Annotated in this window: 114 protein-coding genes and 1 pseudogene (2 of these 115 only partly in view); 49 read left to right on the forward strand and 66 right to left on the reverse strand. The window is 68.8% G+C overall.

Annotated elements, in window-relative coordinates:
- From tuf to KCI33_RS05235, 3 genes are all read right to left on the reverse strand, one after another.
- Positions 1 to 272 carry the 5' end (the start) of an elongation factor Tu gene (gene tuf, locus KCI33_RS05225; RefSeq protein WP_212523696.1) on the reverse strand. The gene continues 904 nt to the left of window position 1, outside the view, so 272 of the gene's 1176 nt are visible here — the first part of the coding sequence; the start codon lies at positions 270 to 272; its stop codon lies beyond the left edge, outside the window.
- An 89-nt stretch (positions 273 to 361) separates the two neighbouring features.
- Positions 362 to 952, reverse strand: a complete 591-nt coding sequence (locus KCI33_RS05230) for a hypothetical protein (RefSeq protein ID WP_212523709.1) — start codon at positions 950 to 952, stop codon at positions 362 to 364.
- Positions 953 to 969: 17 nt separating this feature from the next.
- The gene (locus KCI33_RS05235) at positions 970 to 3264 is read right to left on the reverse strand and encodes a DNA topoisomerase IV subunit A (RefSeq protein ID WP_212523710.1); all 2295 of its coding nucleotides are present in this window, start codon (positions 3262 to 3264) and stop codon (positions 970 to 972) included.
- 96 nt (positions 3265 to 3360) lie between these two features.
- On the opposite strand from KCI33_RS05235, the gene KCI33_RS05240 reads away from it, so the two are divergent.
- The 5 genes from KCI33_RS05240 (at position 3361) to KCI33_RS05260 (ending at position 6966) form a co-directional block, all read left to right on the forward strand.
- A complete protein-coding gene (locus tag KCI33_RS05240) occupies positions 3361 to 4194 on the forward strand; it encodes an SDR family NAD(P)-dependent oxidoreductase (RefSeq protein WP_212523711.1) in 834 nt (277 codons plus the stop codon).
- A 63-nt stretch (positions 4195 to 4257) separates the two neighbouring features.
- Entirely contained in the window at positions 4258 to 4464 is a 207-nt protein-coding gene (locus KCI33_RS05245; protein WP_212523712.1) for a twin transmembrane helix small protein, read from the forward strand.
- A 4-nt stretch (positions 4465 to 4468) separates the two neighbouring features.
- Complete coding sequence (locus KCI33_RS05250) at positions 4469 to 5041, forward strand: cob(I)yrinic acid a,c-diamide adenosyltransferase (protein WP_212523713.1); 573 nt, start codon at positions 4469 to 4471, stop codon at positions 5039 to 5041.
- Positions 5042 to 5278: 237 nt separating this feature from the next.
- Complete coding sequence (locus tag KCI33_RS05255) at positions 5279 to 6037, forward strand: electron transfer flavoprotein subunit beta/FixA family protein (protein ID WP_212523714.1); 759 nt, start codon at positions 5279 to 5281, stop codon at positions 6035 to 6037.
- The gene (locus KCI33_RS05260) at positions 6037 to 6966 is read left to right on the forward strand and encodes an electron transfer flavoprotein subunit alpha/FixB family protein (protein WP_212523715.1); all 930 of its coding nucleotides are present in this window, start codon (positions 6037 to 6039) and stop codon (positions 6964 to 6966) included. Before KCI33_RS05255 ends, KCI33_RS05260 begins: the two co-directional genes overlap by 1 nt.
- 53 nt (positions 6967 to 7019) lie before the next feature.
- Here the strand turns inward: KCI33_RS05260 and KCI33_RS05265 are convergent, their stop codons facing one another.
- Positions 7020 to 7847 carry a DUF6473 family protein gene (locus KCI33_RS05265; protein WP_212523716.1) on the reverse strand — a complete coding sequence of 276 codons (828 nt, stop codon included), beginning with the start codon at positions 7845 to 7847 and terminating at the stop codon, positions 7020 to 7022.
- A 129-nt stretch (positions 7848 to 7976) separates the two neighbouring features.
- Here KCI33_RS05265 and KCI33_RS05270 point away from each other — a divergent pair.
- Positions 7977 to 8888 (forward strand): annotated as a pseudogene (locus KCI33_RS05270) (3-hydroxybutyryl-CoA dehydrogenase); the annotation flags it as partial.
- 55 nt (positions 8889 to 8943) lie between these two features.
- On the opposite strand, the gene KCI33_RS05275 reads toward KCI33_RS05270, so the two are convergent.
- From KCI33_RS05275 to KCI33_RS05305, 7 genes are all read right to left on the reverse strand, one after another.
- Entirely contained in the window at positions 8944 to 9798 is an 855-nt protein-coding gene (locus KCI33_RS05275; protein ID WP_249138928.1) for a lysophospholipid acyltransferase family protein, read from the reverse strand.
- An 80-nt stretch (positions 9799 to 9878) separates the two neighbouring features.
- Entirely contained in the window at positions 9879 to 10157 is a 279-nt protein-coding gene (locus tag KCI33_RS05280; protein WP_212523718.1) for an HPr family phosphocarrier protein, read from the reverse strand.
- A complete protein-coding gene (locus KCI33_RS05285) occupies positions 10158 to 10559 on the reverse strand; it encodes a PTS fructose transporter subunit IIA (RefSeq protein WP_212523719.1) in 402 nt (133 codons plus the stop codon).
- On the reverse strand, positions 10556 to 11497 hold the full coding sequence (rapZ, locus tag KCI33_RS05290; RefSeq protein WP_212523720.1) for an RNase adapter RapZ: 942 nt from the start codon (positions 11495 to 11497) through the stop codon (positions 10556 to 10558). Before rapZ ends, KCI33_RS05285 begins: the two co-directional genes overlap by 4 nt.
- On the reverse strand, positions 11497 to 11919 hold the full coding sequence (locus KCI33_RS05295; protein ID WP_212523721.1) for an HPr kinase/phosphatase C-terminal domain-containing protein: 423 nt from the start codon (positions 11917 to 11919) through the stop codon (positions 11497 to 11499). Before KCI33_RS05295 ends, rapZ begins: the two co-directional genes overlap by 1 nt.
- Before the next feature lie 9 nt (positions 11920 to 11928).
- Complete coding sequence (locus KCI33_RS05300; protein ID WP_212523722.1) at positions 11929 to 13593, reverse strand: sensor histidine kinase; 1665 nt, start codon at positions 13591 to 13593, stop codon at positions 11929 to 11931.
- Positions 13594 to 13646: 53 nt separating this feature from the next.
- A complete protein-coding gene (locus tag KCI33_RS05305) occupies positions 13647 to 14348 on the reverse strand; it encodes a response regulator transcription factor (protein ID WP_212523723.1) in 702 nt (233 codons plus the stop codon).
- A 399-nt stretch (positions 14349 to 14747) separates the two neighbouring features.
- Here KCI33_RS05305 and KCI33_RS05310 point away from each other — a divergent pair, with 399 nt between their 5' ends.
- On the forward strand, positions 14748 to 16343 hold the full coding sequence (locus KCI33_RS05310) for a phosphoenolpyruvate carboxykinase (RefSeq protein ID WP_212523724.1): 1596 nt from the start codon (positions 14748 to 14750) through the stop codon (positions 16341 to 16343).
- A 268-nt stretch (positions 16344 to 16611) separates the two neighbouring features.
- Here KCI33_RS05310 and KCI33_RS05315 read toward each other — a convergent pair whose 3' ends face one another.
- A complete protein-coding gene (locus KCI33_RS05315) occupies positions 16612 to 17382 on the reverse strand; it encodes a sulfite exporter TauE/SafE family protein (RefSeq protein ID WP_212523725.1) in 771 nt (256 codons plus the stop codon).
- Positions 17383 to 17545: 163 nt separating this feature from the next.
- Here KCI33_RS05315 and KCI33_RS05320 point away from each other — a divergent pair, with 163 nt between their 5' ends.
- A complete protein-coding gene (locus KCI33_RS05320; protein WP_212523726.1) occupies positions 17546 to 19228 on the forward strand; it encodes an acyl-CoA dehydrogenase family protein in 1683 nt (560 codons plus the stop codon).
- A 58-nt stretch (positions 19229 to 19286) separates the two neighbouring features.
- Here the strand turns inward: KCI33_RS05320 and KCI33_RS05325 are convergent, their stop codons facing one another.
- The 12 genes from KCI33_RS05325 to folK all read right to left on the reverse strand — a co-directional run bounded on the left by KCI33_RS05325 (position 19287) and on the right by folK (position 28738).
- Positions 19287 to 19952 (reverse strand): DNA-3-methyladenine glycosylase I, encoded by a 666-nt coding sequence (locus tag KCI33_RS05325; RefSeq protein WP_212523727.1) that lies wholly within the window; start codon positions 19950 to 19952, stop codon positions 19287 to 19289.
- Positions 19949 to 20671: a DNA repair protein RecO gene (recO, locus tag KCI33_RS05330; RefSeq protein ID WP_212523728.1), complete on the reverse strand. Its 723-nt coding sequence runs from the start codon at positions 20669 to 20671 to the stop codon at positions 19949 to 19951. The genes KCI33_RS05325 and recO overlap by 4 nt, the downstream gene beginning before the upstream one ends.
- 48 nt (positions 20672 to 20719) lie before the next feature.
- Positions 20720 to 21049, reverse strand: coding sequence for a DUF1491 family protein (locus tag KCI33_RS05335; protein ID WP_212523729.1), 330 nt, complete (start codon positions 21047 to 21049; stop codon positions 20720 to 20722).
- Between the two features lie 90 nt (positions 21050 to 21139).
- A complete protein-coding gene (era, locus tag KCI33_RS05340) occupies positions 21140 to 22051 on the reverse strand; it encodes a GTPase Era (RefSeq protein ID WP_212523730.1) in 912 nt (303 codons plus the stop codon).
- A complete protein-coding gene (rnc, locus tag KCI33_RS05345; protein WP_212523731.1) occupies positions 22044 to 22733 on the reverse strand; it encodes a ribonuclease III in 690 nt (229 codons plus the stop codon). Before rnc ends, era begins: the two co-directional genes overlap by 8 nt.
- On the reverse strand, positions 22730 to 23518 hold the full coding sequence (lepB, locus tag KCI33_RS05350) for a signal peptidase I (protein ID WP_212523732.1): 789 nt from the start codon (positions 23516 to 23518) through the stop codon (positions 22730 to 22732). Before lepB ends, rnc begins: the two co-directional genes overlap by 4 nt.
- A 63-nt stretch (positions 23519 to 23581) precedes the next feature.
- On the reverse strand, positions 23582 to 23983 hold the full coding sequence (gene acpS / locus KCI33_RS05355) for a holo-ACP synthase (RefSeq protein WP_212523733.1): 402 nt from the start codon (positions 23981 to 23983) through the stop codon (positions 23582 to 23584).
- 88 nt (positions 23984 to 24071) lie between these two features.
- Positions 24072 to 24824: a pyridoxine 5'-phosphate synthase gene (locus tag KCI33_RS05360; protein ID WP_212523734.1), complete on the reverse strand. Its 753-nt coding sequence runs from the start codon at positions 24822 to 24824 to the stop codon at positions 24072 to 24074.
- A gap of 45 nt (positions 24825 to 24869) precedes the next feature.
- Positions 24870 to 25520 (reverse strand): DUF2062 domain-containing protein, encoded by a 651-nt coding sequence (locus KCI33_RS05365; RefSeq protein ID WP_212523735.1) that lies wholly within the window; start codon positions 25518 to 25520, stop codon positions 24870 to 24872.
- A gap of 22 nt (positions 25521 to 25542) precedes the next feature.
- Positions 25543 to 27672, reverse strand: coding sequence for a bifunctional (p)ppGpp synthetase/guanosine-3',5'-bis(diphosphate) 3'-pyrophosphohydrolase (locus KCI33_RS05370; RefSeq protein WP_212523736.1), 2130 nt, complete (start codon positions 27670 to 27672; stop codon positions 25543 to 25545).
- 39 nt (positions 27673 to 27711) lie between these two features.
- Complete coding sequence (gene rpoZ / locus KCI33_RS05375; protein ID WP_212523737.1) at positions 27712 to 28071, reverse strand: DNA-directed RNA polymerase subunit omega; 360 nt, start codon at positions 28069 to 28071, stop codon at positions 27712 to 27714.
- A gap of 79 nt (positions 28072 to 28150) precedes the next feature.
- Positions 28151 to 28738, reverse strand: a complete 588-nt coding sequence (gene folK, locus KCI33_RS05380) for a 2-amino-4-hydroxy-6-hydroxymethyldihydropteridine diphosphokinase (RefSeq protein WP_212523738.1) — start codon at positions 28736 to 28738, stop codon at positions 28151 to 28153.
- Positions 28739 to 28835: 97 nt separating this feature from the next.
- On the opposite strand from folK, the gene KCI33_RS05385 reads away from it, so the two are divergent.
- Positions 28836 to 29408 (forward strand): NYN domain-containing protein, encoded by a 573-nt coding sequence (locus tag KCI33_RS05385; protein ID WP_212523739.1) that lies wholly within the window; start codon positions 28836 to 28838, stop codon positions 29406 to 29408.
- A 68-nt stretch (positions 29409 to 29476) separates the two neighbouring features.
- On the opposite strand, the gene KCI33_RS05390 is transcribed toward KCI33_RS05385, so the two are convergent.
- Positions 29477 to 29938, reverse strand: a complete 462-nt coding sequence (locus KCI33_RS05390; protein ID WP_349252181.1) for a c-type cytochrome — start codon at positions 29936 to 29938, stop codon at positions 29477 to 29479.
- A 163-nt stretch (positions 29939 to 30101) separates the two neighbouring features.
- Between KCI33_RS05390 and ispH the strand changes: the two genes are divergently transcribed.
- Both ispH and rnhA read left to right on the forward strand, forming a co-directional pair.
- The gene (gene ispH, locus KCI33_RS05395; RefSeq protein WP_212523740.1) at positions 30102 to 31052 is read left to right on the forward strand and encodes a 4-hydroxy-3-methylbut-2-enyl diphosphate reductase; all 951 of its coding nucleotides are present in this window, start codon (positions 30102 to 30104) and stop codon (positions 31050 to 31052) included.
- 48 nt (positions 31053 to 31100) lie between these two features.
- Positions 31101 to 31550 (forward strand): ribonuclease HI, encoded by a 450-nt coding sequence (rnhA, locus tag KCI33_RS05400; RefSeq protein WP_212523741.1) that lies wholly within the window; start codon positions 31101 to 31103, stop codon positions 31548 to 31550.
- A 59-nt stretch (positions 31551 to 31609) separates the two neighbouring features.
- Here the strand turns inward: rnhA and KCI33_RS05405 are convergent, their stop codons facing one another.
- Genes KCI33_RS05405 through def (KCI33_RS05425) form a run of 5 tightly spaced genes read right to left on the reverse strand, consistent with a single transcriptional unit; the run spans position 31610 to position 34312 of the window.
- A complete protein-coding gene (locus KCI33_RS05405) occupies positions 31610 to 31849 on the reverse strand; it encodes a GlsB/YeaQ/YmgE family stress response membrane protein (RefSeq protein ID WP_212523742.1) in 240 nt (79 codons plus the stop codon).
- Between the two features lie 43 nt (positions 31850 to 31892).
- Entirely contained in the window at positions 31893 to 32795 is a 903-nt protein-coding gene (fmt, locus tag KCI33_RS05410; protein WP_212523743.1) for a methionyl-tRNA formyltransferase, read from the reverse strand.
- Between the two features lies 1 nt (position 32796).
- The gene (def, locus tag KCI33_RS05415) at positions 32797 to 33294 is read right to left on the reverse strand and encodes a peptide deformylase (RefSeq protein WP_212523744.1); all 498 of its coding nucleotides are present in this window, start codon (positions 33292 to 33294) and stop codon (positions 32797 to 32799) included.
- Entirely contained in the window at positions 33291 to 33794 is a 504-nt protein-coding gene (def, locus tag KCI33_RS05420) for a peptide deformylase (protein WP_212523745.1), read from the reverse strand. The genes def (KCI33_RS05415) and def (KCI33_RS05420) overlap by 4 nt, the downstream gene beginning before the upstream one ends.
- Positions 33791 to 34312: a peptide deformylase gene (gene def, locus KCI33_RS05425; protein ID WP_212523746.1), complete on the reverse strand. Its 522-nt coding sequence runs from the start codon at positions 34310 to 34312 to the stop codon at positions 33791 to 33793. Before def (KCI33_RS05425) ends, def (KCI33_RS05420) begins: the two co-directional genes overlap by 4 nt.
- Before the next feature lie 228 nt (positions 34313 to 34540).
- Between def (KCI33_RS05425) and KCI33_RS05430 the strand changes: the two genes are divergently transcribed.
- Positions 34541 to 35710, forward strand: a complete 1170-nt coding sequence (locus tag KCI33_RS05430; protein ID WP_212523747.1) for a MalY/PatB family protein — start codon at positions 34541 to 34543, stop codon at positions 35708 to 35710.
- Positions 35711 to 35716: 6 nt separating this feature from the next.
- Here the strand turns inward: KCI33_RS05430 and KCI33_RS05435 are convergent, their stop codons facing one another.
- Entirely contained in the window at positions 35717 to 36064 is a 348-nt protein-coding gene (locus KCI33_RS05435) for a hypothetical protein (protein ID WP_212523748.1), read from the reverse strand.
- A gap of 174 nt (positions 36065 to 36238) precedes the next feature.
- Between KCI33_RS05435 and KCI33_RS05440 the strand changes: the two genes are divergently transcribed.
- Together KCI33_RS05440 and KCI33_RS05445 are read left to right on the forward strand one after the other, a co-directional pair.
- Positions 36239 to 37228 carry a glutathione S-transferase family protein gene (locus tag KCI33_RS05440; protein WP_212523749.1) on the forward strand — a complete coding sequence of 330 codons (990 nt, stop codon included), beginning with the start codon at positions 36239 to 36241 and terminating at the stop codon, positions 37226 to 37228.
- 61 nt (positions 37229 to 37289) lie between these two features.
- A complete protein-coding gene (locus KCI33_RS05445; RefSeq protein ID WP_212523750.1) occupies positions 37290 to 38465 on the forward strand; it encodes a lytic murein transglycosylase in 1176 nt (391 codons plus the stop codon).
- Positions 38466 to 38582: 117 nt separating this feature from the next.
- On the opposite strand, the gene smc is transcribed toward KCI33_RS05445, so the two are convergent.
- Positions 38583 to 42038, reverse strand: coding sequence for a chromosome segregation protein SMC (gene smc, locus KCI33_RS05450; protein ID WP_212523751.1), 3456 nt, complete (start codon positions 42036 to 42038; stop codon positions 38583 to 38585).
- Between the two features lie 150 nt (positions 42039 to 42188).
- Complete coding sequence (locus KCI33_RS05455; RefSeq protein ID WP_212523752.1) at positions 42189 to 42488, reverse strand: hypothetical protein; 300 nt, start codon at positions 42486 to 42488, stop codon at positions 42189 to 42191.
- Between the two features lie 141 nt (positions 42489 to 42629).
- Between KCI33_RS05455 and KCI33_RS05460 the strand changes: the two genes are divergently transcribed.
- Both KCI33_RS05460 and KCI33_RS05465 read left to right on the forward strand, forming a co-directional pair.
- Positions 42630 to 42980, forward strand: coding sequence for a CidA/LrgA family protein (locus KCI33_RS05460; protein ID WP_212523753.1), 351 nt, complete (start codon positions 42630 to 42632; stop codon positions 42978 to 42980).
- Positions 42977 to 43699 carry an LrgB family protein gene (locus tag KCI33_RS05465; protein WP_212523754.1) on the forward strand — a complete coding sequence of 241 codons (723 nt, stop codon included), beginning with the start codon at positions 42977 to 42979 and terminating at the stop codon, positions 43697 to 43699. The genes KCI33_RS05460 and KCI33_RS05465 overlap by 4 nt, the downstream gene beginning before the upstream one ends.
- On the opposite strand, the gene KCI33_RS05470 is transcribed toward KCI33_RS05465, so the two are convergent.
- Entirely contained in the window at positions 43686 to 45347 is a 1662-nt protein-coding gene (locus KCI33_RS05470) for a thiamine pyrophosphate-binding protein (protein WP_212523755.1), read from the reverse strand. The genes KCI33_RS05465 and KCI33_RS05470 overlap by 14 nt on opposite strands.
- 118 nt (positions 45348 to 45465) lie before the next feature.
- Here KCI33_RS05470 and KCI33_RS05475 point away from each other — a divergent pair, with 118 nt between their 5' ends.
- A complete protein-coding gene (locus KCI33_RS05475; protein ID WP_212523756.1) occupies positions 45466 to 46008 on the forward strand; it encodes an NAD(P)H-dependent oxidoreductase in 543 nt (180 codons plus the stop codon).
- Here KCI33_RS05475 and KCI33_RS05480 read toward each other — a convergent pair.
- A complete protein-coding gene (locus tag KCI33_RS05480) occupies positions 46005 to 46403 on the reverse strand; it encodes a VOC family protein (RefSeq protein ID WP_212523757.1) in 399 nt (132 codons plus the stop codon). The genes KCI33_RS05475 and KCI33_RS05480 overlap by 4 nt on opposite strands.
- A 181-nt stretch (positions 46404 to 46584) precedes the next feature.
- Entirely contained in the window at positions 46585 to 47628 is a 1044-nt protein-coding gene (locus KCI33_RS05485) for an FAD-binding oxidoreductase (RefSeq protein WP_212523758.1), read from the reverse strand.
- Between the two features lie 48 nt (positions 47629 to 47676).
- On the opposite strand from KCI33_RS05485, the gene mnmD reads away from it, so the two are divergent.
- Together mnmD and KCI33_RS05495 are read left to right on the forward strand one after the other, a co-directional pair.
- A complete protein-coding gene (mnmD, locus tag KCI33_RS05490; RefSeq protein ID WP_212523759.1) occupies positions 47677 to 48354 on the forward strand; it encodes a tRNA (5-methylaminomethyl-2-thiouridine)(34)-methyltransferase MnmD in 678 nt (225 codons plus the stop codon).
- Positions 48351 to 49211: a DMT family transporter gene (locus tag KCI33_RS05495; protein WP_212523760.1), complete on the forward strand. Its 861-nt coding sequence runs from the start codon at positions 48351 to 48353 to the stop codon at positions 49209 to 49211. The genes mnmD and KCI33_RS05495 overlap by 4 nt, the downstream gene beginning before the upstream one ends.
- A gap of 82 nt (positions 49212 to 49293) precedes the next feature.
- On the opposite strand, the gene KCI33_RS05500 is transcribed toward KCI33_RS05495, so the two are convergent.
- Positions 49294 to 51237 carry a lytic transglycosylase domain-containing protein gene (locus KCI33_RS05500; protein ID WP_212523761.1) on the reverse strand — a complete coding sequence of 648 codons (1944 nt, stop codon included), beginning with the start codon at positions 51235 to 51237 and terminating at the stop codon, positions 49294 to 49296.
- A gap of 150 nt (positions 51238 to 51387) precedes the next feature.
- Between KCI33_RS05500 and dapA the strand changes: the two genes are divergently transcribed.
- The 6 genes from dapA to KCI33_RS05530 all read left to right on the forward strand — a co-directional run bounded on the left by dapA (position 51388) and on the right by KCI33_RS05530 (position 56744).
- On the forward strand, positions 51388 to 52260 hold the full coding sequence (gene dapA / locus KCI33_RS05505; protein ID WP_212523762.1) for a 4-hydroxy-tetrahydrodipicolinate synthase: 873 nt from the start codon (positions 51388 to 51390) through the stop codon (positions 52258 to 52260).
- 1 nt (position 52261) lies between these two features.
- Positions 52262 to 52744 carry a tRNA (N6-threonylcarbamoyladenosine(37)-N6)-methyltransferase TrmO gene (gene tsaA, locus KCI33_RS05510; RefSeq protein ID WP_212523763.1) on the forward strand — a complete coding sequence of 161 codons (483 nt, stop codon included), beginning with the start codon at positions 52262 to 52264 and terminating at the stop codon, positions 52742 to 52744.
- A 107-nt stretch (positions 52745 to 52851) separates the two neighbouring features.
- A complete protein-coding gene (locus KCI33_RS05515; RefSeq protein WP_212523764.1) occupies positions 52852 to 53964 on the forward strand; it encodes a class I SAM-dependent RNA methyltransferase in 1113 nt (370 codons plus the stop codon).
- Between the two features lie 192 nt (positions 53965 to 54156).
- Positions 54157 to 54633, forward strand: a complete 477-nt coding sequence (gene smpB, locus KCI33_RS05520; protein WP_212523765.1) for an SsrA-binding protein SmpB — start codon at positions 54157 to 54159, stop codon at positions 54631 to 54633.
- Positions 54634 to 54702: 69 nt separating this feature from the next.
- On the forward strand, positions 54703 to 55554 hold the full coding sequence (gene sseA, locus KCI33_RS05525; RefSeq protein WP_212523766.1) for a 3-mercaptopyruvate sulfurtransferase: 852 nt from the start codon (positions 54703 to 54705) through the stop codon (positions 55552 to 55554).
- A 5-nt stretch (positions 55555 to 55559) separates the two neighbouring features.
- Positions 55560 to 56744, forward strand: a complete 1185-nt coding sequence (locus KCI33_RS05530; protein ID WP_212523860.1) for an amino acid aminotransferase — start codon at positions 55560 to 55562, stop codon at positions 56742 to 56744.
- Between the two features lie 138 nt (positions 56745 to 56882).
- Here KCI33_RS05530 and KCI33_RS05535 read toward each other — a convergent pair whose 3' ends face one another.
- Positions 56883 to 58214, reverse strand: coding sequence for an ammonium transporter (locus KCI33_RS05535; RefSeq protein ID WP_212523767.1), 1332 nt, complete (start codon positions 58212 to 58214; stop codon positions 56883 to 56885).
- Between the two features lie 32 nt (positions 58215 to 58246).
- Complete coding sequence (locus KCI33_RS05540; protein WP_212523768.1) at positions 58247 to 58585, reverse strand: P-II family nitrogen regulator; 339 nt, start codon at positions 58583 to 58585, stop codon at positions 58247 to 58249.
- Between the two features lie 260 nt (positions 58586 to 58845).
- Between KCI33_RS05540 and KCI33_RS05545 the strand changes: the two genes are divergently transcribed.
- Complete coding sequence (locus KCI33_RS05545; RefSeq protein ID WP_212523769.1) at positions 58846 to 60999, forward strand: PBP1A family penicillin-binding protein; 2154 nt, start codon at positions 58846 to 58848, stop codon at positions 60997 to 60999.
- A 6-nt stretch (positions 61000 to 61005) separates the two neighbouring features.
- Here KCI33_RS05545 and KCI33_RS05550 read toward each other — a convergent pair whose 3' ends face one another.
- The 3 genes from KCI33_RS05550 to KCI33_RS05560 are packed head-to-tail and all read right to left on the reverse strand — an operon-like array spanning position 61006 to position 62709.
- The gene (locus tag KCI33_RS05550) at positions 61006 to 61377 is read right to left on the reverse strand and encodes a hypothetical protein (protein ID WP_249138923.1); all 372 of its coding nucleotides are present in this window, start codon (positions 61375 to 61377) and stop codon (positions 61006 to 61008) included.
- Positions 61378 to 61379: 2 nt separating this feature from the next.
- A complete protein-coding gene (locus KCI33_RS05555) occupies positions 61380 to 61985 on the reverse strand; it encodes an ABC transporter substrate-binding protein (RefSeq protein ID WP_212523770.1) in 606 nt (201 codons plus the stop codon).
- Positions 61975 to 62709 carry a VacJ family lipoprotein gene (locus KCI33_RS05560; protein ID WP_212523771.1) on the reverse strand — a complete coding sequence of 245 codons (735 nt, stop codon included), beginning with the start codon at positions 62707 to 62709 and terminating at the stop codon, positions 61975 to 61977. The genes KCI33_RS05555 and KCI33_RS05560 overlap by 11 nt, the downstream gene beginning before the upstream one ends.
- Before the next feature lie 186 nt (positions 62710 to 62895).
- Between KCI33_RS05560 and KCI33_RS05565 the strand changes: the two genes are divergently transcribed.
- The 7 genes from KCI33_RS05565 to KCI33_RS05595 all read left to right on the forward strand — a co-directional run bounded on the left by KCI33_RS05565 (position 62896) and on the right by KCI33_RS05595 (position 69542).
- Complete coding sequence (locus KCI33_RS05565) at positions 62896 to 64632, forward strand: type I secretion system permease/ATPase (RefSeq protein ID WP_212523862.1); 1737 nt, start codon at positions 62896 to 62898, stop codon at positions 64630 to 64632.
- A complete protein-coding gene (locus KCI33_RS05570) occupies positions 64629 to 65930 on the forward strand; it encodes an HlyD family type I secretion periplasmic adaptor subunit (RefSeq protein WP_212523772.1) in 1302 nt (433 codons plus the stop codon). Before KCI33_RS05565 ends, KCI33_RS05570 begins: the two co-directional genes overlap by 4 nt.
- 66 nt (positions 65931 to 65996) lie before the next feature.
- Positions 65997 to 66461, forward strand: a complete 465-nt coding sequence (locus KCI33_RS05575; protein ID WP_212523773.1) for a RidA family protein — start codon at positions 65997 to 65999, stop codon at positions 66459 to 66461.
- Positions 66458 to 67216 (forward strand): glycerophosphodiester phosphodiesterase family protein, encoded by a 759-nt coding sequence (locus tag KCI33_RS05580; RefSeq protein WP_212523774.1) that lies wholly within the window; start codon positions 66458 to 66460, stop codon positions 67214 to 67216. The genes KCI33_RS05575 and KCI33_RS05580 overlap by 4 nt, the downstream gene beginning before the upstream one ends.
- 33 nt (positions 67217 to 67249) lie before the next feature.
- Positions 67250 to 68434 (forward strand): GNAT family N-acetyltransferase, encoded by a 1185-nt coding sequence (locus tag KCI33_RS05585; RefSeq protein ID WP_212523775.1) that lies wholly within the window; start codon positions 67250 to 67252, stop codon positions 68432 to 68434.
- A complete protein-coding gene (locus KCI33_RS05590) occupies positions 68431 to 68745 on the forward strand; it encodes a 4a-hydroxytetrahydrobiopterin dehydratase (RefSeq protein ID WP_212523776.1) in 315 nt (104 codons plus the stop codon). The genes KCI33_RS05585 and KCI33_RS05590 overlap by 4 nt, the downstream gene beginning before the upstream one ends.
- On the forward strand, positions 68742 to 69542 hold the full coding sequence (locus KCI33_RS05595) for a mechanosensitive ion channel domain-containing protein (RefSeq protein ID WP_212523777.1): 801 nt from the start codon (positions 68742 to 68744) through the stop codon (positions 69540 to 69542). The genes KCI33_RS05590 and KCI33_RS05595 overlap by 4 nt, the downstream gene beginning before the upstream one ends.
- Before the next feature lie 45 nt (positions 69543 to 69587).
- Here the strand turns inward: KCI33_RS05595 and KCI33_RS05600 are convergent, their stop codons facing one another.
- Entirely contained in the window at positions 69588 to 70076 is a 489-nt protein-coding gene (locus KCI33_RS05600; protein WP_212523778.1) for a peroxiredoxin, read from the reverse strand.
- Positions 70077 to 70158: 82 nt separating this feature from the next.
- On the opposite strand from KCI33_RS05600, the gene KCI33_RS05605 reads away from it, so the two are divergent.
- Genes KCI33_RS05605 through KCI33_RS05615 form a run of 3 tightly spaced genes read left to right on the forward strand, consistent with a single transcriptional unit; the run spans position 70159 to position 72261 of the window.
- On the forward strand, positions 70159 to 71370 hold the full coding sequence (locus KCI33_RS05605; RefSeq protein WP_212523779.1) for an FAD-dependent oxidoreductase: 1212 nt from the start codon (positions 70159 to 70161) through the stop codon (positions 71368 to 71370).
- Positions 71367 to 71927 (forward strand): 16S rRNA (guanine(966)-N(2))-methyltransferase RsmD, encoded by a 561-nt coding sequence (rsmD, locus tag KCI33_RS05610; RefSeq protein WP_212523780.1) that lies wholly within the window; start codon positions 71367 to 71369, stop codon positions 71925 to 71927. Before KCI33_RS05605 ends, rsmD begins: the two co-directional genes overlap by 4 nt.
- A gap of 4 nt (positions 71928 to 71931) precedes the next feature.
- Positions 71932 to 72261, forward strand: a complete 330-nt coding sequence (locus KCI33_RS05615) for a hypothetical protein (protein WP_212523781.1) — start codon at positions 71932 to 71934, stop codon at positions 72259 to 72261.
- A gap of 54 nt (positions 72262 to 72315) precedes the next feature.
- On the opposite strand, the gene KCI33_RS05620 is transcribed toward KCI33_RS05615, so the two are convergent.
- The 3 genes from KCI33_RS05620 to sfsA all read right to left on the reverse strand — a co-directional run bounded on the left by KCI33_RS05620 (position 72316) and on the right by sfsA (position 75121).
- Positions 72316 to 73359, reverse strand: a complete 1044-nt coding sequence (locus KCI33_RS05620; RefSeq protein ID WP_212523782.1) for a TRAP transporter substrate-binding protein — start codon at positions 73357 to 73359, stop codon at positions 72316 to 72318.
- A 182-nt stretch (positions 73360 to 73541) separates the two neighbouring features.
- Complete coding sequence (map, locus tag KCI33_RS05625) at positions 73542 to 74354, reverse strand: type I methionyl aminopeptidase (RefSeq protein WP_349252182.1); 813 nt, start codon at positions 74352 to 74354, stop codon at positions 73542 to 73544.
- A 65-nt stretch (positions 74355 to 74419) separates the two neighbouring features.
- The gene (gene sfsA, locus KCI33_RS05630; protein WP_212523784.1) at positions 74420 to 75121 is read right to left on the reverse strand and encodes a DNA/RNA nuclease SfsA; all 702 of its coding nucleotides are present in this window, start codon (positions 75119 to 75121) and stop codon (positions 74420 to 74422) included.
- A 45-nt stretch (positions 75122 to 75166) separates the two neighbouring features.
- On the opposite strand from sfsA, the gene KCI33_RS05635 reads away from it, so the two are divergent.
- The 4 genes from KCI33_RS05635 to KCI33_RS05650 are packed head-to-tail and all read left to right on the forward strand — an operon-like array spanning position 75167 to position 78142.
- The gene (locus KCI33_RS05635; RefSeq protein WP_212523785.1) at positions 75167 to 75898 is read left to right on the forward strand and encodes a molybdopterin-binding protein; all 732 of its coding nucleotides are present in this window, start codon (positions 75167 to 75169) and stop codon (positions 75896 to 75898) included.
- A complete protein-coding gene (locus tag KCI33_RS05640) occupies positions 75895 to 76629 on the forward strand; it encodes a GNAT family N-acetyltransferase (protein ID WP_212523786.1) in 735 nt (244 codons plus the stop codon). The genes KCI33_RS05635 and KCI33_RS05640 overlap by 4 nt, the downstream gene beginning before the upstream one ends.
- The gene (locus KCI33_RS05645) at positions 76626 to 77201 is read left to right on the forward strand and encodes a peroxidase-related enzyme (RefSeq protein ID WP_249138924.1); all 576 of its coding nucleotides are present in this window, start codon (positions 76626 to 76628) and stop codon (positions 77199 to 77201) included. The genes KCI33_RS05640 and KCI33_RS05645 overlap by 4 nt, the downstream gene beginning before the upstream one ends.
- On the forward strand, positions 77198 to 78142 hold the full coding sequence (locus KCI33_RS05650; RefSeq protein ID WP_212523787.1) for an OmpA family protein: 945 nt from the start codon (positions 77198 to 77200) through the stop codon (positions 78140 to 78142). The genes KCI33_RS05645 and KCI33_RS05650 overlap by 4 nt, the downstream gene beginning before the upstream one ends.
- A 30-nt stretch (positions 78143 to 78172) precedes the next feature.
- On the opposite strand, the gene KCI33_RS05655 is transcribed toward KCI33_RS05650, so the two are convergent.
- The 6 genes from KCI33_RS05655 to ilvD form a co-directional block, all read right to left on the reverse strand.
- Positions 78173 to 79078 (reverse strand): LysR family transcriptional regulator, encoded by a 906-nt coding sequence (locus KCI33_RS05655; RefSeq protein ID WP_212523788.1) that lies wholly within the window; start codon positions 79076 to 79078, stop codon positions 78173 to 78175.
- 133 nt (positions 79079 to 79211) lie between these two features.
- Positions 79212 to 81236, reverse strand: a complete 2025-nt coding sequence (locus KCI33_RS05660; RefSeq protein ID WP_212523789.1) for an NADPH-dependent 2,4-dienoyl-CoA reductase — start codon at positions 81234 to 81236, stop codon at positions 79212 to 79214.
- A 147-nt stretch (positions 81237 to 81383) separates the two neighbouring features.
- Positions 81384 to 81761, reverse strand: coding sequence for a hypothetical protein (locus KCI33_RS05665; protein ID WP_212523790.1), 378 nt, complete (start codon positions 81759 to 81761; stop codon positions 81384 to 81386).
- A gap of 11 nt (positions 81762 to 81772) precedes the next feature.
- Complete coding sequence (locus KCI33_RS05670; protein WP_212523791.1) at positions 81773 to 82546, reverse strand: DUF6478 family protein; 774 nt, start codon at positions 82544 to 82546, stop codon at positions 81773 to 81775.
- Positions 82547 to 82633: 87 nt separating this feature from the next.
- Positions 82634 to 83356, reverse strand: coding sequence for a hypothetical protein (locus KCI33_RS05675; RefSeq protein ID WP_212523792.1), 723 nt, complete (start codon positions 83354 to 83356; stop codon positions 82634 to 82636).
- Positions 83337 to 85070 carry a dihydroxy-acid dehydratase gene (ilvD, locus tag KCI33_RS05680; protein WP_212523793.1) on the reverse strand — a complete coding sequence of 578 codons (1734 nt, stop codon included), beginning with the start codon at positions 85068 to 85070 and terminating at the stop codon, positions 83337 to 83339. The genes KCI33_RS05675 and ilvD overlap by 20 nt, the downstream gene beginning before the upstream one ends.
- 114 nt (positions 85071 to 85184) lie before the next feature.
- Here ilvD and KCI33_RS05685 point away from each other — a divergent pair, with 114 nt between their 5' ends.
- From KCI33_RS05685 to KCI33_RS05700, 4 genes are all read left to right on the forward strand, one after another.
- On the forward strand, positions 85185 to 86069 hold the full coding sequence (locus KCI33_RS05685) for a CPBP family intramembrane glutamic endopeptidase (protein ID WP_212523794.1): 885 nt from the start codon (positions 85185 to 85187) through the stop codon (positions 86067 to 86069).
- Positions 86070 to 86136: 67 nt separating this feature from the next.
- Entirely contained in the window at positions 86137 to 87018 is an 882-nt protein-coding gene (locus KCI33_RS05690; RefSeq protein WP_212523795.1) for a CPBP family intramembrane glutamic endopeptidase, read from the forward strand.
- 72 nt (positions 87019 to 87090) lie between these two features.
- Entirely contained in the window at positions 87091 to 88023 is a 933-nt protein-coding gene (gene accD, locus KCI33_RS05695; protein ID WP_212523796.1) for an acetyl-CoA carboxylase, carboxyltransferase subunit beta, read from the forward strand.
- Positions 88020 to 89294 carry a folylpolyglutamate synthase/dihydrofolate synthase family protein gene (locus tag KCI33_RS05700; protein WP_212523797.1) on the forward strand — a complete coding sequence of 425 codons (1275 nt, stop codon included), beginning with the start codon at positions 88020 to 88022 and terminating at the stop codon, positions 89292 to 89294. Before accD ends, KCI33_RS05700 begins: the two co-directional genes overlap by 4 nt.
- Positions 89295 to 89372: 78 nt before the next feature.
- Here the strand turns inward: KCI33_RS05700 and zapE are convergent, their stop codons facing one another.
- Positions 89373 to 90446 (reverse strand): cell division protein ZapE, encoded by a 1074-nt coding sequence (gene zapE / locus KCI33_RS05705; RefSeq protein ID WP_212523798.1) that lies wholly within the window; start codon positions 90444 to 90446, stop codon positions 89373 to 89375.
- A gap of 115 nt (positions 90447 to 90561) precedes the next feature.
- Here zapE and KCI33_RS05710 point away from each other — a divergent pair, with 115 nt between their 5' ends.
- A complete protein-coding gene (locus tag KCI33_RS05710; RefSeq protein ID WP_212523799.1) occupies positions 90562 to 91809 on the forward strand; it encodes an MFS transporter in 1248 nt (415 codons plus the stop codon).
- Between the two features lie 68 nt (positions 91810 to 91877).
- Here the strand turns inward: KCI33_RS05710 and KCI33_RS05715 are convergent, their stop codons facing one another.
- From KCI33_RS05715 to mbfA, 7 genes are all read right to left on the reverse strand, one after another.
- Positions 91878 to 92795: an alpha/beta hydrolase gene (locus KCI33_RS05715; RefSeq protein ID WP_212523800.1), complete on the reverse strand. Its 918-nt coding sequence runs from the start codon at positions 92793 to 92795 to the stop codon at positions 91878 to 91880.
- Positions 92792 to 93712 carry an ornithine cyclodeaminase gene (locus tag KCI33_RS05720; protein WP_212523801.1) on the reverse strand — a complete coding sequence of 307 codons (921 nt, stop codon included), beginning with the start codon at positions 93710 to 93712 and terminating at the stop codon, positions 92792 to 92794. The genes KCI33_RS05715 and KCI33_RS05720 overlap by 4 nt, the downstream gene beginning before the upstream one ends.
- Positions 93702 to 94331: an HAD family phosphatase gene (locus KCI33_RS05725; protein ID WP_212523802.1), complete on the reverse strand. Its 630-nt coding sequence runs from the start codon at positions 94329 to 94331 to the stop codon at positions 93702 to 93704. Before KCI33_RS05725 ends, KCI33_RS05720 begins: the two co-directional genes overlap by 11 nt.
- Before the next feature lie 134 nt (positions 94332 to 94465).
- A complete protein-coding gene (locus tag KCI33_RS05730; RefSeq protein WP_212523803.1) occupies positions 94466 to 94930 on the reverse strand; it encodes a YaiI/YqxD family protein in 465 nt (154 codons plus the stop codon).
- Entirely contained in the window at positions 94927 to 95757 is an 831-nt protein-coding gene (gene fghA / locus KCI33_RS05735; protein ID WP_212523804.1) for an S-formylglutathione hydrolase, read from the reverse strand. The genes KCI33_RS05730 and fghA overlap by 4 nt, the downstream gene beginning before the upstream one ends.
- Positions 95758 to 95810: 53 nt before the next feature.
- Positions 95811 to 96740 carry an AEC family transporter gene (locus KCI33_RS05740; RefSeq protein WP_212523805.1) on the reverse strand — a complete coding sequence of 310 codons (930 nt, stop codon included), beginning with the start codon at positions 96738 to 96740 and terminating at the stop codon, positions 95811 to 95813.
- Between the two features lie 250 nt (positions 96741 to 96990).
- Positions 96991 to 97968 carry an iron exporter MbfA gene (mbfA, locus tag KCI33_RS05745; RefSeq protein WP_212523806.1) on the reverse strand — a complete coding sequence of 326 codons (978 nt, stop codon included), beginning with the start codon at positions 97966 to 97968 and terminating at the stop codon, positions 96991 to 96993.
- A gap of 133 nt (positions 97969 to 98101) precedes the next feature.
- Between mbfA and KCI33_RS05750 the strand changes: the two genes are divergently transcribed.
- Positions 98102 to 98719: a TetR/AcrR family transcriptional regulator gene (locus KCI33_RS05750; RefSeq protein ID WP_212523807.1), complete on the forward strand. Its 618-nt coding sequence runs from the start codon at positions 98102 to 98104 to the stop codon at positions 98717 to 98719.
- Here the strand turns inward: KCI33_RS05750 and KCI33_RS05755 are convergent.
- A complete protein-coding gene (locus KCI33_RS05755) occupies positions 98716 to 99435 on the reverse strand; it encodes an NYN domain-containing protein (RefSeq protein ID WP_212523808.1) in 720 nt (239 codons plus the stop codon). The genes KCI33_RS05750 and KCI33_RS05755 overlap by 4 nt on opposite strands.
- A gap of 91 nt (positions 99436 to 99526) precedes the next feature.
- On the reverse strand, positions 99527 to 100639 hold the full coding sequence (locus KCI33_RS05760; protein ID WP_212523809.1) for an S-(hydroxymethyl)glutathione dehydrogenase/class III alcohol dehydrogenase: 1113 nt from the start codon (positions 100637 to 100639) through the stop codon (positions 99527 to 99529).
- 157 nt (positions 100640 to 100796) lie between these two features.
- Here KCI33_RS05760 and KCI33_RS05765 point away from each other — a divergent pair, with 157 nt between their 5' ends.
- Positions 100797 to 102446: a DNA polymerase Y family protein gene (locus KCI33_RS05765; protein WP_212523810.1), complete on the forward strand. Its 1650-nt coding sequence runs from the start codon at positions 100797 to 100799 to the stop codon at positions 102444 to 102446.
- 237 nt (positions 102447 to 102683) lie between these two features.
- Entirely contained in the window at positions 102684 to 103028 is a 345-nt protein-coding gene (locus KCI33_RS05770; RefSeq protein WP_212523811.1) for a DUF2794 domain-containing protein, read from the forward strand.
- On the opposite strand, the gene KCI33_RS05775 is transcribed toward KCI33_RS05770, so the two are convergent.
- The 3 genes from KCI33_RS05775 to KCI33_RS05785 all read right to left on the reverse strand — a co-directional run bounded on the left by KCI33_RS05775 (position 103025) and on the right by KCI33_RS05785 (position 105667).
- Positions 103025 to 103849, reverse strand: a complete 825-nt coding sequence (locus KCI33_RS05775; RefSeq protein WP_212523812.1) for a C40 family peptidase — start codon at positions 103847 to 103849, stop codon at positions 103025 to 103027. The genes KCI33_RS05770 and KCI33_RS05775 overlap by 4 nt on opposite strands.
- Positions 103850 to 103852: 3 nt before the next feature.
- Positions 103853 to 105238 (reverse strand): leucyl aminopeptidase family protein, encoded by a 1386-nt coding sequence (locus KCI33_RS05780; protein ID WP_212523813.1) that lies wholly within the window; start codon positions 105236 to 105238, stop codon positions 103853 to 103855.
- Between the two features lie 63 nt (positions 105239 to 105301).
- On the reverse strand, positions 105302 to 105667 hold the full coding sequence (locus KCI33_RS05785; RefSeq protein ID WP_212523814.1) for a hypothetical protein: 366 nt from the start codon (positions 105665 to 105667) through the stop codon (positions 105302 to 105304).
- Positions 105668 to 105808: 141 nt separating this feature from the next.
- Between KCI33_RS05785 and KCI33_RS05790 the strand changes: the two genes are divergently transcribed.
- Entirely contained in the window at positions 105809 to 106480 is a 672-nt protein-coding gene (locus tag KCI33_RS05790; RefSeq protein WP_249138925.1) for a carbonic anhydrase, read from the forward strand.
- A 23-nt stretch (positions 106481 to 106503) separates the two neighbouring features.
- Here the strand turns inward: KCI33_RS05790 and KCI33_RS05795 are convergent, their stop codons facing one another.
- Positions 106504 to 107760, reverse strand: the 3' portion of a protein-coding gene (locus KCI33_RS05795) for a DUF4139 domain-containing protein (protein WP_212523816.1). It continues 384 nt past the right edge of the window; only the last 1257 of its 1641 coding nucleotides appear in the window; the start codon falls outside the window, past its right edge; its stop codon occupies positions 106504 to 106506.

Genomic DNA, 107760 nt, shown 5'->3' on the forward strand with positions numbered 1-107760 from the left:
GCACCCGTGATCATGTTCTTCACGTAGTCGGCGTGGCCGGGGCAGTCCACGTGCGCGTAGTGGCGCGCGTCGGTCTCGTATTCCACGTGCGCCGTCGAGATCGTGATCCCGCGCGCCTTCTCTTCCGGCGCCCCGTCGATCTGGTCGTAGGCCTTGAAGTCGCCGAAATACTTCGTGATCGCTGCCGTCAGCGTCGTCTTGCCGTGGTCAACGTGGCCAATCGTGCCGATGTTAACGTGCGGTTTCGTACGCTCAAACTTTTCCTTAGCCATGGTCGAGGCGCCTCGTGGATTAGGGGGCCGGCATCGGCCCGATTCAACATCGCGCGCTCTCTATGCGTTGACGCGGCAGAAATCAAGCGTCAGTTGGCCCCGGAGGCCTCTGGCGGCGGCTCTGTGGCCTCGGCGCCCGCCTCGCCCGCGGCGAACCACGCGGCCCTGTTCTCGACCAGCCAGGCCTCGATCGCGCGGGCCGCGTTGCGGGCGAGGTTTCGCATCTGCTCCTCGCGGCTGGTGGTCAGACCCGAGCCGATCACCGTGTTGGCCGAGAGGCTCTCGAGCACGGTCATCTGTTTCGGCTTGTCGTTGAGCTTGCCGCCCGCGGCGTCGTCCCACAGGTTGACCGAGATCGCCATCGCCGATTTCGGCGAAACCACCACCGGCACGCCCGGCACCGCCAGCGCGTAGCCGTCGACGCTGACCGCGATGTGATAGAGCCGCGCGCCCTCGTGCCCGCCGAAGCGCGCCGCGATCTCCTCCTTCAGGACGGCTTCCCACTCCTCGGCGGTGGCGGCGCGGGTCGGCGGGATCTTCTGCGCGTTCTTCGCCACCACGATGGCATAGCCCAGCCGGAAATCGCCCAGATCGACCGCCGGTCGATCCTCTGCCTCGGGCAGCGTGCAGGCGGTCAGGGTCAGGGTCATCAGGCCGATCAGCAGGAAACGGCGCAGCATCGCGGGCTCCTTGGGCATCAGGTGAAGCGGTTGTCGCGGGGGAAGCCGCGCGGTGCCATCCGGCCGGCGCCCGCGCGCTTGCCCAGCCATTCGGCCAGGTCGGCCTCGGTGCGGGTGCGACCGGCCGGGTCTTTCCAGGACAGGCCGTCGGCCAGGGTGAAGGTGGTGGCGTCCGACAGCCCGCCGTCCTTGTATTTCTGAAGCCGCACGCCCTTGCCCCGCGCCATCTCGGGCAGCTCGTCGAGCATGAAGACCAGCACCTTGCGGTTCTCGCCCACGCAGGCCACGGCGTCGCCGGCGACCGGGCGGCAGACCAGCGCGCGCGCATCGCCCCGCACGTTCAGCACCTGCTTGCCGGCGCGGGTCTGGGCCACGACGTCATCGGCGGGCACGACGAAGCCGTCGCCGGCGCTGGAGGCCACCAGCAGCCTGGTGCCGGGCCGGTGAATGAACAGGTCCACGATCTCGGCCTCGTTGGGCAGGTCCACCATCAGGCGCAGCGGCTCGCCCATGCCGCGCCCGCCGGGCAGCTGCGCCGCCGGCACCGTGTAGAACCGCCCGTTCGAGCCGAATACCAGCAGCTTGTCGGTCGTCTCGGCATGCAGGGTGAAGCGGCCCTCGTCGCCGTCCTTGAACTTCAGCGCCGAGTCGAGCGCGATATGCCCCTTCATGGCGCGGATCCAGCCCATCTTGGAGCAGACCACGGTGATCGGCTCGCGCTCGATCATCGCCTCCAGCGGCACCTCCTCGACCTCATGGGCCTCGGCGAACTGGGTGCGCCGCGCGCCGCCCTCGGATTTCCTGCCGAACTGGGTGCGCGTCTCGCGCAGCTGGTCGGAAATGGCGGCCCATTGAACGTCCTCGTTGGCCAGCAGATCCTCCAGCCCCGCGCGTTCCTCCATCAGTTCGTCGCGCTCGCGGATCAGTTCCAGCTCTTCCAGGCGGCGCAGGGAGCGCAGGCGCATGTTGAGGATCGCCTCGGCCTGCACCTCGGTCAGCTCGCCCTCGCCGGGGCGGGGCGAGACGTAATCGGCCTCCGACATCGCGCGGACGTGGGCGCGCCCCCAATTCTCGCGCATCAGGGCGGCCTTGGGGTCGTCGTCGTATCGGATGATGTCGATCACCCGGTCGAGATTGAGGAAGGCTATGAGGAAGCCTTCCAGCACCTCCAGCCGGTGGTCGATCTTGTCCAGCCGGTGCTGCGAGCGGCGCAGCAGCACCTCGCGCCGGTGATCGAGGAAGGCGCGCAGCACCTCCTTCAGCGAGCACACCATCGGCGTGCGCCCGTCGATCAGAACGTTCATGTTCAGGCTGAAGCGGACCTCGAGGTCGGACTGCCGGAACAGCGTGCCCATCAGCACCTCCGCGTCCACGTTCTTGGAGCGCGGCTCCAGGATCAGGCGCACGTCGTCGGCCGATTCGTCGCGGACATCGCCCAGGATCGGCACCTTCTTCGACTGGATCAGATCGGCGATCTTTTCGATCAGCTTGGATTTCTGCACCTGATAAGGGATCTCGGTGACGACGATCTGCCACTGGCCGCGGCCCAGATCCTCCTTCTCCCATTTCGCGCGCAGCCGGAACGCGCCGCGCCCGGTGCGGTAGGCCTCGGCGATGCTTTCCTTCGGCTCGACGATCACGCCGCCGGTCGGGAAATCCGGGCCGGGGATGTAGTTGAGCAGGGTCTCGTCGCGGGCATCGGGCGTCTTGATCAGGTGCAGGCAGGCGCCGATCAGCTCTTCGATATTATGCGGCGGGATGTTGGTGGCCATGCCCACCGCGATGCCGCTGGCGCCGTTGGCCAAAAGGTTCGGGAAGGCCGCGGGCAGCACCACCGGCTCGGTCAGCGTGCCGTCGTAATTGTCGCGGAAATCCACCGCGTTCTCTGCCAGCCCCTCCATCAGCGCCTCGGCGGCGGCGGTCAGGCGGGCCTCGGTGTAGCGGCTGGCGGCGGGGTTGTCGCCGTCGATATTGCCGAAGTTCCCCTGCCCGTCCACCAGCGGGTAGCGGACGTTGAAGTCCTGCGCCAGGCGCGCCATCGCGTCATAGATCGCGGCGTCGCCGTGCGGGTGATAGTTGCCCATCACGTCGCCCGAGATCTTGGACGATTTGCGGAAGCGCCCGTTCGGGCTGAGCTTCAGCTCGCGCATGGCGAAGAGGATGCGCCGGTGCACCGGCTTCAGCCCGTCGCGCGCGTCCGGCAGGGCACGGTCCATGATGGTGGAGAGCGCATAGGTCAGATACCGCTCGCCGATGGCGCGGCGCAGCGGTTCGGACAGCTCGGTGTTCTGGGGATCGGGCAAATCGTTCATGTCCCGGTGATAGCCAAGCCCGCCCCCCACGACAAGCGCATCCGCGATGGACGGCGCCGGCGCGATCGCCTAGCGTGCCGCGAAAACGGGGCAGGCATGGACGTCAGGAAATCGCTTCTCATCACGGGGTGCTCCTCCGGCATCGGATATGACGCGGCGCATGGCATGGCGGCGCGCGGCTGGCGCGTCTTCGCCACCTGCCGGCAGGAGGCCGATTGCGAACGCCTGCGCGGCGAGGGGCTGGAAAGCTTCGTGCTGGACTACACCGATGACGCAAGCATCGAGGCCGCGCTCCAGGAGGCTCTGTCGCGCACCGGCGGCACCCTCGATGCGCTGTTCAACAACGGCGCCTTCGGCCTGCCCGGCGCGGTGGAGGACCTGCCCACCGACGGGCTGCGATCAATCTTCGAGACCAATCTCTTCGGCTATCACGAACTCACCCGCCGGGTGATCCCTGTCATGCGCGCGCAGGGGCACGGGCGGATCGTGAACTGTTCCTCGGTGCTGGGGCTGGTGCCGATGCGCTGGCGCGGCGCCTATGTCTCGACCAAATACGCGCTGGAGGGGTTGACCGACGTGCTGCGGCTGGAGATGCGCGACACGCCCATCCACGTCATCCTGCTGGAGCCCGGCCCCATCACCTCGAAGATCCGGGTCAACTCCATCCCGCATTTCGAGAAATGGATCGACTGGCAGGCATCGCCTCGCGCCGACCAGTACCGCGCCAGCCTGCTCAAACGCCTCTACGAGGCGCGCGGCAAGGACAGGTTCGAACTGCCCCCCTCGGCGACCACGGCGAAACTGGTCCGCGCGCTGGAAAGCCCCCGCCCCGCCCCGCGCTATTTCGTCACGACGCCAACCTATCTGATGAGCGCCCTGCGCCGGGCCCTGCCCACGCGGCTGCTGGACTGGGTGATCGCCAAGGGGTGAGAATCGGGTTCGCTTTTTGCGCCCGAACAGCTACATCCCGGGTAACCGGAAAGGACACCTGCCATGCTGAACGACCCGCTTTTCATCATCGTCGCCATCGCCGTGCTGGCGGTCCTGGTCATCCTGATGATCGGCATCGGCGGCTTCGCCAAAGGAGGCGAATTCAACCGCAAGCACGGCAACCGGCTGATGCGCTACCGCATCTACGCGCAGGCGTTCGCCATCGCCCTGATCCTGGCCTTCGTGGCCCTGCGCCGGATGGGGGGCTGAACTGATGGTCGTCCTGAACAAGATCTACACCAAGACCGGCGACCACGGCGAAACCGCGCTGGGCAACGGCGCCCGCGTGGCCAAGCATTCGATGCGCGTCACCGCCTATGGCACGGTGGACGAGACCAACGCCACGGTGGGCCTCGCCCGCCTGCATGCAACCGGCGAGATGGACGAACAGCTCGCCCGCATCCAGAACGACCTCTTCGACCTCGGCGCCGACCTTTGCCGCCCGGAGATGGAAAAGGATGCCGAGGCCGACTACCCGCCGCTGCGCGTCGCCGACAGCCAGGTTGCGCGGCTGGAATCCGAGATCGACGCGATGAACGCCCGGCTTGCGCCGCTGCGCAGCTTCATCCTGCCCGGCGGTTCGCCGCTGGCCGCGCATCTGCACCTTTGCCGCACCGTCTCGCGCCGGGCCGAGCGGCTGAGCGTGGAACTTGCCACGATGGAATCGGTGAACCCGGCCGCGGTGAAATACCTCAACCGCCTGTCTGACTGGTTCTTCGTCGCCGCCCGCATCGCCAACGACGACGGCAGGGACGATGTCCTGTGGGTTCCCGGAGCGAACCGCTGAACGCAGCGAGGCGGCAAACGCATCGCGTTTGGCAACGGGAAGAGCGGACCGCGAGGTTTCGGAAAGGCCCCGTTACAATTCCGCAGGGAACCACCCGAAAAGCCACGAAACGCGACGTCGAAACATCCTTTCGGGTCGATTTTGCCCTGTTGTCGCCGTCCCCGACCCGCTAACAAACCCCTGAGAGCTTGAAACGCCCCCGCCCTGCCGGGGCAGAGACCCAAGGAGAGCACGCTGATGAAGGTATTGGTGCCTGTAAAGCGCGTGATCGACTACAACGTGAAGGTCCGCGTGAAGGCGGACGGCAGCGGTGTCGATCTGGCGAATGTCAAAATGTCGATGAACCCGTTCGATGAGATCGCCGTGGAAGAGGCGATCCGTCTGAAGGAAAAGGGCGCGGCCGATGAGATCGTCGCCGTTTCCATCGGCGTGAAGCAGGCGCAGGAAACGCTGCGCACCGCGCTGGCCATGGGCGCCGACCGGGCCATCCTGGTGGTCGCGGCGGACGACGTGCACCAGGACATCGAGCCGCTGGCGGTGGCCAAGATCCTCAAGGCCATCATCGACGAGGAGCAGCCCGGTCTGGTGATCGCCGGCAAGCAGGCGATCGACAACGACATGAACGCCACCGGCCAGATGCTCTCGGCGCTCTTGGGCTGGAGCCAGGCGACCTTCGCCTCGGAGGTCGGCATCGAGGGCGACAGCGCCGTGGTGACCCGCGAGGTCGACGGCGGCCTGCAGACCATCAAGGTCAAGCTGCCCGCGATCGTGACCGCCGATCTGCGCCTGAACGAGCCGCGCTATGCCTCGCTGCCGAACATCATGAAGGCCAAGAAGAAGCCGCTGGAGGAAAAGACCCCGGCGGATTACGGCGTCGACGTGACCCCGCGGCTGGAGGTGGTCAAGACCACCGAGCCGGCGGCGCGGCAGGCCGGTGAAATCGTGGGCTCGGTGGACGAGCTGGTGGCGAAACTCAAGGAAGCGGGGGCTCTGTGATGGCTGTACTCCTTCTTGCCGAAGTGACCGACGGCGCGCTGGCGCTGGATGCAACCGCCAAGGCCGTGACCGCGGCCAAGGCGCTGGGCGACGTGACCGTCCTCTGCGTGGGCGCCAAGGCCGCCGACGCCGCCGCCGAGGCCGCGAAAATCGACGGCGTGGCCAAGGTTCTGTGTGCCGAGGATGCGCTTTACGGCCACCGCCTGGCCGAGCCCGCCGCGGCGCTGATCGTCAGCCTCGCCGCCGATTACGAGCATATCGTGGCCCCCGCCACCACCGACGCCAAGAACATCATGCCGCGGGTGGCGGCGCTTCTGGACGTGATGATCCTGTCGGACGTGACCGCCGTGGTCGACGGCGCCACCTTCGAGCGCCCGATCTACGCGGGCAACGCCATCCAGACGGTGAAGAGTTCGGACGCGAAGAAGGTCATCACCTTCCGCACCTCGACCTTCGAGGCCGCCGGATCGGGCGGGTCGGCACCGGTGGAGACCATCGCCGCCGGCGACAACCCCGGCCTGTCCGAATGGGTCGAGGACAAGGTGGCCGCCTCCGACCGGCCAGAGCTGACCTCGGCGGGCATCGTGGTCTCCGGCGGGCGCGGCGTGGGCTCGGAAGATGATTTCGCGCTGATCGAGAAGCTGGCCGACAAGCTCGGCGCGGCGGTCGGCGCCTCGCGCGCGGCGGTCGATTCGGGCTACGCGCCGAACGACTGGCAGGTGGGCCAGACCGGCAAGGTGGTGGCGCCCGACCTCTACATCGCGGTGGGCATCTCCGGCGCGATCCAGCACCTGGCGGGGATGAAGGACAGCAAGATCATCGTCGCCATCAACAAGGACGAAGAGGCCCCGATCTTCCAGGTCGCCGATTTCGGACTGGTCGCCGACCTGTTCCAGGCCGTGCCGGAACTGACCGAAAAACTCGGCTGAGCCGCCCCACGGATCCCGCAAACGGCCCGCCGATCCGGTGGGCCGTTTCGCGTTCAGCCCATCAGCCGCGCCACCACCGGCGCCAGCGCCGCCGCCACCTCGCCATGTGCGGCAGGGCCCGGCATCTGGGCCGCGGCGGCCTGTTCGAGCGGTGGAAAGACCATACCGTCGATGCCCCTCGCACAGGCGGCCGGACTGGCCACCACCTCGACATATTCAGTGAAGAGCGGGCGCACCGCGTCGATCATCGCGCGATCGACGAACAGCGGATCCTGCCCCAGCCCCGCGCCGCGCGGGCTGTCCCCCGGCCGGCGGCTCGACAGCCACAGCAGCACCCGCGCCCCCCGCATCCGCCCCGCGAGATGGCGCATCCGCGCCAGCCAGGCGGCCTTCAGCTCTTCGACGAGCAGCAGGAACCGCTCGGCCGAGACCGCCTGCAGCGTGCCCAGCATGTGGCGGGTGAAATGGAACTCGGTGAAATCGACCTCGCGATAGACCGCCTGCAACATCGCCGATGCCGTGAGGAAGCGGTCGTTGCGGCGCGGATGCACGCTGTAGAACCGGTTCGACATGTTCTGTGCGCCCAGCACCTGCAGCACGCTCACCCGCGCGCGGTCGCAGATCCGCTGCACCACGCCGTCGCCGGCGAAGACATCGATCCCGGCATTCACCAGGCCGAGATTCACCACCGGGTGGCCGATTTCGGCCTCCACCAGATGCGGATAGGGACGTGCGATATATTTTCCGTAGGTCTCCGTCCCGCCCAGGATGGTGCAAAAGGCCCCGTCGAGCGGCCGCTCCGGCCCGCGGAACAGAAGCCGCGACCGGCCGTATCGGCACGGGGAATAGTCCAACGCGCCAGCGCCATGATGTTCATACATTTTCGCCCCCTCTTCTCGTATTGCGACTCACCCGTCTCAAGACTGGACGCCGAGGCTTTCCAAATGGCTAAAGCCGCAATTTGAAACGAATGCGAACGGCCCTTCGGGCTTGCACGCGGCGCCCGCGCGGGCCTATGGTCTGCGCGGCATCAGAAGGGGTCAGCCATGGACATCAAGACGGTCGGGATCGTCGGCGCAGGGCAGATGGGCAACGGGATCGCCCATGTCTTCGCGGTGGCGGGCTATGACGTGCTGCTGAACGATATCTCGCAGGATAACCTGGACCAGGCGATCGCGGTGATCGACCGCAACCTCGAGCGCCAGGTCAGCCGCGACAAGATCAGTGCCGAGGACAAGGCCGCGGCGCTGGCCCGCATCGCCACCACGGTGACCCTGACCGACCTCGGCGGCAGCGACCTGATCATCGAGGCCGCGACCGAGCGCGAGACGGTGAAGCAGGCGATCTTCGAGGATCTTCTGCCGCATCTCAAGCCCGAGACCATCCTGACCTCCAACACCTCGTCGATCTCGATCACCCGACTGGCCAGCCGCACCGACCGGCCGGAAAAATTCATGGGCTTCCATTTCATGAACCCGGTGCCGGTGATGCAGCTGGTGGAGCTGATCCGCGGCATCGCTACCGACGACGCGACCTACCAGACCCTGCTCAAGGTGGTGGAGAGCCTGGGCAAGACCGCCGCCAGCGCCGAGGATTTCCCCGCCTTCATCGTCAACCGCATCCTGATGCCGATGATCAACGAGGCGGTCTACACGCTCTATGAAGGGGTGGGGTCCGTCAAATCCATCGACGAGTCGATGAAGCTGGGCGCCAACCATCCGATGGGGCCGCTGGAGCTGGCCGATTTCATCGGGCTCGACACCTGCCTGGCGATCATGAACGTGCTGCATGACGGGCTGGCCGACACCAAGTATCGCCCCTGCCCGCTGCTGACGAAATATGTCGAGGCCGGATGGCTGGGCCGCAAGACCGGGCGCGGCTTCTACGACTACCGCGGCGAGGTGCCGGTCCCCACCCGCTGATTCAAGTTTTTCTGCGAAGAATCACACCAGTTCTTCGCGGAAGGATTGCCCCTGCTCAGGGCTGCAGCGCCAGCGTCTGCGCGCGCAGCCAGGCGACGAAGCCGCGCGGGTTGCTCGACCAGCCGTCGATCTCGGCCCGGTCGATGGGCGCGCCCACCACCGGCGCCTGCGGCTTGTTCAGGGCATGCACCACCTCGAACAGGAGCAGCCCTTGGCGCAGCGTCGGCGAGACGCGGTTGGCCATCTGGTACCAGCGCGAATTCTGCCCCGGGAAGAAGATCGGCAGCACCCTTGCGCCGGAGCGCAGGATCATCTTGGCGGTGAAGGGGTTCCAGTCGCGCTCGATCACCGGGCCGAACATCGTGTCCGACGAGGCCACCACGCCCGAGGGGAACAGCACGATCACGCCGCCGTCCTTCAGGTGTTCCATCGCGCGCCGGCGCATATCGAGGTTCTGCTGCAGCGCATCCGCCTCATGGGCGAAGGGGACGGGGATCATGAACTGCTCGATCTCGCCGACCCCCGTCAGCAGGTTGCGGGTCAGGATCTTGTAATCGGTGCGGACCCGCCCGATCAGCTCGCCCAGAACCATGCCGTCGACCAGCCCGTGCGGGTGGTTGGCCACGATCACCAGCGGCCCGTCCTTGGGGATGTTGGCGATCTGCTCCGGCGGGGTCCGCAGCTCGATCCCCATGACCTCAAGCGCCTGTTTCCAGAAGGCCTGGCCGTGCGGCACGCCCATCGCCTCGAACCTGCGGATCAGGCGCAGCAGGCGCATCTTGCCGGTCAGGACTTCCATCGCCTGTATGGTGGCGACCTGAAACGGATTGTCGAAGGTGTGGGCATAGGACAGGCGCCGGCGGTCATAGGGCTGATCGGCGAGATTCCGTCCGTCGCCCTGCCCCACCAGAGAGCCGGGCTTGCGATGAACCAGTGCCGGCCTGTGTTGGGAACTGTCAACCAAACCGCCGCCGCTCCTTGCCTGCCGCCCTACATCTCCTCGCCGAACCGGTCGGCAACCAGCGCCTCCAGCGCGTCGGCCAGCGCCTCGGCCTCGGGCCCGCTGGTCTGAACCTGAATAGAGGTTCCTTTCGAGGCTGCCAACATCAAAAGCCCCATGATGGAATCGCCCGAGGCGCTGAGCCCGTCGCGGCTGACCTCGGCCCGGGCGTCATGCGCCTCGACCGTTTCCACGAATTTCGCCGAAGCCCGCGCGTGCAGGCCCTTTTCGTTGATGATGTCCAGATTGCGGGTGATGGTATTGCTCATTCAGTGCCGTTTTCCTGCTGGTCCGTCGAAGGCGTCGATGTATTTGCGCCCGGCGGCCAGCGCGCCCTCCACCGCATCCTCCAGCGCCATGCGGCGCGATTTCGCCAGCTTGATCAGCATCGGAAGATTGGCGCCATAAAGGATCACCCGATCCTCCGGATCGCAGGCGCGCAGCGACAGGTTCGAGGGCGAGCCGCCGAACATGTCGGTCACCACCACCACCCCGTCGCCGGTATCGACGGCATCGGCGGCGGCCTTGATCTCGGCCTGTTTCAGGGCGCGGTCATGGTCGGGCTCGATCGAGATGGCGAGGATGCCGGGCTGCCTGCCCACCACATGCTCGACCGCGGCCAGGTATTCCCTGGCCAACCCGCCATGCGCAACGATCACGATACCGATCACCCGGCCGACCCCGATCCAGTTCCCGTTCCGGGGGTCGCAGGCCCCCGTCGCTCCAGTTCACGATGTCTCTTAGACACCCGCCAACCGGCATCCGCAAGCGCATTGGACAGTTTTTCCACCACCATGACCGACCTGTGCTGGCCGCCGGTGCAGCCAAAGGCGATGGACAGATGCGACTTGCCCTCGTCGCGGTAGGCCGGCAGCAGAAGCAGCGCCAGATCCAGCACCTTGTCGAAGAACGGCTGGAAGCGCGCGTCCTGCGCGACGTAGGCCGCGACCTCTTCCGCCTGACCGTCCAGTCCGCGCAGGGCAGGCTCCCAGTAGGGGTTTCGCAGGAAACGACAGTCGAAGACCATATCCGCGCCGCGCGGCACGCCGCGCTTGTAGGAAAAGGAATGCACCGAGACGGCAAGCCGCGGCGCCCCGGCGGTGCCGAACCAGCGCGCCACCTCGGCCCGCAACTCGTGCGGGGTCAGCTCCGAGGTGTCGATCAGCATGTCCGCCAGCGCGCGCACCGGCCCCAGCAGGTCAAGCTCGCGCGCGATGCCCTCGGCGGGGCTTTCTGCGGGGGCGAGGGGATGGCGGCGGCGGGTCTCGGAGAAGCGGCGCAGCAGCACGTCGCCCTGGCAGTCGACAAAGACGATCTCCACGTCGACATTGGGGGCGGCGCGCAACTGCGCGGCCAGATCGGCCAGCGCGGCGACGCTGAAATCGCGGTTGCGCGGGTCCAGCCCCAGCGCGAGCGGCTGCCCCAGCGGCGGACCGTCCAGCAGCCGGGGCACCAGCGTCAGCGGCAGGTTGTCGATCACCTCGTAGCCGAGATCCTCCAGCGCCTTGAGCACGGTCGAGCGCCCCGCGCCCGAGGGCCCGGTGATCAGCACCAGCCGGTGCGCGGCCGGGCGATCGTGGGAACTGGTCTCAAAGGCGTCAGGCGTCATCAGGCACTCCTTCCCCGCTTTAGATATTGCAGGATCGCTGCGGGGAAATGGGCATTTTCGACCTTGTGAAGCAAGCTGACCTTGCGGTCCAGCAGGCGGATCTCGCGCGGCGGCGGCAGGCGCTCGGCCTCGACGCGGTCCAGATCGACGGCCAGCACGACCTCGGCCTGCGGCACGGCGTCCGCGCGCAGGATGCCGACGCCGCGCGCCTCGATCAGCCCGGCGATGCTGGCCGGGGCCGAGGCCACCAGCCCGCCCGGCCCCGCGCGCAGGCAGGTCCGGTCATCGGCCACCAGCGCCGCGCCGCGGGCCATCAGCTCCAGCGCCAGCGCCGATTTGCCCGCGCCCGAGGCCCCCAGGATCAGCACGCCGCGACCCGAAAGCGCCACGCAACTGGCATGGAGGATGGACGGCCCGGTCATCGCGGCCGGTCAGACCGGCAGGCCCACGACGAAACGCGCGCCCAGCGGCTCGGAGGTGACGTCGGCATCGGTCGGGCGGATGTTCTCCGCCCAGATCACGCCGCCATGCGCCTCGACGATCTGCTTGGAGATCGCCAGCCCGAGGCCGGAATGATCGCCGAACTGCCCGGCGGGGCGTTCTGAATAGAATCGGTTGAAGATCTTGGTCAGCGCCTGGTCGGGGATGCCGGGGCCGGTATCCTCGACCACCACCAGGACGCGGTTGTCGCGCTTGCGCGCCCAGACCCGCACCGCGTCGCCCTCTTCGCAGAAGGACACGGCGTTGGTGATCAAGTTGACGAAGACCTGCGCCAGCCGCGCCTCGAGCCCTTGGATGATCACCGGCTCGGGCGGCAGGTCGGAGATGAAATCCACACCCTTGGTCTTGGCCTCAGCCCCGAGGTGATCGGAAAGGTTCTGCAAGAGCTGCACCAGGTTGAAGCTCTCTTCCTCTTCCTTGACCAGCTCGCTGTCCAGCCGCGAGGCGTTGGAGATGTCGCTGACCAGCCGGTCCAGCCGCCGCACGTCGTGGTCGATCACGTCGAGAAGCTTGTCGCGCTGGTCGGGCCGCTTGGCCAGACGCAGCGTACCCACCGCCGAACGCAGCGAGGCCAGCGGGTTCTTGATCTCATGCGCCACGTCGGCGGCGAACTGCTCGTTCGCGTCGATCCGGTCGTAAAGCGCGGTCACCATGCCGCGCAGCGCGCCCGACAGCCGACCGATCTCGTCGGGCCGGGCGGTCAGGTCGGGGATGCGCACGCGCGAGGGGCTCATCTTGCGGGCGTTCTTGTCGCGCCCGATCTCGGCAGCGGCGGCCAGATCGGAGAGCGGGTTGGCGATGGTCGAGGCCAGAACAAGGCTCAGACCGATCGACACCAGGATGGCGATCACGAACATCTGGAGAACCTGCTCGCGCTCGGTCCGCACCAAGGCGTCGATCTCGCCGGCGGCGCTGGCCAGGGCGACCACGCCCAGAACCTCGTCGCCGCGCCGGATCGGGGTGGCGACGGTGAAGAAGGTCCGGCCCGCCGTGTCGACGACCGAGTTCACGGCGGTCTGACCCTGCAGCGCGCGCTGCGACAGCGCCCGCGCCTGGCCGAGCACGTCATGCGGGACCTCGGGCGCCTCGGATTGGCTGAAAACCCCGGCCAGGGTCTCCCAGACCGAGTTCAGGAAATCGGTGATCATGGTCGAACGGCCGTCACGCGCGACGGGGATCGCGGCCCGGCGCGGCAGCCCCTCGGAGGAGGCGACCAGCTGCTGCGCGGGATCGAAGAGGTAGACCTCGATGCCGCGGGCCATGTCCAGCGACGCCAGCGTGCCTTGGGCGTCGATCCCGTCGCCGGCGCTCAGGCTGACCGGGCCGAGCGCCGGAACCCCGGCCTCGAACACGTCGGCGATCAGCTCGGCCTGGGCGATGCAGGCGGCCTCGCGCTGCTTGACCAGGCTGTCGCGGCCGGGGCTCAGATAGAGCACGCCGGCCACCAGGACCACCAGAGCGAGCAGGTTGAAGGTGATGATCTTGCGCGCCAGCGGCGAGCGGTTCAGCGCTATGGCGCTCCGCCTTGCGCGCCGCCGCCGGACCTCGGTGTCGATCGTGACATCGGGGGCCACCCAGTCCTCACCGAGCAGCACATCCGCATCATGCTGTGATCTTGTGTCGCGCAAGGCTGTCCCCAAACCGGGTGTCACTCTTCATTGTACCGATAGCCGATGCCGTACAGGGTCTCGATGGCGGCGAAATCGGGGTCCGACTGTCGCATCTTCTTGCGCAGCCGCTTGATGTGGCTGTCGATGGTGCGGTCGTCGACATAGACCTGATCGTCATAGGCGACATCCATCAGCTGGTCGCGGCTCTTGACGAAGCCGGGCCGCTGGGCCAGCGCCTGCAGCAGCAGGAACTCGGTCACGGTCAGCGACACGTCCTTGCCCTTCCAGGTCACGGCGTGGCGCAGCGGGTCCATCCGCAGCTGGCCGCGCTCCATCACCTTGCTCTCCTCGGGCGCCGGGCCGCTGTCGGAGGCGATCGCCTCCTGCCGGCGCAGCAGGGCGCGGATGCGCTCGACCAGAAGGCGCTGCGAGAACGGCTTCTTCACATAGTCGTCGGCACCCATGCGCAGGCCCAGCACCTCGTCGATCTCGTCATCCTTGGAGGTGAGGAAGATCACCGGCATGTTGGTTTTCTGGCGTACCCGCTGCAGCAGGTCCATGCCGTCCATCCGGGGCATCTTGATGTCGAAGACGCCGATGTCCGGCAGGCGCTTGTTGAAAGCGTCCAGCGCCGTCTGGCCGTCATTGTAGGTCTCAACCTCGAACCCTTCTGCCTCAAGGGTCATGGACACCGACGTCAGGATATTCCTGTCGTCGTCAACGAGTGCGATCCTTGACATGGAAACTTCCCTTTTTGTTCTGCTCTATGCCTGTTTTTTGCCTCATTTTTCCCTTTTTCATCAGCGGGAATCAAGCGGTATCCGCGAATCACCCCCCTCCCGGACCCGATTTGAATCGAAAAAGATTGACACATTGCCAATTTGCATCACCAAGGGCGCGCGGCAGGGGGCGGCATCAATGCCACGCGGCCCGGCGGCGAGGCGCATCGGCAAGGGTTCGCCCAGCCCTCGACAAGTGGTTGCGCTAACTATGAAAACCGCCCTGTTCCTTTGCGGAAACCTCATGTTATAGGGGCGCCACCGGCCCCAAAGGCCCAGTTTCGCGACGCAAGCCACCCTTGCGCCGGCGGTGGAATTTTCTTGATCCGCGGATGCGCGGACGGTGTCAGGAGCATGCAGATGAACGGACGGGTCAATCCCTCGCAGCGCTTGGAAGATCAAGGTATCTCGGGGCTGGGGAACGTCTATTACAACCTCATGGAGCCCGCGCTGGTCGAAGCCGCGCTGAAGAACGGCGAAGGCACGCTGGGCAACGGCGGCGCGCTGCTGGTCGCCACCGGCGAGCACACCGGCCGCTCGCCCAAGGACAAGTTCGTGGTGCGCACGCCGTCGGTCGAGGACAGCATCTGGTGGGACAACAACAAGCCGATGGACCCCGAGGCCTTCGACCGCCTGCATGCCGACATGCTGGAGCACATGAAGGGCCGCGACTACTATGTGCATGACCTCTATGGCGGCGCCGACCCGGCGCAGCGTCTGGATGTGCGCGTGGTCACGGAAATGGCCTGGCACGGCCTGTTCGCCCGCCACCTGCTGCGCCGCCCCGCGCGCGAGGAACTCGACAGCTACCTGCCCGAATTCACGATCCTCAATTGCCCGTCGTTCAAGGCCGACCCGGAGCGCCACGGCTGCCGCACCAAGACCGTCATCGCGCTGAACTTCGACAAGAAGCTGATCCTGATCGCCGACAGCGAATATGCCGGCGAAATCAAGAAATCGGTCTTCACGCTGCTCAACTACATCCTGCCCGGCAAGGGCATCATGCCGATGCACTGCTCGGCCAACCACGCGATCGACAACCCGGTGGACACCGCCGTGTTCTTCGGCCTCTCGGGCACCGGCAAGACCACGCTCTCGGCCGACCCGTCGCGCACGCTGATCGGCGATGACGAGCACGGCTGGTCGGACACCGGCACCTTCAACTTCGAAGGCGGCTGCTATGCCAAGACGATCAATCTGAGCGCCGAGGCCGAGCCCGAGATCTACGCCACCACGACCAAGTTCGCGACCGTGATCGAGAACATGGTCTATGACGCGGAGACCAGGGAACTCGACTTCGAGGACGACAGCCTGACGGCCAACATGCGTTGCGCCTATCCGCTGCACTACATCTCGAACGCCTCGGAAACCTCGCTGGGCGGCCATCCCAAGAACATCATCATGCTGACGTGCGACGCCTTCGGCGTGCTGCCGCCGATCGCGCGGCTGACGCCGGCGCAGGCAATGTATCACTTCCTGTCGGGCTTCACCTCCAAGGTGGCCGGCACCGAGAAGGGCGTGATCGAGCCCGAGCCCACCTTCTCGACCTGCTTCGGCGCGCCCTTCATGCCGCGCCGGCCCGAGGTCTACGGCAACCTGCTGCGCGAGAAGATCGCAAAGCATGGCGCCACCTGCTGGCTGGTCAACACCGGCTGGACCGGCGGCGCCTATGGCGCGGGCTCGCGCATGCCGATCCGCGACACCCGCCTGCTGCTGAGCGCCGCGCTCGACGGTTCGCTCAACGATGCCGAGTTCCGCAAGGACCCGAATTTCGGCTTCGAGGTGCCGGTGCATGTAGAGGGCGTGGCCGACGTCCTGCTCGACCCGCGCAAGACCTGGAGCGTCAACGAGGAATACGACGCGCAGGCCAGGAAGCTGGTCGCCATGTTCGCCGAGAACTTCGCGCAATATGTGCCCTATATCGACGAGGACGTGAAAGCCGCGGCCATCGGCTGAGGCGCCTCTCCTCTGCGACCACCGAAACCCCGGCCGCCGCGCCGGGGTTTCTTTTTTCGGTCAGATCCGCGGATCGGGCGGCGTGGCTTCGGCAGGCGGCGCCGTTGCCGCGTCCCCGCAAGAGGCGGCGCCCTCCCGGCGGAAGGGTCGGGCGCTGCCCGGACCGCGGGTCGCATTGGCTGCGCGAGAATTGAATTCGGCTTTGTTTCCGCCCCGGGGCGGTCTGCCGCGCGGGCCCTGGCCTGCCGGGCCACGGCGGACCCTGCCCCTACCCCATCAGCCCCTTGCGGATCAGGTTGGCGGCGGCCAGCGACAGGACGAACAGCGTCGCCTTGCGGAAGCGCGCCGCGTCCAGCCGGTCATGCACCTTGAACCCCAGCCACATGCCCAGGCCCGCCGGCACCACCATCGCCACGGACAGCGGCGCGGTCTGGGCGTTCAGTACCCCCGATCCCACATGCGAGACCAGCAGCATCACGCCCCCGAGCAGGAACACCACGCCTTGCACGCGCAGGGCTTCGGTCTTTTCGGTGTTGAAGCTCAGCAGATAGGCGATCACCGGCGGTCCCCAGACCCCGGAGACCCCGCCGAAGAAGCCGCCCAGCGCGCCCATCATCACCTCCGCCCGGTGCCGGCGATGCGCCGGAAGGATCAGCTGCTTGCCCAGCAGCTGGGTGACCGTGAACAGCAGGATCGGCCCGCCGAGCAGGAGGTAGAGCGCCGCGTCGGGCAACACCGCCACCAGCGGCGCGCTGAGAAAGATGAACAGGACCACGGAGCCGATCAGGCGCTTGTAGGTGACGATCGATTCGACGGCCGCGCCCACGCCGCCGCGGCAGGCCTGCGCGATGTTGGTCAGCACCGTGGGAACGATCAGGGCGGCCAGCGCAACCGGCGCGGGCAGGAAACTGCTCAGGGCCGAGATCATGATCATCGGCATGGCAAATCCCACCGCGCCTTTCACGAAGCCCGCGAAAAGCGTAACGACGAAGGCGGCGGCAAGAAACGCGGGCGGCAACCCGGAGAAATCTGTTGGCATGGCATCCTCTTTTCGGGACACGCTATAACCCGGCTGAATGATCGCTGCACCGCAAAATCGCAAAGACACTTTCGTTCAAAATGGCATGCTAGCTTGAATTTTTCTTGCGCTGCACCTGCGAAAAGCCTATGCCGTCCCCGACCGATCACGAAGGAGCCGATTCATGCCGCATGATGGACAAGACCTGCCCCGCGTCGCCCCCGAAAGCGCCCGCCTCGACGATGTTCTGGCGCTCACCGGCGCCGCGGTCGCCCCGGCCGAGGCGCTGCTCGAACAGGCCACGTCCACTCTGCGCGCCGCCGTCACCGTCGATGGCCGCGTCTCGGCCGCGCGTCTGGAGGAGCACCAGCACGCCGCCCACGCGCTGGCCTGGCTCGCCACCTATGTCGAAGCGCTGCGCCAGATGCAGGGCTGGGCCACGCGGCTCGACGCCGAGGGCCGGTTCGGCGAGATGGAGGCGCTGATCCACCAGATCGCCTTCGGCGAGTATCTCAACCAGATCCAGGGCGGCATCCCGATGAGCCAGGGCGAGATCGCCCGGCTGACCGACCTCGGCATCACCCCCGACCTGCCCGCACAGGCGGCCTGCGCCACGCTGATCGCCTTCGGCAACAGCGCCGCCGCGCGCGGGCGCCTGGTCGCGCTGATGCGCGACAACGCCGGCCACGCCACCTTCGGCGCCACGGGGCTCGACGACGAACTGGAGATGATCCGCGACCAGTTCCGCCGCTTCGCCGACGAAAAGGTCGTGCCGCACGCCCATGAATGGCACCTCAAGGACGAGCTGATCCCGATGGAGATCATCGAGGAACTGGCCGGGATGGGTGTGTTCGGCCTGACCATCCCGGAAAACCTCGGCGGGCTCGGCCTGTCCAAGGCCTCGATGGTGGTGGTCTCAGAGGAGCTGTCGCGTGGCTATATCGGCGTCGGCAGCCTCGGCACCCGGTCCGAGATCGCGGCCGAACTGATCCTGTGCGGCGGCACGGACGAACAGAAATCGCACTGGCTGCCCAAGATCGCCAGCGGCGAGATCCTGCCCACCGCCGTCTTCACCGAGCCCAACACCGGCTCCGACCTCGGCGCCCTGCGCACCCGCGCGGTCAAGACGGGCGAGGATTACGAGGTGACCGGCAACAAGACCTGGATCACCCATGCCGCCCGCACCCATGTGATGACCCTGCTGGCGCGCACCGATCCGAACACCACCGATTACCGCGGCCTGTCGATGTTCCTCGCCGAAAAGACGCCGGGCACCGACAACGATCCCTTCCCCACCCCCGGCATGACCGGCGGCGAGATCGCGGTGCTGGGCTATCGCGGAATGAAGGAATACGAGCTGGGCTTCGACGGCTTCAAGGTGAAGGGCGAGAACCTGCTCGGCGGGGTCGAGGGCCAGGGATTCAAGCAACTCATGCAGACCTTCGAATCCGCCCGCATCCAGACCGCCGCCCGCGCCGTCGGCGTGGCCCAGTCCGCGCTTGAGGTAGCCATGCAATATGCCGAGGACCGCAAGCAGTTCGGCAAATCCCTGATCGCGTTCCCCCGCGTCGCCGGCAAGCTGGCGATGATGGCGGCCGAGATCATGGTCGCGCGCCAGCTGACCTATTTCTCGGCCTGGGAAAAGGACCACGACCGCCGCTGCGACCTTGAGGCTGGGATGGCGAAACTGCTGGGCGCCCGCGTCGCCTGGGCCGCGGCCGACAACGGGCTGCAGATCCACGGCGGCAACGGCTTCGCGCTGGAATACGCGATCAGCCGAATCCTGTGCGACGCCCGCATCCTCAACATCTTCGAGGGCGCGGCCGAGATCCAGGCCCAGGTCATCGCCCGCCGCCTGCTGGGCTGAGCCCGCGCGACAACGCGACCGGCCCGCGCGACCGGGCCGGATGTTCCGTTCGGGCCGCTCAGTCCGGCACGGCGAAGGCCAAGGTCCGGCTGATCCGCGCGTGGCTCTCGCCGCTTTCCGCGACCCAGGCATCGAACGCCGCCTGCGCCTTTCTCTGCGCGCTCTTCGAACCCGCCGCGCCCTCCAGCACCCCGGCCAGCGTCAGCGCCGCCACCACCGATTGCGTCAGCACGAAATTGCCGTAGCCGAGCTGGCGCAGCGCATATTGCCCGGTCAACCCGCCCAGCCGCGACCCGCGCCTCTTCAGCAGCTCGAACAGGCCGACCGTGTCCTCATGCGGCCAGTTGCCCAGATAGGCCGCCGCCGATCCATGCGCCCGCGCCAGATCGGACAGGAAGACCGCGTTATCGCGCACCGACAGGATTTTCGGCCCGTGCCGGACGATCGCCGGATTGGCCAGATGCGCGTCCAGCTCCTCCTCCGACATCAGCGCGTTGCGCCCGATGTCGAAGTCGTGGAACGCCTCTTCGAAGGCCGGCCATTTCGCCGCGATCACCTTGCGGCTGAACCCCGCCTGGAACACCGCGCGCGCGAACCCCGCCAGGATACGATCATCGCTCAGCCCGGCCAGGGGCCGGGCAGGCAGCTCCGCCAGGGCGGCCTCCAGCGCGGCCTCTCCTATTCGCGCCACCGCGATGGCGCGCAGCTCCGCATAGCTCTTCATGTCGTTCTCCCCAACATGTCCACCAGCCGCGCCCGTGCCTCTGGCAGCGGCCTGTCGCCCAGCGCAGGCGCCAGCCATCGGGCCAGAAAATGCCCCGTGATGCCAAGCCCTGCCAGCACGTTTTCGCGCGCGCCGTCGCCCGCGCCCAGCATCTCGGGCGGCAGCGGCAGCAGCCGCTCGGCCCATTCGCCGGCCCCCTCGGCGCTCACCGCGCGCCCCGATTTCGGCGAGACATAGGCAAGATCGTCGCGCGTCCCAGTCACCGCGCAGGCCGACAGGTCCAGCCCGAAACCGAGCTCCTCCAGCAGCGCCATCTCCCAGCGCAGATAGGCCAGCGGCCACAGCTCCGAGCGGCCCAGCATGTCCAGCACGCTTATGGTCCTGCGGTATAGCACCGGATGGGGCGCGCGTTCGGGCAGCGAGAAATGCAGCAGCGCCGTGACCGCGTTCAGGCCCGCCAGCGCCACCCGGTCGGACATCAGATCGGCGCGAGACTTCAGCGGCTCCACCGCATAGGCGCCCAAGTGATCCTCCAGCCGCGCCCGCCAGGTGACCTCCAGCTGCGCGCCGGGCTGCAGCAGCGGCGCCATCCTGCGCCCCGCGCCGCCGCGCACCACGCCGGCATGGCGGCCATGCGCCTCGGTGAAAAGCTCGACAATCGCCGCGCTTTCCCCGTGCCGCCGCACCGCCAGAACCGCACCCTGGTCACGCCACTCCATTGCGCCTCCTTCTTCTTGGGAGAAATACTCCCGCCGGAGGCAAGAAAGTCACGAAAGCCCCGGCTCGTCCAGCAGATGGCGCCCCTGCCGGTCCTCCACCTCGATCACCCACAGATCGGGATCAAAGCCGCGCTGGCGGGCGATGGCCTCGTCCACCTCCGGCTCCGGCCCCTCGGCCAGAACCATCCAGACCCGCTCCCCGCTCATCAGGTCGAAACTGCGCTGATAGACCCTGGCCTGCCCGTCCAGCGTGTTGAGCTTCACCAGAACGGCGCCCGCCGTGGCATCGCCCCGTGTGACGACGAAGGCCGGAATATCGGCCAGCCGCAGCCGCGCCAGATAGGCCGAAACCCAGATATCCGAGGTCAGCCTTGCCACGCCGCAGCCGCCTTCTCCTGGCCCGAAATATCCCGGGGTGTCTGAGGGGCAGCGCCCCTCAGCAGGACAAAAGCCTTGCGCCGCAGGCGCTCAATCGCCATCGCGGAAATCGAGGCCCATCTCGCCGTAACGCTCGGCCTCGTCCAGCCAGCCCGGCCGCACCTTGACCTGCAGGAACAGGTGCACCTTGCGGCCGAGAAACGCCTCCAGTTCCTCGCGCGCAGCCTTGGAGACCGCCTTGATCGTCTCGCCCTTGTGGCCCAGCACGATCCCCTTGTGCCCGTCGCGGACGACATAGACCACCTGGTCGATCCGGGCCGAGCCGTCCTTGCGCTCCTCCCAGTTCTCGGTCTCCACGGTCAGCTGATAGGGCAGCTCCTGGTGCAGGCGCAGGGTCAGCTTCTCGCGCGTCATCTCTGCCGCGATCATGCGCATGGGCAGATCGGCGATCTGGTCCTCGGGATAGAGCCACGGCCCCTCGGGCAGCTCTTCGGCCAGCCAGCCGCGCAGGTCATCGACGCCATAGCCCTTCTCGGCCGAGATCATGAAGGTCCGGACGAAGGGAAAGGCCTCGTTCATCTGCTGCGACAGCGCCAGCAGAACCTCCGATTTCACCCGGTCGATCTTGTTGATGGCCAGCGCCACCTTCCGGTTGGGCGCGACCCGCTCGCGCAGCGCCTCGAGGATCTTCTCCACCCCGTCGGTCAGGCCGCGATGCGCCTCGACCAGCAGCACCACGATATCGGCATCCGCCGCGCCGCCCCAGGCCGCGGCCACCATGGCCCGGTCCAGCCGCCGGCGCGGCCGGAACAGGCCCGGCGTGTCGACGAAGACGATCTGGGCGTCGCCCTCGATCGCCACGCCGCGGATGCGGGCGCGGGTGGTCTGCACCTTGTGGGTGACGATCGACACCTTGGCGCCGACCATGCGGTTCAGCAGGGTCGACTTGCCGGCATTCGGTTCCCCGATCAGGGCCACGAAGCCCGCTTTCGTCTCAGCCATTTCCGGCCTCCAATCTGTCCAGAAGCGCGCGGGCGGCAGCCTGTTCGGCGGCGCGTTTCGATCCGGCGCTGGCACGTTCCTCTTCGCCGCTCTGCAACCGCGCGGCGATGGTGAAGACCGGCGCGTGGTCGGGGCCTGAGCGCGCGATCTCGATATAGCGCGGCGGCGGCGCGCCGCGGGCCTGGGCCCATTCCTGCAGCGCCGTCTTGGCGTCGCGTGCGTCCTCGTCGACGGTGTGGACGCGCGCACCCCACAGCCGCAGAACCACCTCGCGCGCGGCCTCGAACCCGGCGTCGAGATAGACCGCGGCGATCACCGCCTCCATCGCGTCGCCCAGCAGCGCCTGCTTGCGCCGCCCGCCCGACATCATCTCCGAGCGGCCCAGCTTCAGCACCGCGCCGAGGTCGATCTCGCGGGCCACGTCGGCGCAGGTCTCCTTGCGCACCAGCGCATTGAACCGCGGCGCCAGCTGGCCCTCGGTCGCCCCCTTGTCCGCGCCCAGCAGCGCCTCGGCCATCACCAGGCCGAGCACCCGGTCACCGAGGAATTCCAGCCGCTGGTTGTCGGGCCGCGTCGGCGAGGAGATCGAGGAATGCGTGACCGCGCGCAGCAGCAGCTCCGGCCGGGAGAACTCATGCCCCAGCCGGTGCGAAAAGGATATCAGGTCCGCCGAGAGCTTCACTCGATCGCCTTGAAGAAACGGTCGGGCCGCCAGGTCCAGACGAAGAACAGCGACCGGCCCGCCGAGGAGAACATGATCCGGTCGGCCCGCCCGATCAGGTAGTCCTTGTGCACATAGCCCACACCGCCATTGAGCTGGCTGTAGCGGCTGTCCTGGCTGTTGTCGCGGTTATCACCCATGAAGAAATAGTGGTCCTCCGGCACCGTGAACACCTTGGTGTTGTCCGAGAAGAACCCCTCGCCCACATTCAGGATGTCGTGGCTCACCCCGCCCGGCAGGGTTTCGATCTGGCGGGTCTTGGTGCAGGTTCCGCCCTCGCCCACCGGGGCATTCTCGCAGCGCGGATAATAGCCCATCGGACCCTGTTTCTGGAAGGGTTCCGAGAATTGCCCGCCCTGCTCCAGGCCGACCGCCGCGCCGTTGATATGCAGCACGCCGTCCTTCATCTGGATGGTGTCGCCGGGCAGGCCGATCAGCCGCTTGATGAAATCGGTGCCGTTCACCGGATGGCGGAACACCACCACGTCGCCGCGCTCGGGCGCGCTGTCCAGGATGCGCCCTTCGAACGGGCAGAGCGAGAACGGGCAGGAATAGCGCGAGTAGCCATAGGCCATCTTGTTGACGAACAGGAAGTCGCCGATCAGCAGCGTGTCCTTCATCGAGCCCGAGGGAATCCAGAAAGGCTGGAAGAACAGCGTGCGGAACACCCCCGCGATCAGCAGCGCGTAGACCACCGTCTTGATCGTTTCGACGAGGCCGCCGTCTTCTTTCGTCGCTTTCGCCATTGCTCAGAATCCTGCCGTTTTTTGCGGGTTGTGCCCGCTACATGAGGGGGCGGGCAGGGGGTGTCAAGCCAGCCGCCGCGCTTCGATCACCACGAAGGCCTGCGCCCAGGGGTGATCGTCGGTCAGCGTGACGTGGATAATCGCCTCATGGCCCGGCGGGGTCATGGCGGCCAGCCGCTCGGCCGCCCAGCCCGTGACCTGCATCACCGGCTGGCCGGTGTCGATGTTCGACACCGCCATGTCTTTCCAGGCGATGCCCATGCGCAGGCCGGTGCCCAGGGCCTTGGAACAGGCCTCCTTCGCCGCCCAGCGCTTCGCATAGGTGCCGGCGGTGTCGGCGCGCCGCTCGGCCTTGGCCTGCTCGGCCGCGGTGAAGACGCGGTCGCGGAAGCGGTCGCCGAAACGATCCAGCGTGCGCTGGATGCGCTCGATATTGGCCAGGTCTGAGCCGATGCCAAGGATCATGCCACCCCCATCTCCGTCCTCGCGCGGGAAAGAATCCTGAGAAGATCTTTGCCAAGACTTTTTAGGAAAGTCCCGGCCCGCCCGGCGGTCAAGCCCGCGCCTCATCCATCAGCCGGCGCATCTCGGCGATCGCGGGGCCGAGGCCGCGGAAGATCGCCTCGCCGATCAGGAAATGGCCGATATTGAGCTCCCGCACCTCGGGGAAGGCCGCGATCGGTTTCACCGTCTCATAGGTCAGCCCGTGGCCGGCATGCACCTCCAGCCCGAGGCTGTGGGCATAGGCGGCCATCTTGCGCAGGCGCTCAAGCTCTGCGTCGCGCGCGTCGAACCGGCCCTCGGCATGGGCGTCGCAATAGGCGCCGGTGTGCAGCTCGATCACCGGCGCGCCGATCCGGTGCGCGGCCTCGATCTGCCGGGCGTCGGCGGCGATGAAGATCGACACCCGGCAGCCCGCCTCGCGCAGCGGCGCGATGAAATGCGCCAGCCGGTTTTCGTCCTGCGCGACCTCCAGCCCGCCCTCGGTGGTGCGCTCCTCGCGCTTTTCGGGAACGATGCAGACGGCGTGCGGGCGGTGGCGCAGGGCGATGGCCTGCATCTCGGCGGTGGCGGCCATCTCCAGGTTCAGCGGCACGCTCAGGTGTTCCATCAGCCCGTCGATATCGGCGTCCGAGATATGCCGGCGATCCTCGCGCAGATGCGCGGTGATGCCGTCGGCGCCGGCCTCCTCGGCCAGCCTGGCGGCGCGCAGCGGGTCCGGATATGTCCCGCCGCGCGCGTTGCGGACGGTCGCCACGTGGTCGATATTCACCCCAAGCCGCAGCTTGCCTGCATCATCGGTCATGCCCTGAGCCCTTCCTGTATTCCGTGGCGCCGCACTCTAGTCGGGTTACGCCGTCTCGTCAGCCTTGTTGGCCGCCGCCTTTGCCTGCAGCTCGGCCAGTTTCTTCTTCAGCTTGCCGCGGCGGCGCTTCTGGTAGGCGGCGATCAGCGGCACGCTGAGATAATAGCCGATGATGCCGGTCAGGATGCCGGGCAGGATGCCGCCGATCAGGTAGGGGAAGAAGACCTCGTGATAGAAATCCGCCAGCCGGGTCCAGTGCGCATCCGCATCGGTGAACAGCGCCCACAGATTGTTGAGCAGGTCCTCGCCGGCGCCGGTGAACTTGTGGATCAGCGAATGGTCCACCTCCTCGTCGAACTCGGTGCCCAGCAGGAAATGCCCGGTTTTCAGCGCGATCGCCCCGATCGGCAGATAGGTCAGCGGGTTGCCGAAGAAGGTGGCCATGAGGGCGGCCAGGATATTGCCGTTCAACAGCCGCGCGACCAGAGCGGCGACGACAAAATGCAGGCCGTAGAACGGGGTGAAGGTGGCGAACAGCCCGGCGAAGACGCCGCGGGCGATCTTTTCGGGGCTGTCGGGCAGGCGGCGCACGCGGTGCTTGACGTAATGGAACGCCCGCGCCCATCCTCCCTTGGGGTAGATGGCATCGGCCACGATCTGCAGCACAGAGCGTTTATCGCGGCGCTTGAATACCAATTTCTGCTCCCTTCCCCGCGCTCTATCCCTGCTTGCGGTCCGGATCGCGGTACCGCGCGATCTCGGCCACATCGCTTTCCGCCTCCAGCGCGGTCATGACCGTGTGCAGATGCTCGGCATCGCGGATGTCCACGTCGATCAGGAGACGATAGAAATCGGGCTTTTTGTCGGCGAAATGCAGGTCGCTGATATTGGCCTTCTGCTCGCCGATCAGCGTGCAGATCCGGCCCAGCACGCCGGCATCGTTGCGGATGGTGACGTTCAGCGTGACCGTGTGCACCGCCGGGTGGCGGCCCGAATCCCAGTGCAGGTCGATCCAGCGTTCGGGCTGGTCCTCGACCTCGGCCAGGTTGGGGCAGTCGATCGCGTGCACCACCACGCCACGGCCGCGATAGGTGATCCCCACGATGCGCTCGCCCGGAACCGGCTGGCAGCAGGGTGCGCGGGTGAAGCTTTGCCCCGGCGACAGGCCCACCACGGCGCGCGCGGCGTCAACCTCGTCCCCGGTGGAAAGCGCCAGTTCGGGATAGAGCGCCTCGATCACCTCCTGCGCGCGCAACTCGGCGCTGCCCAGGCGCGCCAGCACCTCCTGCCCGTCCTCGAGGCCGAGGGTCTTGGCCGCGGTCTTGAGCGCCTTGTCGGTGGCCTTCTTGCCGATATGCTCGAACGCGACGCGGGCCAGTTCACGGCCCAGCTTGATGAAGCGCTCGCGGTCTTCCTCGCGCAAGCTCTTGCGGATCGCGGCCTTGGCGCGGCCGGTGACCACGATGTCGATCCAGGTGGCCTGCGGGCGCTGGCCCTCGGCGGTGATGATCTCCACCGACTGGCCGTTCTTCAGCCGCGTCCACAGCGGCACGCGGATGTGATCGACCTTGGCGCCGACGCAGCTGTCGCCGATCCTCGTGTGGATCGCATAGGCGAAATCCAGCGGCGTCGCGCCCCGGGGCAGCTTCACCACGTCGCCCTTTGGCGTGAAGCAGAACACCTGGTCGGAATACATCTCGAGCTTCACATGTTCGAGGAATTCGTCGTGGTCCTCGGCGCTCTCGAAGCGCTCGGTCAGCGCGGCCAGCCACTTGGCCGGGTCCACCGCAAAGGGGTTCTCGGCCCGCACGCCGTCGCGATAGGCCCAGTGCGCGGCAACGCCGGCCTCGGCCACCTCGTGCATCTGGCGGGTGCGGATCTGCACCTCGACGCGCTTGCCGTCGCGCCCCGACACCGTGGTATGGATCGAGCGGTAGCCGTTCGATTTCGGCTGGCTGATGTAATCCTTGAACCGCCCCGGCACGGCGCGCCAGCGCTGGTGGATCGCCCCCAGCGCGCGGTAGCAGTCGGCCTCGTTGCGGGTGATGATGCGGAAGCCGTAGATGTCCGACAGCCGCGAGAAGCCCTGGTCCTTCTCCTGCATCTTGCGCCAGATGCCATAGGGTTTCTTGGCGCGACCGAAGACGTCGGCCTCGATCCCGGCCTTGTCCAACTCGCCCCGGATGTCGTCGGTGATCTGGCGCACCACGTCGCCGGTCTCGCGCTGCAGCGTGATGAAGCGCCGCATGATCGAACTGCGCGCCTCGGGGTTGAGCACGCGGAAGGCCAGATCCTCCAGCTCCTCGCGCATCCACTGCATGCCCATGCGGCCGGCGAGCGGCGCGAAGATGTCCATCGTCTCGCGGGCCTTCTGGACCTGCTTTTCCGGGCTCATCGACTTGATGGTGCGCATGTTGTGCAGCCGGTCGGCCAGCTTGACCAGGATCACGCGCAGATCCTTGGACATGGCCATGAACAGCTTGCGGAAGTTCTCCGCCTGCTTGGTTTCCGAGCTGGAGAGCTGCAGGTTGGTCAGCTTGGTCACGCCGTCCACCAGCTCGGCGATCTCGGTGCCGAAATTTTCGGCCACTTCCTTGTAGGTGGACTTGGTGTCCTCGATCGTGTCGTGCAGCAGCGCGGTGACGATGGTGGCATCGTCAAGCTGCTGCTCGGTCAGGATCGCGGCGACCGCCACGGGATGCGAGAAATAGGGATCGCCCGAGCGGCGAAACTGCCCCTCGTGCATCTTCTCGCCATAGGCATAGGCCCGGCGGATCAGGTCTTCGTTGGTCTTCGGGTTATAGTTGCGAACCAGCGAGATCAGGTCTTCGACATCGATCTTCGGCATTTCTTCCGCAACTTTCCCGGGGGCGCGCGCTGCGCCCCGTCAGCCCTGTCCCTGCGCTTCCATCAGGGCGCGCAGCAGTTTTTCTTCCGACATGTCGTCATCGGCGGGCCTGTCCGGCTCGGCCCCGCCGCCCATCAGAAGCGCCATCGAGTCCTCTTCCGGCTCGTCGACCTCGATCTGGGTCTGGTTGCTTTCGATCATGCGCTCGCGCAGATCGTCGGCCAGCTGGGTCTCGTCGGCGATCTCGCGCAGGGCGACCACCGGGTTCTTGTCGTTATCGCGGTCCACGGTCAGTTGGCTGCCGGCGGAAATCTCGCGCGCCCGGTGGGCGGCCAGCATCACCAGCTCAAACCGGTTCGGAACCTTGTCAACGCAATCTTCAACCGTCACGCGGGCCATGAAACACTCCAGTTCGTCGTGGAAGTCGGAGCGTTATACCTATTGCGTTGCAAGGCTCTTGACAAGGGCGGAATCCGGGTCAAAGCGGCCTGATTTGCGCTTTCTCCTCCTCCGGCAGCGCCGCGAGCATCTGCTCGACCGTCAGCCCGAGGAGGGGATGGCGCCAACCGGGGGCGACATCGGCCAGCGGCACCAGAACGAAGCCGCGGTCCTGCAGACGCGGATGCGGCAGAATCAGCTCGTCCGGCGCCGTGGCCTTCTGCGCCTCCAGCGGCAGCGCGATCCAGCGGAGCAGGGTCTCGGCATCGGGCCGGACCTGCCCGCCATAGTCCAGAAGGTCGAGGTCGAGGGTGCGCGCGCCCCAGCGCGTGTCGCGGGTCCGGCCGAGGCCGCGCTCGACCCCGTGCAGATGCGCCAGCAACGCCTCCGGGGCGAGGCTGGTGGCATAGAGCGCGACCGCGTTCACGAAGTCGGGCCCCGCCCCCGCCGGGAAGCACGGGGTGGCGAACAGCCGGCTCGCGCGGAGCAGCCGAACTGATTCGTTTTCCACCGCGCGCAGCCCGGCCAGAACCGTCTCCGCGGGCCCGCCGGCGGGTGACGTTACGTTCCCGCCCAGCGCAACCAGTACTTTTGTATCAGTTTCACGACAAAGAAGGTGTTGCGACACTCGATTTAGGCCCTATTTTCATTGCTCGTTCCGCATTCCTAGGACACACCACTCACAGAACGCGACCCGCGGAACGCCATTTCGGAAGGATTTTTTCATGTTCTATCGTGACGAACGGCTTGCGCTGTTCATTGACGGGTCCAACCTCTACGCGGCTGCCAAGGCGCTGGGGTTCGACATCGACTACAAGCTCCTCCGACAGGAGTTCATGCGCCGGGGCAAGCTCCTGCGCGCATTCTACTACACCGCGCTGCTCGAGAATGACGACTATTCTCCGATCCGGCCGCTGGTCGACTGGCTGCACTACAACGGCTTCTCGATGGTGACCAAACCGGCGAAGGAATATGTCGACAGCCAGGGCCGCCGCAAGGTGAAAGGCAACATGGACATCGAGCTGACGGTCGATGCGATGGAGCTGGCGCCCAAGGTCGACCACATCGTCCTGTTCTCGGGCGACGGCGATTTCCGCCCGCTGGTGGAAAGCCTGCAGCGCCAGGGCGTCCGCGTCTCGGTGGTCTCGACCATCCGCAGCCAGCCGCCGATGATCGCCGACGAACTGCGCCGCCAGGCCGACAACTTCATCGAGCTCGACGAGCTGAAAGAGGTCATCGGCCGTCCGCCGCGCGAGCCCCGCGTCGAGACCACGATGGAGTTCGCCGAGGAAGACTGAGCTTCGCGCTCATCGGGGATGTGACCTTCCGGGGCGCGCCGAACGGGCGCGCCCCATTTTCGTTTGATCTAGCTGCCGGCGTTGATCCGGTCGTGGGTCTCGATCACCCGGCGTGGCCAGGTGCTCTTGATATAGGCCAGCACCTCCAGGATCTCGCGATCCGACAGCACGCCACCGAATCCCGCCATGTCGGTCTCATATGCGCCCCCCAGCAGCGCGGCGGTGCCGTGCTTGGTGATCGCGAAGAGCTGCGCGTCGGGATGGTGCCAGGTATGGCCCGTCTCGTCATGCGGCGGCGCGGGCATCCGCCCGTTGGGCTTGGGCGCGCGCCAGTTCGCCTCGCCCTGCAGCCGGGCGCCGTGGCAGGCGGCGCAGTTCTGCGCGTAGAGCTCCGCGCCGCGCGCCACGGCCGCCGCGTCGCGGTAGGGCACGAGGCCCGCCTGCTCCGTTCCGCTGGCGGACACCGCGATCGCTGCCCCCGCTGCGGCCAGTAACGCCGCACCGGCACTCAAAACCACGCGCTTTTTCACCTGCAATTCCTCCTTCTGCGGTCCTGTCGCGACGATCCCGGCTACGCCTTCCACCTGCCGGAAGGTCAAATGACAGCCGCGTGATCGGGCGCTGGCCAAATCCCGCGCCACCCCATATGGAGGGGGCGAACGACAAAAGCCGAGCTTTGCCGGGGTTACGCCGATGACCAGACCGCCTCTCACCCTCTATCTCGCCGCGCCGCGCGGGTTCTGCGCCGGCGTGGACCGGGCCATCAAGATCGTCGAAATGGCGCTCGAGAAATGGGGCGCGCCGGTCTATGTCCGGCACGAGATCGTGCACAACAAATACGTCGTCGACGGGCTGCGCGAGAAGGGCGCGGTTTTCGTCGAGGAACTGGCGGATTGCCCCGACAACCGGCCGGTGATCTTCTCGGCCCACGGTGTTCCGAAATCCGTGCCGGCCGAGGCCGCGCGGCGCCACATGGTCTATGTCGATGCCACCTGCCCGCTGGTCTCCAAGGTGCATATCGAGGCCGAGCGGCACCACCAGAACGGCCTTCAGATGGTCATGATCGGCCATGCCGGCCACCCCGAGACCATCGGCACCATGGGCCAGCTGCCGCCGGGCGAGGTGCTGCTGGTCGAGACCGAGGCCGACGTGGCGGAGCTCGAGGTTCGCGATCCCGAAAAACTGGCCTTCATCACCCAGACCACCCTTTCGGTTGACGACACTGCCGGGATCGTCGCCGCGCTCAAGGCGCGGTTCCCGGCCATCGTGGGGCCGCACAAGGAAGACATCTGCTACGCCACCACCAACCGCCAGCACGCGGTCAAGGCGATCGCGCCCAGGGTGGACGCGCTGCTGGTGATCGGCGCGCCGAACTCGTCGAATTCGCGCCGCCTGGTCGAGGTCGCCTCGGCCAACGGCTGCGCCTATGCCCAGCTCGTGCAGCGCGCGGACGAAATCGACTGGCGCGCCCTCGAGGGCATCAGGGCGCTCGGCCTGACCGCCGGCGCCTCGGCCCCCGAGGTGCTGGTGAACGAGGTGATCGCCGCCTGCCGCGCGCGGTTCGACGTGACCCTGACCGAGGTCGAGACCGCCACCGAGAACGTCGAGTTCAAGGTCCCCCGTGTGCTGAGGGCGCCGGCATGATCCCGCGCCCTGGCCGCCGCCTGTCCCCGTCGAGAGCCGGAGGGGCCCATGGCTGAGCTTTATGCCTTTACCGACGGGGCCTGCAGCGGCAACCCCGGCCCCGGCGGCTGGGGCGTCCTGTTGCAGGCGCGCCAGGGCGAGGCGGTTCTGAAGGAGCGCACGCTGTGCGGCGGCGAGGCCTCGACCACCAACAACCGGATGGAACTTCTGGCCGCGATCAACGCGCTGGAGGTGTTGGAGCGCGCCTCCTCCATCACCGTGGTCACCGACAGCGCCTATGTGAAGAATGGCGTGACCCAGTGGATCCACGGCTGGAAGCGCAACGGCTGGAAGACCTCCGCGAAAAAGCCGGTGAAGAATGCCGAGCTGTGGCAGCGGCTGGACGCGGCGCAGGCCCGCCATGCGGTGAAATGGCAATGGGTCAAGGGCCATGCCGGCCACCCCGAGAACGAACGCGCGGATGAGCTGGCCCGGGCGGGAATGGCGCCCTTCAAATAGGCCGGCGCTGGCGCGGCGAGGTCGCGCCGTGAGTATTTTCACCAAGAAGAAGGGGCGGCTCAGCGCCTCTGGATATAGGTCTGGTAGAGCCAGATCAGCAGCGCCGCGCCGAGGATCGCGCCGATGAAACCGGCAGCCACGCCGGTGAGCAGCAGCAAGAAGCGCAGCACCAGCCCGCCGATCAGCGCCCCCGCGATGCCGATGGCGACGGTGGCGACGACATTCGTTTGGACATCCATCAGCCGCGTGGCGAGGAAGCCCGCGGCGGCACCGACGATGACGAGATAGAGCACATGCATGTCCCGACTATGCCCGCTGCGGCGGGCTTTGGGAAGATGGTGTTCAGTCCAGGCGCGCGGGGCGGCTGTGCAGGCCGCGCAGGAAGTCGGCGGCGGGCATGGGGCGCTTGCCCTGGCGCTGCGCCTCGATGATTTCGATGGCGCCCGTGCCGCAGGCGACGGTCAGCCCGTCGAGCAGCGCTCCGGGCGCGCCCCGCCCTTCGGTCCGGCGGCAGCGCAGCAGCTTGATGCGTTCGCCCTCCATCTCGCACCAGGCGCCGGGAAAGGGGGAGAGGCCGCGGATCTGGCGGTCGATCTCCTCCGCCGCGCGCGTCCAGTCGATGCGGGCCTCGGATTTGTCGATCTTGGCGGCATAGGTGACGCCCGCGTCGGGCTGGGGCTGCGGCACGAGGCTGGCGCGCCGGTCCAGCGCCTCGACGATCAGCCGCGCACCCATCTGCGACAGCCGCTCGTGCAGATCGCCGGTGGTCTCCTCCGCGCCGATCGGGGTGGCCTCGCGCATCAAGACCGGGCCGGTGTCGAGGCCGGCCTCCATCTGCATGATGCAGACGCCGGTCTCGGCATCTCCGGCCATGATCGCGCGGTGGATGGGCGCCGCGCCGCGCCAGCGCGGCAGCAGCGAGGCATGGATGTTCAGGCAACCGTGTTCGGGGGCGTCGAGCACCTGCTGCGGCAGGATCAGCCCGTAGGCCACCACCACGGCGACATCGGCGTTCAACGCGGCAAACGCGGCCTGCGCCTGCGGCTCGCGCAGGCTGGCGGGGTGGCGCACGGGCAGGCCCAGCGCCTCGGCCCTTGCATGCACGGGCGTGGGGCGGGGTTTCTTGCCGCGGCCCGCCGGGCGGGGCGGCTGGCAGTAGACGCAGGCGATCTCGTGCCCGGCCGCCACCAGCGCGTCCAGAACCGGCACCGAGAAATCGGGCGTTCCCATGAAGACCACGCGCATGTCAGCGCCTCCGCAGTTTTTCGGCCCGTTTCAGCAGCCGGTCGCGTTTCAGCTTCGACAGGTTGTCGAAATACATCCTGCCGTTCAGGTGGTCGATCTGGTGCTGCACCGAGGTCGCCCAGAGATCGACGAAATCTCGCTCCTCGGTCTCGCCCTGTTCGTTCAGGAAACGCACGGTCACCGCGCGGGGGCGTTCGATCACCGCCGAGACGCCGGGCAGGTTCGGGCCGGCCTCGTCATGGGCGCGCAGCCTGGCCGAGGCATGCAGGATCTCGGGATTGGCCATGCGGATGGCCTTGCCGCGGGTCTCGGAGCAGTCGACAACGGCCACGCGCAGCAGCACCCCGATCTGCGGCGCGGCGAGGCCGTAGCCCGGCATCGCGTCCATGGTTTCCACCATGTCGTCCCAGAGCGCGCGGATCTCGTCGGTGATCGCCGCCACCGGCGCGGCGGGGGTTTTCAGGCGCGGGTCGGGCCAGGGCAGGAAGGGACGGATCATGGACGGGGCTCCAGTCGGGCGAGCGCGGCGGCGCGGGCGTCTTCGGGGAGATAGTCGGTGCAGAGGATGCCGTCGAGATGGTCGCGCTCATGCTGCACGCAGGCGGCGGCGAAGCCGGTGAAGGGCTCCTCGCGCGGCACGGCGTCGAGATCCTGCCAGCGCAGCGTGACCTCGGCCGGGCGGGTCACCGGCACCACCACACCGGGTAGCGACAGGCAGCCCTCCTCCATCACCTGGGAGGCGTCGCTGGCGCGGAGGATCTCGGGGTTGACCATCACGCGGGGCGAACGGTGGCCGCTGTCCTTCCATCCGGTATCCATGACGAAGAGACGCCTGAGTTCGCCGATCTGCGGCGCGGCCAGGCCGCGGCCGGGGGCGGCATACATGATGGCGGCCATTTCCTCGGCCAGATCCCGCAACCCGGCGTCGAACGCGCTCACCGGCGCCGCGGCCTGGCGCAGCCGCGCATCGGGCGGGGTGAGGATCGGCCGCAGGCTCACGCCCGGGCCCGCTCGCGTTTCAGCTTCTGCATCCGGCGGGTGATCATCTGTCGCTTCAGCGGCTTGAGGTAGTCGATGAACAGCTTGCCGTTGAGGTGGTCGATCTCGTGCTGCACGCAGGTGGCCCAGAGGCCGTCGAACTGCTCTTCGCGCAGCTTGCCGTCGAGATCCTGCCAGCGCACGCGCACCTCGGCGGGGCGGGTGACCTCGGCGTATTGCTCGGGGATCGACAGGCAGCCTTCCTCGTAGACGCTGGTCTCGTCCGAGCTCCAGGTGATCTCGGGGTTGAACAGCGCCATGGGCGCGGGCGATGCGCCCTCCTCCTTGACGCAATCCATCACGATCAGGCGCTTGAGCACGCCGATCTGCGGCGCGGCCAGACCGATGCCGGGCGCGTCATACATGGTTTCGAGCATGTCCTCAGCCAGCGCGCGCATCTCCGCCGAGATTTCGGCCACAGGATCGGCAACCTTCTTGAGCCGCGGGTCGGGATGGATCAGGATAGGGCGTGTCGTCATGGCCGTGATGTAGGCGATGGGCGATTGTGGTGCAATGGGCTGCGGCAGAGTGTTCCGGCGGAAATTCGCGGAAACATCTTCCTCCGCCAATAAGTAAATCCAGAAAAATTTCCCATGAATTTTGATTGATTTGGAAAACTGTGCCGAATATTACGGAAAATGCGGAAACGGGTGACGCAACCACTCACGCAGCACCCGCAAACCGGAACCCCGATACAGGACGCGCCCATGAATTTCGACGAGATCATCGACCGCCACGGCACCCATTCGGCGAAATGGGACATGATGGAGCCGACCTACGGCGTGCCGAAGGACGGCGGCATCGCCATGTGGGTGGCCGACATGGATTTCCGCCCGCCGCAATGCGTCTCGGACGCGTTGCAGGGCATGGTCGATCACGGGATCTATGGCTATTTCGGCGACGACGCATCCTACCGCGCGGCCATCGGCTGGTGGATGCAGACCCGCCACGGCTGGCAGATCGACCCGTCCTGGATCTTCACCACCCACGGGCTGGTGAACGGCACGGCGATGTGCGTCGATGCCTTCACCGCGCCCGGCGACGGGGTGGTGCTGTTCACCCCGGTGTATCACGCTTTCGCCCGCGTCATCAAAGCCGCGGGCCGCGCGGTGGTGGAATGCCCGCTGGTCAACGACGAAGGCCGCTACGAGATGGACTTCGCCGCCTACGATGCGCGGATGACCGGCGCGGAAAGGATGCTCGTGCTGTGCTCGCCGCACAATCCGGGCGGTCGGGTCTGGACGCGCGAGGAGCTGCAGGGCGTGGCCGATTTCGCCAGGCGCCATGACCTGATCCTGGTCTCGGACGAGATCCACCACGATCTGGTCTACGCCCCGAACGCGCACATCCCCATGGCGCTGATCGACGGGATCGAAGACCGGCTGGTGATGATGACCGCCACCACCAAGACCTTCAACATCGCCGGCAGCCACACCGGCAACGTGATCATTCCCGACGGGGGGCTGCGCCAGAGGTTCGCCGGCCGGATGGCGGCGCTTGGGCTGTCGCCCAATTCCTTCGGGCTGGTCATGGCCACCGCCGCCTATTCGCCCGAGGGCGCCGAATGGGTGGACGCGCTGATGGCCTATCTGGACGGGAACCGGCGCCTGTTCGACGCGGGCATCAACGCCATTCCGGGACTGAAATCCATGCCGCTGGAGGCGACCTATCTGGCCTGGGTCGATTTCACCGACACCGGCATGGCGCAGGACGAATTCACGCGCCGGGTGGAAAAGGACGCGCGGATCGCCGTGAACCACGGCCCGAGCTTCGGCACCGGGGGCGAGGCGTTCCTGCGCTTCAACCTGGCCACCCCGCGAGCGATCGTCGAACAGGCGGTCGAGCGCGTCCAGGCGGCCTTTGCCGACCTGCAATAGGGGCGCCTAACCCTCCAGCAGGGCGACCGGCGCGTCGTCGGGCCGGTCGTAATCCAGCGGCGCGCGGTCGGCGGCAGCGGTATTGCGCTTGAACTCGAAGCGCCGCTCGCCCGCCTCTTCCGAGGAAGTCACGATCAGCGCCTGATACAGATGCCGGCTGCCCTCGTAGATATCGACCAGCCCGCGCAGATGCGGCGCGCGCTCGGCCTCCAGCGCGAAGCCGTCCTCCCAGAACCGAAGCACCGGGTAGATCTCGTCGCCCGCGTGCACCCGCAGCCGGCTTTTCTTTCGCAACGCCGCCTTGCGGGCCCGCTCCAGCCCCTCGCGCACCTCTTTCGGCAGAAATTCCGGCATCTTTCGCAGTCCTCCTGCCCCAAGCATGGCCCGCCCGCGCGATCCGTCAAGGGGGCACCCGGCGCCGGCGCGGGTTTTCCGCGTCGTGCGTTGACGCAGGGCAACTGCGCGGGATTTCCGACTACGCAGCCCGGGCCGCAGCCCCTACCTCGGGGCGGCGAACAGGAGGCAGACATGGGACAGCTTGTGAACGGCGTCTGGGAGGACGTCTGGTACGATACGGCAAAGACCGGCGGCAAATTCCTGCGCTCCGCCGCCGGCTTCCGCAACTGGATCACGCCTGACGGTGCCCCCGGCCCCACGGGCGAGGGCGGTTTCAGGGCGGAAAGCGGGCGCTACCACCTTTACGTCTCGCTCGCCTGCCCCTGGGCGCACCGCACCCTGATCTTCCGCGCGCTGAAGGGGCTGGAGGAACACATCGGCGTCTCGGTCGTGCATCCCGACATGCTGTCGGACGGCTGGACCTTCGCCACCGATTTCCCCGGCGCCACGGGAGACAGGCTCTATCGCCTCCCCTTCCTGCGCGACCTCTACACCAAGGGCAAACCCGATATGTCGGGCCGCGTCACCGTGCCGGTGCTGTGGGACCGGGAGCGCGAGACCATCGTGTCGAACGAGAGCTCGGAAATCATCCGCATGTTCAACGCCGCCTTCGACGCAATCACCGGCAACACCGACGACTACTGGCCCGAACCGCTGCGCGCGCGGATCGAGGGCTTCAACGCCCGCATCTATTCCGAGGTCAACAACGGTGTCTACAAGGCGGGCTTCGCCACCACGCAATCCGCCTACGACGAGGCCGTGACCGCGCTTTTCGCCGCGCTCGACTGGCTGGAAGATCACCTTTCGCGCAACCGCTACCTGCTGGGCGCGCGCGTGACCGAGGCCGACTGGCGGCTGCTGACCACGCTCTTGCGCTTCGACCCGGTCTATCACCTGCATTTCAAATGCAACCGCAACCGGCTGGTCGATTTCCCCAACCTCTGGGCCTACACGCGCGAACTCTACCAATGGCCGGGCGTGGCCGCGACCACCGATTTCGACCATATCCGGCGCCACTATCACTACAGCCACGACATGATCAATCCGCACCGGATCGTCCCCATCAACCCGGTGATCGACTGGCACGCGCCGCATGGGCGCGAGCGGCTGGCGGCGGCCTGACGCGGCTGTTGCCTCGCCCCGCGGGGCTGCTAAGGTTTTCCCACAGATTTCGGAGGACCAGATGCGTTTCGCCCTATTCCTTTCCGCGGCCCTTGCGGCGGCGGGGACCGTCCGTGCCGACGTGCCCTGCGGCGGCAGTTTTCCCGGCTTCGTGAACGACCTGAAGGAGGAGGCCGTCTCAAGAGGCCATGACCGGGACGCGGTGGACCGCTTCTTCGCCCCCGTCCGGCAGGACCCCGCGACGCTGCGCGCCGACCGGGCGCAGGGGATCTTCCAGCTCGATTTCCTGACCTTTTCGCGCCGGATCATCAGCCAGAACCGGATCGACAACGGCCGGCGCAACGTGGCGAAATGGGATGCCGTCTTCGACCGGATCGAGCGCGAGTTCGGCGTGTCGCGCGGGGTGCTGCTGGCCTTCTGGGCGCTGGAGACCGATTACGGCGCGGTGCAGGGAGATTTCAACACGCTGAACTCGCTGGTCACGCTGTCGCATGACTGCCGCCGGCCCGAGCTGTTCCGGCCGCAGATCTTCGCCGCGCTGGAACTCTACGAGCACGGCGATTTCGACCCCGCCACCACCACCGGCGCCTGGGCGGGCGAGATCGGCATGGTGCAGATGCTGCCCGAGGACATCCTGACCAACGGCGTGGACGGCGACGGCGACGGCCATGTGCGGCTGAAGACCTCGCCGCCCGACGCGCTGATGTCGGGGGCCAAGATGCTGCGCAGCCTCGGCTGGCGCCCGAACGAACCCTGGCTGCAGGAGATCGTCCTGCCCGACGGGCTCGACTGGGCCGAGACCGGGCTGGAGCATGAGAAAAGCGTCAGCGACTGGCAGCGGCTGGGCGTCCGCGCGCGCAGCGGCAACCTGGGGCCGGGCAATCTCAAGGCGTCGGTCCTGCTGCCAATGGGCCGCAACGGGCCGGCCTTCCTCGCCTATCCGAACTTCCAGGTTTATTTCGAATGGAACCAGAGCTTCGTCTACGTCACCTCGGCGGCCTATTTCGCCACCCGGCTGGAGGGCGCGCCGGTCTATGATGCACGCAATCCCGACCCGGGTCTGAGCGGGGAGGAGATGAAGGCACTGCAACAGAAACTGGCCGCGCGCGGCCATGATGTGGGCGGGATCGACGGCATCCTCGGCTCGAAAACCCGGCAGGCCATCCAGGCGGAGCAGAAGCGGCTGGGCCTGCCCGCCGACGCCTGGCCGACGCGGGAGTTGCTGGACCGGATGTGAGCGGATGTCCCTCGGTTGATATCCGCGCCCTCGGCGTGTTGCCTTGCCGAGAAATGAGGGGCGCTGCCCCTCAAACTCCCCGGGATATTTGGGGCCAGAAGAAGGGGGAGGTGAGGCTCAGGCCACCATCTGCTCAGCCTTCTTCAGGTCGACCGAGACCAGCTGGCTGACGCCCTGCTCGGCCATGGTCACGCCGAAGAGCCGGTCCATCCGGGCCATGGTCACCGCGTGGTGGGTGATGATCAGGAAGCGGGTGTCGGCGCGGCGGGTCATCTCGTCGAGCATGTCGCAGAACCGGGTCACGTTGGCGTCGTCGAGAGGCGCATCCACCTCGTCGAGCACGCAGATCGGCGCAGGGTTGGCCAGGAACACCGCGAAGATCAGCGCCAGCGCCGTCAGCGTCTGCTCGCCGCCCGACAGCAGGCTGAGGGTCGAGAGCTTCTTGCCCGGCGGCTGACACATGATCTCAAGCCCCGCCTCAAGCGGGTCGTCGGATTCGACAAGCACCAGCTTGGCCTCGCCGCCGCCGAAAAGATGGGTGAAGAGGTTGGAGAAATTGCTGTTCACCTGCTCGAAGGCGGTCAGCAGCCGCTCGCGCCCTTCGCGGTTGAGCCCGGCGATGCCGGTCCGCAGCGCCTTGATCGCCGCTTCGAGGTCCTGTTTTTCGGAGACCAGCGTGTCGTGCTCCTCCTGCACCTCGCGGGCGTCCTCCTCGGCGCGCAGGTTCACGGCGCCCAGTGCGTCGCGCTGGCGCTTCAGCCGGTTCACGTCCGCCTCGATCGTCTCGGCCGCGGGCATCTTGTCGGGGTCGGCGTCGAGCCGCTCCAGCAGCGCCTCGGGCGTGGTGTCCTGCTCCTCCGCGATGCGCTCGGCGGCGTAGGTCACGGTCTCGCGCGCGGCGTCGGCGCGCGCCTCGGCCCGCGCCCGCGCCTCGCGCGCCTCGGAGGCCGCGCGCTCCGCCTCACGTTCGGCCTGCTCGGCCGCGCGCAGGGCGGTTTCCGCCTCGGCCAGCGCGTCCGCGGCCCGGCGCCGGCGCGCTTCGGCCTGGTCGATGGCGTCTGACAGTTCCTCGCGCCGGGCCGCGATCTCCTCGGGGGCCGCGCTGGCCTCCTGGAGTTCCTCCTCGGTCTCGGCACGGCGGCTGGCGAGTTCCTCGATGCGCTTGCCGGCGGTTTCCAGCCGGTGGCGCCAGCCGCTGATCTCCTTGATCACTTCCTGCCGGCGGCGGGTGCGCGCCTCGCCCTCGCGGCGCAGGTCGTCATGGGCGCTGCGCCGGGTCATCATGGTCATGCGGGCTGCCTCGACCGTCATCTTGACGTCCTCGACCTCGGCGCGGGCGGTGTCGAGATCGCCGAGATCGGCCACCGCCGCCTCGGCCTCGCGCAGCCGGGCGCGCGCGCCCTGCGCCTCCTCGTCGTGGCGGCCAACGGCGAGCTGCGCCGATTCCAGCTTGGTCGCAGCGATCGAGCGGTCCGATTCCGCGCGGCTGAGCCGGCGCCCGGCCTCGGCCACCAGCACATCGGCGTCGCGCCGGGCCTGGCGGGCACGCTTGTCGGCCTCGGTCAGATCGGCCAGCCGCTGCCGCAGCACCTCATGCGCCTGCGCCGCGCCGGCGGCCCGGGCATTGGCGTCCTCGAGGTCGCGCTTCAGTTCCACCAGCCGGTTGAGTTGCTGCAGCCGCAGCGCCGCGGCCGAGGGTGCATCTTCGGCCCCCGCGCGGAACCCGTCCCAGCGCCACAGGTCGCCCTCGAGGCTGACCAGCCGCTGGCCGGGCCTGAGCTCGGACTGCAGCCGCGCGCCCTCCTCGCGTGAAACCAGGCCGATCTGACCCATCCGGCGGACCAGAACCTCCGGCGCGGAGACATGGTTGCTCAGCGCCGCCACGCCCTCGGGCAGCAGCTGCGGCTGGCCATAGCCGGGCAGGAGCGCCCAGCCCGACCCCGCCTCGCCGTCGATCTCGGGCGCGCGCAGGTCGTCGGCCAGCGCCGCGCCCAGCGCCTTTTCATAGCCCGGCGCCACCCGCAGCCGGTCGAGGATCTGTCCGCCCTCGGCGGTGTCGCGCTCCACCAGGCGGGCCAGCGCCGCCACCTCGGCGCGCAGCGCGCTGGCCTCGCCCTCGGCCTCGGAATGCTCGGCCCGCGCGTCGGCCTCGCGCGCCTGCGCCTCGGCGCGGGCCTCGTCGGCCTGCTGCAGTGTCATCTCGGCGTGTTCGGCGCGGGCCTCGGCCTCTTCCTGGGCGAGGCGCGCGGCCTCCACCGCCTCGGCGGCCTGCGCCTCGGCGGCCTTTGCGGCGGCCACCGCCTCGCGCGCCCTGGCGGCTTCGGCCTCGTGGCGCGCCACGGTCTTGGAGGCATCCTCGCGCAGGCGGTGCGCCGACTGGTGACGTGCGGCCAACCGCGCCACGTCCTCGGTCAGCTCGGTCAGGGCCGCCTCGCGCGCTTGCAGCACTTCGGCCGCCTCGCGCGCGGCTTCGGCGGCGGCGTCCAGCCGGTCGTCCTGGCCGTCGCTCGCCTTTTCCAGCTGGGCGCGCTCCCACTCCAGCCTCTCTATGGTCTCGCCAGCGTCGCGGTTCAGGCCGGATTCGCGCTCCATGTCGCGGCTCAGCTGCTCGATCCGGCCGGTCAGAGTCTCGATCATCTGGCGCGCACGGGCCTCCTGATCGTTCAGCGTGTCGCGCTGGACCTGGAGCCGCTGCAGCACCGCGGCGGCGATCGCCTCCTCCTCGCGCAGCGGCGGCAGCGCCCCATCGCGCGCCTCGCGGGTCTTGGCGGCCTGCCGCGCCGCGGCCTCGGCCTGCGCGGCCGCGGTGAGCGTCGCCGTCAGCTCGGCCTGCGCCCTGGCGCGCAGTTCGTCGGCCTCTTTCCAGCGCCGATAGAGCAGCATCCCTTCGGACCGGCGCAACTGCGTGCCGATCTCGCGGTAGCGCGCCGCCTGCCGGGCCTGGCGCGCGAGTTGCGCCAACTGGCTGGCCAGCTGTTCCACCATGTCATCGACACGGGCGAGGTTGGTCTCCGCCCCCCTCAGCTTCAGCTCGGCCTCGTGGCGGCGCTGGTAGAGGCCGGAGATGCCCGCCGCCTCCTCAAGGATGCGCCGCCGCGCCGTCGGCTTGGCGTTGATCAGCTCGGATATCTGGCCCTGCCGCACCAGCGCCGGCGAATGCGCGCCGGTCGAGGCGTCGGCGAACAGCATCTGCACGTCGCGCGCGCGCACGTCCTTGCCGTTGACCTTGTAGGCCGAGCCCGCGTCGCGGGTGATCCGGCGCACGATCTCCAGCATGTCGGAATCGTTGAAGCCAGCGGGCGCCAGCCGCTCGGTGTTGTCCACATGCAGGCTGACCTCGGCGAAATTGCGCGCCGGGCGGGTCGCGGCCCCGGCGAAGATCACATCCTCCATGCCGCCGCCGCGCATGGCGGTGGGGCGGTTCTCGCCCATCACCCAGCGCAGCGCCTCCAGCAGGTTCGACTTGCCGCAGCCATTGGGACCGACAACACCGGTCAGCCCCTCGGCGATCAGCAGATCGGTGGGGTCGACGAAGCTCTTGAAGCCGTTCAGTTTGAGCCGGGTGAAGCGCACTTTCGGACCATTCGATTCCTCTGGACCTCAAATCCTTCGCGCACGGGCGGCACGAGTCAAGCACTCACCCCAGCATGTGGCGATATCTGGCGAGTTATCCACAAAATATTGGGCCGAATAGCCCATCTTGTGTATCTCCGGGCCGCGCGCTCAGCCCTCCGCGCAGGTCACGCGGGCGCGCATGAGCGCCGGATCGCCCCCGAAACTGCCCGGCACAATACGGCAGCCCGAGGCGCGCTCGATCGCGGTGAAACCGCGGGCCATGACACCGCGCGCGCGGCGCCCGGTCTCGAAGTTCAGCCGGATCGCCTGGGCCTCGTCGCCCAGAACATGCACGCTGAAAAGGCTGCCGCCGACCTTCACCCGCTGCGTGGTGGCGCCGCGCAGGGCGGGCGCGGGGCTGTCGCAGCCCGCGAGGATCAGCAGCCCCGCAATGATCGCCAGACGCATGGCTTGCCTCCCCCTCGGCCCGCCGCGCAGCATGGGGGCAACACACTTAACAGAGGGTAATGAAACCGCACCCGCCATCATCTGCGGGCTTGATCGCCGGCAGCACCGCCGTAGCATCGCGGAAAAACCAAGGAGCGCCGAATGATCCTGAACCTCGCCCTTCTTCTTCTGTTCCAGCTCGCCGGCGAGGTCACCGCCCGCGCGCTGTCCCTGCCGGTGCCGGGTCCGGTGATCGGGCTGGCGGCGCTGGTGCTGGCCTTTCTCGCCGTGCCGGGGCTGGCGGGCAGGATGCAGCCCACGGCGGGCGGGTTGCTGGCGCATCTGTCGCTGCTGTTCGTGCCCGCGGGCGTCGGCGTGGTGGGCCATCTCGGCGTGCTGGGCGCACAGGGCGGGCCGCTGCTGCTGGCGCTCATCGGCAGCACGGTGCTGGCGATCGCGGTGGGCGCAGGAGTCTTCGTGGGGGTGCAGCGCCTGACCGGGGGCGCGGAATGACCGAGTTCGCCGAGATCTGGAGCTATCTCTCCGAAACGCCGCTGCTGTGGCTGGCCGCCACCCTCGGCGCCTATGTGGTCGGAGACGGGCTGTCCCGCGCCTCGGGGAGGAAACCCTACGTCAACCCGGTGCTGATCGCGGTGGTGATCCTCGCGGCCATCCTCTGGGCCAGCGGCACGCCCTACGCCACCTATTTCGAGGGCGCGCAATTCGTGCATTTCATGCTGGGCCCGGCCACGGTGGCCCTGGCCGCGCCGCTTTACGCCAATCTCTCCCATGTCCGCCGCGTGGCGCTGCCGCTGATCGCGGCGCTGCTGGCGGGATCGATCACCGCGATCCTCAGCGCGCTGGGCATCGCCTGGGCGCTGGGGGTGCGCGGCGAGACCCTGCTGTCGCTGGCGCCGAAATCGGCCACCGCCCCGGTGGCGCTGGGCATCTCCGAGCAGATCGGCGGCTCGCCCACGCTCACGGCCGTTCTGGTGATCCTGACCGGCATCATCGGCGCGATCGTGGTCACGCCGCTGCTGAACCTGCTGCGGATCCGCGACTGGCGCGCGCGCGGCTTCGCCGTCGGGGTGGCCGCGCATGGCATCGGCACCGCGCGCGCCTTTCAGGTGAACGAGACGGCGGGGGCCTTCGCCGGCATCGGCATGGGGCTGAACGCGATCCTGACCGCCATCCTGGCGCCGCTGGTCGCGGGCTGGATCAGCGCGCTTTAGCCTGCCCCGCCGCCCGCGTCTCGTCGAGGGTCAACGCGGTGCTGAGCGCCTGGGGGTCGAGCCTGAGCTCGATCACCGCCGGCACGCCCGCCGCCGCCGCGCGGGCGAAGGCCGCCGGGAACTCGGCGTCGCGCTCCACCAGTTCGCCATGCCCGCCATAGGCCCGCGCCAGGGCGGCGTAATCGGGATTGGCGAGGTCGGTGCCGCTGACCCGGCCCGGATAGTTGCGCTCCTGATGCATGCGGATCGTGCCGTAGCGGCCGTTGTTGGCCACGATCACCACCGGCTTCGCCCCGTGCTGCATGGCGGTGGAGAACTCGTTCAGCGTCATCTGGAAACAGCCGTCGCCCGCCATACACACCACGGTGCGGTCGGGATGCTCCAGCGACGCCGAGATCGCCGCCGGGAAGCCGTAGCCCATCGATCCCGAGGTCGGCGCCAGCTGCGAGCGATAGCCCTTGTAGGTGAAATAGCGGTGCAGCCAGGCGGCATAGTTCCCCGCGCCGTTGGTCACGATCGCGTCCTCGGGCAGATGCGCCGACAGCCAGCGCACCACGTTCTCCATCTTCACCGCGCCGGGGGTTTCCCTGGGCGTCTGCCACGCGACGTAATCGGTGCGCGCGGCCCGGGTCCAGTCCGACCAGCGCGGCGCCGGTCCCTCGGCCCCGGCCAGTGCCGCCAGCAGCGCAGGCGCGCCGACCGCGATGCCCGGGTCGGGGCGATAGACGCGCCCCAGTTCACCCTGATCGGGATAGACGTGCACGATCCGCGTCCCGGGCGCAGCCGGGTCCAGCAGTTCATAGCCGTTGGTCAACGTGTCGCCCAGCCGGGTGCCCAGCGCCAGCACAAGGTCGGCCTGCCGCAGCCGTGCGCCCAGCTTCGGGTTCATCCCCACGCCGAGATCGCCGACATAATGCGGCAGCCGGTTGTCCATGTAATCCTGCCGGCGGAAGGACACCGCCACCGGCAGATCGAACCGCCCGGCAAAGGTGGCCAGATCCGCCGCGGCCTGCGCCGACCAGCCCGGCCCGCCCACCACCACCAGCGGCCGCTCGGCGCCCTCCAGCGCGTCCAACACCGCCTGGACCTGCGCGCCGCTGACCGCCGCGGGCGCGGGCGTCGCGGCGGCGCGGTTCTCGACCTCGGCAACCGCGCTCAGCATGTCCTCGGGCAGGGCCAGCACGACCGGCCCCGGCCGGCCCGAGCGCGCCACGTCAAAGGCGCGCGAGATATATTCCGGCAGACGCTCGGTCTGGTCGACCTCGGCCGCCCATTTCACCAGCGGGCCGAAGAAGGCGCGGTAATCCACCTCCTGAAATGCCTCGCGGTCACGGTGGCCACGCGCAATCTGGCCCACGAAGACGACCATCGGGGTGCTGTCCTGCTTGGCCACATGCAGCCCCGACGAGGCGTTCGTCGCCCCCGGCCCGCGGGTGACGAACAGAACGCCGGGCTCGCCGGTCAGCTTGCCATAGGCCTCGGCCATCATCGCCGCGCCGCCTTCCTGGCGGCAGACGATATTGGCAATGCCGGCGTCATAGAGCCCGTCGAGCGCCGCGAGGAAACTCTCGCCGGGCACCGAGAACACCCGCTTCACGCCCTCGACCACCAGTTGATCCGCCAGAATCTGCCCGCCATGCCGTGCCATCTTCACCTCTCCCGGCTGTTTTCCGCGCCGACCCTGCGCCAAGCCCCGCCAAAGGGCAAGCCCGGCTTGAACCCCGCGCGCCCGGCCCTACCCTGACCGGGAAAGGCAAGGAGAAATCATGGCCGCCCACACCCTGCTCGGCATCTGCGGCTCGCTGCGCGCGGGCTCCTGCAACCGCAAACTCATGCGCGAGGCGGCGCGGCTATTCGACCCCGCGGCGTTCGCCGAGGCCGACCTGCGCCTGCCGCTCTATGACGGCGATCTGGAGGATACCCAAGGCATCCCGCCCGCTGTGCAGCGCCTGGCCGACCAGATCGCGGCGGCGGATGCGGTGGTGATCGCGGGGCCGGAATACAACAAGTCTATCTCGGGCGTCCTGAAAAATGCGCTCGACTGGGTCAGTCGGACCGAGGGGACACCATGGCGTGACAAACCCGTGGCCATCCTGTCGGCCACCGGCGGGCGCGCGGGCGGCGAACGCACGCAATTCGCGCTGCGGCTCTGTCTCGTGCCCTTCCGCGCGCGGGTCCTGCCCGGGCCGGAGGTTCTGGTGGGTCAGGCCAGGGAGCAGTTCGATGCGGCGGGCCGCCTGACCAACGAACGCTACGAACGGGCCGTGGCCAGCCTGATGGAGGCCCTGAAGGCCGAGATCGCGCGCTAGGCGCGGTTGGAGATCTCGATCAGGTTGCCATCGGGGTCGCGAATATAGAGAGAGACGATCGGCCCCAAAGCCCCGCTGCGCGCCACCGGCCCTTCCTCGACCGGCACGCCGGCCTTTCCGAGATGCGCCACCCATTTGCAAAGCGGCACTTCGGAGAGGAAACACAGATCCGCCGAGCCGGTCACGGGCCGTCGCGCCTTGGGGTCGAATTCGCGCCCCGCCACATGCAGATTGATCTTCTGCGCCCCGAATTTCAGCGCCATGCGGGTGGAGCCATCGGCCGGGCGGAACACCTCGGCCCGCATCCCCAGCACGCGCGTATAGAACGCGACGCTGAGGTCCTGGTCGGACACCGTCAGGACAAGATGGTCGAGCGCGGTTACGGACGGGTTCATCTCTTGCCTCCCCGGCAGGCCGTGACTGGTCAGGCCAACATGCACGCTGCGCCTGGCAAAACGCAATCCCGCGTCGCCCCGCCGGGCCCGGGCAGCGCGCTGCCTTCTTCTTGGTCCAAATACTCATTCCGGCATCGCCTGCCGCGCGCGTGGGATGAGTATTTTTTCCAAGAAGAAGGGGTCAGAGGCTCGCCTCCACACGGAAGCCGTCCGGGATGGCGTCGCGCCCCTCCAGCAGCAGGTCGGCCATCACCTGCCCCACCTTGGGCGCCATGCCGAAGCCGATCTTGAACCCGCCATTGGCGATGAAATGGCCCGGCCGCCCGGGCCAGGGACCCAGCATCGGTGCGCGGCTTCTTGCGCGCGGGCGCACGCCGGCCCAGCGTTCCAGCACCCGCGCGGCCTCGAGCACCGGAAAGGCCGCCATCGCGCGGGCATGGATGTCGTCGAGTTGCCCATCCGTGCTGTCGGGCGCGGCGAACGCGTGTTCCGAGGTCGAGCCGATGGCGACCGTCCCGTCGGCGTGCGGCACGATATGCAGCGCGTCGGCGTAGAGCTGCGGCTTGTCCCGCGCGTCGAACTTCAGAAGCATCGCCTGCCCCTTCACGCCGTTGCCCACCGCGCGGCCCAACGCCTGCGACAGCGCCAGCAGCCCCTCGTATCCCGTGGCCCAGACCACCTGCCCCTCCGCCTGCCCTGCGCCCAGAACGATCTCGCCGCCCAGCGCCCGCAGCGCCGCCGCCAGCGCGTCGCAGGCGCGGCGGGGGTGCATCCGCGCGCTCAGCGTGTCGTGGATCAGGTATCCGGTCGGGCTCTGCGGCGCCCAATCCGCGAAATCACCCGCCGGCACCACGCGCCAGGCGGCCTTGCCCTGCCACAGCACGTCGGCGGCGCCTTCGCGCGCGCGGGCCAGTTCCAGCGCGCGCGCGTCCGCTATGGGCTGGAGCCGCCCCGTCCGCCCATAGCCCGGCGAGACGCCCCCGGCGGCCTCGACGCCGGCCCAGAATTCCTCGGCCATGATCAGGCTTTCGAACTGGAACGCCTTCTTGTCGTTCCAGTTCTCGGGAACATGCGGGGCCAGCGCGCCGACCAGCCCGCCCGACGATCCCGCGCCCACGCGGCGCGTGTCGATCACGCGCACGCGCGCGCCGCGCGCCGCGCAGGCATAGGCCACCGCCAGGCCGAAGGCCCCCGCCCCCATCACCGTCACATCCGCCGTTGCCATTTGCCCCCGCCTTGACCATTGTCGCGCCACTCAGACCTAAGGCATCCCATGACCGCTGACCAGCACGCAGAGCTTGAGTGGAAAGACGGCGCCATCCCCGTCTCGCAGCGCTTCGACGACCCTTATTTCTCGCTGGAGAACGGGCTGGAGGAGACCCGCCACGTCTTTCTCTCGGGCAACGGCCTGCCCGCGCGTTTCCGCCCCGGTTTCCACATCGCCGAGCTCGGCTTCGGCACCGGGCTGAACATGCTGGCCGCGCTGATCGCCTGGCGGGCCAGCGGCACGCCAGGCCCGCTGCGCTTCACCAGTTTCGAGGCTTTCCCGATGCGCGCCGACGAGATCGCCCGGGCGCTCGACGCCTTCGCGGAGGCGCGCGCCGTGGCCGGACCGTTTCTGGCCGCCTGGGAGGCCGGGCAAACCCGGATCGACACCGGCGACCTGCTGGCCGAGATCGTCATCGGCGACGCGCGCGAAACACTGCCGCGCTGGACGGGCTGCGCCGATGCCTGGTTCCTCGACGGCTTCTCGCCGGCCAAGAACCCCGAACTCTGGGGCCCGGAACTGATGGCGCAGGTCGCCAGCCACACCGTGCCGGGCGGCACTGCCGCCAGCTATACGGCGGCGGGTTTCGTGCGGCGCGGGCTGGAGGAGGCGGGGTTCGTCGTGACCCGCCACCCCGGCTTCGGCCGCAAACGCCACATGACAACCGCCAGGATGCCGGCATGACCGAGCCCAATCCCCGCCTCGGCATCCTGCTGATGATCGCCACGACCCTGGTCTTTGCCCTGCAGGACGGCCTCTCGCGCCACCTGGCCGGCGAATACAACGTGCTGATGGTGGTGATGATACGCTACTGGTTCTTCGCCGCCTTCGTGATCGCGATGGCCGGCCGCAAGGCCGGCATCCGCGCCGCTGCCGCCACCTCGCAACCCATCCTGCAGGCCTTCCGCGGGCTGCTGCTGGCCGGCGAGATCTGCGTTATGGTGACGGGCTTCGTGGCGCTGGGGCTGGTCGAGAGCCACGCGGTCTTCGCCAGCTACCCGCTGCTGATCGCGGCGCTTTCCGGCCCGGTGCTGGGCGAAAGGGTGGGCTGGCGGCGCTGGGCGGCGATCGGCGTGGGATTTCTCGGCGTTCTGGTCATCCTGCAGCCCGGTATCCGCGTCTTCTCGCCCGCGGCCCTCATCCCGCTGGCCGCGGCGCTGATGTTCGCGCTTTACGGGCTGCTCACCCGCTATGCCGCGCGCCGCGACAGTGCCGCCACCAGCTTTTTCTGGACCGGCGTGACGGGCGCCGTCGCCATGACCGCCGTCGGCCTGTGGGTCTGGGAACCGATGCGCCCCGGCGACTGGGGCTGGATGGGCCTGCTGTGCCTGACCGGCGCGCTGGGCCATTACCTGCTAATCCGCTGCTACGAGGTGGCCGAGGCAAGCTCGGTCCAGCCCTTCGCCTATCTCCAGCTGGTCTTCGCCAGCGCGCTGGGGCTGACGCTCTTCGGGGAAACGCTGGCCCCCAACGTGGCGCTGGGCGCGGCGATCGTGATCGCGGCGGGCCTGTTCACACTCTGGCGGGAAAGGCTGCGCTGAGCCCTTCTTCTTGGTCCAAATACTCCCGCCGGAGGCGCCGAAACGCGGCGTGCGGCCATGAGTATTTATGCCAAGAAGAAGGCTACTGCGCCCTCAGCTCCGCGCTCAGCCGCAGCGGCACCGCCTGCCCCGACAGCCGCGCGCGGTAAATGGCCAGAGATTCGGCGACCCGCATCACATAGTTGCGGGTCTCGCGGAAGGGGATTGTCTCGATCCAGTCGACCACATCCACGCCGGCCGACCGCGGATCTCCATATTCCTCGATCCAGCTGCGCGGACGCCCCGGCCCGGCGTTGTAGCCTGCCGCGACCAGAACGACATTATTGCCGAATTCCCCGGCCAGCCTCGCCAGGTAGGCCGCGCCGAGCGTCGCGTTGTAGTCGGGGTCGCTCAACAACCGCTCGGGGACGAAGTCGATCTCCAGAGCCCCGGCCATCAGACGCGCGGTGCCCGGCATCAGCTGCATCAGACCGCGCGCGCCCGCGCCGCTGGTCACGCCCGGGTCGAACTCGGATTCGCGCCGGGCGATGGACAGGACAAGCTCCGCGGGGACCGGATGGTCCCGCCCGGCCAGGCCGGTCAGCGGGAAATAGGCGCGCGGCAGGATCGTTCCCTGCCCCGCCGCCACCTTGGCGATGCGCAGCGCGACATGCGGCTCGTCCCAGTCCAGCGCCAGGCCCGCCAGTTGCGCCTGCCCCTCGGGCCCGGCGCCTTCGGCCAGGTGGGTCAGGAACCATTCGACCAGGTTGCGCTCTCCCGCCTCGTGGAAGAGCCGCGCCGCCTCGATCAGCGAGGAGCCGGCGAAGGGCGCCTGCCGCCAGTCGGGATAGTTCTCGGTTCCGGTCAGGGCCGGGTCCATCGCCAGCCCCGCCTTTTCGGCGGCAAGCTGGCCGTAAAAGGCGGTCTGGTGCTGCCCGGCATCGGCATAGGCCGCCTGCGCCGCGTCGCGGCGGCCCAGCGCCTCCAGCGCGCGGCCCTCCCAATAGCCGGCGCGGGAAAGGCTGATCGGCGTCTCCACGGCCGCGCGGAAACGGTGGAAATGCGCAAGCGCCACCTCGGGTTCGCCCAGTCGCCGCAGGGCGATGAACCCCGCGAGCCATTCCAGGTCGGCGTAATCCTCGCCTGACACCAGGAAGTGGTTCGCGGCCAGCCGGTAGGCCAGCTCCGCCTGCCCCTCGCGCATCATCTGGCGGGCATAGATGCGCCGCCAGTTGGCCCATCGCTCGGGCCGGCCGAGGCTGTCGGGCCCGATGCTGCGCTCGTCCATCAGCGCGATCGCGTCCTCGGGCCTTGCCTTGGCCCGGCGCCAGTCGAAACGCTCCCAGGCGAGCCCGCCATCGCCGGCCAGCGCCTCGGGCACCGCGGCGACCAGCGCGTCCACGCCGGGGCCACGGGCGCGCAGCGTCATCCGCGCCACCGCCAGCGCGCGCCAGCCCGCATCGACCAGCGGCAGCACCAGCCGGGCCGAATCATCCGCGCCCTGCCACAGCATCTCGTCGAGCCGGGCGGCGTGATGCGGCGCCAGCAGACGGCCATAGGCGTCCAGCAAGTCGGCATGGCCCTTGGCGTCGAGCGGCAGGCTGCGCCAGGTCAGAACCGCCTGCGCCTCGGCGTCGCCGGCGCGGCCGAGCGCCCGGTAGGCGGCGATCAGGCGCAGCGCGCCCTGCCCCGTCGCCGGCGCGCGCCCGTCGAAATAGGCGACGACCTCGGCCGGGTCGGCCCCGTCCGGAATCGTGCCCTCGCCGCGGACGCGCAGCCGGTCGAGCCCCGGCCAGTCAGACCGGCGCGCGAGGAAGGCGCGGTAGTCGGCGAAATCGCCCTCGCCCGCCCGCAGGCGGCGCCAGGAGACGATATCCTCGGCCACCGGCCCGATCCCGCGCGCCAGCTCCGCGGCCTGCGCCCAGTCATCTGCGCGCACGGCCTTCATCACCGCCGCCAGCGGCGCCTCATCGCTGTCCTTGGCCGGGGCCGGCGCGGCCAGCCACAGGCCGCACAGCAGGGTCAGGATCATATATCGCAGGTGCATGGAAATCCCGTCGTTTCCGAAAACACTAGTGCCGCCCGGCACGGGGGCAATACACAAACTTGGCAACGCCGCGCGCTGCGGCTAGTGTCCGCCGCGTTTGCAACGGGGCGACTCGCCCCCTATCCCGAAAAACACAGGAGGAAGCGTGTCATGATCAAAGGGTCCATTCCAGCCCTGGTGACGCCGTTCAAGGACGGCGCGGTGGATCTCGACACGCTGAAGGCGCTGGTCGAGTGGCAGATCGCTGAGGGCTCGCACGGGCTGGTCCCCGTCGGCACCACCGGCGAAAGCCCCACGCTGACCCACGAAGAGCACGAGATGGTGATCGAAGAGGTGGTCAAGGCCGCCGCCGGCCGGGTGCCGGTGATCGCCGGCGCGGGCTCGAACAACACCGAAGAGGGCATCCGCTTCATGCAGCATGCCGAATCGGTGGGTGCCGACGCGGCGCTGGTGGTCACGCCCTATTACAACAAGCCCACCCAGGCCGGGCTGATCGCGCATTTCACGGCAATGCATGATTGCTGCAACCTGCCGATCATCATCTACAACATCCCCGGCCGCTCGGCCGTGGACATGAGCCCGGCGACGATGGGCGAGCTGGCCAAGCTGCCGCGCATCATCGGGGTGAAGGACGCCACCGGCGACCTCTCCCGCGTGCCCCAGCAGCGCATCACCTGCGGCACCGATTTCCTCCAGCTCTCGGGCGAGGACGCCACGGCGCTGGGCTACAACGCGCATGGCGGCGTGGGCTGCATCTCGGTCACCGCCAACGTGGCGCCGCGGCTCTGCGCGCAGTTCCAGGAGGCGACGCTGGCTGGCGACTACACGCTGGCGCTGGAGCTGCTGGACAAGCTGATGCCGCTGCATATCGCCATCTTCGCCGAGCCCGGCGTCGCTGGCGCCAAATACGCCCTGTCGCGGCTGGGCAAATGCGCGAACGAACTGCGGCTGCCGATCCTGCCGGTCTCCGAGGCGGCGCAGAACCAGATCGACGCCGCGCTGCGCCACGCCGGGCTGATCTGACATGGACGGCGAGATCCGCGAGGGGGAGGAGCGCCTCCCCTTCGATCCCGCTGACAGCGACGGGCCGCGCGTGGCCTTCATCGGGCGCATCCGGTCGCCCTGGGAGAAAGGCACCGCCCCGCGCAACATCGGCAGGGCCCGCGAAACCGGCCAAGGCGCGCGGATCGAGCTGGCCCCCGGCTATGCCCGCGGCCTGACCGGGCTGAAGCCGGGTCAGCCGATCATCGTGATGTACTGGATGGATCGCGGCCGCCGCGACCTGATCCTGCAGAACCCGCGCCACACCGACGGGCCGCGCGGCACCTTCGCCCTGCGCTCGCCCGCCCGGCCCAACCCGATCGCCATGAGCACGGTGCGTATCACCTCGCTGGACATGGAGGCCGGCGTGATCGGCATCGACGCGATCGACTGCTACGACGGCACGCCGGTGGTGGATATCAAGCCCTGGCTGGAAACGGTGGACATGCCGCCCGGAAAGGGCTGATCCCCCGCGGCCTCCCGCAGCGGAGGGCACCCGGCCCCGGTCCGGTGCCGCCCCCCGTGCCGCATTTGCCTATCGCGCCGCGCCGTAATTCGGGCTAAGCCCAGCCAATGACCGCCACCTTCGAAATCTTCCTCGTCGCGCCCCCGGGCCTCGAATCCGTCCTCTGCGACGAGGCGCGCGAAAACGGCTTCGCCGAGGCCAGAACCGTCCCCGGCGGCGTCACGTTTGAAGGCACCTGGCCCGATGTCTGGCGCGCCAACCTCGTGCTGCGCGGCGCCACCCGCGTTCTGGCCCGCATCGGCGCCTTCCCCGCCTTCCACCTGGCGCAGCTCGACAAACGGTCGCGCAAGTTTCCCTGGGGCCAGATCCTGCGCCCCGATGTTCCCGTCCGCGTCGAAACCACCACCAACCGCAAATCCAAGATCTACCACGCGAGCGCCGCCACCCAGCGGGTGGAACGCGCGATCGCCGAGACCCTGGGCGCGCCCATCGCGCCCGACGCCCCGGTCCAGGTCAAGCTCAGGATCGACGACAACCTCTGCACCTTCAGCGTCGATACCTCGGGCGAATCGCTGCACAAGCGCGGCCACAAGCAGGGCATCGGCAAGGCGCCCATGCGCGAAACGCTGGCCGCCCTCTTCCTGCGCCAATGCGGCTTCAGCGGCGCGGAACCCGTGCTCGACCCGATGTGCGGCTCGGGCACATTCGTGATCGAGGCGGCCGAGATCGCCGCCGGCCTCAACCCCGGCCGCGCCCGCGCCTTCGCCTTCGAACAGCTCGCCACATTCGATGCCGCCGCGTGGGACGCCATGCGCGCGACGGGCCCGGCGACGCCGCCCAAGGCGCGCTTCCTCGGCTACGACCGCGACCCCGGCGCCATCCGCATGAGCGCCGAGAACGCCGCGCGCGCCGGTGTGGCCGAATGGACCAGCTTCGCCCAGCAGCAGGTTTCCGAGCTGACCGCCCCCGACGGCCCGCCGGGGCTGGTGATCGTCAACCCGCCCTATGGCGCGCGCATCGGCAACAAGAAGGCGCTCTACGGCGTCTACGGCAGCCTCGGCCAACGACTGAAATCCCATTTCAGCGGCTGGCGCGTCGGCCTTGTCACCACCGAGGCCGGGCTTGCCCGCGCCACCGGCCTGCCCTTCGACCCGCCCGGCCCGCCGATCCCCCACGGCGGCCTGAAAATCCGCCTGTTCCGCACAGGCCCCCTACCCTGACACGTCCCGCGGCCTGTTTCCGTCCCGAAACATCCCCACCGGAAGCCGCCTGAGGCCACGGCCCAAGGGACCGGGCACGCGGCAAAAGCCCTGCGCCGGCGGGCGTGCAACCGGATCACGGCACAACCATCACAACCCGCCGCCGCCTTCGCCCCTCTGGACAGCCGCCCCCGCACCCCATACATCCGCGTCATGGCCCAAGCGAAGACAAACCCCAACTACAAGGTGATCGCCGAGAACCGGCGGGCGCGCTACGACTACGCGATCGAGGAGGACCTCGAATGCGGGATCATACTCCAGGGGTCCGAGGTGAAGTCGCTGCGCCAGGGCGGCTCGAACATCGCCGACAGCTATGCCAGCGTCGAGGACGGCGAGCTGTGGCTGATCAACAGCTACATCGCGCCCTACGAACAGGCCAAGACCTGGGGCCACGAGGAACGGCGCAAGCGCAAGCTGCTGGTCTCGAAAAAGGAACTGGCCCGGTTGTGGAACGAGACCCAGCGCAAGGGCATGACCCTGGTACCCCTGGTGCTCTATTTCAACCACAAGGGCGTGGCCAAGCTGAAGATCGGCATCGCCAAGGGCAAGAAGACCCAGGACAAGCGCGCCACCGAGGCCAAGCGCGACTGGGATCGCCAGAAACAGCGCCTGCTGCGCCACGGCGGCTGAGCCCCGCCCTTGCCTCGCGCCGGGTGGCATTCTATCCATTCGGGACACGCGATTGCCGGAGGCTGCCCCATGTCCACAGATGACCCCAAGACCCTCGTCTCCACCGACTGGCTGGCGGCCCATCTGAAGGACCCCGACCTGCGGATCTTCGACGCCTCCTGGCACCTGCCCACGGCCGGGCGCGACCCGCGCGCCGAATACGAGGCCGCGCATATCCCCGGCGCGCGCTTCTTCGACGTCGACGAGATCTGCGATCTCCGCTCCGAACTGCCGCACATGGCGCCCCCGGTCGAGAAATTCATGTCCCGCATGCGCGCGCTCGGCGTGGGCGACGGCCACCAGGTCGTGGTCTACGACAGCGCCGGGCTGTTCTCGGCCGCCCGCGTTTGGTGGCTGTTCCGCCTGATGGGCAAGACCGACATCGCCGTGCTCGACGGCGGCCTCCCGAAATGGCAGGCCGAGGGCCGCCCGGTCGAGGACCTGCCGCCGGTGGTGCGCGACCGCCACATGACGGTCCAGCGCCAGGCGCATCTGGTCAAGGACGTCACCCAGGTCGCCGCCGCCTCCAAGCTCGGCGACTACGAGATCGTCGACGCGCGCAGCGCCGCCCGCTTCCGCGGCGAAGAGCCCGAGCCGCGCCCCGGCCTGCGCGCCGGCCACATCCCCAATTCGCGCAACGTGCCCTTCGGCGATCTGCTGAATGCGGACGGCACGATGAAGGACCCCGCCGCGCTGAAGGCCGTGTTCGAGGCGGCCGGAGTCGACCTCGCCAAACCCGCCATCGCCAGCTGCGGCTCGGGCGTGACCGCGGCCATTCTGTGCCTCGCAATGGAACGTTTCGGCAAGACCGACTATGCGCTCTACGACGGCTCCTGGTCGGAATGGGGCATGTACAACGACCTGAAGGTGGCCACCGGATGAGCACCCTGCTGTCCCCCCTCCCGCAACAGCCCGAGGACCAGATCCTCAGGCTGATCCGGCTCTTCGCCGAGGATCCCCGGCCGGGCAAGATCGACCTCGGCGTCGGCGTCTATCGCAACGCGCAGGGCCAGACCCCGGTGATGCGCGCCGTAAAGGCGGCCGAGCGGCAGCTGTGGGACAGCCAGCAAACGAAAAGCTACACCGCGCTGACCGGCGACGCCGAATTCCATGCCGCCATGTCCGGGCTGGTGCTGGGCGACAGCGTGGCCGCCGACCGCATCGCCGCGGCGGCCAGCGTCGGCGGCACCGGCGCACTGCACACCGCGCTCGAACTGGTCCGCGCCGCCAACCCGCAGGCCACGATCTGGCTGCCCGATCCGACCTGGCCCAACCACGCGCCGATCGCCGGCCATGTCGGTCTGGCGCGCCGCAGCTACCGCTATTTCGACGCCGCGACCGGCGCTGCCGATCCGGCGGCGATGCTCGAAGACCTCGCCACCGCGGGGCCGGGCGACGTGGTGCTGCTGCATGGCTGCTGCCACAACCCCACCGGCGCCGATCTCGCCCTGCCCGACTGGCAGGCGCTGGCCGGGTTGCTGGCCCGCACCGGCGCCACGCCGTTGATCGACCTCGCCTACCAGGGCTTCGGCGACGGGATCGAGGCCGACGCCGCCGGCACCCGCCTGCTGGCCGCCGCCCTGCCCGAGGTGCTGGTCGCCGCGAGCTGCTCCAAGAATTTCGGCCTCTACCGCGAACGCGCGGGCATCCTGCTGACGGTCACGCCGGACGCGAAATCCCGCGGCCGCGTGCAGCAGAACCTCGCGGCGCTGAACCGGATGAATTTCTCCTTCCCGCCGGATCACGGCGCCCGGCTGGTCGGCATGATCTTGTCGGACCCGGACCTGCGCGCCGACTGGCAGGAGGAGCTCGACGCCATGCGCGCGGGCATCGCCGCCCTGCGCCGCCATCTCGCCGCGGCGCTGCGCGACCGTTCCGGCTCGGACCGCTTCGGCTTCCTCGCGGAAAACCGCGGCATGTTCTCGCGCCTCGGCGCCAGCCCCGACCAGGTCGAGGCGCTGCGCCGCGACCACGGCATCTACATGGTGGGCGACAGCCGCATGAACATCGCCGGCCTCACCCCGCAGGCCGTGCCGCGGCTGGCCGAGGCGATCCTCGCCGCGGGCATCTGACGCCCCTTCTTCTTGGCGCAAATACTCATGGCACGACGCCCGCCACCCGCGTCCCGTTCAGGCCGCGCGCCCAGGGCGCGAAAAAAGCCCGGGCACGCAGGCCCGGGCAGTCGGTTCTCGAACTGACAGGAAGGGAGGTCAGCCTTTCGAGAATTCGGGATAGGCCTCCATGCCCAGTTCCGCGACGTCGAGACCGTTGATCTCGTCCTCTTCGCTGACGCGGATGCCCATGGTGGCCTTCAGGATGAACCACACGACGGCCGAGACCACGCTGACGAAGACGCCCACGACCACGATCGAATAGATCTGCGTCACGAAGGAGGCGTCGGCGTTGGTGAAGACCACCGCGATGGTGCCCCAGATGCCGCAGACGAGGTGCACCGGGATGGCGCCGACCACGTCGTCGATCTTCAGCTTGTCCAGGAAGGGCACGGCGAGAACCACGAGGATGCCGCCGATCGCGCCGATCAGGGTCGCCGCGCCCAGGCTCGGCGTCAGCGGCTCGGCGGTGATCGACACCAGGCCGGCCAGCGCGCCGTTCAGCACCATGGTCAGGTCGGGCTTCTTGTAGAGCAGCTGGGTCAGGATCAGCGCCGCGATCGCGCCGCCGGCCGCCGCCGTGTTGGTGTTGGCGAAGATGCGCGAGATGTCGGCCACGTTGCCCGCCGTGTCCATGTAGAGCTGCGAGCCGCCGTTGAAGCCGAACCAGCCCAGCCACAGGATGAACGTGCCCAGCGTGGCCAGCGGCAGGTTGGAGCCCGGGAAGGGGTGCACCTTGCCATCCTTGCCGTATTTCCCGATGCGCGGGCCGAGGATCAGCGCGCCCATCAGAGCGGCCCAGCCGCCGACCGAGTGCACCACCGTCGAGCCGGCGAAATCGAGGAAGCCCATGCCGTCGAGGAAGCCGCCGCCCCATTTCCACGACGCCTGGATCGGGTAGATCAGGGCGGTCAGGACGATCACGAAGATCAGGAAGGGCCACAGCTTGATCCGCTCGGCCAGGGTGCCCGACACGATCGAGGCGGTGGTGGCGCAGAACATCAGCTGGAAGAAGAAGTCCGATCCGACCGAGGCATAGGTCAGGTCGGTCTCGGTCTCGGCCAGGCCCACCGGCTCCAGCGCGGCCACCGAGAAGGCGCCGAGCACGCCGTCGATGGACCAGCCATCGCCGGGATACATCAGGTTGTAGCCGATCAGGTAATACATCAGCGCCGCGATCGAGAAGAGCGCCACGTTCTTCATCAGCTGCATGGTGGTGTTCTTCTGCCGCACCAGCCCTGCCTCGAGCATGGTGAAACCCGCGGCCATCCACATCACCAGGAAACCGGTGACCAGGAACATGAAGGTGGTGAAGATATAGCCGATCTCTTCGTTCGGCGGCGTCACGTCCGCCTCCTGCGCGAAGGCCGGCAGGGCCAGCATCGCCACGGCGGCGGCGGCAAGGCCCGAATATTTGGTGATTTTCGACATCGGTGTCTCTCTTGCTTGTCTGGAGGTCTGGGTCAGATCGCGTCTTCGTCGGTCTCGCCGGTGCGCACGCGCACGGCCTGACCCACATCGAGGACGAAGATCTTGCCATCGCCGATCTTGCCGGTCTTGGCGGTGGCGGCGATGGTCTCGACCACCTGGTCGGCCATCGCGGTCGGGACCACGATCTCGAGCTTGACCTTCGGAACGAAGTTCACGGCATATTCCGCGCCGCGGTAGATTTCGGTGTGGCCGGACTGCGAGCCAAAGCCCTTGATCTCGGTCACCATCATGCCGCGCACGCCGATGGCGGTGAGCGCCTCGCGCACCTCCTCCAGCTTGAACGGCTTGATTGCTGCAATGATCAGTTTCACGTTGTCACCCTTCCGGTTGGCAGGCCCCTGACGGGGAATTCACCGCTCCAGCAAGCGAAGAGGCGGCGCCTGACTCAAGGAAACCGAAGGGGCTGAAAGGGGCCCGCAGGGGTATAATTGCACAATTTTTGCACAAATTGATGCCTTCGCCTAATTTTTGGGCTGGTTAGGAAAGCGAAATTGTGACAGCGGGGACGCTCCACATTTTCGCTGCAGCGCGATATCCTCGCGCCAAGAGCACAAAAAACATCGAGGTTGACATGCGGGGCAGGGGCAAGCCGCCATTGGTGGCCGATCGGCGCACTCCCGGGAAAGCGGCGAAGAAGACGGCGGCGAAACAGCCGGCGTCCGGCGCGGCGCGGCGCCGCAAGGCGCCGGCCCGGACTCGGCGGCGCAATCCGGTCGCGGCGTTCTTCGGCGGCATCGTCCGCTGGGTGCTCCGCCTGATCTGGCGCTTCACCTGGGGCGTGACGACGGTGGTGGCGCTGCTCGTGGCGGGGGCGGTGTTCTATTTCCAGTCGACCCTGCCGCCGGTGACGCAGCTACTGGACGGGCGCGCGCGCGGCTCGGTCACGTTTCTGGACCGCGACGGCGCGGTCTTCGCCTGGCGCGGCGAGCAGTTCGGCGGCCAGATCACCGCCGACACCGTGGCGCCCGAGTTGAAGAACGCCATCGTCGCCACCGAAGACAAGCGATTCTACAGCCATTTCGGCGTCAGCCCGCGCGGCATCGCCAGCGCCATCCGCATCAACCTGCGCGAGGGGCGCGGGCCGCTGTCGGGCAACGGGGGCTCGACCATCACCCAGCAGACGGCCAAGCTGCTGTGTCTGGGCGTGCCCTTCGACCCCGACAAGTGGGAGACCGAGGCTGCCTATGAGGCCGACTGCCGCCGCACCACCCTGTGGCGCAAGATCAAGGAGGCCACCTTCGCCATGGGGATGGAGGTCAGGTATTCCAAGGACGAGATCCTGACGATCTACCTCAACCGCGCCTATCTCGGCGCGGGGGCGCGCGGCTTCCAGGCCGCGGCCGAGCGCTATTTCGGCAAATCCGCCAACGAGGTGAACGCGGCCGAGGCCGCGATGCTGGCCGGGCTGCTCAAGGCGCCCACCACCTATGCGCCCACCAACAACCTCAAGCGCGCGCAGGACCGCGCCAACCTGATTCTCGGCCTGATGGAGGAGCAGGGATACCTCGGCGCGCGCGAGGCCGAATACGCCCGCGCCCATCCGGCCGAGCTGTCCGAGGCCGCCGCGGCCCGCGCGGGCGGCTATTTCGCCGACTGGGTGATGGACGGCGCGCCGGCGTTCCTGTCCAGCGACACCACCGAGGACGTGATCATCCGCACCACCTTCGACCAGCGGCTGCAACAGGCCGCCGAGGACGCGATGAAGGAGATCTTCGAGGACAAGGTGCGAGATGGCTCGAAGGCGCAGGCCGCGATCGTGGTGATGTCGGCCGACGGCGCGGTGCGCGCCATGGTGGGCGGGCGCAAGACCCGCGTCTCCGGCGCCTTCAACCGCGCCACCATGGCCAGGCGCCAGACCGGCTCGGCCTTCAAACCCTTCGTCTATGCCGCGGCGCTCGATCTCGGGCATACGCCGAACTCCACCGTGGTGGACGAGCCGATCACCCTCAACGTGCCGGGCTCCGGCCCGTATTCGCCCAAGAACTACAGCAACGAATTCATGGGGCGGGTAACGTTGACCCAGGCGCTGACCCATTCGCTGAACATCCCCGCGGTGCGGGTGTCGGAGGCCGTGGGGCGCGAGAACGTCCGCAAGGTCGCCGAGGATTTCGGCATCCAGAGCGATCTCGCGGCCGGGCCCGCGCTGGCGCTGGGCGCCTCGGAATCGACGCTGATCGAGATGACCGGCGCCTATGCCGGCATTCTGAACGGCGGGCGCAGCGTGCGCCCCTACGGCCTGGTCGAGCTGCGCCTGCAGGGCGACGACGCGCCGCTGATCGGTCAGGAGGGCGGCATGGGCGAGCGGGTCATCTCGGAGCGCGCCGCGCAGAGCCTGACCTACATGATGCACCAGGTGATCGAGGCCGGCACCGGCCGCCGGGCGAAGCTTCCCGACCGCCAGGCGGCGGGCAAGACCGGCACCACCCAGGCCGCGCGCGACGCCTGGTTCATCGGGTTCACCGCCGATTATGTGGCCGGCGTCTGGATGGGCTATGACGACAACACGCCGCTGACCGGCGTGACGGGCGGCGGGCTGCCGGCCGAGATCTGGCACGAGACCATGCTGCGCGTGCACGAGGGGCTGCCGCCGCGCCCGCTGCCCATGCTGGTGCCCGAATCGCTGCGCGACCACGCGCTTGAGGGTCGCGGCGCGGGGCGCCGGAACGATCCCGCCGAAACCGTGCTGCGCGAGGTCCTCAGGACCCTGCTCGGCCAGCGCAACTGACGCGCCTCACTGCCCGGCGGCCGCCGGGTTCGGGTCCGGGCAGCGGTCATACTGGAAGGCATAGCCGTTCCAGACCATGATCAGCCCGCCGTCGGCGGCCGTCATGAACAGCGCCCGCGCCGTCCAGGCCGAGCCCTCGCCGCTGCACGCCATGTCGTAGAGGACGGCATCCATGCCGCGCACGCTGACCGGATTCTCCATCCGGCACTGCATCTCGACGCCGTGGAAGATTCCGTCGCGCACCATCAGCGCGCCGCCATCCACGCCGACCAGCCCGCAATCCCAGGCCGGGCCCTGCTTGTAGACCCCGTCGAACCCGCCGGCGAAACCGGGGGCCGCCAGGGCCCCCAGAACCGCGAGGATCGCCGGGTGTCGCATGTTCAGCCCGCTTTCTTGAGGTCCTCGATCAGCAGATCGATATTGCCGCGACGCTGGTCCAGCATGGCGCCGATCTCGGTCCGCTCGGACGCCATCATGTTCACGCCCTCGATATACATGTTGAAGAACAGGTTGCGCCCGCTCTTGTCGGAAACGAGGAAGACCACCTCCAGCGGCGCCTCGCCGCGCAGGAAGGCGGTGGTCTTGACCTCGTAGAAGCTCTTCACCTGGCGCGCCTGCTGCACCTCCAGCTTGCCGCCAATGAATTCGCGGAACCGCTTGCCGTATTTGCGCGAGATGTAGCCGCGGAAGGCCAGGGTGAAAGCGTTCATCTGGGACGCGCTGGCCGAGCGCGCCGCGATCCCCAGCGCCGAACGCGCGACGATCTGCACATCGGCGTATTTGATGAAGATCTTCTCGAATTCGCCATACATCGCCGCCTCGGGCTTGCCCGAGTTGATCACGCGGTTGATCTCGTTCACCAGGTCGTCGATCAGCTGCCGCGCCTCTTCGGTGTTCAGCGCCAGGGCAGGCCCGGTGAGGGCGATGCCGGCCACGCCGGCCATCAGGCCGGACAGAACGGAGCGGCGGGAAATCTCATTCACCATAGGGGTCCTCATAGGGATCGTAATAATCGGGTTCCTCGCTGCCGCCCAACTCGAAACGGCGGTTCTGCAAATACAGGATGCGCGCCTGGGCGTAGCTGTCCGCACTGTCATATAGGATGGAATCGATCAGTTCGGAATGGTCGTAGCGATCACCAACCCGTGCGGCGATGCCCGCCGCGGCCGCGATCTCGGCCTCGGGATAGGTCAGGACCGACCCGATCGGGTTGAGCGCGATATCGACCACCTTGCCGATCGCGTCCCGCTCGGTCGAGGGGCCGAGCACCGGCAGCTCCAGATAAGCGCCCTCCCGGAAGCCCCAGACATGCAGGGTCTCGCCGAAATCCGTCTTGCGCTCGGTGATGCCGATGTCGCTGGCCGGGTCGAACACCCCCGCCAGCCCGATGGTCGAGTTGAACAGGAAGCGCCCCGCGTTCCAGGCGGCGTCGTCCAGCCGGAGTTGCAGCACGCTGTTCACCACCATGCCCGGCAGCGAAAGGTTGTCGGAGAAATTCTCGATCCCCGCCCGCACCGGCTTGGGCACGGCGCGGCCGTAGCGTTGCGAACCCGGGCGCATGAAGGTGCGGTCGAGCTGCTTGTTGGCTTCATGCACCTCGCGGTTGCGGGCCTCGAACGGGTCGTTGATCTCGCCCGGACCGCTGGGGGGAGTGCAGGCCGTCAGCAGGCTGATCCCGGCGATGCCGGCGAGGCGCAAAAGGGTGTTCATCGGATCGGCCCTCAAAATCAAAAAATCGGAATCCACTCTGCGGCAGGCAGGTTCCTCACCGCGCGAACATAGCCACACGACTAAAGAAGCCCAGATGCGCCCACGATACAACCAAACCGTTGTGGCCATGAGGTGACATGTGCAACAACATGCCGGCGGACAGAAGAGGAGCCAGGAACAATGGCGATGAGGCGCGCCGAACTGGAGAAGGGCCTGGCCGAGCTGCGAGCCGCGCGGCGGGCCAGCAAGGGGTTGTTCGCGGGCGCCTTCCTGTTCAGCGTTTTCGTCAACCTGCTGATGCTGACCGGCCCGCTGTTCATGCTCCAGGTCTATGACCGCGTTCTCGGCAGCCGCTCGGAAGAGACGCTGCTGGCGCTCTTCGTGCTGGTCGCCTTCCTCTACCTGATGATGGGCCTTCTGGATTTCGCGCGCGGGCGCGTGATGGCCCGCGTGGCGGCGCGGTTCCAGGCGCTGCTGGATGCGCGGGTGTTCTCGGCGGTGCTGCGCAAGCAGGCGCTGGCGCGCGGCGCGCCCGAGCCGCAGAGCGGGATGCGCGACCTCGACGCCGTGCAGCGCTTCCTCGGCTCGCCCGCGCTGCTGGCGCTGTTCGATGCGCCCTGGACGCCGGTCTTCCTGGCCGCGATCTATATCTTTCACGCCTGGCTGGGCAGCCTGGCCCTGATCGGCGGCGGGCTGATCGTGCTGGTGGCGGTGCTCAACCAGCTGCGCACCCGCGTGCCGGTGGAACAGGCCAATGCCGCTGCCGCCGGGGCCGACCACCTGGCCGAGCAACTGCGCGGCGAGGCCGAGATGGTCCGCAGCCTCGGGATGGAGGGCGCCGCCTTCGCCCGGTGGGAGCGCGCCCGCGGCACCGCCGCCGACCGCCGCATCGAGGCCGCCGACCGCGCCGGCGCCTTCCAGACCGCCTCCAAGTCGTTCCGGATGTTCCTGCAATCGGCGATGCTGGCGCTGGGCGCCTGGCTGGTGTTGCGCGGCGAACTGACCCCGGGCGCGATGATCGCGGGCTCGATCCTGATGGGCCGCGCATTGGCCCCCATCGATCAGTCGATCGGCCAGTGGGAAATGATCCAGCGCGCCGCGCAGGGCTGGCATAACCTGGGCGAGCTTCTGGCCGAGATGCCGCGGGAACCCGAACGCATGCCGCTGCCGGTTCCCAAGGCGCGCCTCGAGGTGCAGCAGCTGACGGTGGTGCCCCCGGGCGAGCAGCAGGCCGCGCTGCGCATGGTCTCCTTCAGCGTGCCGCCGGGGCAGGCGCTGGGCGTGATCGGCCCCTCGGGGGCGGGCAAATCCACGCTGGCCCGCGCCCTGACCGGCGTGTGGCGGCCCGCCGGCGGGCGCATCCGGCTGGATGGCGCCGCGCTGGAGCAATATGACCCCGACGTGCTGGGCAGCCATATCGGCTACCTGCCGCAGCGGGTGGTGCTGTTCGACGGCACCATCGCCGAGAACATCGCCCGCATGGCGCTGCAGCCCGACCCCGAAAAGGTGGTGGCGGCGGCGAAAAAGGCCGCCGCGCACGAGATGATCCTGCAGCTGCCCAACGGCTATGACACCCGCGTCACCGCCGCCGGCGGGCGGCTGTCGGGTGGCCAGATGCAGCGTATCGGGCTGGCGCGCGCGATGTATGGCGACCCGGTGCTGCTGGTGCTGGACGAGCCGAATTCGAACCTCGACAATGAAGGGTCGGTGGCGCTCAACCAGGCCATCCGGCAGCGCAAGGCCGAGGGGAAATCGGTGCTGATCATGGCCCACCGCCCGGCGGCGATCCAGGAATGCGACCTGCTGCTGGTTCTGGACGGCGGCGCGCGCAAGGCGTTCGGCCCGCGCGACCAGGTGCTGCGCGAAACCGTGACCAACCATGCCCAGATCACCAAATCCACCGATGCCGGAGGCGTGGCATGAGCACCGGGAACCTGCATTCGTCGCGCGGCCCTCTGACCCTGGGCATGCTGGCGCTGGTGATGCTGCTGGGCGGCTTCGGCGGCTGGGCGGTCATGACCCGCATCGCGGGGGCGATCATCGCGCCGGGCCAGGTCGAGGTCGACCAGAACCGCCAGGTGGTGCAGCACCCCGATGGCGGCGTGGTCGAGCGCATCGCCGTGGACGAAGGCGATTTCGTCCAGGCCGGCGACCTGCTGATCCAGCTCGACGCCGAGCAGCTGCGCTCGGAGCTGGCCATCGTCGAGGGCCACCTGTTCGAACTCATCGCCCGGCGCGACCGCCTCCAGGCCGAGCGCGACGACGACGCCGGGGTGCAGTTCGACCCCTGGCTGACGGAACTTTCCGGCACGCGCCCCGAGGTCGCCGACCTGATGGAGGGCCAGGCCCGCCTCTTCGCCGCGCGCGCTGATTCGCTGGCCCGCGAGGCCGAACAGCTGGCCAAGCGCCGCGGCCAGATCGCCAACCAGGTGGAGGGAATCAAGGCCCAGCAGGAGGCGCTGGCAGGCCAGCTCGCCCTGATCGCGGAGGAACTGGACAGCCAGCAGCAGCTTCTCGACAAGGGGCTGGCGCAGGCATCGCGCGTGCTCGCGCTCCAGCGCGAGGAAACGCGCCTGCGCGGAGATCTGGGCAAGCTGACCGCCGCCGAGGCCGAGGCCGAGGGCCGCATCACCGAGATCGAGATCGAGATCCTCAAGCTCGGCACCGCCCGCCGAGAAGAGGCGATCACCCAAATCCGCGACCTTCAGTCCAAGGAACTGGAACTGGCCGAGCGCCGGCAGGCGCTGCTGGCGCAGCTCTCTCGGCTGGAAATCCGCGCGCCGGTCTCCGGCGTGGTCTACGGGCTGTCGGTCTTCGCCCCGCGCGCGGTGATCCGCGCGGCCGACCCGGTCATGTTCCTGGTGCCGCAGGACCGCCCGCTGGTCATCGCCGTGCGAATCGACCCGATCCATGTCGACGAGGTCTTCGTCGGCCAGCCCGTGACCCTGCGCTTTGCAGCCTTCGACAGCCGCACCACACCTGAGATCTTCGGCCAGTTGGTGCGCGTCTCGCCCGATGCCTTCTTCGACGACCGCAGCCAGCAGACCTTCTACCGCGGCGAGGTGGTGCTCAATCCCGGCGAGCTGGAGAAGCTGGGCGATCTGAAGATCATCCCCGGCATGCCGGTTGAAACCTTCCTGCGCACCGACGAGCGCACGCCGCTGGCCTATCTGATCAAGCCGCTGGCCGACTATTTCAACAAGGCGTTCCGGGAAAGCTGATTTCAGGCTTTCCCGGCTGCCGGGGCCGCGATAGCGTGCCCGCGAAACCGATCAAGGAGAGCTGAGATGAGCGGAAATTACGAGGCCCGGCTGGCCGAACTGGGCGTGACCCTGCCCGACGCCCCCGCGCCCGCGGCCAATTATGTGCCTTACACGAAATCGGGCGACCTGGTGTTCGTCTCGGGCCAGGTCTCGATGAAGGACGGCGTGTTCATCACCGGCAAGCTGGGCGCCGACACCAGCATCGAGGACGGCGCGGCGGCGGCGAAGACCTGCGCCATCGGCCTGCTGTCGCAGGTCAAGGCCGCCTGCGAGGGCGATCTCGACCGGCTGGTGCGGGTGGTCAAGCTGACCGGCTTCGTCAACTCCACCCCCGATTTCTGCGACCAGCCCAAGGTGGTCAACGGCGCCTCCGACTTCCTGGTCGCGGTGCTGGGCGACGCGGGCCGGCATTCGCGTTCGGCCGTCAGCGCGGCCTCGCTGCCCTTCGGCGTGGCGGTGGAGGTCGAGGGCATCTTCGAGATCCGATGACCCCTTTCCTGAGCCGCCCGATCGCGCATCGCGCCTTGCACGATCTCGCCGCCGGCCGGCCCGAGAACTCGCGCGCGGCCATCGCGGCCGCGATCGCGGCAGGCTATGCGATCGAGATCGACGTGCAGCTTTCGGCGGACGGGCGGGCGATGGTGTTTCACGACGACGATCTCGGGCGGCTGACGCCCGAGACCGGCGCGCTGCGCCAGCGCGGGGCGGCGGAACTGTCCGCGATTCCGCTGAAGGGCGGGGCCGAGGGCATCCCCACCCTGCGCGAGGTGCTGGAACTGGTCGCGGGCCGCGCGCCGCTGCTGATCGAGGTCAAGGATCAGGACGGCACGTTGGGCCCGGACGTGGGCCCGCTGGAACGGGCCGTGGCCGCGGATCTGGCGGGCTACGCGGGCGCGGTGGCGTTGATGTCCTTCAACCCGCATTCGGTGGCCGCGCTGGCCGAGGCCGCGCCGCAGATCCCGCGCGGCATCACCACCTGCGGCTATGCCGCCGAGCATTTCCCCGACTTGCCCGAGGCCACCCGCGCCCATCTGCGCGCCATCCCCGATTTCGACCGGGTGGGCGCGAGCTTCATCTCGCATGCCGCGTCCGATCTCGACCACCCCCGCGTGGCCGAGCTGAAGGCGCGCGGCGTGCCCATCCTGTGCTGGACCATCCGCTCGGCCGAGGCCGAGGCGCAGGCCCGCCGCATCGCCGACAACATCACCTTCGAAGGCTACGCCGCGGCCCACCCGCCGGCTTGACGCGCCCGCGCGGGGGACCACCTAAAGGGAACCATGGGCGACACACAGGTAGACATAACGGTGCTGTCCTCGCTGGCCGAAATCCCGGCCAGCGACTGGGACGCCTGCGCCTGTCCCGAGGCCGCCGCGGGCCGCCCGAACGATCCCTTCACCACCCACCGCTTCCTCAAGGCGCTGGAGGACAGCGGTTCCATCGGCCCCGGCACGGGCTGGGAGGCGCATCACCTGGTCGCGCGCGCGGGCGGCGAGGTGATCGCCGTGGCGCCGCTCTATGCCAAATCGCACAGCCAGGGCGAATATGTCTTCGACCACAGCTGGGCGAATGCCTATGAGCGCGCCGGCGGACGCTACTATCCGAAACTGCAGATTGCCGTGCCCTTCACCCCCGCCACCGGGCGACGCCTCCTGGCCCGGCCGGGGCATGAGGCCACCGGCCGCGCCGCGCTGGTGCAGGGCGCGGTGCAGCTGGCGGCCGAGAACGGGCTGTCGTCGCTGCATGTCACCTTCTGCACCGAAGGCGAGGCCGAGGCAGGCCGGCAGATGGGCCTGCTGCACCGCATCGGCCAGCAGTTCCACTGGGAAAACGCGAGGTATGGCGATTTCGACGCCTTCCTCGCGCAACTTTCCTCGCGCAAGCGCAAGAACATCCGCAAGGAACGCGCCACCGCGCAAGCCTTCGGCGGCGCGGTACGGCAGTTGACGGGCGACCAGATCGCGCCGCGGCACTGGGATGCCTTCTGGCGCTTCTACCAGGACACCGGCGCGCGCAAATGGGGCTCTCCCTATCTCACCCGCGCCTTTTTCGACATCGCGCATGAAACCATGCGCGACGACATCCTGCTGGTGCTTGCCGAACGCGACGGCCGCGCCATCGCCGGCGCGCTGAACTTCATCGGGCGCGACGCCCTTTATGGCCGCTACTGGGGCGCGGTCGAACATCACCCCTGCCTGCATTTCGAGGCGTGCTATTATCAGGCGATCGACTATGCCATCGCGCATGGCCTGGGCAGGGTGGAGGCCGGCGCGCAGGGCGAGCACAAGCTGGCGCGGGGCTACCTGCCGGTGGCCACCCATTCGCTGCACTGGATCGGCGATCCGGGCTTCCGGCGCGCGGTCGAGGACTATCTCGCGGCCGAGCGCGACGCCGTGGGCGAGGAGATCGAACTGCTGACCGATTGGGGCCCCTTCCGCAAGCAACCGCATGAGGAGCCGGAATGACCGAAAAAATGACCGAGGCCGAACGCCGGGCGGACTTGGCGCCGCTGCTCGAACGGGGCTGGGCCATGGCGGAAGGGCGCGATGCGATCGCCAAAACCTATCAGTTCGCCGATTTCACCGCGGCCTTCGCCTGGATGACCCGCGCCGCGCTCTGGGCCGAGAAATGGAACCACCACCCGGAATGGTGCAACGTCTACCGCAGGGTGCACGTCACCCTCACCACCCATGACGCGGGCGGGCTGAGCGCGCTGGACGTGAAACTTGCCCGCAAACTGGACGACCTCGCGCAACAGCAACAAGGACAAGCATGACACAGATGGACCCCACGATCCTGATCGCCCTCGCCACCAATGCGGTTTCAGCGCTGGCCATCGCGCTCGGCGCGCTCTGGCTCAGCGGCATCGCCCGGCGCCGGATCGCCGGGATGGGCGAAAAGAACCCGAGGCTCGACGTCACCCTGATGCGCTTCGCCGGGTCGGTGGCCAGCTACCTGATCATGGCGGTCGCCGCGATCTTCATCCTCGGCCGATTCGGGATCGAGACCACCTCGCTCGCCGCGCTGCTGGGCGCCGCGGGGCTGGCCATCGGCCTGGCGCTCCAGGGCACGCTGTCGAACGTGGCGGCGGGGGTGATGCTGATCGGCTTCCGCCCGTTCAAGGTGGGCGACTACATCACCGCGGCGGGCCAGTCGGGCACGGTCTCGGCGGTGACGCTGTTCACGACCGAGCTGACGACACCCGACAACGTGCAGATCATCGTGCCCAACGGCGATATCTTTTCCTCGGCCATCACCAACTATTCCTATCACAAGACCCGGCGCTGCGACCTGGTGTTCGGCGTGTCCTATGACAGCGACCTGAAAACGGCCGAGACCATCATCCGCGACTGCATCAAGGCCGACCCTCGCGCCCATGCCACGCCCGAGCCCTTCGTGAAAGTCTCGAATCTCGGCGACAGCTCGGTCGATTTCACGGTGCGCGTGTGGTGCGATTCGGGCGATTTCTGGGGGCTGAAATTCGACCTCACCCGCGCGGTGAAAGAGGGCTTCGACACCGGCGGGATCGAGATCCCCTTCCCCACCCAGACCGTCATCCGCACCGCGAGCTAGGAAAGCGCGGCACCCCGTCACGCGGGGCGCCGCCTGTCCCGCGGCTTACACCGCCTCGAGGAACTTCTCGCCGGTGGTGAGGTCGCAGACCCCCGGCTCGTCGACCTGAACGGCGCGCACCACCCCGTCCTCGACCAGCGCTGCATAGCGGCTCGACCGGCCGATCAGCCCGATCGCGGGCGCGTCGAACGACATGCCCAGCGTGCGCGTCAGCTGCCCCTCGGCATCGCCGAGGAAGGTGATGCCGGCGGCCTTGGCCCCGGTCGCCTCGCCCCAGGCATCCAGCACGAAGGCGTCGTTGACGGCGATGCAGATGATCTCTTCCACACCCTTTTCGCGGAAGGCGTCGGCCGCGCGCATGAAGCTCGGCAGATGCGCGGCGGAGCAGGTGCGGGTGAACGCCCCCGGCAGGGCAAAGATCACCACCTTGCGGCCCTTCAGCACCACGTCCAGCGGCACCGCCTCGGGCCCGCCGTCAGCGCCGATCCGCACCATCGTCACCGCAGGCAGCCTGTCACCAACCGAAATTCCCATCGCGTTCTCCCTCGCGCATTGCCAATTTCCCGGCACCACATGTAGGGTGCGGGCCAGCCAACGCCAGAGGGAAAACAGCGAAATGAGCCGCATCGTCGTCATCGGGGCCGGGCAGGCCGGCAGCGCCCTCGTCGCGAAGCTGCGCGCGCTGGATTTCTCCGGCCCGATTACCCTGATCGGCGAGGAGCCCGCCCCGCCCTACCAGCGCCCGCCGCTGTCGAAAAAATACCTGCTGGGCGAGATGGAGAAGGAGCGCCTCTACCTGCGGCCAGAAAGCTATTACGCCGAGAACGGGATCGACCTGCGCCTGTCGCACACCGCCGTCGCCATCGACCGCAAGGACAAGCTGGTGATCGCGGACGGCGAGGCCATTGCCTACGACCAGCTGGCGCTGACCACCGGATCGGTGCCGCGCCGCCTGCCGGGCCGCATCGGGGGGGCGCTGGAGGGCGTGCATGTCGTCCGCACGCTGGCCGATGTCGATGCCATGGCGCCCGGCTGCCGGCGCGGCGCGCGGGTGCTGATCGTGGGCGGCGGCTATATCGGGCTGGAGGCCGCGGCGGTCTGCGCGAAACTGGGGATGCAGGTCACGCTGGTCGAGATGGCCGAGCGCGTCCTCGGCCGCGTCGCAGCCCCCGAGACCTCGGCCTATTTCCGCGCCCTGCACCGCGCGCACGGCGTGGATCTGCGCGAGGGCGTGGGGCTGGAGCGCCTGACCGGCGAGACAAGCGTCACCGGCGCGCAGCTCAGCGACGGCAGCACGCTGGCGCTCGACATGGTCATCGTGGGCGTGGGCATCACGCCGGCCACCGAACTGGCCGAGGCGGCGGGGCTGGCCATCGACAACGGCATCGCGGTGGACGGGCGGGGGCGGACCTCGGACCCCGACATCTGGGCCGCGGGCGATTGCGCCTCTTTCCCCTACAAGGGCGGCCGCATCCGGCTCGAAAGCGTGCAGAACGCCATCGACCAGGCTGAATGCGTGGCCGGGAACATGCTGGGCGCGGACGCAGATTACATGCCCTACCCCTGGTTCTGGTCCGACCAATATGACGTGAAGCTGCAAATCGCCGGCCTCAACGCCGGCTATGACCGCGTCGTGGTGCGCCCCGGCGACAAAGAGGGCGCGGTCAGCCACTGGTATTACGCGCGCGGCACCCTGCTGGCGGTGGACGCCATGAACGACCCGCGCGCCTACATGGTGGGCAAGCGCCTGCTTGAGGCGGGCAGGTCGCCCGACGCGCAGGCCATCGCCGACCCGGCCACCGACCTCATGGCACTGGCCCGGCCATGAGGATCATCGCGGGCAGGCACAAGGGGCTGACGCTGGCCTCGGTCGGCAAGGGCGACGCGGGCGCGCATCTGCGCCCCACCACCGACCGGGTGCGCGAGAGCCTGTTCAACCTGCTGCTGAACGGCCCCTATGGCGACCCGGTGACGGACGCCCGCGTGCTGGACCTATTCGCCGGCACCGGCGCGCTGGGGCTGGAGGCGCTGTCGCGTGGCGCGGCGCATGTGACCTTCGTCGATGACGGGATGAAGGCGCGTGCGCTGATCCGCGAGAACATCTCCAAGTGCCGCGCCGAAGGCGCGACCAAGCTTTACCGCCGCGACGCGACGCGGCTGGGCGAGAACCGCGGCGCGCCGTTCACCCTCGTCTTCCTCGACCCGCCCTATGGCAAGGGACTGGGGGAAAAGGCGCTGGCGGCGGCGCTGGCGGGCGGCTGGATCGCCCCCGGCGCGCTGGTGGTCTGGGAGGAGAACAGCCCCGTCACCCCGCCCGGGGGCTTCTGCGAACTCGACAGCCGGCGCTATGGTGATACGGTGATCACGATCCTGGAGGCCGCGTGAACCCATGTCCGAACCCGACCATCATTGCCCCGGCTGCGGCAGGCTGACGCCCTATTTCGCCCGCTACCCGTGGTATTTCTGCCAGGCCTGCCTGGCCACCGTCACCGATGGCGAGGGGCGCGCGCTGGAATTCACGCAGGAGGGGCCCGGCGGCGGCTTCGCCTTCCGCCGCAAGGGCGAGGAGGACTGGCGGGACGCCGGCGCGGTGGCCTGCATGATCAAGGGCCGCCCGGTGATCGTGGGCGAGGCCCGCTTCGGCGGCATCCTGGCCGAGCCGCTGCACAGCGGCCCCTTCGAATACCGCCCGCACAACCTCGTCGATCTGCGCTGCTGAACGAAACAGGCCGCCCCCGCAGGGACGGCCCGTCTGTCGCATCGCCGGGAATGGCTACTTGCCCGCGGTCCGCGTGACCTGCACCGCCGCGCGCGCGTCGGAGACCAGCGCGGCGGCGTCCAGCCCGCGCGCGCTCATCTCAGCGATCCATTCCTGCGTGACCTCCTCGCCCAGCGCCCTGATGCGGTCGGTCTCGGCCGCGCTGATCTCGGCGATCTCGTTGCCCGCCGCCGCCATCGCGTCGCGCCCCTCGACATCGCCGATGTCATAGGCGCGCCCCGCCCAGGTCGAGGCGACATAGCCGGAATTGGCGTCGATCACCGCCTTCAGATCGTCGGGGAGGCTGTCGTATTTCGCCCTGTTCATCGCCCAGATGAAATAGAGGTTGTAGAGCGAGCGGTCGCCGGCCACGTCGGTGTGGCTGTCGGTCAGCTCGTCGAGCTTCAGCGACGGCGCCATGTCCCAGGTGATGACGCCGCCGTCGACCACGCCCTTCGCCAGCGCCTCGGGGAAGGCCGGCACCGCCATGCCGACCGGGGTCGCGCCCAGCTTCTTCAGCAGCAGCGTCGCCGGGCGCGAGGGACCGCGCAGCTTCAGCCCCTCGAAATCCTCGACCTTTGCGATCGCCGGGCCCTTCTTGTGCACCAGCCCGCGGCCGTGCATGTGGGCGGCGATCAGGTAGACGTCCTGGAAATCGTCCATCAGGTGTTTCTGGGTGTAGACCCAGGCCGCCTTGCTGGCCTCTTCGGCCGATTTGGTGACCATGAAGGGCAGCTCCAGCGCCTCGGCCTCGGGGAAGCGACCGGGCTGGTAGCCGGGGATCACCCAGCCGCCGTCAATCGCGCCGTCGCGGATCAGGTCATACTGGCTGGGCGCCTTGCCGCCGAGCTGCATGAAGGGGTAGATCTCGATCTTGATGCGGCCGCCGGAGTCCTTTTCGACCTTCCGCGCCCAGGGCTCGATGAAATGTTTCGGGTTCGCCGAAAGCGGCGAAACGAAATGCTGAAAGCGCAGCGTCACCTCCTGGGCGAGGGCCGCCCCAGCCGCGGCGGTCAGGGCCAAGGCAGCGATGGCTGCGGTTTTCGCAAAGCGGTTCATCCGGCGAACCTCCTCTTTGGGCGTGAACAGGGCGCCGCGGGATCAGCCCGCACGGCAAGGGCGGAATAGGCCATTGCCGCGTTTTCTGCAAAACATTCGCGCCGGCAGACGCGGATTTCCTGCGGCGCGCGGCGAGGGGGCCCCGGTTTCGACCGGGAAAGGCGGCGGGCGGAGGTTCCCGCTCAGCCCCAGGTGGGGTGGAACCGGCCCGCCGGCGACAGGGTGAAGATGTCGCAACCGTCCGCCGTCACCCCGATCGAATGCTCGAATTGGGCGCTCAGCGACTTGTCGCGGGTTACCGCGGTCCAGTCGTCGGCCAGCACCTTGGTCTCGGGGCGGCCGAGGTTCACCATCGGCTCGATGGTGAAGAACATGCCCTCCTCCAGCACCGGGCCGGTGCCGGGGCGGCCGTAGTGCAGCACGTTGGGCGGGGCGTGAAACACGCGCCCCAGCCCGTGGCCGCAGAAATCGCGCACCACGCTCATGCGGTGGGCCTCGACATAGGATTGGATGGCATAGCCGATATCGCCGAAGGTGTTGCCGGGCCGGACCGCCTCGATCCCCTTGAACAGCGCGTCATGGGTGACCTGGATCAGCCGCTCGGCCTTGCGGCTGAGTTTCCCCGCCACATACATGCGCGAGGTGTCGCCATACCAGCCATCGACGATCACGGTGACGTCGATGTTCAGAATGTCGCCGTCCTTGAGCCGCTTGTCGCCGGGGATGCCGTGGCAGACCACATGGTTGACCGAGATGCAGGAGGCATGCTGGTAGCCGCGATAGCCGATCGTGGCCGAGGTGGCGCCGGCCTCCTCCACCATTCGGGTGATCTCGGCGTCGAGCTCGGCGGTGCTGCGGCCCGGCTCCACCATGGGGGCGATCTCGTCCAGGATATGCGCGGCCAGCCGCCCGGCCTTGTGCATGCCGGCGAAATCCGCCTGTTCGTAAATCCGGATGCCGTCCTTCGTCAGGCGGCCGCGTGCGCCATCATCCACTGGTGGTTTCTCCATTGCTTTCCGGCTCGTAGATAGTCCCGATCTGCCGGAAATGCCAGAGGTGGCTAGATGACGGGCAGCTCTGCGCCCAGCGCAACGCCCTCGGGGCCGATCGTCGTGCCATGCGCCAGCACCTCCACCCCGGCGGCGCGGGCGGCGTCGAAGGCGCGCGCATAGGCCGGGTCGATGTCCCCGGCGACGCCGACCCGCGCGGCATCCGTGCGCTGCACCAGGAACAGCATCACCGCGCGGTGGCCCTGCGCGGCCATCTCCGACAGCGCCGCCAGATGCTTGGCCCCGCGCGCGGTCACGCTGTCGGGGAATTCGGCCAGCCCCGGCTGCCGGCTCAGCGTCACGCTTTTGACCTCGACGTACGCCGTGGGCGCGCCCTCTTCGCTGAGCAGGAAGTCGATCCGGCTGTTGACCCCGTATCTTACCTCCGGCCGCACCGTGCCGTAGCCGGCCAGCGCGGGCACCTGCCGCGCCTCCAGCGCCGCCTTCAGCGCGCGGTTCGGCACAGAGGTATCGACCCCGGTGAAATGGCCGTTCTCGTGATCGACCAGCCGCCAGCCGTATTTCAACTTCTTCCTGGGGTCGTCGTTGGGCTCCAGCCAGGTCTTGACCCCCGGCTCGGCCAGCCCCAGCATCGAGCCGGGATTGGCGCAATGCGCCGTCACCTCGCGCCCGTCCTCCAGCCGCATGTCGGCGAGAAAACGTTTGTAGCGGCGCAGCAGCCGCGCAGGCACGAGAGGGGTTTGAAAGCGCATGTCCCGGGCCTATACCGGCTCAAGGGGAGTGACAAGGAGAGGACCATGGCCAATCCAACCGCCGCCATGCTGGTGATCGGCGACGAGATCCTGTCGGGGCGCACGCATGACACCAATTCCAATTTCCTCGCCCGCGAGCTGACAAAGCACGGCATCGGGCTGAGGGAAATCCGCGTGGTCTCGGATCACCAGCCCGCCATCGTCGCCGGGCTGAACGCCCTGCGCGAGGCCTATGACAACGTCTTCACCTCGGGCGGCATCGGCCCCACCCATGACGACATCACCGCCGACGCGATCGCCGCGGCCTTCGGCGTGCATATCGACATCCGCCAGGACGCCTACGACATCCTGGCCGAGCATTACGCCGCCTCGGGCGCCGTATTCAACGAGGCGCGCCAACGCATGGCGCGCATCCCCGACGGCGCCACGCTGATCGACAACCCGATCACCGCCGCGCCGGGCTTCACCATCGGCAATGTCCACGTCATGGCGGGCGTGCCCAACGTGTTCCAGGCGATGGTGGCCTCGGTCATCCCGACGCTTACGGGGGGCGACCCGGTGCTCAGCCAGACCCTGCGCATCAACCGCGGCGAGGGCGAGATCGCGGGCCCCCTGGGCGAGCTGGCCAAGGACTACCCCGAGCTCTCCATCGGGTCCTACCCCTTCGCGCATGAGGGCAGCTACGGCGCGAATATCGTCATCCGGGGCATCGACGCCGGCCAGATTGACCGCGCCATGGCGCGGCTGGCAGCGCTCTTCCCCGAGGTCGGCGGATGACGTCTGAGACCCTCTACGCGGCGATCGAGGCGACCTGGCCGCCGGCCGCGCAGCACCGCGCCGGCCCCTGGACGCTCCGCGAGGGGCGCGGCGGCGGCAAGCGCGTCTCGGCCGCCACCGCCGAAGGCCCCGTCACCGTCGGCGACCTGCCCGCGCTGGAACGCGCCGCCGCCGATCTGGGCCAGGACCCGCTGGTGATGATCCGCGACGGTGAAACCGCGCTCGACGCCCTGCTGGAGGCGGCGGGTTACGATATCGTGGACCCGGTCCTGGCCTATGCCGCGCCGGCGGCCGTGATCGCCCGCGAGGCGCCGCCGCCGATCTCGACCTTCACGATCTGGCCGCCGCTGGCCATTATGGAGGAACTGTGGGAGGAGGGCGGCATCGGCCCGGCCCGCCGCGCGGTGATGGAGCGGGCCGTCGGCCCCAAGACCGCCGTTCTGGGCCGCTCCAACGACCGCGCCGCCGGCGTCGCCTTCGTCGCCATCCACGGGAAGATCGCGTTCTGTCATGCGGTCGAGGTGACGCAACGTCAGCGCCGGCAAAAAACCGCCTGCAACATGATGCGGCGGGCCGCGATCTGGGCACAAGATCAGGGGGCCGAGACCCTGGCCGTTCTGGTGACCGAAGCCAACGCACCGGCCCGCGCGCTCTATGCTTCCCTCGGAATGGCTGTTGTGGGACACTATCATTACAGAATGAAAAGGGCCCCGAGAGGTCAGAGCAGTTGACGAAAGACGCCGAAAGACCCACCGCGCTGGACCTGCCTATGGTCGATCCGCTTCCGGCGGAGACCCGGAAATATTTCGACATCTGCGAGGAAAAGCTGGGCATGGTGCCCAATGTGCTCAGGGCCTATGCCTTCGACATCGCCAAGCTGAACGCCTTTACCGCTATGTATAACGACCTGATGCTGGCCGCCAGCGGGCTGAGCAAACTGGAGCGCGAGATGATCGCCGTGGTCGTGTCCTCCCTCAACCGCTGCTGGTATTGTCAGGTCGCCCACGGCGCCGCCGTGCGCCAGCTGTCGGGCGATCCGAAACTGGGCGAGGCGATGGTGATGAACTACCGCGCCGCCGATCTGGACCCGCGGCAGAGGGCGATGCTGGATTTCGCCGCCAAGTTGACCACCGCCTCGGCCACCATCGAGGAGGCCGACCGCGAAGGCTTGCGGGCGGTGGGCTTCACCGACCGCGACATCTGGGACATCGCCTCGGTCGCCGGGTTCTTCAACATGACCAACCGCGTGGCCTCGGCCACCGGGATGGTTCCGAACGACGATTATCACGGCGCGTTCAGATGAAACTGCGCACGCTCATACTGGCGGCCACGGGCCTGGCCCCGCTGGCGGCCCCGGCGATGGAGTTGGACTTCCCCGGCCTCGCGACCCAGGCCGCGGAAGAGATCGCGCCGCTGTCCAGCTATACCCTTCCCGTCGCCCCCTGGCGCGACGGCAATCTCGAGACCCTGACCGCCGAGGGCGCCGTGGTGCAGCAGGCCTGGCAGATCCAGACCGACGGGCTGACCACGCTTCAGATCCTCAGGCCGCTGCGCGGGCAACTCGCCGAGGAGGGGTTCGAGCCGCTCTTCGAATGCGAGGACGACACCTGCGGCGGGTTCGATTTCCGTTATGCAGCGGACGTGCTGCCGGAGCCGGACATGCATGTGAACCTGGGCGATTTCCGCTATCTCGCCGCGCGCAAGACCGGCGCCGGGGCGCCGGAATATGTGTCCCTGCTGGTCAGCCGCTCCTCGACGCGCGGCTATGTGCAGGTCGTGCATGTGGGCCCGGCCGCCGAAATCGCTGCGCCCGGCCAGACCGCCTCGACCAAGACGCCGGATGCCGCGGCGGCGCCCGAGGGCACCCCGAAGCTGGCCGACCGTCTGGAGACGAAGGGCCGCGCCGTGCTGGGCGATCTGCGCTTCGCCACAGGCTCGGCCGAACTGGCCGCGACCGAGTTCGCCTCTCTTGAGGCGCTGGCCGCCTATCTGCGCGACAACCCCGCGCGCCGGGTCGTTCTGGTCGGCCACACCGATTCCGAGGGTGCGCTGGCGGGCAATATCGCGCTGTCGAAGCGCCGCGCCCAGGCGGTGGCCGATTACCTGGTCGGCAGCCTGGACGCGGATCGCTCCCAGATCGGCGCCGAGGGGGTGGGCTATCTCTCGCCGCTGGCCAGCAACCTGACCGTCGACGGGCGCGAAAAAAACAGAAGGGTCGAGGTGATCCTCACCTCGACCCAGTAAAGTGCACCTTCAGGGAGAAATCGGTTTCGCCTACCAGCTGTCGGGATCCTGTCCCGCGAAGCGGTCGGCCAGGAAATCGATGAACGCCCGGACCTTGGGCTGCGTGAACCGGCCCGGCGGATAGACGGCGTAGATGCCCAGCGTCTCCACCGGCAGATCCGGGATCGCCTCTTCGACCAGCCCCGTCTTCATCGCGTCGCGGTAGAGGAAGCTCGGCAGATAGGCGATGCCCAGCCCCGCGACCGCGGCGTTCAGCAGCGACTGGCCGTCGTTCACCGTCAGCCAGCCCGCGGTGCGGACCTGCCGTTTCTCGCCCGAGGGCGCGGTGATCTTCCACACGTTGCCGCTGGCCTGGTTGGAATAATGCAGCAGCTTGTGCTCGTTCAGGTCGTCGATCTTCTGCGGATGGCCGTATTTCTCGAAATAGGAGGGTGCGCCGATCATCCGCTTGGTGGTCTCGGTCAGCTTGCGCGCGCGCAGGGTGCTGTCCTCCAGCTCGCCCACGCGAATCGCCATATCGAACCCTTCCGAGATCAGTTCCACATAGCGGTTGTTCAGCACCATGTTCACCGTGATGTCGGGATATTGCTGAAGGAACTCGCCCAGCAGCGGCGACAGGTGGTTCACCCCGAAATCCGTGGCGACGCTGATCCTCAGCAGCCCCGAGGGCGCCGATTGCATGGCGGTGACCAGCGCATCCGCCTCTCCGGCATCGTTCAGCACGCGCCGGGCGCGGTCGTAATAGGCCAGCCCGATCTCCGTCGGGCTGACGCGGCGGGTCGTCCGGTTCAGAAGCCGCGCGCCGAGGCGCGCCTCGAGGGACGACACATGCTTTGACACGGCAGACTTGGAAATGCCCATTTTCTTGGCCGCATCAGTAAAGCCCCCCTGGTCCACCACCGTGGCGAACGCTTCCATTTCGGTCAATCGATCCATCTCGATACCTTCCCGCACTTGTCTCTTGCGGTCAGGTATCCGCCCGAAATCGGGCAGGAATGCGGAGGCACGCGGACAATATCGGGATAATTGCGCGAAGTGTTCGGGGCACGGAAACGCCCTTAACCCTGCGTCAAAGCTTCGCCGCCAGCCGCGTTCCCTGCTCGATCGCCCGCTTCGCGTCCAGTTCCGCGGCCTTTTCGGCCCCGCCGATCACATGCGCCGCGATGCCCTCGGCGGCCAGCCCGTCGGCCAGCCCCCGCTGCGGCAGCTGCCCGGCACAAAGCACGATCGTATCCGCCGCAATCAGCGCCGGATTCTCCCGCGCCTCGCCAAAACTGATCTCCAGCCCCTCGGGCGTGATTCGCTCGTAGTTCACGCCGCTCAGCATCTTCACGCCCTTCATCTTCAGCGCCGCGCGATGAATCCAGCCGGTGGTCTTGCCCAGCCGCTTGCCGGGCTTTTCCGCCTTGCGCTGCAACAGCGTCACCTCGCGCAACGCGGGCTCCGTGTGCGGGCCGCCGGACGCCAGCCCGCCGCGGTCCCGCTCCGGGTCGGACACGCCCCATTCTGCCTTCCACGCCGCCAGATCCTCGGCCGGACTCGCGCCGGTGACCAGATATTCCGCCACGTCGAATCCGATGCCGCCCGCGCCCACCACGGCCACGCGCCGCCCGGCCCGCGCGCCGCCCGCCAGCAGGTCGACATAACTGATCACGTTCGGCGCGTCCTGTCCCGGGATGCCCGGATCGCGCGGCACCACGCCCGTGGCAACGATCACCTCGTCGAAATCCTTCAGGTCCTTCACTCCGGCCTCGCAGCCCAGCCGCAGGTCTATTCCTGCACGCGCGACCATGGTGGCGAACCAGTCCACCAGCCCGCGGAACTCCTCCTTGCCCGGCACCTTCTTGGCCATGTTCAGCTGCCCGCCCAGCGCGCCCGCCTTGTCAAACAGCGTCACCCTGTGCCCCCGTTCCGCCGCGGTCAGCGCCGCCGACAGCCCCGCCGGCCCCGCGCCCACCACGGCCACGGTCTTGGCCACCCCGGCGGGCGCGATCACCAGCTCGGTCTCGTAGCAGGCGCGCGGGTTCACCAGGCAGGTGCTGATCTTGCCGCTGAAGGTGTGGTCCAGGCAGGCCTGGTTGCAGGCGATGCAGGGCGCGATCTCGTCTGCGCGCCCCTCGGCCGCCTTCCGCACAAAGTCCGGATCGGCGAGGAAAGGCCGCGCCATCGACACCATGTCGGCACAGCCCTCGGCCAGCACGCCCTCCGCCACCTCCGGGCTGTTGATCCGGTTGGAGGCGATCACCGGGACCCCCACCTCGCCCATCAGCTTCCGCGTCACCCAGGCGAAGGCCCGCCGCGGCACCGAGGTGGCGATCGTCGGCACCCGCGCCTCGTGCCAGCCGATCCCGGTATTGAGGATCGTGGCGCCCGCCTTCTCGATTTCCCTCGCCAGCCGCACCACCTCCTCCCAGGTGGAGCCATCGGGCACCAGGTCAATCATGCTGAGGCGATAGATCAGGATGAAATCGTCGCCAACCGCAGCGCGCACCCGCCGCACCACCTCGATCGGCAGGCGCATGCGGTTCTCATAGGAGCCGCCCCAGCGGTCGGTGCGCCGGTTGGTATGGGTCACCAGGAACTGGTTCAGGAAATAGCCTTCCGAGCCCATCACCTCGACCCCGTCATAGCCCGCCGCGCGCGCCCGCACGGCGGCCGTGACGATATCGCCGATCTGCTTCTCGATCCCCGCCTCGTCCAGCGCGTTCGGCACGAAGGGCGAGATCGGCGATTTCACCGCCGAGGGCGCCACGCAATCGGGCCCATAGGCATAGCGGCCCGCATGCAGGATCTGCATCGCGATCCTGCCGCCCGCGTCATGCACCCGGTCGGTCACACCGCGGTGATTGGCGATATCCTGATCCGAAAACAGCCCTGCCGCGCCGGGAAACACGCCACCCTCGCGGTTCGGCGCCATGCCGCCGGTCACCATCAGCCCGACGCCGCCGCGCGCCCGCGCGGCATAGAACTCGGCCACCCGGTTCCAGTCGCCCCTCTCCTCCAGCCCGGTATGCATGGAGCCCATCAGCACCCGGTTCCTCAGCGTGGTGAAGCCCAGGTCCAGCGGGGCCAGCAGGTGCGGATATTCGGTCATGGCGTCCTCCCTGGCGGCGACGATGCCGCCCGCCCGCGCCGCTGTCACGCCGAACGCCGCGTCATTCGCGTCCGCCCCGCCCCCTTCTTCTTGGCAAAAATACTCAATTCCCGCCCGCGTCACGCGCGCGACCGTCGGGCAGGGGCGCTACATCGTCTCCAGGCAATGCCGGCGGAAGGCCTTCTTCAGCAGGTCGAGCTCGGCGCGCAGCAGATCGACCTCGGCGCGGATGTCCTCTTCCAGAGGCTCGCCGGTGACGATGGTGAAACTGCCCAGCCGCGCGCCGCGCGCCGCGTCGCGGAACACGAAGGTCTGCACCCCGTCGCTCAGCAGTTCCGCCGGGATCGGCACCGCGACCCGGAACCGGCCCGGCGCGGACGGGTCGGCGCTCAGCCGCACGCCCTCGACCGGCGCGTCCTGATGCAACACCTCCAGCCGCGGTGCGGGCCCCTCGGGCGCGCCCGTCAGGACCCCTTCCCACACCCCGGCCCGAATCCTGGCCTTCGTCAGCACCATGTCGCCCATCCGCCTCTCCGTCACAGTTCCGCACGCGGCCGGCGGCTCAACGCCACGTCGCGCAGGATGACCTGGTTCATTTCCGGCCCCTCGAAGATCAGGTCCAGCCACATCTTCTCGACCCGCTTCTCGTTGAGTTTGGTATAGGCGAGGTCGAAATCGACGATCACCTCCTCCGCCTCCAGCGGCAGCTCGCGCACCACCTGCTCCACGTTGGGGCCGTGGCGGATGTTCAGCCGGGCGAAGATCTCCAGCGGCTTCTCCATCTCCACGATGGTGTGCAGCCGCACCAGGTGGCGCCGCTGCAAGCCGCGCACCGCCTCCTCCGGCAGGTCGATGGCCAGCGACAGGAAGGAGCCGTCGAAGCGGAACACGTCCATCCGCAGCCCGAAGGGGGCGAGATCCGCCTCGCGGGTGTTGCGGATCTGGCGCAGAGTGATCTCCGAGACGCGGCAGTCGTGGAACACCGTCACCTCGTCGCCGATCCCGGTCTTGCTCTCCACCGCCGCCGCGCCGGGCCGCTCCAGCGGGCCGCGCCAGGGTTGCGGGCGATAGGCCCAGTCCGAGCCCAGCGGCTTCTGGATCGCGTTCGGGCCGATCAGCGGCAGCGTCAGCCGCCCGTCGGCGACATGGATCACCCGGTCGATCTGCCGGCGCAGGCGGCGCGCGTGGCCGCGCAGCCGGCGCAGCGCGGCGAGGTCGATCTCGGACGCCGCCTCGGCGGCACGACGCCAGCGCCGCACGCCCCGGCGCTGCGCCAAGCGGTCGATGAGCGAATCCAACGCCTTTGCCATTCTGCCTGCCCCAGTGGCCCCGACCGGGCCTGCCTCAACACCTGGTCTCAGGATTAGAACAAATGTCTCGGGATTTCACCCTCGGATTCACGCAGTCCCCGGCCGCGGCTGGGGACGCAGCTGGCGCGCCACCGGCGGCGCGGCGGCGGATGCCGCAGCGAGGGCGGCCGCGCTCTCGGCGCGGATGCGCGCCACGAACAGGCCCAGCGTCGCCTGGCCCGCGTCGTCGCTGATCGGCCGGTTGGCGAAGGCCGCGACCGAGGCGGTCACCATCCGCCCGTTCACCTCGAAGATGGCGCGCCAGTATTCCGGCCCCAGCCCCGGGCCGGTCCCCGCGCTGCTGTCGCGGGCATGGATGAAGAACGCGCCGTCGCGGGCGAACATCTCGATGATCTCGACGCTCTCGGCGCGGCCGTCGCGGGCCAGCGCCGCGCGCCCCTCGGCCGAGGCGAAGAAGCCCTTCATCCGCGCCGCCTGCCCGGCCAGCCCGCGCCCCGCCGGCACATCGCCGGTGACCGAGGCGGTCAACAGCGCCGGCACGCGCGGGCGCGGCGCGTAGGGCTTGCGCGTCACCGCCGCGCAGCCCGCCAGCAGAACGAAGGCCGTGGCATCGGAATCGCGCGAGGCGGGCCGGTCGATGCAATAGCCCTCCGGCCCCGCCACCACGACCGTGCCGCCCGCCACGCTCAGCCGCTGCGGCGCGTTGTGCGGGTAGCTGAAGCCACCCGGTCCCGCGCCCTGCATGCAGCCTGCCAGCAGGGCCAGGGCGCAGGCCCCGGCCCGGACCGGCCTAGAGATCCATGTAGACATGCTTCTCTTTGCTTCCGCCCGGATGCGTCACCGCCCCCTTGACGGTCGAGCCCACGAGCTGCGCGTATTTCCACAGCGCGCCGGAGGCGTAGATCGTCTCCTTGGGGCCGGTCCAGGCGGCCTTGCGCGCGGCCATTTCCTCGTCGCTCAGCGCGACCGAGATCTCGCCCTTGATCGCGTCGATGGTGATCATGTCGCCATCCTTGAGCAGCGCGATCGGACCGCCATGCGCGGCCTCGGGGCCGACATGGCCCACGCAGAACCCGCGCGTCGCGCCCGAGAAGCGGCCGTCGGTGATCAGCGCCACCTTCTTGCCCATGCCCTGGCCGGACAGGGCGGCGGTGGTGGCCAGCATCTCGCGCATGCCGGGGCCGCCGGCGGGGCCCTCGTTGCGGATGACGATCACCTCGCCTTCCTTGTAGTCGCGCTTCTGCACGGCGGCGAAGGCGTCCTCCTCGCATTCGAAGACGCGCGCCGGGCCGGTGAACACCTGGGATTCCTTGTCCATGCCGGCGACCTTGACGATCGCGCCCTCGGGGGCGAGGTTGCCCTTCAGGCCCACCACGCCGCCGGTGGCGGTAATCGGGGTCTCGGCCGGGTAGATCACGCGGCCGTCGGCCTCGCGCTCCACAAGGTCGATCTCCTCGCCGATGGTGCGGCCGGTGACGGTCAGGCAATCCTCGTGGATCAGGCCGGCCTTGCGCAGCTCTTTCATCACTACCGGCACGCCGCCAGCCTCGTAAAGGTCCTTGGCGACATATTGGCCGCCGGGCTTGAGATCGACGAAATAGGGCGTGTCGCGGAAGATGTCGCAGACGTCGAACAGGTCGAAGTCGATCCCCGCCTCATGCGCCATCGCCGGCAGGTGCAGGCCGGCATTGGTCGAGCCGCCAGTGCAGGCCACCACGCGGGCGGCGTTTTCCAGCGCCTTGCGGGTAACGATGTCGCGGGCGCGGATGTTCTTCTCGATCAGGTTCATCACCGCCACGCCCGAGGCCTCGGCATACTGGTCGCGGCTCTCGTAAGGCGCGGGCGCACCCGAGGAGTTCGGCAGCGCGAGACCGATCGCCTCGGACACGCAGGCCATGGTGTTGGCGGTGAACTGGCCGCCGCAGGCGCCGGCCGAGGGGCAGGCGGCATGTTCCAGGCGATAGAGTTGCTCTTCGCTCAGATTGCCGGCCTGGTTCTGGCCCACGGCCTCGAACACGTCCTGAACGGTCAGGTCGCGGCCGTCCAGCCGGCCCGGCAGGATCGACCCGCCATAGATGAAGACCGACGGCACGTTCAGCCGGATCATCGCCATCATCATGCCCGGCAGCGACTTGTCGCAGCCGGCAAGGCCGACCAGCGCGTCATAGCAATGGCCGCGCATGGTCAGCTCCACCGTGTCGGCGATCGCCTCGCGCGAGGCGAGCGAGCTGCGCATCCCCTCGTGGCCCATGGCGATACCGTCGGTCACGGTGATGGTGGTGAACTCGCGCGGGGTGCCGCGGGCGACCTTGACGCCCAGCTTCACGGCCTGGGCCTGGCGGTTCAGCGCGATGTTGCACGGCGCCGCCTCGTTCCAGCAGGTGGCCACGCCGACGAAGGGCTGCGCAACCTCCTCGTCGCTGAGTCCCATGGCGTAGTAATAGGAGCGGTGCGGCGCGCGGGCCGGCCCCTCGGTCACATGGCGGCTGGGAAGTCGGGACTTGTCGTACGGGCGCTGGGTCATGGGGTCTCCTCCGGGTCTTGGCTTCCCTTGGGAATAGACGCGGGCGGCCTGCTGCACAAGCGCGATTGATGCCCGCGCCGGGGCGGTCTAGGCTTGCGGCGAAGGACGCCGCCGATGCGATACGCCCCCCATGACGGACTGGTGGCCCCCGCCCGCGCCAGCCGCGCGCTGTGGCGGGTGGTGCTGGGATATGCCCTGATCTCGGCGGCCCACCTCGGCCTGATCTACGCCAGCCTCGCGCTGGCCGTGCTGGTCATGGGCGAGGCGGCGGCGGTCTCGGCCTTCGACGGCATCTTCCGCAGCACCGTGACCACGCGCGAGTCGCTGCTGCTGCTCTATTCCTTCGCCTTTTCGATCGTCGGCACGGTGGCGGTGACGCATCAGCTGCACCGCCGTGCGGCGCTCGGGTTGATCGGGCCGCTGCCGCGCGCGCTGCGCGATTTCGCACTGACGGTGCGGGCGCTGGCGCTGCTCTACGCGGCGCTGTGGGTCGCGCTGCCCGGCGGCGACGCGCTGCTTCCCAATCTGGAGCCGCGGCGCTGGCTGGGGCTGCTGCCGCTGGCGCTGCCCGCGATCCTGGTGCAGACCTCGGCCGAGGAGATGCTCTTTCGCGGCTACCTGCAACAGCAGCTCGCCGCGCGCTTCGCCGCGCCTCTGGTCTGGATGGGCCTGCCGGCGCTGGTCTTCGCCTGGGGGCATTACGCGCCCGGCGAGGCCGGCGCGAACGCCCTCGGCATGGCGCTCTGGGCTGCCGCCTTCAGCCTGTGCGCGGCCGACCTGACCGCGCGCACCGGCAGCCTGGGCGCGGCCATCGGACTGCATTTCGCCAACAACGCGCTGGCGATCCTGATCGTGTCGCTGCCCGGCCCGGTCTCGGGGCTGTCGCTCTATCTCTACCCGCATGACATCGCGGCGGCGGCGCTGCGCCCGCAACTGGCGGTGGAACTGGCCATGCTGGGGGTGAGCTGGCTGGCCGCGCGGGTCGCCCTGAGGGTCTGATTGCCGCCGGCATGGACGCGCGCCCGCCCAGGCGCTAGCCTCCCCCCGACCAGCCACAGGAGCCCCCATGCGCGCCCCGGAATTCGCCGCCTATATCGGCCCCGCGAAACTCTACCCCCAGCTCTGGCGGCTCGGCCTCGGGCTGCTGCTGATCCTGTTCTGCCTGCTGGGCACCTTCGCGATCATGCTGGTGGCGATCTACCCGGTGATCGGACCGCTCAACTATTTCGGCTGGGTGCGCGGGCTGAGCCAACCCGACACGCCGGGCAAGGTGCTGTTTCTGCTGGGCACGTTCTTCGGCATGGCGCTGGGGCCGGTGCTGGCCGCGGGGGCCTGCCATTTCCGCGGCCCCGGCACGCTGTTCGGCCCGGCGGGCGAGACCCTGCGCGGCTTTTTCCTGACGGTGGCGGTGCTCGCGCCGCTCTATGCGCTGGCGCTCGCCGCAGGCTGGCTGATCGCGCCGCCGATGCCCAACCTGCCGCTCGGCCAATGGTTCGGCTGGCTGCCGCTGGCGCTGCCGCTGGTGCTGCTGCAGACCACCGCCGAGGAACTGGTCTTCCGCGGCTACCTGCAACAACAGCTCGCCGCGCGTTTCGCCGCGCGCTGGGTCTGGATGGGCCTGCCGGCGCTGATCTTCGCCGCGCTGCACTACAACCCGCAGGCGGGGATGAACCTGTGGCTGATCCTCGCCGCCACGCTGGGCTTCGCTCTGATCGCCGCCGACCTGACCGAGCGCACCGGATCGCTCGGCGCGGCGATGGGGCTGCATTTCGCCAACAACGTCTTCGCCATGCTGGTGCTGTCGGTGCAGGGCACGATCACCGGGCTCGCGCTCTACCTCACGCCCTACGGCGTGGGCGACGCCAGCCTGCTGCCGCTGGGGTTGGCGCTCGACCTCGGGATGCTGTTCGTGATCTGGCGGCTGCTGCGGGCGGTTCTCACCCGCTAGCGTGCATTCGATTGCATTTGCGGCCTCCGGCCCTTATCTCGGGCCGCAACAGGCTGCGATGGGCATATTCCGATGAACTGGATCACCAACTACGTCAAACCGAAGATCGACTCGCTGTTTTCGCGCCGCGACGTGCCCGAGAACCTGTGGCGCAAATGCGATGACTGCGGCACGATGCTGTTCCACCGCGAGCTGTCCGACAACCTGATGGTCTGCACCCAATGCGGCCACCACATGGCGATCACCCCGCGCGAGCGGTTCGCGGCGCTGTTCGACGGCGGCGTGTTCACCGAGGTCAAGGTGCCCGAGCCGGTGGCCGACCCGCTGCATTTCCGCGACCAGAAGAAATACCCCGACCGCATGAAGGCGGCACAGAAATCGACCGGCGAGAAAGAGGCGATGCTGGTCGCCGAGGGCGAGATCGGCCGCACCCCCATCGTGGCGGCGGCACAGGATTTCTCGTTCATGGGCGGCTCGATGGGCATGTATGTCGGCAACGCCATCATCGCCGCGGCCGAACGCGCGGTGAAGCTCGGCCGCCCGCTGATCCTGTTCTCCGCCGCCGGCGGCGCGCGCATGCAGGAGGGCATCCTGTCGCTGATGCAGATGCCCCGCACCACCGTCGCCGTGGAGATGCTGAAAGAGGCCGGCCTTCCCTATATCGTGGTGCTCACCCACCCCACGACCGGCGGCGTGACCGCCTCCTACGCCATGCTGGGCGACGTGCATATCGCCGAGCCCAACGCCCTGATCTGCTTCGCCGGTCCCCGCGTGATCGAACAGACCATCCGCGAAAAACTGCCCGAGGGCTTCCAGCGCGCGGAATATCTGCTCGACCACGGCATGCTCGACCGGGTGACGCCGCGCACCGAGATGCGGGAGGAGTTGATCACCATCACCCGCATGCTGCTGGGCCTGCCGCCCGCGGTGAAGGGCGACCTGCCCGCGCCCCAACCCGAGCCCGCCGGCAAGAAGAAACCGGCCAAGGAGAAACCCGCGGAATGACCGCGCCCGCCTCGGACGTCATCCTGCAACGGATGATGGCGCTGCACCCCAAGGTGATCGACCTGACGCTCGACCGCGTCTGGTGCCTTCTGGCCGCCCTCGGCCACCCCGAGCGCGCCCTGCCCCCGGTCATCCACATCGCCGGCACCAACGGCAAGGGCTCGACCCAGGCGATGATCCGCGCGGGGCTCGAGGCCGCCGGCAAGACCGTCCACGCCTACACCTCGCCGCATCTCGCGCGCTTCCACGAACGCATCCGTCTGGCGGGTGAACTGATCTCCGAGGACGCGCTGAGCGCGGTCCTCGACGACTGCTACGCCGCCAATGACGGACATCCGATCACCTATTTCGAGATCACCACCGTCGCGGCGCTGCTGGCCTTTTCGCGCACGCCCGCCGATTACACCCTGCTCGAGGTCGGCCTCGGCGGCCGGCTCGACGCCACCAACGTGATCGACACGCCGGCGCTGACGATCATCACGCCGGTCTCCATCGACCACCAGCAATTCCTCGGCGAGACGCTGGAGGAAATCGCGGGCGAGAAGGCGGGGATCCTCAAGCGCGGCGTGCCCTGCGTGGTCGGCCCGCAAGAGGAGGCGGGCCTGGCGGTGATCGAGGCCCACGCCGCCCGCCTCGGCGCGCCCCTGCTTGTCCACGGCCAGCACTGGCATGTCTGGGAAGAACGCGGACGGCTGATCTTCCAGGACGAAACCGGCCTTCTGGACCTGCCGCTGCCCAACCTCATCGGCGCCCACCAGGTGCAGAACGCCGGCGCGGCGCTCGCCGCCCTGCGCGCGCTCGGTTACGGCGAGACCGCCTGCGAGGCCGCCGTCACCCGGGCGCAATGGCCCGCCCGCCTGCAACGCCTGCGCCACGGCCCGCTGGTCGAGGCCGCCGGGACGGCCGAACTCTGGCTCGACGGCGGCCACAACCCGGCGGCGGGCGCAGCGCTGGCCGAGGCGCTCACCCGCCTCTCCCCGCGCCCGCTGCACCTGATCTGCGGCATGCTCAACACCAAGGACATCGCGGGCTACCTGCGCCCTCTGGCCGCCGCCGCGCAGACGCTAACCGCCGTCTCCATCCCCGGCGAGGCCAACACGCTGCCCGCCGAAACCACGGCAGAGGCGGCTCAGGCCGCGGGCCTGCCCGCCACCACCGCGGACACCGTGCATGAGGCGGTCGAAAAGATCACCGCCGCCGCCCCCAATGCCCGCATCCTGATTTGCGGCTCGCTCTACCTCGCCGGAAACGTGCTGCGCGAGAACGGCTGACCGCCGCGCACCTTGGGGCTCCGCCCCAAACCCCGGAGTATTTGGACCAAGAAGAAGGCAGCGAGGCGCCCGCAGGTCTCACCGGCCCCAGTCCTTGTCCTGCATCTCGCGCAGGCGGCTCGCGGTGCGCTCGAACTCGAAGGCGCCCGTGCCCTCGACATAGAGCATCTCCGGCTGCGCCGCGGCCGAGCAGATCAGCCGGACCTTCGCCTCGTAGAGCGCGTCGATCAGCGTGACGAAGCGCCTGGCCTCGTTGAAATTGCTGCGCCCGAGGCGCGGGATGTCCTCCAGGATCAGGACCCGCACCGCTTCGGCCAGCGCCAGGTAGTCCGCCGGGCCCAGGGGCTGGGCGCAGAGATCCCAGAACGTGGCCCGCGCGACGCCCGCGCGAAAGCGCGGCAACCGCAGCTCGCGCCCCTTCACCTTCAGCACCAGCGCCTCGCCCGCACCGCCGGTGAAGTCGCGCCAGATCTCGTCCATCGCCGCGGCCGCCGCCGCATCGGCCGGGCAGAAATAGACCTCCGCTCCCGACAGCCGGTTCTGGCGATAGTCGTTGGGCGAGGCGAGGTGATGCACCTCAAGCCGCGCCTTGATGAGCGCGATGAAGGGCAGGAAGCGCTCGCGCTGCAGCCCGTCCTTGTAAAGGTCGTCCGGCACCCGGTTGGAGGTGGTCACCACCGTCACACCGTTCCCGAACATCATCTCGAACAGCCGCCCCACCAGCATCGCGTCGGTGATGTCGGTGATCTGCATCTCGTCGAAGCACAGCAGGCTGATCTCCTTCGACAGCGCCTCGGCCACCGGGCGCAGCGGATCCGGCTCGCCCTTTTGCCGCGCGGCGTGCAGCGCCTCGTGCACCTCCTGCAGGAAGGCGTGGAAATGCACCCGGCGCTTTCCCGGAATCGCGACGTGGTCGAAGAACAGGTCCATCAGCATCGACTTGCCGCGCCCGACCCCGCCCCACAGGTAGAGGCCGCGCGCCGGCGCGCGCTTGCGGCGGAAGAGGGCGAAGCCGCGCTGGCCGGCCCCGGCCTCCTCCAGCGCACGGCGCACGCGCTCCAACGGTTCCAGCACGGCCATCTGGCCGGGATCGGCATGCAGCGCGCCCGAGGCGACCCTGCGGGCGTAGATTTCGCGCAACGTCTCGTACATCGGCCCCCCTTACGCCGCGCCAGAGGATAGGAAAGGGAAGGCGCGGCATCGCGAATTTTGATTTGACCTGCGCGCCGATGTCGCAGAGTCTCGCGCGGCTTTCAAGGAGACCCCGATGCAAGACGCCCGCGCGCCCCTGTTCACCCCCGTCCTGATCGGCGGCTGCGTGATCATCATGCTCAGCTTCGCCGTGCGCGCCAGTTTCGGGGTATTCCAGATCCCCATCGCTGGGGAATTCGGCTGGCCCAGGGCCGAGTTCAGCCTCGCCATCGCCATCCAGAACCTCGCCTGGGGGATCGGACAGCCGCTGTTCGGCGCGCTGGCCGAGCGTTTCGGGGACCGCCGCGCCATCGTGCTGGGCGCGCTGACCTACGCGGCGGGGCTGGTTCTGTCCTCCTTCGCGGTGACGCCCGGGGCGCACCAGCTGCTGGAGATCCTCGTGGGCTTCGGCATCGCCGGCACCGGCTTCGGCGTGATCCTCGCCGTGGTGGGGCGCGCGGCGAGCGACGAGAACCGCTCCCTCGCGCTGGGAATCGCCACCGCCGCCGGGTCCGCGGGACAGGTCTTCGGCGCGCCGCTGGCCGAGTGGATGCTGAGCCTGATGAGCTGGCAGAACGTGTTCCTGATCTTCGCCGGGGTGATCGTGGCCACGCTGCTGGCGCTGCCGATGCTGCGCGCGCCGCAGCCCGCCACCCGCGCCGAGCTGGAGCAGAGCATGGGCCAGGCGCTGCGCGCGGCCTTCCGCGATCCCTCCTACACGCTGATCTTCCTGGGGTTTTTCTCCTGCGGCTATCAACTGGCCTTCATCACCGCGCATTTCCCCGCCTTCGTGACCGAGATGTGCGGCGCGATCGACCCGTCGGGGACGCTGGCCGCGATCGGGGTGACCACGACCTCGGCGCTGGGGGCGCTGTCGATCTCGCTCATCGGGCTCGCCAATATCGCCGGCACGCTCTATGCCGCCTGGCTGGGCAAGCGGTTCTCGCGCAGATATCTGCTGGCCGCGATCTACCTGGGCCGGACGCTGGCCGCGGGGGCCTTCATCCTGCTGCCGGTGACGCCGGCCAGCGTGATCGTCTTCTCCGCGGTGATGGGGGCGCTGTGGCTGGCGACCGTGCCGCTGACCTCGGGGCTCGTCGCGCATATCTACGGGCTGCGCTACATGGGCACGCTTTACGGGATCGTGTTCTTCTCGCACCAGCTGGGCAGTTTCCTGGGCGTCTGGCTGGGCGGGCGGCTTTACGACATCTACGGCGATTACACGCTGGTGTGGTGGGTCGGCGTGGGCGTCGGCGCGTTCTCGGCCATCGTGCATCTGCCGGTGCGCGAGCGACGACTGGCGGGACCGGCGGCGGCGGTCTGAGCCCAAGCGACCCCCCGACCGGAGGTCATATGCCGATCCTATGGCGTGCCTGCCGCGGTCGGGCGCCGTCAGACCGCGCGCAGGAACTCCTGGATCGCGGCGTGGATCTCGCGCGGATGGGTGTAGGGCAGCGCGTGGGTGGCGCCCTTCACCTGCACCTGCCGGGCGGCGCGGTTGATCTCGGAGAGCCGCCCCAGCCCGCTCAGCGGGATCGCCGGATCGGCGTCGCCCCAGACCGCCAGAACGGGGATTCCGGCCTCGGCGATGACCCGGTGCTGGGAGCTGAGATCGGCGGCCAGCATGTAGCGCAGGCTGGACAGCACCGCGGGCAGGAAGCCGCGGAACCGGACCTCGTTCATCTGCATCCTGGCGATGCCCTCCACCGCCACGGGCAGGCGTCCCGCCCGCCGCGCGTCGCGCCGGATCTGCCAGCCGCCCAGCACCTGCATAAGCCAGTCGCCGAAGAGCGGCACGGACCGGGCCAGCCGGTGCAACAGGGCGGGGTCATGGCCCAGCCCGGCGGGGGCGAGCAGGATCAGCCGGTCCACCCGGTGCGGCTCGTCGGCCGCAAAACAGGTGGCGATGCCGCCGCCCATGGAATAGCCCAGCAGCGTCAGATCGCCCGCCAGCCCCTGATCCTCCAGGAGATCGCGCAGCTGGCGCAGGAAGAATTCGGCGTCCTGCCGCCCCGCCGGCCGGTCCGACAGGCCGCGCCCGTAAAGATCGTAGCGCAGCACCCGGAAGCCCATCATGGTCAGCGCCCTGACCACCGCCTCCCAGACATAGGAGGCCGACGCCAGGCCATGCACGCAGACCGCCACCGGCCCCCGCGCGGGGCCGTCCCAGCGGTAGTGGGTCACGCCCTGCGACAGCGTTGCGAACTGCCCGGGCGCGCCTTCTCGCGCGCTTGCGTCCATCGGACGGCGCAGCCATCCGGCAACCGCGTAGGCGGCCAGAGCGGCCAGGAGCAGGGCGGCCCAGGTCATCGCGCCCGCCACACCGCGAGGATGTAGCGGCTGGTCATCAGGTCGAGATGCGCGCCGCCGCCGTTCTTGAACAGCGTGATCTCTTCGTCGCTTTGCCGCGCGAAGCGGCCCGCGGGCAGGTCGTAGTAGTCGGCGATCACGTCCTCGCGGCGGATCGCGCCGTTCTCCAGGGGAATTTTCAGCTCCCCGATATGGTCGAGCGTGGTGTCGCGGCTGTCGACGAAAATCCGCGCGCGGGAGAGCGCGGCGTCGTCGGCCTCGCGCATGTCGGGGCGGTAGGCGCCGATCAGGTCGATATGCTGGCCCGGGCGCAGCCACGCGCCCCGGATCAGGGGCTGGGCGCTCATGGTGGCCGAGGTCACGATATCGGCGCCTCGCACCGCCTGTTCCAGATCCTCCACCGGCGTCACGTCGGGGAAGGCCGCCGCCATCCGCGCCGCGCCCTCGGACGAGCGGTTCCAGACCTGGAACCGCGCCTTGGGAAAGGCGCTGGCATAGGCCTGATAGAGGGAATGCGCCACCGTACCCGCACCCACGATCAGGATGGTCCCGGCATCCGGCCGGGCGAGGCGCTTCGCCGCCAGCAGGCTGTCGCCGGCGGTCTTCCACTTGGTCACCAGGTGGAAATCGACAATCGCCTCCAATGTGCCGTCGGCATCCGAAAACAGGCTCACCCCGCCATTGACGGAGGGTTTGTCATGGGCCGGATTGCCGGGAAAGATCGTGGCCGTCTTGACCGCGATCCCCATCCCGTCAATCCAGGCCGAGCGCGACAGCAGCGTGTCGGGATCGCGGTAAAGAAAGGTGTCGCCGATCCCGGCGCGGGGCAGGCTGTGACCCGCGGCCAGCGCCTGCGTCAGCCCGTCCCAGGACAGCAGCGGCTCGGCGGCATCGAAGGGGATGAACTCAGGGCTCATGGCGGGCCTCCTCGGCGCTCAGCAGGCCGGCCGCGACCAGCCGCGCGGCCCAGTCCTCGGGGCTCTCGAACAGATGAGTCTGCCAGCCGCGCGCGGCGGCCGCGGCGATGTTGTCGGGACGGTCGTCGGTGAACAGCAGGCTCTCGGCCGGCAGGCCGCAATCGGCCTCGACCAGTTCGTAGATGCGCGGGTCGGGCTTGATGAGCTTGAGATGGCCCGAGACATAGCTGCGGTCGAAATCGCGCAGGAAGGGGTAGTGGGCCGCGGCCAGTTCGAAACTGCCGACGCCGAAATTGGTCAGGGCGAAGACGGGCGTTCCCTTGTCCTGCAGCGCGCGCATCAGGTGCAGCGACTGCGGGATCAGCGGCTGGGCGAGATCGAGCCAGCGGTCGTGCCACATGCGGATCTCGTCGCGGAAGGCGGGGTGCTGTTCGGCGGTGTCGTAAATCGTGCGGGTGAAATCCGCGCCCAGATCGACGCGCAGGTTCATGTCGTGCAGATCGACGGCATCGAACAGGGCGCGGCGGCGGGCCTCGCCGATCACGCGGTCGTAGAAGCGTTCGGGGTGCCATCCGATCAGCACGTTGCCGATGTCGAAGATCACGGCTTGGGGGGACACTTGGGGGCTCCTTCGGTCGAGGTGCGGGCAGGCTAGCCGGGCGGCGGCGGGTTTTCAAATCGCGCGCCTGCGGCGCAAGACGATTTTTCGCGCCTCCGGCGGGAGTATTTGCGCCAAGAAGAAGGGGGCGGGCCCTAATCGGGGGCGCGGTCGCGGGCGGCGGCGCGCAGCGTGCGGTCGAGCGCGTCGAGGAAACGGGAGCGATCTGCCCTGGAAAACGGCCGCCCGCCGCCCTGCCGGAACGGATCGGCGGCGCGCAGATCGGCCATCAGGTCGCGCGTGGCCAGCAGGTTGCCGATATTGGCCGGGGTGAAGCCCTCGCCCTTGGGGCTGAGCACGCGGGCGCCGGTCTCCACGCATCTGGCGGCCAGAGGGATGTCGGATGTGACCACCACGTCGCCGGGCCCGGCGCGTTCGGCGATCCACTTGTCGGCGGCATCCGGCCCTTCGGGCACATAGACCATCTCGACCAGCGGGTGGGGCGAGGGGCGCAGCCCGCCATTGGCGACCATGAGGGTCTTCACGCCGTGGCGCTGGGCGACGCGCTCGACCTCGTCCTTCACCGGGCAGGCATCGGCATCGACGAAGATCCGGGTCACGCGAACAGCGCCTCGGCGTGGAAATCGAGGTGGTCGGCCATGAAGCTGGAGACGAAGAAATAGCTGTGGTCATAGCCTTTCTGGATGCGGAAGGCGCCCTCCTGCCGGCGCGCGGTCATCGCCTCGGCCAGCGCCTCGGGCTTGAGCAGTTCGAGGAACTGGTCGCTTCCGCCCTGGTCGATCAGGACGGGCCCGCCGAAGCCCCTCTCGCGCATCAGGAGCGTGGCGTCGTGGCGCGCCCAGGCGGCCTGATCGTCGCCGAGATAGGCGGCGAACTGCTTGCGGCCCCAGTCCGACTGTGTGGGATGGGCGATCGGCGCGAAGGCCGAAACACTGGCGAAGCGGCCGGGATAGGTCATCGCCAGCGTCAGCGCGCCGTGCCCGCCCATGGAATGGCCAGTGATCGACTGACGCTCCTCCTCGATGGGCATGTTGTGCAGCAGGAGGCGCGGCAACTCCTCTGCGATGTAGTCCCACATGCGGTAATGCGCGGCCCAGGGCGCCTCGCTGGCGTTGACGTAGAAGCCCGCGCCCTGGCCGAGGTCATAGGCCGCGTCATCGGCCACGCCAGCCCCGCGCGGCGAGGTGTCGGGAAAGACCAGCGCGATGCCGTGATCGGCCGCCCAGGCCTGCGCGCCGGCCTTGGTCATGGCGTTTTCATGGGTGCAGGTCAGGCCCGAGAGATACCACAGCACGGGAACCGGGCCGTCCTCCGCCTCCGCCGGCAGGAACAGGCCGAAGGTCATCTCGCAGCCCAGGATGTCGGAGGCGTGGGAATAGACCCCCTGCACCCCGCCGAAACACCGGTTTTCCGAAATCGTTTCCATGATCGCGCTCCCCTTTTCCTTGGCCTAGCGCGGGGGCGCGCGCCGGGCAAGGCTCAGGATTGCGATACCCAGGCGATCACTGCCGAAACCGTCACGATGCTGGCCGCGGTCGAGATCAGGATCGCCGCCGAGACCCGGTGCGGCGCGACCCCGTAATGCTGCGCCAGCATGTAGACATTGCCCGCCACCGGCAGCGAGGCGGCGGCGATCATGACGCTGGCGGCGTAGGGTTCGACATGGAAAAGGACCAGCGCCGAGAAGGTCACCGCGGCCGGGTGCAGCACCAGCTTGGAGAAGGACAGCCAGCCCGCGACCTGCATCCGCTCGGCCGATTTCGTCGCCAGCGAGGCGCCGATGGCAAACAGCGCGCCCGGCGTGGCCGCCGCGCCGAGGATCGACAGGAAGTCGTTCATCGGCGTGGGGATGGGCAGGCGCAGCGCCGACCAGCCCAGTCCCAGGACGATCGACACGATCATCGGGTTCTTCAGCAGCCCAAGGCCCACGGTGCGCAGGATGGCCAGCGACATCCGCCCGTCCCGCGCCCCGGTGATCAGGATCACGATCAGGCTGCCGAACACGATCAGATCCACCGCCAGCACGATCATCACCGGCCCGACCGCCGCCTCGCCCAGCAGCATCGCCAGCATCGGCACGCCGAGGAACCCCACGTTTCCGATCACCGCGCATTGCGCCTCGACCGCGGCCTCCTCGACGCTGAGCCGGCGCAGCAGCGCGACGCCGGTGGCCACGAGATAGATCGTGGCCGTGCCCCACAGGTAGGCGGCGACGAAGGACCAGTCCAGCACCTCGGCCAGGCTGAGATTGGCGGAAAAGCGGAACAGCATCGCCGAAAGCGCGAAGTAGAAGACGAATTTCGTCAGGTAGGCCGTGGCCTCGGCGCTGAAAAAGCCGCTGCGGCCGGCCCAGTATCCCAGGCCGATCAACGCGAAAAAGGGCAGGGTCTGCAAGAAGATCGCCAGCATCGGCCCTTGGTAGCACGCCCGCGGCGGCCGTCAATTGCCGGTAAGCGGGCGAATGACGGAGGCCTCACAGGGGGCCGTCTGCCCCCTCTTGCCCCGGGACGGGCCCGGGGCAATTCACCCCCGAGGATATTTCCGGGCCGGAAGAAGCGGGCGCCGCTTCGGAGCAGCCCCTTCTTCTGGCCCGAAATATCCCGGGGGAGCCGCGCACAGCGCGGCGGGGGCGGCGCCCCTGCCCGACCTGCCCACGGCGCTAGCCGCTGCCGATCAGCACGCCCGCGCCGAAGACCAGCGCCCCGCCCATCACGACCTGGAAGGCCGCGCGCAGGAAGGGCGTTTCCATGTATTTCTTCTGAATCCAGGCGATCGCCCAGAGTTCGACGAAAACCACGATCATGGCGATGACGGTCGCCGTCCAGAAATGCGGGATCAGATAGGGCAAGGCATGGCCCAGCCCCCCGACGGCGGTCATCACGCCCGCCGCGATGCCGCGTTTCACGGGCGAGCCGCGCCCCGAGATCGCGCCGTCGTCCGAGGCGGCCTCGGTGAAGCCCATCGAGATGCCCGCGCCGACCGAGGCGGCGAGCCCCACGAGGAAGGTCGTCCAGGTATTCTGCGTCGCGAAAGCCGTGGCGAAGATCGGCGCCAGCGTCGAGACCGAGCCGTCCATCAGCCCCGCCAGGCCCGGCTGCACCCAGGTCAGCACGAACTGGCGGTGCGCGGTGCGCTCTTCGCGGTCCCTGGCGTCCTCGCCGAGATGCGCGCCGGTCAGGCGCTCGGCCTCCTGGCCGTGGCCGGCCTCGGCCGCGGCGAGATCGCCGAGCAACTTGCGGGTCTCGGCGTCCTGGCTCTGCGCCGCGGCCTTCTCGTAGAAGCCCTGCGCATCGCGTTCCATCATTTCCGCTTCCTCACGGATGCGCTCGAGCCCGAGATTCTGCACCAGCCAGACCGGGCGGCGGGCGTAGAAGCCCGAGACATGCTCGCGCCGGATCAGCGGGATCACCTCGCCGAAGCGCGCCTTGTGGCGATCAATGAGGCGGCGGCGGTGCTCGTCTTCCTCTGCGGCCATGTCGTCGAAGATGCGGGCGCTGTCGGGAAATTCGGCGCGCAGCTGTTCGGCATAGCTGCGGTAGATGCGGGCGTCGTCCTCTTCCGAGGAGATGGCCAGCGCGAGGATCTCCTGCTCGGACAGGTCGGCGAATCGGCGGCGCTGGGAAAAGCCGGGAATCATCGGAAGCTCCTTTTTAGAATAGCTCTAAATTATCTCCTGCGGTTTGCCGCGCAATCCCGAGAATGCCGCAGCCGGGCGATATTGCAAGAACTGAACCGGCTGGTTTAATGTTAATCCTCAACAAGGGGACGCCATGAGCATCGAGACATCCGGGATCAAGAAGGGGCGAAAATTCGCGCAGGTGCTGGAGGGGGCGCGGGCCGTCTTCCTGCGCGACGGGTTCGAGGGCGCCAGCGTCGACGACATCGCACGCGCGGCGGGGGTCTCCAAGGCCACGCTCTACAGCTATTTCGCCGACAAGCGGCTGCTGTTCATGGAGGTGGTCAAGCAGGAATGCGACCAGCAATCTCGGGACGCCATGGACGAGATCGACCGCGCGGCGCCGGTCGAGGTGGTGCTGGAGGCCGCCGCGCGCCACCTGCTGCGTTTCCTGCTGTCGGATTTCTCGCAGCGGGTGTTCCGCATCTGCGTGGCCGAGAGCGCACGCTTTCCCGAGCTGGGGCGCGAGTTCTACAATTCCGGCCCGGCGCATGTGCGCGCCGAGCTTGCGGCCTTTCTCGGCGAGGCGGTGGCGCGCGGCGATCTGGCGATCGACGATCTGCACCTCGCCGCCGACCAGTTCGCCGAGCTGTGCAAGGCCGATCTGCACCCGCGCATGGTCTTTGGCGTGAGCCACGGCTTCACCGACGAGGAGGTGGAGCGCGTGATCGCCGGCGCCGTCGCCATGTTCATGGCCCGTTACGGGGCCTAATCGACCCGGCGCAGCTGCAGCTGGTTGCCCAGGTGCCGGGTCTCGAACCGCTTGAGTTCCTTCACCAGGTCGCTGAGCTTGCGCTTGCCGTAGGTCCGGGTGTCGAAATCGGGATTGTCGGCGGTGATGAACTGGCCCACCTGGCCCAGCGAGTACCACTCGTCCTCCTGGTCGATCTTGTCCATCGCGCGCAGAATCAGGTCCACCGCCTCCAGCGGCGATCTGCGGGAGGGCGCTTCGACCGGCTTGCCCTTCTGCTGCGGCTCGGGCGCCTCTTCGATCAGGTTCTCGATCATCACGAAGCGGTTGCAGACATTGCGCAGGGAGACCGGCGCCTTGGCCTCGCCGATGCCGATCACGTCGAGGCCCTGTTCGCGGATGCGGCTGGCCAGACGGGTGAAATCGCTGTCCGACGACACCAGCACGAAACCGTCGAACCGGCCGGAGTGCAGAATATCCATCGCGTCGATGACGAGACCGATGTCGGAGGCGTTCTTGCCCTTGGTGTTGGCGGTTTCCTGATGTGCCACGAGACCGAGGTCCAGCACCTTGGCCGCCCAGGGCGCGAGGCGGCCGGAGGACCAGTCGCCGTAGACGCGGCGCAGCGCCGGCTCGCCGAAGGAGGTGATTTCCTTGAGGATCACCTCGGCATAGCGGGCGGGAATGTTGTCAGCGTCGATCAGGACGGCGAGAAGGGGATTATTGCGATTTGGCATATCTGCTCTTTCGTTCTTGGGGCACGCCCGCAGCGGGCGCGCCCTTAAATGTTTTGAATGCGTTGCCCCCTAAATGGGGGCTGAGGGCAGGTTAGTAAACCACCACCGAGCGGATCGATTCGCCGGCATGCATCAGGTCGAAGCCCTTGTTGATCTCGTCGAGGCTCAGCGTGTGGGTGATCATCGGGTCGATCTCGATCTTGCCCTGCATGTACCAGTCCACGATCTTGGGGACGTCGGTGCGGCCGCGCGCGCCGCCGAAGGCGGTGCCGCGCCACGACCGGCCGGTGACCAGCTGGAACGGGCGGGTGGAGATCTCGGCACCCGCGGGGGCGACGCCGATGATGATCGATTCGCCCCAGCCCTTGTGGCTGGCCTCCAGCGCGGTGCGCATCACGTTCACGTTGCCGGTGGCGTCGAAAGTGTAGTCGGCGCCGCCCTTGGTGAGGTTCACCAGATAGGGCACCAGATCGCCCTCGACCTCTGCCGGGTTGACGAAATCGGTCATGCCGAAACGCTCGCCCATCGCGCGTTTCGCGGGGTTCAGGTCCACGCCCACGATCTGGTCGGCGCCGATCAGGCGCAGGCCCTGGATCACGTTCAGCCCGATCCCGCCGAGGCCGAAGACGATGGCGCGGCAGCCCGGCTCGGCCTTGGCGGTGTTGATCACCGCGCCCACGCCCGTGGTCACGCCGCAGCCGATGTAGCAGACCTTGTCGAAGGGGGCGTCCTCGCGGATCTTGGCCACCGCGATTTCGGGCAGCACCGTGTAGTTGGAGAAGGTCGAGGTGCCCATGTAATGCAGGATCGGGTCGCCATCGAGGGTCGAGAAGCGCGAACTGCCGTCGGGCATCACCCCCTGCCCCTGGGTCGTGCGGATCGACTGGCACAGATTGGTTTTCGGGTTCAGGCAGTATTCGCATTCGCGGCATTCGGGCGTGTAGAGCGGGATCACATGATCGCCCTTCTTCACGCTGGTCACGCCGGGGCCGGTATCGACCACCACGCCCGCGCCCTCATGCCCGAGGATGGCGGGGAACAGCCCCTCCGGGTCGGCGCCCGAGAGGGTGAATTCGTCGGTGTGGCAGATCCCGGTGGCCTTGATCTCGACCAGCACTTCCCCTTCGCGGGGTCCTTCGAGATTGACCTCGGTCACGTCCAGCGGCTGGCCGGCCTTCCAGGCCACGGCGGCACGGGTTTTCATGGGTATTCCTCCGTTTTCGGGTTGCGCCAAGAATGGGCGAAAGCCCGGTCGGGTGCAACGCCTCAACGACCGCCGACAGGGTGAGAACGGCGGCGGGCGGACTCGACTCCGGGGCGGGTCGTGGTATTCTTGAACAAAACAAGAACATTCTCTCGCCATGCCCCAACGCCGATTCCTCTCGCTCTGGTTTCCGCGGCTGGCCGCCGACCGGGTGCTGCGCCTTGAGGGCGACCCCGGCGGCCCCTTCGCGGTGCTGCGCAATGAGCACAACAGCCAGCTGCTGGCCGCGTTGAACCCCGCGGCCGAGGCGGCAGGGCTGCGCCCGGGCCAGCCGCTGCGCGACGCGCAGGCCATGTGCCCCGATCTGCGCACGCGGATCGAGAACCCGCAGGCCGAGGCCGCCTTCCTGACCGCGCTGCGCCGCTGGGCGGGCAAGTTCTCGCCCTGGGTGGCCGAACTGCCGCCCTCGGGGCTGGTGATCGACCTGACCGGCTGCGCGCATCTCTTCGGCGGCGAAGAGGGGCTTCTGGCCCGCGCGCAGGAGGATTGCGCCGATCTGGGGCTGAGCCTGCGGGCGGGGCTGGCCGACACGCCGGGCGCGGCCTGGGCCTTGGCGCGGTTCGCGGGCCGGGACGTGGCCGCGATCCGCTCGGGCGACGCGATCGAGCAGGAGGCGCGGGCGACCCGCGCGCGCGCGGCGAGGCGGCACTGGACGCGGGGCGGGGCCGCCCCCCTGCCCGATGCGCCCGACAACCGGCAGGCTGCCATCGCCGCGCCGGGCCAGACCCGGCAGGCGATCGGGCCGCTGCCGCTTTCGGCGCTGCGCCTGCCGGCCGAGACGGTGGCAGCGCTCGCCCGCCTCGGGCTGCGCCGGATCGACGACATCCTCGGCATGCCGCGCGCGGCACTGTCGCGCCGCTTCGGGCGCGAGGCGGTGCTGCGGCTGGACCAGGCCCTGGGCGTGGTACCCGAGCCGGTGTCGCCCGCGCGCCCGCCCGCGCATTTCGCGGTGCGCCTGACGCTGCCCGACCCGATCGGGCTGGAGGAGGACATCCTGGCCGGGCTCAACCGGCTGCTGCCGCCGCTCTGCGCCAGGCTGCGCGAGAAGGGGCGCGGGGCGCGGCGTGTCAGGTTGCAGCTGTTCCGTGCCGATCACAGCATGCAGAGCCTTGAGGTGGGCCTCGCCCAGCCCACCGCCGAGCCGGGGCGCATCCGCCCGCTGCTGATGCTGAGGATGGGCGATGTGGAGGCGGGCTTCGGCATCGACCGGCTGCGGCTGGAGGCGCCCGTGACCGAGCCCGTTCATGCCCGCCAATACACCGGCCACAGAGAGGCCGCCCGCGCCGCGCGCGACCGGCTGGAGGGCGATACCGCGCTCGAGGATCTGATCGGCCGGATCGGCGCGCGGGTGGGGCTGGAGGCGATCACCCGGGTCCATCCCGGCGACAGCCATATCCCGGAAAAGGGGTTCCAGACCCTGGCCGCCGCCTGGTCGCAGCCCTGCGCCCACTGGCCCGCGCCGCAGGCGCCGCGCCCGCTGCTGCTGAACCGGCCCGAACCCGTCACCGCCCCCGACAGCCCCGCCCTGCCCGCGCGCTTCCGCTGGCGGCGGCGTGAATTCGCCCTGGCCTCGGCCCAGGGGCCCGAGCGCATCGCGCCGGAATGGTGGCTGGACGAGCCCGACTGGCGCTCGGGCGTGCGCGATTACTGGCGGGTGGAGACCGAGGGCGGCGCGCGGTTGTGGCTGTTCTACGCCCACGGCGCGGCGCTGTCCCCGGGGTGGTTCTGCCACGGGCAGTTCGCCTGAGAAAAAGAAAGCCCCCGCCTCGAAAGGCAGGGGCCGTTCCGTTGAAACCCCCGGTGGCACGGGCTGGGTGGGGACTGAAATATCCGCGCCACCGGGGCAAGCGTCGTTTCGCTATGGATCCAATATCCCTCCGAATCCGGGCAGCAGATGGCCGCGCGCGGGATATTCCGCGGGTGATTTCCGGGCAAAACAGGGGCAAAGCTTGATTTGCGCCCGGTTCGGGTTCAGATTCGCGCCATGAATGTTCAGCCCCCCACGCCCTTTCCCGGCGCCCGCGCGCCCGAGCAGGTCAGCTTCGACCGGGCCGAGCTGGGGGTGATCCTGACGCTTTACGGCCGCATGGTCGCCGCCGGCGAATGGCGCGACTACGGCATCTCCTGCCTGCGCGAGGTGGCGGTGTTCTCGATCTTCCGGCGCACCGCCGAGCACCCGCTCTACCGTATCGAGAAACGCCCCCGCCTGCGCGGCCGGCAGGGGATCTATGCGGTGATCGGGATGGACGGGCAGATCCTGAAACGCGGGCACGAGCTGAAGACCGTGCTGCGCGTTCTTGAGAAGAAACTGATCCGCGCCGTCGACTAAAGCCGCTTGTGCGCGGTCAGGGGGCCATCGCCCTGCGCCTCGATCCGGGCGCAGGCATCGGCGATGGGCTCATAGGCCACCGACATGCTGTAGGCATTGGCGTGGATCATGGTCTCGCCATCCACCGCCAGCGCCACATGGCCCTTCCAGAAAAACAGATCGCCCCGTTCGGGCGGCGTGCCCGGCGGCAGGGCCCGGCCCAGCGCGGCCTGCTGCATGTCGCTGTCGCCGGGGCAGGCGATGCCCGCCGCCAGCAGCGCCGCCTGCACCAGCCCGGAGCAATCGATCCCCCAGACCGAGTTGCCGCCCCATAGATAGGGCACCCCGAAATGCATCTGCGCCACCGTCACCGGATCGGCGAAGGGCGCGTTGAGCGGGCGCAGGTGGGGCTTGGGCACGAAATAGCCCTCGGCGGTCTCGAAAAACGCGCCGGAGGCAGAGACCACGCGCAGCCGCGCGCCGAAGGACAGGCCCATCACCTCGTGCGCCTTCATGTCCGGCGCGGGATAGGCGTGGCTGGCGGGCACCGCGACGCGGTGGGTGGCGTCGATCGCAGGGCCCAGCGCGGCCTCGTCGATGTAACCGACATAGCCGTCCTTGCCCGACTGCCCGAAGGCGAAGCCCTGGTGCCGCTCCAGCACGGTGAAGGGATCGCCCCACACCAGCTGACGCTCGCGCCGCCCGCCCGGCTCGGCCAGCAGGTCGGCCACCGGGCGGGTCAGGCGGCCGGGCTCGCCGGGCACGAAGCGGGGCGCGCTGACGCGGTCCTGCCAGCCCTCCAGCGCGACGCGGGCATTGGCCGGGGTCAGGCGGCGGTCCATCGCCTAGAGGTCCAGGATCTGCGGCAGCGCCTGCAGCAGCGCGCGCGCGCCCTGCCCGACCCCGCCCTTGGGCCGGGCTGGGGCGGCGTTGGGCTGCCAGCCGTAGATGTCGAAATGCATGTAGGGCGCGCGCTCGACGAAGCGGCGCAGGAACAGCGCGGCGGTGATCGAGCCGGCGAAGCCCCCCGAGGGCGCGTTGTCGAGATCGGCGATGCCGGGCTCGATCATCTTCTCGTAGGGCTCGTGGAAAGGCAGGCGCCAGACCGGGTCGGCCACCTGCCCCGCCGCGGCGCTGAGCGCCTGCGCGGCGGCCTCGGCATCGGTGTAGAAGGGCGCCAGATCGGGGCCAACGGCCACCCGCGCCGCGCCCGTCAGCGTCGCCATCGAGACCAGCAGGTCGCTCTCCTCCTCATCGGCCAGCGCCAGCGCGTCGGCCAGCACCAGCCGGCCCTCGGCATCGGTGTTGTTGATCTCCACCGTCAGCCCCTTGCGCGAGGTCAGGATGTCCTGCGGGCGGAACGACGCGCCCGAGACGCTGTTCTCCACGGCCGGGACCAGCACCCGCAGCCGCAGCGGCAGGTTGAGCGCCATGATCATGTGCGCGAGCCCCATCACCGTGGCCGCCCCGCCCATGTCCTTCTTCATCAGGCCCATCGAAGCGGCGGGCTTCAGGTTCAGCCCGCCGGTGTCGAAGCACACACCCTTGCCCACCAGCGTCAGCCGCGGGCCAGCATTACCCCAGCGCATCTCCAGCAGGCGCGGCGCGCTGGCCGCGGCCCGGCCCACGGCGTGGATCATCGGGAAGTTCCGCTTCAGCAGGTCGTCGCCGCGAATCGCGCTCGCCTCGGCGCCGTGGCGGGCGGCCAGCGCGAACAGCGCATCCTCCAGCGCCTCCGGCCCCATGTCGGAGGCGGGGGTGTTGATCAGGTCGCGGGTCAGCGCCTCGCCCGCCGCGATCGCCTCCAGCCGCGCGGCATTCACGCCCGCGGGCGCCTTGAGCAGCGCGCCGCCGTTCTCCTGCGCCTTGTAGCGGTCGAAACGGTAGAGCGAAAACAGCCAGCCCAGCGCCTCCTCCTCCAGCGCCGCGCCGGTCAGGGCGGTCTCCAGATGGTAGATCGCGGCCGGCAGCTTCGCGGCGGCCCCCGCCAGATGAAAACGCCCGCGCGCGCGGGTCTTCGCGCTGCCATAGCCCGCCACCGCGCCCTCCAGCGCGCCATCCGCGCCCGCCAGCAGCTGCACCTCGCCCAGCCTGGCGGCGAAGCCGGTGCTGCGCAGCCAGGCCGCCTGCGGCGCGGGCAGGCGCGTCACAAGGGCGTCGAGCGCGCCCTCCTCGACCACATGGAGCGGCACGGACAGGGCATCGGCGGGGGCGAAGGTCAGGGACGTCATGGCAATCTCCGGCTGGATCGGGAGTTCCACAGTAGCGCGCCCGCACCGGCCCGCAAGCGGCGATCATCCCGACATCTCCTGCAACCGCCAGATCATCCTCAGCGACTGGTGCGCGACCCGGTCCAGACGCGCCAGCGTGGCGGCCAGGGCGGCGCGGTCGCCGCTCTCGCTCAGGTCGGCGACATCGGCGGCGACGCGGGCGAGACCGGTCAGCCCGATCGCCCCGGCAATCCGCTCCAGCCGGTCGGCGCAGAGGGCCAGGTCGAACAGCCGCCCGTCGCGCCGCAGCTCCCGGGCGCGCGCCACCCCCTCCGCGAGATCGCGCAGGGCCTCGGCCAGCACCTCCGGCGCGCGCGCCTCGCCGATCTCGAGATAGAGCGCGGCCAGCCCCTCGGGGTCGAGCCTGAGCGGCTCTTCCCGGCAAAGCATTCTTATCGCAGGCAAAACATCCCTCGCTTCGGTTTCCGGCGCCCCATGGCGGCGAGACTGGGCCAGAGCGGTCAAGAAAGGGTTTCTTTGCAGTGCAGAAATTTCTCGAATTTCGGACAAATGCACCATAGAGAAAGAGCTATGAAGAACGACACCGATATCCCCCCGCAGGCCCGGCCCCTGCCGGCCTATCTTGTCCAGCGTTATCAGGGCTGGAAAGCCACAACCTATTCCGAGAACAAGGTCTGGTACCGACGCCTCGCCGAGGAAGGCCAGCGGCCGCGCGCGATGGTCATCGCCTGTTGCGATTCGCGGGTGAACGTGACCTCGCTTTTCAGCGCCGATCAGGGCGAGATCTTCCTGCATCGCAACATCGCCAACCTGGTGCCGCCCTACGAGCCCGACGGCGACCACCACGGCACATCGGCCGCGGTGGAATACGCGGTGAGCGTGCTCAAGGTCGCTAACCTGATCGTGCTGGGCCATTCCAACTGCGGCGGCGTGAAGGGCTGCCATGACATGTGCGCCGGCCACGCCCCGGCGCTGGAGGAGAAGACTAGCTTCATCGGCCGCTGGATGGACCTTCTGCGCCCCGGCTACGACCGCCTGCCCGCCGACGCCGACGAGCCCGCGCGGCTGCGCCAGCTGGAGAAGGAGGGCGTTCTGGTCTCGCTGCAGAACCTGATGACCTTCCCCTTCGTGCAGGAGGCGGTGGCGAATGACACGCTCTCTGTGCACGGGCTGTGGATCGACATCAGCAGCGGCGCGCTGGAATATTACGACCCCGAGGACGGCAGCTTCCTGGCGGTCTGACGGCCCGGCCGGGCGCGGCGCCCTCAGGGCTGCCAGTAAAGCTCCTGATCGTCGGGCCAGTTCAGGGCCACGTCCACGCGCACGGTCCGTTTCTCGCCGGGCGCGAGGGTCAGGCGCCAGGCGCCCACGCCGCGATCCTTGTCGTAATCGGTCTCGTCCGGTTCGGGGCGGGTGGTGGTGCGGATCTTCAGATCCTCCTGCTCCGAGAACGGCAGCGCGAAGAGGGTCAGAACCTCCTCGGCCTTGCCGGTCAGGTTCTCGACGCTGAATTCCAGCGCCTCCTCGCGCGCGTTCTTGCGCGCCACGATTCCGGTGTCTCCGGTATCGGTGCGCAACGCCCTCCAGTCCAGCCGGATCCCCTCCATCGCGCCGAAGGAGACGGTCTCGTCGCCGCCGGCCGGGATCATGTCCAGATCGGCCGCGCCCACATAGGTGCCGTCGCGGTAGAGCGCGGCGGATCCCGGCAGCAGTGGCTCGCCGGTGGTGTTGGTGAATTCGGCCATGATGAAGGCGGTGTCGTCATGGCGCGGCGTGGCGCGCAGCGTCACCTCGGGATCGAGAGCGAAGCGGTCGAGCTCCAGGATCAGGCCGTCGCCCAGCGCCGGGATGCTGACCTTGCGCGGATAGCTGTAGGTCACGGTGATGCCGTCGGCGGCCAGCGTTCCGGCGGCGACGATCGGCGCGGGCTCGGCCATCGCCGGCGCCGCCTCCATCGCGTCGCCAGCCATCTTTTCCGGCGCGCCGCGCAGCAGCTGGCCCTTGGGGCGGATCACGGCCCGGTTCGGATAGGGATCGGTCGGCTCGATCTGGGCGAAGGGGTCGGCGGTGGACAACGCGAGGTCCACGTCGAGCCAGGGCTCGCCGGTCTCCTGCGCCAGCACCACCTTGCGCGCCAGTTCCAGCCCCGGCGCCGCGCCGCGGGTCAGGCGGAGGTCGTAGGCGGGCGCCCAGCCGGCGTCCTGCACGAATTCGCGGATCTCCAGCGTGGCGGTCCCGGCCGCGACCTGCTCGACGGCGATGGCCAGCATGTCCACCGGCCCCTCCGGCGGGCTGAGCGCGTCGAGATCGCGGCGCGCCTGGGCGCGGGCGCCCTCTAGATCCTCGATCTCCTCCGCCAGCGCGCGCAGCGCGGGGCGGAGCGCGGCGATCTCGGTGCGGGCGCGGGCGGTCTCCTGCCCGATCATCGCGGCGGTCTGGCTCAGCGCCTCGGGCGCGAGGTTTTCCAGCGCGCCGCCGGAAACGGAGGAGAGGAAGGTCAGCCGCGCCTCGGCCGCGGCCAG

This window comes from Actibacterium sp. MT2.3-13A, assembly GCF_018139985.1.
Lineage (GTDB): Bacteria > Pseudomonadota > Alphaproteobacteria > Rhodobacterales > Rhodobacteraceae > JAGSOU01.

What these genes read in the sequence shown, in the direction of transcription:
- KCI33_RS05230 (WP_212523709.1), bottom strand. Translation starts at nt 952, where the DNA reads ATGCTGCGCCGTTTCCTGCTGATCGGCCTGATGACCCTGACCCTGACC.
- KCI33_RS05235 (WP_212523710.1), bottom strand. Translation starts at nt 3,264, where the DNA reads ATGAACGATTTGCCCGATCCCCAGAACACCGAGCTGTCCGAACCGCTG.
- KCI33_RS05240 (WP_212523711.1), top strand. Translation starts at nt 3,361, where the DNA reads ATGGACGTCAGGAAATCGCTTCTCATCACGGGGTGCTCCTCCGGCATC.
- KCI33_RS05245 (WP_212523712.1), top strand. Translation starts at nt 4,258, where the DNA reads ATGCTGAACGACCCGCTTTTCATCATCGTCGCCATCGCCGTGCTGGCG.
- KCI33_RS05250 (WP_212523713.1), top strand. Translation starts at nt 4,469, where the DNA reads ATGGTCGTCCTGAACAAGATCTACACCAAGACCGGCGACCACGGCGAA.
- KCI33_RS05255 (WP_212523714.1), top strand. Translation starts at nt 5,279, where the DNA reads ATGAAGGTATTGGTGCCTGTAAAGCGCGTGATCGACTACAACGTGAAG.
- KCI33_RS05260 (WP_212523715.1), top strand. Translation starts at nt 6,037, where the DNA reads ATGGCTGTACTCCTTCTTGCCGAAGTGACCGACGGCGCGCTGGCGCTG.
- KCI33_RS05265 (WP_212523716.1), bottom strand. Translation starts at nt 7,847, where the DNA reads ATGTATGAACATCATGGCGCTGGCGCGTTGGACTATTCCCCGTGCCGA.
- KCI33_RS05280 (WP_212523718.1), bottom strand. Translation starts at nt 10,157, where the DNA reads ATGAGCAATACCATCACCCGCAATCTGGACATCATCAACGAAAAGGGC.
- rapZ (WP_212523720.1), bottom strand. Translation starts at nt 11,497, where the DNA reads ATGACGCCTGACGCCTTTGAGACCAGTTCCCACGATCGCCCGGCCGCG.
- KCI33_RS05295 (WP_212523721.1), bottom strand. Translation starts at nt 11,919, where the DNA reads ATGACCGGGCCGTCCATCCTCCATGCCAGTTGCGTGGCGCTTTCGGGT.
- KCI33_RS05305 (WP_212523723.1), bottom strand. Translation starts at nt 14,348, where the DNA reads ATGTCAAGGATCGCACTCGTTGACGACGACAGGAATATCCTGACGTCG.
- KCI33_RS05310 (WP_212523724.1), top strand. Translation starts at nt 14,748, where the DNA reads ATGAACGGACGGGTCAATCCCTCGCAGCGCTTGGAAGATCAAGGTATC.
- KCI33_RS05315 (WP_212523725.1), bottom strand. Translation starts at nt 17,382, where the DNA reads ATGCCAACAGATTTCTCCGGGTTGCCGCCCGCGTTTCTTGCCGCCGCC.
- KCI33_RS05320 (WP_212523726.1), top strand. Translation starts at nt 17,546, where the DNA reads ATGCCGCATGATGGACAAGACCTGCCCCGCGTCGCCCCCGAAAGCGCC.
- KCI33_RS05325 (WP_212523727.1), bottom strand. Translation starts at nt 19,952, where the DNA reads ATGAAGAGCTATGCGGAGCTGCGCGCCATCGCGGTGGCGCGAATAGGA.
- recO (WP_212523728.1), bottom strand. Translation starts at nt 20,671, where the DNA reads ATGGAGTGGCGTGACCAGGGTGCGGTTCTGGCGGTGCGGCGGCACGGG.
- era (WP_212523730.1), bottom strand. Translation starts at nt 22,051, where the DNA reads ATGGCTGAGACGAAAGCGGGCTTCGTGGCCCTGATCGGGGAACCGAAT.
- lepB (WP_212523732.1), bottom strand. Translation starts at nt 23,518, where the DNA reads ATGGCGAAAGCGACGAAAGAAGACGGCGGCCTCGTCGAAACGATCAAG.
- acpS (WP_212523733.1), bottom strand. Translation starts at nt 23,983, where the DNA reads ATGATCCTTGGCATCGGCTCAGACCTGGCCAATATCGAGCGCATCCAG.
- KCI33_RS05360 (WP_212523734.1), bottom strand. Translation starts at nt 24,824, where the DNA reads ATGACCGATGATGCAGGCAAGCTGCGGCTTGGGGTGAATATCGACCAC.
- KCI33_RS05370 (WP_212523736.1), bottom strand. Translation starts at nt 27,672, where the DNA reads ATGCCGAAGATCGATGTCGAAGACCTGATCTCGCTGGTTCGCAACTAT.
- rpoZ (WP_212523737.1), bottom strand. Translation starts at nt 28,071, where the DNA reads ATGGCCCGCGTGACGGTTGAAGATTGCGTTGACAAGGTTCCGAACCGG.
- KCI33_RS05385 (WP_212523739.1), top strand. Translation starts at nt 28,836, where the DNA reads ATGTTCTATCGTGACGAACGGCTTGCGCTGTTCATTGACGGGTCCAAC.
- ispH (WP_212523740.1), top strand. Translation starts at nt 30,102, where the DNA reads ATGACCAGACCGCCTCTCACCCTCTATCTCGCCGCGCCGCGCGGGTTC.
- rnhA (WP_212523741.1), top strand. Translation starts at nt 31,101, where the DNA reads ATGGCTGAGCTTTATGCCTTTACCGACGGGGCCTGCAGCGGCAACCCC.
- KCI33_RS05405 (WP_212523742.1), bottom strand. Translation starts at nt 31,849, where the DNA reads ATGCATGTGCTCTATCTCGTCATCGTCGGTGCCGCCGCGGGCTTCCTC.
- fmt (WP_212523743.1), bottom strand. Translation starts at nt 32,795, where the DNA reads ATGCGCGTGGTCTTCATGGGAACGCCCGATTTCTCGGTGCCGGTTCTG.
- def (WP_212523744.1), bottom strand. Translation starts at nt 33,294, where the DNA reads ATGATCCGTCCCTTCCTGCCCTGGCCCGACCCGCGCCTGAAAACCCCC.
- def (WP_212523746.1), bottom strand. Translation starts at nt 34,312, where the DNA reads ATGACGACACGCCCTATCCTGATCCATCCCGACCCGCGGCTCAAGAAG.
- KCI33_RS05430 (WP_212523747.1), top strand. Translation starts at nt 34,541, where the DNA reads ATGAATTTCGACGAGATCATCGACCGCCACGGCACCCATTCGGCGAAA.
- KCI33_RS05435 (WP_212523748.1), bottom strand. Translation starts at nt 36,064, where the DNA reads ATGCCGGAATTTCTGCCGAAAGAGGTGCGCGAGGGGCTGGAGCGGGCC.
- KCI33_RS05440 (WP_212523749.1), top strand. Translation starts at nt 36,239, where the DNA reads ATGGGACAGCTTGTGAACGGCGTCTGGGAGGACGTCTGGTACGATACG.
- KCI33_RS05445 (WP_212523750.1), top strand. Translation starts at nt 37,290, where the DNA reads ATGCGTTTCGCCCTATTCCTTTCCGCGGCCCTTGCGGCGGCGGGGACC.
- KCI33_RS05455 (WP_212523752.1), bottom strand. Translation starts at nt 42,488, where the DNA reads ATGCGTCTGGCGATCATTGCGGGGCTGCTGATCCTCGCGGGCTGCGAC.
- KCI33_RS05460 (WP_212523753.1), top strand. Translation starts at nt 42,630, where the DNA reads ATGATCCTGAACCTCGCCCTTCTTCTTCTGTTCCAGCTCGCCGGCGAG.
- KCI33_RS05465 (WP_212523754.1), top strand. Translation starts at nt 42,977, where the DNA reads ATGACCGAGTTCGCCGAGATCTGGAGCTATCTCTCCGAAACGCCGCTG.
- KCI33_RS05470 (WP_212523755.1), bottom strand. Translation starts at nt 45,347, where the DNA reads ATGGCACGGCATGGCGGGCAGATTCTGGCGGATCAACTGGTGGTCGAG.
- KCI33_RS05475 (WP_212523756.1), top strand. Translation starts at nt 45,466, where the DNA reads ATGGCCGCCCACACCCTGCTCGGCATCTGCGGCTCGCTGCGCGCGGGC.
- KCI33_RS05480 (WP_212523757.1), bottom strand. Translation starts at nt 46,403, where the DNA reads ATGAACCCGTCCGTAACCGCGCTCGACCATCTTGTCCTGACGGTGTCC.
- KCI33_RS05485 (WP_212523758.1), bottom strand. Translation starts at nt 47,628, where the DNA reads ATGGCAACGGCGGATGTGACGGTGATGGGGGCGGGGGCCTTCGGCCTG.
- mnmD (WP_212523759.1), top strand. Translation starts at nt 47,677, where the DNA reads ATGACCGCTGACCAGCACGCAGAGCTTGAGTGGAAAGACGGCGCCATC.
- KCI33_RS05495 (WP_212523760.1), top strand. Translation starts at nt 48,351, where the DNA reads ATGACCGAGCCCAATCCCCGCCTCGGCATCCTGCTGATGATCGCCACG.
- KCI33_RS05500 (WP_212523761.1), bottom strand. Translation starts at nt 51,237, where the DNA reads ATGCACCTGCGATATATGATCCTGACCCTGCTGTGCGGCCTGTGGCTG.
- dapA (WP_212523762.1), top strand. Translation starts at nt 51,388, where the DNA reads ATGATCAAAGGGTCCATTCCAGCCCTGGTGACGCCGTTCAAGGACGGC.
- tsaA (WP_212523763.1), top strand. Translation starts at nt 52,262, where the DNA reads ATGGACGGCGAGATCCGCGAGGGGGAGGAGCGCCTCCCCTTCGATCCC.
- KCI33_RS05515 (WP_212523764.1), top strand. Translation starts at nt 52,852, where the DNA reads ATGACCGCCACCTTCGAAATCTTCCTCGTCGCGCCCCCGGGCCTCGAA.
- smpB (WP_212523765.1), top strand. Translation starts at nt 54,157, where the DNA reads ATGGCCCAAGCGAAGACAAACCCCAACTACAAGGTGATCGCCGAGAAC.
- sseA (WP_212523766.1), top strand. Translation starts at nt 54,703, where the DNA reads ATGTCCACAGATGACCCCAAGACCCTCGTCTCCACCGACTGGCTGGCG.
- KCI33_RS05535 (WP_212523767.1), bottom strand. Translation starts at nt 58,214, where the DNA reads ATGTCGAAAATCACCAAATATTCGGGCCTTGCCGCCGCCGCCGTGGCG.
- KCI33_RS05545 (WP_212523769.1), top strand. Translation starts at nt 58,846, where the DNA reads ATGCGGGGCAGGGGCAAGCCGCCATTGGTGGCCGATCGGCGCACTCCC.
- KCI33_RS05550 (WP_249138923.1), bottom strand. Translation starts at nt 61,377, where the DNA reads ATGCGACACCCGGCGATCCTCGCGGTTCTGGGGGCCCTGGCGGCCCCC.
- KCI33_RS05555 (WP_212523770.1), bottom strand. Translation starts at nt 61,985, where the DNA reads ATGGTGAATGAGATTTCCCGCCGCTCCGTTCTGTCCGGCCTGATGGCC.
- KCI33_RS05560 (WP_212523771.1), bottom strand. Translation starts at nt 62,709, where the DNA reads ATGAACACCCTTTTGCGCCTCGCCGGCATCGCCGGGATCAGCCTGCTG.
- KCI33_RS05565 (WP_212523862.1), top strand. Translation starts at nt 62,896, where the DNA reads ATGAGGCGCGCCGAACTGGAGAAGGGCCTGGCCGAGCTGCGAGCCGCG.
- KCI33_RS05570 (WP_212523772.1), top strand. Translation starts at nt 64,629, where the DNA reads ATGAGCACCGGGAACCTGCATTCGTCGCGCGGCCCTCTGACCCTGGGC.
- KCI33_RS05575 (WP_212523773.1), top strand. Translation starts at nt 65,997, where the DNA reads ATGAGCGGAAATTACGAGGCCCGGCTGGCCGAACTGGGCGTGACCCTG.
- KCI33_RS05580 (WP_212523774.1), top strand. Translation starts at nt 66,458, where the DNA reads ATGACCCCTTTCCTGAGCCGCCCGATCGCGCATCGCGCCTTGCACGAT.
- KCI33_RS05585 (WP_212523775.1), top strand. Translation starts at nt 67,250, where the DNA reads ATGGGCGACACACAGGTAGACATAACGGTGCTGTCCTCGCTGGCCGAA.
- KCI33_RS05590 (WP_212523776.1), top strand. Translation starts at nt 68,431, where the DNA reads ATGACCGAAAAAATGACCGAGGCCGAACGCCGGGCGGACTTGGCGCCG.
- KCI33_RS05595 (WP_212523777.1), top strand. Translation starts at nt 68,742, where the DNA reads ATGACACAGATGGACCCCACGATCCTGATCGCCCTCGCCACCAATGCG.
- KCI33_RS05600 (WP_212523778.1), bottom strand. Translation starts at nt 70,076, where the DNA reads ATGGGAATTTCGGTTGGTGACAGGCTGCCTGCGGTGACGATGGTGCGG.
- KCI33_RS05605 (WP_212523779.1), top strand. Translation starts at nt 70,159, where the DNA reads ATGAGCCGCATCGTCGTCATCGGGGCCGGGCAGGCCGGCAGCGCCCTC.
- rsmD (WP_212523780.1), top strand. Translation starts at nt 71,367, where the DNA reads ATGAGGATCATCGCGGGCAGGCACAAGGGGCTGACGCTGGCCTCGGTC.
- KCI33_RS05615 (WP_212523781.1), top strand. Translation starts at nt 71,932, where the DNA reads ATGTCCGAACCCGACCATCATTGCCCCGGCTGCGGCAGGCTGACGCCC.
- KCI33_RS05620 (WP_212523782.1), bottom strand. Translation starts at nt 73,359, where the DNA reads ATGAACCGCTTTGCGAAAACCGCAGCCATCGCTGCCTTGGCCCTGACC.
- sfsA (WP_212523784.1), bottom strand. Translation starts at nt 75,121, where the DNA reads ATGCGCTTTCAAACCCCTCTCGTGCCTGCGCGGCTGCTGCGCCGCTAC.
- KCI33_RS05635 (WP_212523785.1), top strand. Translation starts at nt 75,167, where the DNA reads ATGGCCAATCCAACCGCCGCCATGCTGGTGATCGGCGACGAGATCCTG.
- KCI33_RS05640 (WP_212523786.1), top strand. Translation starts at nt 75,895, where the DNA reads ATGACGTCTGAGACCCTCTACGCGGCGATCGAGGCGACCTGGCCGCCG.
- KCI33_RS05650 (WP_212523787.1), top strand. Translation starts at nt 77,198, where the DNA reads ATGAAACTGCGCACGCTCATACTGGCGGCCACGGGCCTGGCCCCGCTG.
- KCI33_RS05655 (WP_212523788.1), bottom strand. Translation starts at nt 79,078, where the DNA reads ATGGATCGATTGACCGAAATGGAAGCGTTCGCCACGGTGGTGGACCAG.
- KCI33_RS05660 (WP_212523789.1), bottom strand. Translation starts at nt 81,236, where the DNA reads ATGACCGAATATCCGCACCTGCTGGCCCCGCTGGACCTGGGCTTCACC.
- KCI33_RS05665 (WP_212523790.1), bottom strand. Translation starts at nt 81,761, where the DNA reads ATGGGCGACATGGTGCTGACGAAGGCCAGGATTCGGGCCGGGGTGTGG.
- KCI33_RS05670 (WP_212523791.1), bottom strand. Translation starts at nt 82,546, where the DNA reads ATGGCAAAGGCGTTGGATTCGCTCATCGACCGCTTGGCGCAGCGCCGG.
- KCI33_RS05675 (WP_212523792.1), bottom strand. Translation starts at nt 83,356, where the DNA reads ATGTCTACATGGATCTCTAGGCCGGTCCGGGCCGGGGCCTGCGCCCTG.
- ilvD (WP_212523793.1), bottom strand. Translation starts at nt 85,070, where the DNA reads ATGACCCAGCGCCCGTACGACAAGTCCCGACTTCCCAGCCGCCATGTG.
- KCI33_RS05685 (WP_212523794.1), top strand. Translation starts at nt 85,185, where the DNA reads ATGCGATACGCCCCCCATGACGGACTGGTGGCCCCCGCCCGCGCCAGC.
- KCI33_RS05690 (WP_212523795.1), top strand. Translation starts at nt 86,137, where the DNA reads ATGCGCGCCCCGGAATTCGCCGCCTATATCGGCCCCGCGAAACTCTAC.
- accD (WP_212523796.1), top strand. Translation starts at nt 87,091, where the DNA reads ATGAACTGGATCACCAACTACGTCAAACCGAAGATCGACTCGCTGTTT.
- KCI33_RS05700 (WP_212523797.1), top strand. Translation starts at nt 88,020, where the DNA reads ATGACCGCGCCCGCCTCGGACGTCATCCTGCAACGGATGATGGCGCTG.
- zapE (WP_212523798.1), bottom strand. Translation starts at nt 90,446, where the DNA reads ATGTACGAGACGTTGCGCGAAATCTACGCCCGCAGGGTCGCCTCGGGC.
- KCI33_RS05710 (WP_212523799.1), top strand. Translation starts at nt 90,562, where the DNA reads ATGCAAGACGCCCGCGCGCCCCTGTTCACCCCCGTCCTGATCGGCGGC.
- KCI33_RS05715 (WP_212523800.1), bottom strand. Translation starts at nt 92,795, where the DNA reads ATGACCTGGGCCGCCCTGCTCCTGGCCGCTCTGGCCGCCTACGCGGTT.
- KCI33_RS05720 (WP_212523801.1), bottom strand. Translation starts at nt 93,712, where the DNA reads ATGAGCCCTGAGTTCATCCCCTTCGATGCCGCCGAGCCGCTGCTGTCC.
- fghA (WP_212523804.1), bottom strand. Translation starts at nt 95,757, where the DNA reads ATGGAAACGATTTCGGAAAACCGGTGTTTCGGCGGGGTGCAGGGGGTC.
- KCI33_RS05740 (WP_212523805.1), bottom strand. Translation starts at nt 96,740, where the DNA reads ATGCTGGCGATCTTCTTGCAGACCCTGCCCTTTTTCGCGTTGATCGGC.
- mbfA (WP_212523806.1), bottom strand. Translation starts at nt 97,968, where the DNA reads ATGATTCCCGGCTTTTCCCAGCGCCGCCGATTCGCCGACCTGTCCGAG.
- KCI33_RS05750 (WP_212523807.1), top strand. Translation starts at nt 98,102, where the DNA reads ATGAGCATCGAGACATCCGGGATCAAGAAGGGGCGAAAATTCGCGCAG.
- KCI33_RS05755 (WP_212523808.1), bottom strand. Translation starts at nt 99,435, where the DNA reads ATGCCAAATCGCAATAATCCCCTTCTCGCCGTCCTGATCGACGCTGAC.
- KCI33_RS05760 (WP_212523809.1), bottom strand. Translation starts at nt 100,639, where the DNA reads ATGAAAACCCGTGCCGCCGTGGCCTGGAAGGCCGGCCAGCCGCTGGAC.
- KCI33_RS05765 (WP_212523810.1), top strand. Translation starts at nt 100,797, where the DNA reads ATGCCCCAACGCCGATTCCTCTCGCTCTGGTTTCCGCGGCTGGCCGCC.
- KCI33_RS05770 (WP_212523811.1), top strand. Translation starts at nt 102,684, where the DNA reads ATGAATGTTCAGCCCCCCACGCCCTTTCCCGGCGCCCGCGCGCCCGAG.
- KCI33_RS05775 (WP_212523812.1), bottom strand. Translation starts at nt 103,849, where the DNA reads ATGGACCGCCGCCTGACCCCGGCCAATGCCCGCGTCGCGCTGGAGGGC.
- KCI33_RS05780 (WP_212523813.1), bottom strand. Translation starts at nt 105,238, where the DNA reads ATGACGTCCCTGACCTTCGCCCCCGCCGATGCCCTGTCCGTGCCGCTC.
- KCI33_RS05785 (WP_212523814.1), bottom strand. Translation starts at nt 105,667, where the DNA reads ATGCTTTGCCGGGAAGAGCCGCTCAGGCTCGACCCCGAGGGGCTGGCC.
- KCI33_RS05790 (WP_249138925.1), top strand. Translation starts at nt 105,809, where the DNA reads ATGAAGAACGACACCGATATCCCCCCGCAGGCCCGGCCCCTGCCGGCC.